Annotated in this window: 114 protein-coding genes and 2 tRNA genes (2 of these 116 only partly in view); 65 read left to right on the forward strand and 51 right to left on the reverse strand. The window is 63.3% G+C overall.

Annotated elements, in window-relative coordinates; all coding sequences use genetic code 11:
* The 6 genes in view from tssK to ACQR1W_RS17535 are tightly spaced (at most 43 nt apart) and all read left to right on the forward strand, a layout consistent with a single transcriptional unit that may run on beyond the window.
* A protein-coding gene (gene tssK, locus ACQR1W_RS17510) for a type VI secretion system baseplate subunit TssK (protein ID WP_434851959.1) crosses the window boundary here: on the forward strand, positions 1-1,112 show its 3' portion. The gene continues 226 nt to the left of window position 1, outside the view; the window shows 1,112 of its 1,338 coding nt (coding positions 227-1,338); its start codon lies off the left edge, out of view; it ends in the stop codon at positions 1,110-1,112.
* Entirely contained in the window at positions 1,109-2,641 is a 1,533-nt protein-coding gene (gene tssL, locus ACQR1W_RS17515; RefSeq protein WP_434851960.1) for a type VI secretion system protein TssL, long form, read from the forward strand. The genes tssK and tssL overlap by 4 nt, the downstream gene beginning before the upstream one ends.
* Before the next feature lie 43 nt (positions 2,642-2,684).
* The gene (tssM, locus tag ACQR1W_RS17520) at positions 2,685-6,230 is read left to right on the forward strand and encodes a type VI secretion system membrane subunit TssM (RefSeq protein WP_434851961.1); all 3,546 of its coding nucleotides are present in this window, start codon (positions 2,685-2,687) and stop codon (positions 6,228-6,230) included.
* Complete coding sequence (gene tagF / locus ACQR1W_RS17525) at positions 6,227-6,928, forward strand: type VI secretion system-associated protein TagF (RefSeq protein ID WP_434851962.1); 702 nt, start codon at positions 6,227-6,229, stop codon at positions 6,926-6,928. Before tssM ends, tagF begins: the two co-directional genes overlap by 4 nt.
* 6 nt (positions 6,929-6,934) lie before the next feature.
* Entirely contained in the window at positions 6,935-7,711 is a 777-nt protein-coding gene (locus ACQR1W_RS17530; RefSeq protein WP_434851963.1) for a PP2C family protein-serine/threonine phosphatase, read from the forward strand.
* Positions 7,708-9,534, forward strand: a complete 1,827-nt coding sequence (locus ACQR1W_RS17535) for a serine/threonine-protein kinase (protein WP_434851964.1) — start codon at positions 7,708-7,710, stop codon at positions 9,532-9,534. Before ACQR1W_RS17530 ends, ACQR1W_RS17535 begins: the two co-directional genes overlap by 4 nt.
* A 9-nt stretch (positions 9,535-9,543) precedes the next feature.
* Here the strand turns inward: ACQR1W_RS17535 and ACQR1W_RS17540 are convergent, their stop codons facing one another.
* Positions 9,544-10,575: a DUF4424 domain-containing protein gene (locus ACQR1W_RS17540; protein WP_434851965.1), complete on the reverse strand. Its 1,032-nt coding sequence runs from the start codon at positions 10,573-10,575 to the stop codon at positions 9,544-9,546.
* A 51-nt stretch (positions 10,576-10,626) separates the two neighbouring features.
* The gene (locus tag ACQR1W_RS17545) at positions 10,627-10,908 is read right to left on the reverse strand and encodes a hypothetical protein (protein WP_008968846.1); all 282 of its coding nucleotides are present in this window, start codon (positions 10,906-10,908) and stop codon (positions 10,627-10,629) included.
* Positions 10,909-11,065: 157 nt separating this feature from the next.
* Between ACQR1W_RS17545 and ACQR1W_RS17550 the strand changes: the two genes are divergently transcribed.
* The 3 genes from ACQR1W_RS17550 to ACQR1W_RS17560 all read left to right on the forward strand — a co-directional run bounded on the left by ACQR1W_RS17550 (position 11,066) and on the right by ACQR1W_RS17560 (position 15,388).
* Positions 11,066-12,787, forward strand: coding sequence for a hypothetical protein (locus ACQR1W_RS17550; RefSeq protein ID WP_434851966.1), 1,722 nt, complete (start codon positions 11,066-11,068; stop codon positions 12,785-12,787).
* Between the two features lie 135 nt (positions 12,788-12,922).
* Positions 12,923-14,719 carry a caspase family protein gene (locus ACQR1W_RS17555; protein ID WP_434851967.1) on the forward strand — a complete coding sequence of 599 codons (1,797 nt, stop codon included), beginning with the start codon at positions 12,923-12,925 and terminating at the stop codon, positions 14,717-14,719.
* A gap of 138 nt (positions 14,720-14,857) precedes the next feature.
* The gene (locus ACQR1W_RS17560) at positions 14,858-15,388 is read left to right on the forward strand and encodes a DUF4384 domain-containing protein (protein ID WP_434851968.1); all 531 of its coding nucleotides are present in this window, start codon (positions 14,858-14,860) and stop codon (positions 15,386-15,388) included.
* A 39-nt stretch (positions 15,389-15,427) separates the two neighbouring features.
* Here ACQR1W_RS17560 and ACQR1W_RS17565 read toward each other — a convergent pair whose 3' ends face one another.
* Together ACQR1W_RS17565 and ACQR1W_RS17570 are read right to left on the reverse strand one after the other, a co-directional pair.
* Entirely contained in the window at positions 15,428-16,405 is a 978-nt protein-coding gene (locus ACQR1W_RS17565) for a hypothetical protein (RefSeq protein ID WP_434851969.1), read from the reverse strand.
* An 84-nt stretch (positions 16,406-16,489) separates the two neighbouring features.
* Positions 16,490-18,367 carry a caspase family protein gene (locus ACQR1W_RS17570; RefSeq protein WP_434851970.1) on the reverse strand — a complete coding sequence of 626 codons (1,878 nt, stop codon included), beginning with the start codon at positions 18,365-18,367 and terminating at the stop codon, positions 16,490-16,492.
* Between the two features lie 377 nt (positions 18,368-18,744).
* On the opposite strand from ACQR1W_RS17570, the gene ACQR1W_RS17575 reads away from it, so the two are divergent.
* Entirely contained in the window at positions 18,745-19,062 is a 318-nt protein-coding gene (locus tag ACQR1W_RS17575) for a hypothetical protein (protein ID WP_434851971.1), read from the forward strand.
* Positions 19,063-19,479: 417 nt separating this feature from the next.
* Entirely contained in the window at positions 19,480-19,683 is a 204-nt protein-coding gene (locus tag ACQR1W_RS17580; RefSeq protein ID WP_434851972.1) for a hypothetical protein, read from the forward strand.
* 125 nt (positions 19,684-19,808) lie between these two features.
* Here the strand turns inward: ACQR1W_RS17580 and ACQR1W_RS17585 are convergent.
* Together ACQR1W_RS17585 and ACQR1W_RS17590 are read right to left on the reverse strand one after the other, a co-directional pair.
* Positions 19,809-19,885 (reverse strand) — tRNA-Arg (locus ACQR1W_RS17585).
* Positions 19,886-20,035: 150 nt separating this feature from the next.
* The gene (locus ACQR1W_RS17590) at positions 20,036-20,305 is read right to left on the reverse strand and encodes a hypothetical protein (protein WP_434851973.1); all 270 of its coding nucleotides are present in this window, start codon (positions 20,303-20,305) and stop codon (positions 20,036-20,038) included.
* A 208-nt stretch (positions 20,306-20,513) separates the two neighbouring features.
* Between ACQR1W_RS17590 and ACQR1W_RS17595 the strand changes: the two genes are divergently transcribed.
* Positions 20,514-20,957, forward strand: coding sequence for a hypothetical protein (locus tag ACQR1W_RS17595; protein ID WP_035984158.1), 444 nt, complete (start codon positions 20,514-20,516; stop codon positions 20,955-20,957).
* A gap of 20 nt (positions 20,958-20,977) precedes the next feature.
* Here ACQR1W_RS17595 and ACQR1W_RS17600 read toward each other — a convergent pair whose 3' ends face one another.
* The 3 genes from ACQR1W_RS17600 to ACQR1W_RS17610 form a co-directional block, all read right to left on the reverse strand.
* Positions 20,978-23,257, reverse strand: coding sequence for a cation:proton antiporter domain-containing protein (locus ACQR1W_RS17600; protein WP_434851974.1), 2,280 nt, complete (start codon positions 23,255-23,257; stop codon positions 20,978-20,980).
* A 238-nt stretch (positions 23,258-23,495) separates the two neighbouring features.
* Entirely contained in the window at positions 23,496-23,792 is a 297-nt protein-coding gene (locus ACQR1W_RS17605; protein WP_434851975.1) for a histone, read from the reverse strand.
* Positions 23,793-23,866: 74 nt separating this feature from the next.
* A complete protein-coding gene (locus ACQR1W_RS17610; RefSeq protein ID WP_434851976.1) occupies positions 23,867-25,309 on the reverse strand; it encodes a cryptochrome/photolyase family protein in 1,443 nt (480 codons plus the stop codon).
* 68 nt (positions 25,310-25,377) lie between these two features.
* Between ACQR1W_RS17610 and ACQR1W_RS17615 the strand changes: the two genes are divergently transcribed.
* A complete protein-coding gene (locus ACQR1W_RS17615; protein WP_434851977.1) occupies positions 25,378-27,144 on the forward strand; it encodes a methyl-accepting chemotaxis protein in 1,767 nt (588 codons plus the stop codon).
* A 17-nt stretch (positions 27,145-27,161) separates the two neighbouring features.
* Here the strand turns inward: ACQR1W_RS17615 and ACQR1W_RS17620 are convergent, their stop codons facing one another.
* Entirely contained in the window at positions 27,162-28,820 is a 1,659-nt protein-coding gene (locus ACQR1W_RS17620) for a hydantoinase B/oxoprolinase family protein (protein ID WP_434851978.1), read from the reverse strand.
* A 2-nt stretch (positions 28,821-28,822) separates the two neighbouring features.
* Positions 28,823-30,907, reverse strand: a complete 2,085-nt coding sequence (locus tag ACQR1W_RS17625) for a hydantoinase/oxoprolinase family protein (protein WP_434851979.1) — start codon at positions 30,905-30,907, stop codon at positions 28,823-28,825.
* 1,159 nt (positions 30,908-32,066) lie between these two features.
* Between ACQR1W_RS17625 and ACQR1W_RS17630 the strand changes: the two genes are divergently transcribed.
* Positions 32,067-33,128 carry a Cj0069 family protein gene (locus tag ACQR1W_RS17630; protein ID WP_434851980.1) on the forward strand — a complete coding sequence of 354 codons (1,062 nt, stop codon included), beginning with the start codon at positions 32,067-32,069 and terminating at the stop codon, positions 33,126-33,128.
* Between the two features lie 43 nt (positions 33,129-33,171).
* Here the strand turns inward: ACQR1W_RS17630 and ACQR1W_RS17635 are convergent, their stop codons facing one another.
* Positions 33,172-33,510, reverse strand: a complete 339-nt coding sequence (locus ACQR1W_RS17635) for a hypothetical protein (RefSeq protein WP_434851981.1) — start codon at positions 33,508-33,510, stop codon at positions 33,172-33,174.
* A gap of 322 nt (positions 33,511-33,832) precedes the next feature.
* Between ACQR1W_RS17635 and ACQR1W_RS17640 the strand changes: the two genes are divergently transcribed.
* A complete protein-coding gene (locus tag ACQR1W_RS17640; protein ID WP_434851982.1) occupies positions 33,833-34,543 on the forward strand; it encodes a Crp/Fnr family transcriptional regulator in 711 nt (236 codons plus the stop codon).
* Positions 34,544-35,131: 588 nt separating this feature from the next.
* On the opposite strand, the gene ACQR1W_RS17645 is transcribed toward ACQR1W_RS17640, so the two are convergent.
* From ACQR1W_RS17645 to ACQR1W_RS17655, 3 genes are all read right to left on the reverse strand, one after another.
* On the reverse strand, positions 35,132-35,932 hold the full coding sequence (locus ACQR1W_RS17645; RefSeq protein WP_434851983.1) for a DUF1269 domain-containing protein: 801 nt from the start codon (positions 35,930-35,932) through the stop codon (positions 35,132-35,134).
* Between the two features lie 67 nt (positions 35,933-35,999).
* Positions 36,000-36,602 (reverse strand): HdeD family acid-resistance protein, encoded by a 603-nt coding sequence (locus ACQR1W_RS17650; RefSeq protein ID WP_434851984.1) that lies wholly within the window; start codon positions 36,600-36,602, stop codon positions 36,000-36,002.
* A 308-nt stretch (positions 36,603-36,910) separates the two neighbouring features.
* A complete protein-coding gene (locus ACQR1W_RS17655) occupies positions 36,911-37,510 on the reverse strand; it encodes a CGNR zinc finger domain-containing protein (protein WP_434851985.1) in 600 nt (199 codons plus the stop codon).
* 86 nt (positions 37,511-37,596) lie between these two features.
* Between ACQR1W_RS17655 and ACQR1W_RS17660 the strand changes: the two genes are divergently transcribed.
* Positions 37,597-38,847: an MFS transporter gene (locus tag ACQR1W_RS17660; RefSeq protein ID WP_434851986.1), complete on the forward strand. Its 1,251-nt coding sequence runs from the start codon at positions 37,597-37,599 to the stop codon at positions 38,845-38,847.
* Here ACQR1W_RS17660 and ACQR1W_RS17665 read toward each other — a convergent pair.
* Entirely contained in the window at positions 38,840-39,424 is a 585-nt protein-coding gene (locus ACQR1W_RS17665; RefSeq protein WP_434851987.1) for a LysE family translocator, read from the reverse strand. The two genes, ACQR1W_RS17660 and ACQR1W_RS17665, sit on opposite strands and share 8 nt — an antisense overlap.
* Positions 39,425-39,656: 232 nt before the next feature.
* Between ACQR1W_RS17665 and ACQR1W_RS17670 the strand changes: the two genes are divergently transcribed.
* Entirely contained in the window at positions 39,657-39,995 is a 339-nt protein-coding gene (locus ACQR1W_RS17670) for a hypothetical protein (RefSeq protein ID WP_434851988.1), read from the forward strand.
* Between the two features lie 137 nt (positions 39,996-40,132).
* A complete protein-coding gene (locus ACQR1W_RS17675) occupies positions 40,133-40,534 on the forward strand; it encodes a DUF2177 family protein (protein ID WP_434851989.1) in 402 nt (133 codons plus the stop codon).
* 57 nt (positions 40,535-40,591) lie between these two features.
* Here the strand turns inward: ACQR1W_RS17675 and ACQR1W_RS17680 are convergent, their stop codons facing one another.
* Positions 40,592-41,251 carry a peroxiredoxin gene (locus ACQR1W_RS17680; protein WP_008974644.1) on the reverse strand — a complete coding sequence of 220 codons (660 nt, stop codon included), beginning with the start codon at positions 41,249-41,251 and terminating at the stop codon, positions 40,592-40,594.
* 375 nt (positions 41,252-41,626) lie between these two features.
* On the opposite strand from ACQR1W_RS17680, the gene ACQR1W_RS17685 reads away from it, so the two are divergent.
* Entirely contained in the window at positions 41,627-42,199 is a 573-nt protein-coding gene (locus ACQR1W_RS17685) for a hypothetical protein (protein ID WP_434851990.1), read from the forward strand.
* Positions 42,200-42,239: 40 nt separating this feature from the next.
* Here the strand turns inward: ACQR1W_RS17685 and ACQR1W_RS17690 are convergent, their stop codons facing one another.
* Positions 42,240-44,090 (reverse strand): alkaline phosphatase family protein, encoded by a 1,851-nt coding sequence (locus ACQR1W_RS17690; protein WP_434851991.1) that lies wholly within the window; start codon positions 44,088-44,090, stop codon positions 42,240-42,242.
* Positions 44,091-44,301: 211 nt separating this feature from the next.
* Here ACQR1W_RS17690 and ACQR1W_RS17695 point away from each other — a divergent pair, with 211 nt between their 5' ends.
* On the forward strand, positions 44,302-44,796 hold the full coding sequence (locus ACQR1W_RS17695) for a ferritin-like domain-containing protein (RefSeq protein ID WP_008974647.1): 495 nt from the start codon (positions 44,302-44,304) through the stop codon (positions 44,794-44,796).
* Between the two features lie 280 nt (positions 44,797-45,076).
* Here ACQR1W_RS17695 and ACQR1W_RS17700 read toward each other — a convergent pair whose 3' ends face one another.
* The 6 genes from ACQR1W_RS17700 to ACQR1W_RS17725 form a co-directional block, all read right to left on the reverse strand.
* Complete coding sequence (locus ACQR1W_RS17700) at positions 45,077-46,330, reverse strand: arsenic transporter (RefSeq protein ID WP_434851992.1); 1,254 nt, start codon at positions 46,328-46,330, stop codon at positions 45,077-45,079.
* A 29-nt stretch (positions 46,331-46,359) separates the two neighbouring features.
* Positions 46,360-47,646, reverse strand: coding sequence for an MFS transporter (locus ACQR1W_RS17705; RefSeq protein ID WP_434851993.1), 1,287 nt, complete (start codon positions 47,644-47,646; stop codon positions 46,360-46,362).
* Between the two features lie 49 nt (positions 47,647-47,695).
* Positions 47,696-48,352: a hypothetical protein gene (locus ACQR1W_RS17710; protein ID WP_434851994.1), complete on the reverse strand. Its 657-nt coding sequence runs from the start codon at positions 48,350-48,352 to the stop codon at positions 47,696-47,698.
* A 97-nt stretch (positions 48,353-48,449) separates the two neighbouring features.
* The gene (locus ACQR1W_RS17715; RefSeq protein WP_434851995.1) at positions 48,450-49,817 is read right to left on the reverse strand and encodes a sigma-54-dependent transcriptional regulator; all 1,368 of its coding nucleotides are present in this window, start codon (positions 49,815-49,817) and stop codon (positions 48,450-48,452) included.
* Positions 49,802-51,253, reverse strand: coding sequence for a sensor histidine kinase (locus ACQR1W_RS17720; RefSeq protein ID WP_434851996.1), 1,452 nt, complete (start codon positions 51,251-51,253; stop codon positions 49,802-49,804). The genes ACQR1W_RS17715 and ACQR1W_RS17720 overlap by 16 nt, the downstream gene beginning before the upstream one ends.
* Positions 51,254-51,338: 85 nt before the next feature.
* Positions 51,339-53,813 (reverse strand): PAS domain S-box protein, encoded by a 2,475-nt coding sequence (locus ACQR1W_RS17725; RefSeq protein WP_434851997.1) that lies wholly within the window; start codon positions 53,811-53,813, stop codon positions 51,339-51,341.
* Positions 53,814-54,056: 243 nt separating this feature from the next.
* On the opposite strand from ACQR1W_RS17725, the gene ACQR1W_RS17730 reads away from it, so the two are divergent.
* The 5 genes from ACQR1W_RS17730 to ACQR1W_RS17750 all read left to right on the forward strand — a co-directional run bounded on the left by ACQR1W_RS17730 (position 54,057) and on the right by ACQR1W_RS17750 (position 58,948).
* Positions 54,057-55,181 (forward strand): zinc-binding metallopeptidase family protein, encoded by a 1,125-nt coding sequence (locus ACQR1W_RS17730; protein WP_434851998.1) that lies wholly within the window; start codon positions 54,057-54,059, stop codon positions 55,179-55,181.
* A 64-nt stretch (positions 55,182-55,245) separates the two neighbouring features.
* Complete coding sequence (locus ACQR1W_RS17735; RefSeq protein WP_008972145.1) at positions 55,246-55,452, forward strand: hypothetical protein; 207 nt, start codon at positions 55,246-55,248, stop codon at positions 55,450-55,452.
* 146 nt (positions 55,453-55,598) lie between these two features.
* Positions 55,599-57,614: an acetyl-CoA carboxylase biotin carboxylase subunit gene (locus ACQR1W_RS17740; RefSeq protein ID WP_434851999.1), complete on the forward strand. Its 2,016-nt coding sequence runs from the start codon at positions 55,599-55,601 to the stop codon at positions 57,612-57,614.
* Positions 57,615-57,779: 165 nt separating this feature from the next.
* Entirely contained in the window at positions 57,780-58,646 is an 867-nt protein-coding gene (locus ACQR1W_RS17745) for an isocitrate lyase/PEP mutase family protein (RefSeq protein WP_434852000.1), read from the forward strand.
* Positions 58,643-58,948: an acylphosphatase gene (locus tag ACQR1W_RS17750; RefSeq protein ID WP_434852001.1), complete on the forward strand. Its 306-nt coding sequence runs from the start codon at positions 58,643-58,645 to the stop codon at positions 58,946-58,948. The genes ACQR1W_RS17745 and ACQR1W_RS17750 overlap by 4 nt, the downstream gene beginning before the upstream one ends.
* 6 nt (positions 58,949-58,954) lie before the next feature.
* On the opposite strand, the gene ACQR1W_RS17755 is transcribed toward ACQR1W_RS17750, so the two are convergent.
* Positions 58,955-59,767, reverse strand: a complete 813-nt coding sequence (locus ACQR1W_RS17755) for a class I SAM-dependent methyltransferase (protein ID WP_434852002.1) — start codon at positions 59,765-59,767, stop codon at positions 58,955-58,957.
* Positions 59,768-59,948: 181 nt separating this feature from the next.
* On the opposite strand from ACQR1W_RS17755, the gene ACQR1W_RS17760 reads away from it, so the two are divergent.
* The 3 genes from ACQR1W_RS17760 to ACQR1W_RS17770 are packed head-to-tail and all read left to right on the forward strand — an operon-like array spanning position 59,949 to position 62,627.
* Complete coding sequence (locus tag ACQR1W_RS17760) at positions 59,949-60,518, forward strand: GbsR/MarR family transcriptional regulator (protein ID WP_008972151.1); 570 nt, start codon at positions 59,949-59,951, stop codon at positions 60,516-60,518.
* A 16-nt stretch (positions 60,519-60,534) separates the two neighbouring features.
* The gene (locus ACQR1W_RS17765; protein WP_434852003.1) at positions 60,535-61,194 is read left to right on the forward strand and encodes a DUF4166 domain-containing protein; all 660 of its coding nucleotides are present in this window, start codon (positions 60,535-60,537) and stop codon (positions 61,192-61,194) included.
* A complete protein-coding gene (locus tag ACQR1W_RS17770; protein WP_434852004.1) occupies positions 61,191-62,627 on the forward strand; it encodes a TIGR01777 family oxidoreductase in 1,437 nt (478 codons plus the stop codon). The genes ACQR1W_RS17765 and ACQR1W_RS17770 overlap by 4 nt, the downstream gene beginning before the upstream one ends.
* 4 nt (positions 62,628-62,631) lie before the next feature.
* On the opposite strand, the gene ACQR1W_RS17775 is transcribed toward ACQR1W_RS17770, so the two are convergent.
* Both ACQR1W_RS17775 and lipB read right to left on the reverse strand, forming a co-directional pair.
* Entirely contained in the window at positions 62,632-63,723 is a 1,092-nt protein-coding gene (locus tag ACQR1W_RS17775) for an AraC family transcriptional regulator (RefSeq protein ID WP_434852005.1), read from the reverse strand.
* Positions 63,724-63,831: 108 nt separating this feature from the next.
* Entirely contained in the window at positions 63,832-64,554 is a 723-nt protein-coding gene (lipB, locus tag ACQR1W_RS17780) for a lipoyl(octanoyl) transferase LipB (protein WP_434852006.1), read from the reverse strand.
* 63 nt (positions 64,555-64,617) lie between these two features.
* On the opposite strand from lipB, the gene ACQR1W_RS17785 reads away from it, so the two are divergent.
* From ACQR1W_RS17785 to ACQR1W_RS17795, 3 genes are all read left to right on the forward strand, one after another.
* Complete coding sequence (locus ACQR1W_RS17785; protein WP_008972156.1) at positions 64,618-64,866, forward strand: FliM/FliN family flagellar motor switch protein; 249 nt, start codon at positions 64,618-64,620, stop codon at positions 64,864-64,866.
* Between the two features lie 135 nt (positions 64,867-65,001).
* Positions 65,002-65,086, forward strand: a tRNA-Leu gene (locus ACQR1W_RS17790).
* 138 nt (positions 65,087-65,224) lie between these two features.
* Positions 65,225-66,580 (forward strand): DUF6538 domain-containing protein, encoded by a 1,356-nt coding sequence (locus ACQR1W_RS17795; RefSeq protein WP_434852007.1) that lies wholly within the window; start codon positions 65,225-65,227, stop codon positions 66,578-66,580.
* Here the strand turns inward: ACQR1W_RS17795 and ACQR1W_RS17800 are convergent.
* The 9 genes from ACQR1W_RS17800 to ACQR1W_RS17840 all read right to left on the reverse strand — a co-directional run bounded on the left by ACQR1W_RS17800 (position 66,570) and on the right by ACQR1W_RS17840 (position 70,744).
* Positions 66,570-66,797 (reverse strand): hypothetical protein, encoded by a 228-nt coding sequence (locus ACQR1W_RS17800; RefSeq protein ID WP_434852008.1) that lies wholly within the window; start codon positions 66,795-66,797, stop codon positions 66,570-66,572. The genes ACQR1W_RS17795 and ACQR1W_RS17800 overlap by 11 nt on opposite strands.
* Positions 66,794-67,015, reverse strand: a complete 222-nt coding sequence (locus tag ACQR1W_RS17805; RefSeq protein WP_434852009.1) for a hypothetical protein — start codon at positions 67,013-67,015, stop codon at positions 66,794-66,796. The genes ACQR1W_RS17800 and ACQR1W_RS17805 overlap by 4 nt, the downstream gene beginning before the upstream one ends.
* The gene (locus ACQR1W_RS17810) at positions 67,012-67,305 is read right to left on the reverse strand and encodes a hypothetical protein (RefSeq protein ID WP_434852010.1); all 294 of its coding nucleotides are present in this window, start codon (positions 67,303-67,305) and stop codon (positions 67,012-67,014) included. The genes ACQR1W_RS17805 and ACQR1W_RS17810 overlap by 4 nt, the downstream gene beginning before the upstream one ends.
* Before the next feature lie 128 nt (positions 67,306-67,433).
* Entirely contained in the window at positions 67,434-67,640 is a 207-nt protein-coding gene (locus ACQR1W_RS17815) for a hypothetical protein (protein ID WP_315743172.1), read from the reverse strand.
* A complete protein-coding gene (locus ACQR1W_RS17820) occupies positions 67,627-68,031 on the reverse strand; it encodes a hypothetical protein (protein WP_434852011.1) in 405 nt (134 codons plus the stop codon). The genes ACQR1W_RS17815 and ACQR1W_RS17820 overlap by 14 nt, the downstream gene beginning before the upstream one ends.
* 82 nt (positions 68,032-68,113) lie before the next feature.
* Positions 68,114-69,385 (reverse strand): DNA polymerase III subunit beta, encoded by a 1,272-nt coding sequence (locus tag ACQR1W_RS17825; RefSeq protein WP_434852012.1) that lies wholly within the window; start codon positions 69,383-69,385, stop codon positions 68,114-68,116.
* Positions 69,285-69,542 carry a hypothetical protein gene (locus ACQR1W_RS17830; protein WP_434852013.1) on the reverse strand — a complete coding sequence of 86 codons (258 nt, stop codon included), beginning with the start codon at positions 69,540-69,542 and terminating at the stop codon, positions 69,285-69,287. The genes ACQR1W_RS17825 and ACQR1W_RS17830 overlap by 101 nt, the downstream gene beginning before the upstream one ends.
* The gene (locus ACQR1W_RS17835; RefSeq protein ID WP_434852014.1) at positions 69,542-69,916 is read right to left on the reverse strand and encodes a DUF7768 domain-containing protein; all 375 of its coding nucleotides are present in this window, start codon (positions 69,914-69,916) and stop codon (positions 69,542-69,544) included. The genes ACQR1W_RS17830 and ACQR1W_RS17835 overlap by 1 nt, the downstream gene beginning before the upstream one ends.
* A 117-nt stretch (positions 69,917-70,033) precedes the next feature.
* Positions 70,034-70,744, reverse strand: coding sequence for an XRE family transcriptional regulator (locus tag ACQR1W_RS17840; protein WP_434852015.1), 711 nt, complete (start codon positions 70,742-70,744; stop codon positions 70,034-70,036).
* Positions 70,745-70,986: 242 nt separating this feature from the next.
* Between ACQR1W_RS17840 and ACQR1W_RS17845 the strand changes: the two genes are divergently transcribed.
* From ACQR1W_RS17845 to ACQR1W_RS17890, 10 genes are all read left to right on the forward strand, one after another.
* The gene (locus tag ACQR1W_RS17845; protein ID WP_434852016.1) at positions 70,987-71,361 is read left to right on the forward strand and encodes a helix-turn-helix domain-containing protein; all 375 of its coding nucleotides are present in this window, start codon (positions 70,987-70,989) and stop codon (positions 71,359-71,361) included.
* Positions 71,362-71,373: 12 nt separating this feature from the next.
* A complete protein-coding gene (locus ACQR1W_RS17850) occupies positions 71,374-72,150 on the forward strand; it encodes an ATP-binding protein (RefSeq protein ID WP_434852017.1) in 777 nt (258 codons plus the stop codon).
* Between the two features lie 39 nt (positions 72,151-72,189).
* Positions 72,190-72,813: a DUF669 domain-containing protein gene (locus ACQR1W_RS17855; RefSeq protein ID WP_434852018.1), complete on the forward strand. Its 624-nt coding sequence runs from the start codon at positions 72,190-72,192 to the stop codon at positions 72,811-72,813.
* A gap of 116 nt (positions 72,814-72,929) precedes the next feature.
* Complete coding sequence (locus ACQR1W_RS17860) at positions 72,930-74,063, forward strand: hypothetical protein (protein ID WP_434852019.1); 1,134 nt, start codon at positions 72,930-72,932, stop codon at positions 74,061-74,063.
* On the forward strand, positions 73,975-74,310 hold the full coding sequence (locus ACQR1W_RS17865; protein ID WP_434852020.1) for a hypothetical protein: 336 nt from the start codon (positions 73,975-73,977) through the stop codon (positions 74,308-74,310). Before ACQR1W_RS17860 ends, ACQR1W_RS17865 begins: the two co-directional genes overlap by 89 nt.
* The gene (locus tag ACQR1W_RS17870) at positions 74,307-74,948 is read left to right on the forward strand and encodes an MT-A70 family methyltransferase (protein ID WP_434852021.1); all 642 of its coding nucleotides are present in this window, start codon (positions 74,307-74,309) and stop codon (positions 74,946-74,948) included. Before ACQR1W_RS17865 ends, ACQR1W_RS17870 begins: the two co-directional genes overlap by 4 nt.
* Positions 74,938-75,303, forward strand: a complete 366-nt coding sequence (locus ACQR1W_RS17875) for a hypothetical protein (protein WP_434852022.1) — start codon at positions 74,938-74,940, stop codon at positions 75,301-75,303. Before ACQR1W_RS17870 ends, ACQR1W_RS17875 begins: the two co-directional genes overlap by 11 nt.
* Entirely contained in the window at positions 75,303-77,291 is a 1,989-nt protein-coding gene (locus tag ACQR1W_RS17880) for a DEAD/DEAH box helicase family protein (RefSeq protein ID WP_434852023.1), read from the forward strand. Before ACQR1W_RS17875 ends, ACQR1W_RS17880 begins: the two co-directional genes overlap by 1 nt.
* A gap of 415 nt (positions 77,292-77,706) precedes the next feature.
* Complete coding sequence (locus ACQR1W_RS17885) at positions 77,707-77,910, forward strand: DUF6511 domain-containing protein (RefSeq protein ID WP_316228685.1); 204 nt, start codon at positions 77,707-77,709, stop codon at positions 77,908-77,910.
* Between the two features lie 11 nt (positions 77,911-77,921).
* Positions 77,922-80,426, forward strand: coding sequence for a bifunctional DNA primase/polymerase (locus ACQR1W_RS17890; protein ID WP_434852024.1), 2,505 nt, complete (start codon positions 77,922-77,924; stop codon positions 80,424-80,426).
* 56 nt (positions 80,427-80,482) lie between these two features.
* On the opposite strand, the gene ACQR1W_RS17895 is transcribed toward ACQR1W_RS17890, so the two are convergent.
* From ACQR1W_RS17895 to ACQR1W_RS17935, 9 genes are all read right to left on the reverse strand, one after another.
* Positions 80,483-80,866 carry a hypothetical protein gene (locus ACQR1W_RS17895; RefSeq protein ID WP_316228687.1) on the reverse strand — a complete coding sequence of 128 codons (384 nt, stop codon included), beginning with the start codon at positions 80,864-80,866 and terminating at the stop codon, positions 80,483-80,485.
* Between the two features lie 245 nt (positions 80,867-81,111).
* Entirely contained in the window at positions 81,112-81,543 is a 432-nt protein-coding gene (locus ACQR1W_RS17900) for a transglycosylase SLT domain-containing protein (protein ID WP_434852025.1), read from the reverse strand.
* 11 nt (positions 81,544-81,554) lie between these two features.
* The gene (locus ACQR1W_RS17905) at positions 81,555-81,899 is read right to left on the reverse strand and encodes an HNH endonuclease signature motif containing protein (RefSeq protein WP_316228689.1); all 345 of its coding nucleotides are present in this window, start codon (positions 81,897-81,899) and stop codon (positions 81,555-81,557) included.
* Between the two features lie 190 nt (positions 81,900-82,089).
* Positions 82,090-82,296 (reverse strand): hypothetical protein, encoded by a 207-nt coding sequence (locus ACQR1W_RS17910; protein ID WP_316228690.1) that lies wholly within the window; start codon positions 82,294-82,296, stop codon positions 82,090-82,092.
* A complete protein-coding gene (locus tag ACQR1W_RS17915) occupies positions 82,296-82,547 on the reverse strand; it encodes a hypothetical protein (protein WP_434852026.1) in 252 nt (83 codons plus the stop codon). The genes ACQR1W_RS17910 and ACQR1W_RS17915 overlap by 1 nt, the downstream gene beginning before the upstream one ends.
* The gene (locus ACQR1W_RS17920) at positions 82,534-82,680 is read right to left on the reverse strand and encodes a hypothetical protein (RefSeq protein ID WP_434852027.1); all 147 of its coding nucleotides are present in this window, start codon (positions 82,678-82,680) and stop codon (positions 82,534-82,536) included. The genes ACQR1W_RS17915 and ACQR1W_RS17920 overlap by 14 nt, the downstream gene beginning before the upstream one ends.
* A gap of 106 nt (positions 82,681-82,786) precedes the next feature.
* Positions 82,787-83,137, reverse strand: coding sequence for a hypothetical protein (locus ACQR1W_RS17925; protein WP_434852028.1), 351 nt, complete (start codon positions 83,135-83,137; stop codon positions 82,787-82,789).
* A gap of 29 nt (positions 83,138-83,166) precedes the next feature.
* Positions 83,167-83,430 carry a hypothetical protein gene (locus ACQR1W_RS17930; RefSeq protein WP_434852029.1) on the reverse strand — a complete coding sequence of 88 codons (264 nt, stop codon included), beginning with the start codon at positions 83,428-83,430 and terminating at the stop codon, positions 83,167-83,169.
* Between the two features lie 11 nt (positions 83,431-83,441).
* On the reverse strand, positions 83,442-83,822 hold the full coding sequence (locus ACQR1W_RS17935; protein ID WP_316228695.1) for a hypothetical protein: 381 nt from the start codon (positions 83,820-83,822) through the stop codon (positions 83,442-83,444).
* Between the two features lie 425 nt (positions 83,823-84,247).
* Between ACQR1W_RS17935 and ACQR1W_RS17940 the strand changes: the two genes are divergently transcribed.
* Positions 84,248-85,114, forward strand: a complete 867-nt coding sequence (locus ACQR1W_RS17940; RefSeq protein ID WP_434852030.1) for a hypothetical protein — start codon at positions 84,248-84,250, stop codon at positions 85,112-85,114.
* Between the two features lie 17 nt (positions 85,115-85,131).
* On the opposite strand, the gene ACQR1W_RS17945 is transcribed toward ACQR1W_RS17940, so the two are convergent.
* Positions 85,132-85,272: a hypothetical protein gene (locus tag ACQR1W_RS17945; RefSeq protein WP_434852031.1), complete on the reverse strand. Its 141-nt coding sequence runs from the start codon at positions 85,270-85,272 to the stop codon at positions 85,132-85,134.
* 264 nt (positions 85,273-85,536) lie between these two features.
* Between ACQR1W_RS17945 and ACQR1W_RS17950 the strand changes: the two genes are divergently transcribed.
* The 3 genes from ACQR1W_RS17950 (at position 85,537) to ACQR1W_RS17960 (ending at position 87,012) form a co-directional block, all read left to right on the forward strand.
* Positions 85,537-85,917, forward strand: coding sequence for a hypothetical protein (locus ACQR1W_RS17950; RefSeq protein ID WP_434852032.1), 381 nt, complete (start codon positions 85,537-85,539; stop codon positions 85,915-85,917).
* A complete protein-coding gene (locus ACQR1W_RS17955) occupies positions 85,914-86,564 on the forward strand; it encodes a hypothetical protein (RefSeq protein ID WP_434852033.1) in 651 nt (216 codons plus the stop codon). The genes ACQR1W_RS17950 and ACQR1W_RS17955 overlap by 4 nt, the downstream gene beginning before the upstream one ends.
* A gap of 172 nt (positions 86,565-86,736) precedes the next feature.
* A complete protein-coding gene (locus ACQR1W_RS17960; RefSeq protein ID WP_434852034.1) occupies positions 86,737-87,012 on the forward strand; it encodes a hypothetical protein in 276 nt (91 codons plus the stop codon).
* A gap of 1,471 nt (positions 87,013-88,483) precedes the next feature.
* Here ACQR1W_RS17960 and ACQR1W_RS17965 read toward each other — a convergent pair.
* Genes ACQR1W_RS17965 through ACQR1W_RS17985 form a run of 5 tightly spaced genes read right to left on the reverse strand, consistent with a single transcriptional unit; the run spans position 88,484 to position 90,633 of the window.
* Positions 88,484-88,750 carry a hypothetical protein gene (locus tag ACQR1W_RS17965; RefSeq protein WP_434852035.1) on the reverse strand — a complete coding sequence of 89 codons (267 nt, stop codon included), beginning with the start codon at positions 88,748-88,750 and terminating at the stop codon, positions 88,484-88,486.
* A 4-nt stretch (positions 88,751-88,754) separates the two neighbouring features.
* Entirely contained in the window at positions 88,755-89,075 is a 321-nt protein-coding gene (locus ACQR1W_RS17970; RefSeq protein ID WP_434852036.1) for a hypothetical protein, read from the reverse strand.
* A gap of 15 nt (positions 89,076-89,090) precedes the next feature.
* On the reverse strand, positions 89,091-89,651 hold the full coding sequence (locus ACQR1W_RS17975) for an antirestriction protein ArdA (protein WP_434852037.1): 561 nt from the start codon (positions 89,649-89,651) through the stop codon (positions 89,091-89,093).
* A 16-nt stretch (positions 89,652-89,667) separates the two neighbouring features.
* Positions 89,668-89,901 carry a hypothetical protein gene (locus ACQR1W_RS17980; protein WP_434852038.1) on the reverse strand — a complete coding sequence of 78 codons (234 nt, stop codon included), beginning with the start codon at positions 89,899-89,901 and terminating at the stop codon, positions 89,668-89,670.
* A 3-nt stretch (positions 89,902-89,904) separates the two neighbouring features.
* Entirely contained in the window at positions 89,905-90,633 is a 729-nt protein-coding gene (locus ACQR1W_RS17985) for a hypothetical protein (protein WP_434852039.1), read from the reverse strand.
* A 718-nt stretch (positions 90,634-91,351) separates the two neighbouring features.
* Here ACQR1W_RS17985 and ACQR1W_RS17990 point away from each other — a divergent pair.
* The 20 genes from ACQR1W_RS17990 to ACQR1W_RS18085 all read left to right on the forward strand — a co-directional run.
* Entirely contained in the window at positions 91,352-91,954 is a 603-nt protein-coding gene (locus ACQR1W_RS17990; protein WP_434852040.1) for a deoxynucleotide monophosphate kinase, read from the forward strand.
* A complete protein-coding gene (locus ACQR1W_RS17995; RefSeq protein WP_434852041.1) occupies positions 91,954-92,517 on the forward strand; it encodes a terminase small subunit in 564 nt (187 codons plus the stop codon). Before ACQR1W_RS17990 ends, ACQR1W_RS17995 begins: the two co-directional genes overlap by 1 nt.
* A gap of 173 nt (positions 92,518-92,690) precedes the next feature.
* On the forward strand, positions 92,691-94,640 hold the full coding sequence (locus ACQR1W_RS18000; RefSeq protein WP_434852042.1) for a phage terminase large subunit family protein: 1,950 nt from the start codon (positions 92,691-92,693) through the stop codon (positions 94,638-94,640).
* Between the two features lie 75 nt (positions 94,641-94,715).
* Entirely contained in the window at positions 94,716-94,922 is a 207-nt protein-coding gene (locus tag ACQR1W_RS18005) for a hypothetical protein (protein WP_315743116.1), read from the forward strand.
* Positions 94,919-96,529 (forward strand): phage portal protein, encoded by a 1,611-nt coding sequence (locus ACQR1W_RS18010; protein ID WP_434852043.1) that lies wholly within the window; start codon positions 94,919-94,921, stop codon positions 96,527-96,529. The genes ACQR1W_RS18005 and ACQR1W_RS18010 overlap by 4 nt, the downstream gene beginning before the upstream one ends.
* Entirely contained in the window at positions 96,526-97,851 is a 1,326-nt protein-coding gene (locus ACQR1W_RS18015; RefSeq protein ID WP_434852044.1) for a S49 family peptidase, read from the forward strand. The genes ACQR1W_RS18010 and ACQR1W_RS18015 overlap by 4 nt, the downstream gene beginning before the upstream one ends.
* A 12-nt stretch (positions 97,852-97,863) precedes the next feature.
* Entirely contained in the window at positions 97,864-98,226 is a 363-nt protein-coding gene (locus ACQR1W_RS18020) for a head decoration protein (RefSeq protein ID WP_316228711.1), read from the forward strand.
* A gap of 34 nt (positions 98,227-98,260) precedes the next feature.
* Complete coding sequence (locus tag ACQR1W_RS18025) at positions 98,261-99,319, forward strand: major capsid protein (protein ID WP_434852045.1); 1,059 nt, start codon at positions 98,261-98,263, stop codon at positions 99,317-99,319.
* On the forward strand, positions 99,319-99,765 hold the full coding sequence (locus ACQR1W_RS18030; RefSeq protein WP_434852046.1) for a hypothetical protein: 447 nt from the start codon (positions 99,319-99,321) through the stop codon (positions 99,763-99,765). Before ACQR1W_RS18025 ends, ACQR1W_RS18030 begins: the two co-directional genes overlap by 1 nt.
* Positions 99,765-100,133: a head-tail joining protein gene (locus ACQR1W_RS18035; RefSeq protein WP_316228714.1), complete on the forward strand. Its 369-nt coding sequence runs from the start codon at positions 99,765-99,767 to the stop codon at positions 100,131-100,133. Before ACQR1W_RS18030 ends, ACQR1W_RS18035 begins: the two co-directional genes overlap by 1 nt.
* 1 nt (position 100,134) lies before the next feature.
* On the forward strand, positions 100,135-100,665 hold the full coding sequence (locus tag ACQR1W_RS18040; protein WP_434852047.1) for a hypothetical protein: 531 nt from the start codon (positions 100,135-100,137) through the stop codon (positions 100,663-100,665).
* A 1-nt stretch (position 100,666) separates the two neighbouring features.
* Positions 100,667-101,455 (forward strand): hypothetical protein, encoded by a 789-nt coding sequence (locus ACQR1W_RS18045; protein ID WP_434852048.1) that lies wholly within the window; start codon positions 100,667-100,669, stop codon positions 101,453-101,455.
* Between the two features lie 54 nt (positions 101,456-101,509).
* The gene (locus tag ACQR1W_RS18050; RefSeq protein WP_407156310.1) at positions 101,510-101,926 is read left to right on the forward strand and encodes a GPW/gp25 family protein; all 417 of its coding nucleotides are present in this window, start codon (positions 101,510-101,512) and stop codon (positions 101,924-101,926) included.
* Positions 101,926-102,786 carry a baseplate J/gp47 family protein gene (locus ACQR1W_RS18055; RefSeq protein ID WP_434852049.1) on the forward strand — a complete coding sequence of 287 codons (861 nt, stop codon included), beginning with the start codon at positions 101,926-101,928 and terminating at the stop codon, positions 102,784-102,786. The genes ACQR1W_RS18050 and ACQR1W_RS18055 overlap by 1 nt, the downstream gene beginning before the upstream one ends.
* Entirely contained in the window at positions 102,786-103,634 is an 849-nt protein-coding gene (locus tag ACQR1W_RS18060; RefSeq protein WP_434852050.1) for a hypothetical protein, read from the forward strand. Before ACQR1W_RS18055 ends, ACQR1W_RS18060 begins: the two co-directional genes overlap by 1 nt.
* Complete coding sequence (locus ACQR1W_RS18065; protein WP_434852051.1) at positions 103,618-104,316, forward strand: hypothetical protein; 699 nt, start codon at positions 103,618-103,620, stop codon at positions 104,314-104,316. The genes ACQR1W_RS18060 and ACQR1W_RS18065 overlap by 17 nt, the downstream gene beginning before the upstream one ends.
* On the forward strand, positions 104,316-107,537 hold the full coding sequence (locus tag ACQR1W_RS18070) for a DUF4815 domain-containing protein (protein ID WP_434852052.1): 3,222 nt from the start codon (positions 104,316-104,318) through the stop codon (positions 107,535-107,537). The genes ACQR1W_RS18065 and ACQR1W_RS18070 overlap by 1 nt, the downstream gene beginning before the upstream one ends.
* Before the next feature lie 3 nt (positions 107,538-107,540).
* The gene (locus ACQR1W_RS18075; protein WP_434852053.1) at positions 107,541-108,593 is read left to right on the forward strand and encodes a hypothetical protein; all 1,053 of its coding nucleotides are present in this window, start codon (positions 107,541-107,543) and stop codon (positions 108,591-108,593) included.
* Between the two features lies 1 nt (position 108,594).
* On the forward strand, positions 108,595-109,209 hold the full coding sequence (locus tag ACQR1W_RS18080; RefSeq protein WP_434852054.1) for a hypothetical protein: 615 nt from the start codon (positions 108,595-108,597) through the stop codon (positions 109,207-109,209).
* 83 nt (positions 109,210-109,292) lie between these two features.
* Positions 109,293-109,975, forward strand: partial view of a phage tail sheath C-terminal domain-containing protein gene (locus ACQR1W_RS18085; RefSeq protein ID WP_434852055.1) — the 5' end (the start) only. Its footprint extends 730 nt past the window's final position; 683 of the gene's 1,413 nt are visible here — the first part of the coding sequence; its start codon is at positions 109,293-109,295; its stop codon lies beyond the right edge, outside the window.

The following is a 109,975-nucleotide window of genomic DNA, read 5'->3' on the forward strand; positions in this document are numbered from 1 at the left end:
ACATTCCTGCGGACAGCCCGATTCCGGAAGCGATCGAAGTGCCAGACTCGGCCGCGGGCCAGATCGTCTGGTTGATGATGCCGGTCGCGGCGCCGAACACCCGCGAAGTGGACGAAGACCGCACCGATAGCGCCAGTCGCTACATTCGGAAGTCGGAGACCTTCATCGATTCGACCTCGGCGCTTCGCATCGAGGAGGAGATCGACATCGCGTATCCGCGGTTGTCATTCGAACTGCGCAAGACGAGCAAGCCAGGATACATGGGCCTCGGCATCGCGCGCATCCTGGAGGTGCGCGACAAGAACATTCTGTTCGATGACAAGTTCGTGCCGCCGATGCTGGTCACCGCCGCACATCCGATCATCGATGGCTGGCTCAATCGCATCATCGGCTGGGTCGAGACCAAGCTTGACGAGCTAGCGCGCTATGCCGTCGATCCGTCGTCCGGCGGCGGGTTGCAGAGCGTCGACTATCTGGTGCTGCAAGTGCTGAACCGCACCATTCCCGTGCTGACTCACTTCCGGCGCTCGGGCAGCGTGCATCCCGAGCGGCTGTATGAGGAGTTGCTGAGATTTGCTGGTGAACTTGCGACATTCGCTACCGCGGAGCGGCGGGCCCGCAATTATCCCGCGTACGATCACGACGATCTCGAGAATGTCTTCACACCCCTGGTGAGCGACATCCAGGACTTCTTGAGTGCGCGGCTGGGAAGGCGGGCGATCCGCCTGGAGATCATCGAGCGCGCGCAGAACGCGTTCGTATCGCCAATCCGCGATCGGGCGCTGTTCCGAAACGCAACCCTGGTGTTGGAGGTTGCCGCTCGGCGGCCGCTTGTGGAGATTCAGAACGAATTCCCGCACCTCTTCAAGGTCGGGCCGAACACTAAGATGAACGAGATCGTGCACGCAAACCTGCCGGGTTTGACCTTGGTGCATTTGCCGACGCCGCCGCCGCACATCCGCGCCATCACCGATCACGTCTATTTCTACCTCGACCGAAAGTCGCCGCTGTGGCCCGAGTTCAGCACCGCGGCGTCGATCGGCATGCATTTCTCCGGCGACTGGCCGGAGCTTGAACTGTACCTTTGGGCTATCCTGGAAGACAGGCCATGAGCGACAGGGACAAGCCGGTCAATCCTTTCGGTCGGGGCGAACGGACGATCATCCGTCCCAACCCCGGCGGGAAGTTGCCGCCGGTGCCGACGTCCCAGCCTCCCGCGGGCGAGGGACCCGCAGCCCGTCCGGCCTATTCGCCATCACCCCTTTCTACTCCCGGCGCTTCTGCGCCTGCGCCGCCATCATCCTTTTCTCCGGTCCCACAAGGTTCGAGCTACGCCGCCGCACCAGTCAGTCATCCGACCGAGGAGTGGATCTCGACGTCAGCGCAATCCCAGGCGCCGCAACCGATGCTGCCGCCGGGACCGCCTTTGCGCGTCGACGACCTGGTGGCGCCAAACGCCAATCCCGTCATGCGTGCGGCAGGCCCATTGCTGCAGCTACTTGGTCGCTTGCGCGTCGCGCTCATGCGTGCGTCATTCGCGAGCCTGATGGAGCAGGTCGCCGACGCCATCAAATTCTTCGAGAAGGATATCCGTTCAGCGGGGATTTCCGAGCATCAGGCCAACACCGCGAAATACATTTTGTGCGCCACCGCCGACGATATCGTGCAACACATCCCGACCGAGGAGCGCCACGTCTGGACGCAATATTCGATGCTGAGTCGGTTCTTCGGGGAGCGGGTTGGTGGCGTCCGTTTCTTCGAGATCCTCGATCATTTGAAGACCGATCCGCTGGTCAACTATCCCGTGCTCGAACTTCAGCACGCCTGCCTTGCGCTCGGCTTTCAGGGCATTCACCGCACGTCAGCAGGCGGACTTGCAAATCTGCAAGTCATCCAGCGCAACCTTTATGAGACGCTGCGCCGGGTCCGGCCGAAGACGGTGTCCGACCTGTCGCCCAGCTGGCGCGGACAGGCGCTGGCAAGTCGCCGGCAGCGGATCCGTGTTCCGGTCTGGCTGGTGGCGGCCGTGCTGGCTGCGCTGCTGACCGGCTCTTACTTCATCCTGCGGGAGCTTCTCGCCGGCCGGGCGGAGAATGCTGCCGAGGTGGCGCTCGCGCTCCATCCGACCGATCCAATCGAGCTCAAGCGCCGGATTGTTGCACCCCCACCTCCGCCGCCACCGCCGCCGCCACCAGACCGCATCACCCAGCTGCAGCGCATCCGCAACGCGCTTGCGAAGGAGAACACCGCCTGTGCCATGACGGCGGACCAGACCGCGAGCTTCATTGTGATCAGGGTATGTGACCTCGCCTTGTTCGCGTCGGGCCAGGCCACGATCCTCGATGGCTTCAAGCCGGTCGCACTTCGCGTCGCGGCAACCCTCGACAAGGAGCCGGGCCGCATCCGGGTTGTCGGACATACCGACAGCTCGCCGATCCGCACTGTGCGCTTTCCTTCGAACTTCGAATTGTCGGTGGAGCGCGCCAAGGCCGTTGCCGCGGCTCTGAAGCCGGGCCTGACCGATGGCTCGCGCATCGATGTCGAGGGCAAGGGCGCCGATGCGCCAATCGCCAGCAATACGACCACCGAAGGACGCGCCAAGAACCGGCGCGTCGAGATATTCATCGAACGCAGCGAATAGGCAGATATCGCCAGCTCACGCAGTTTGCGACAGGTACGGTTAGATGCTCGCCAAGGACATTCTCCGGGTCATTCTGTACGGAGTTGGGCTCAGCTCGCTCGGGGCGGTGATCTATTTCGCCGGACCCTTCATCGCGTTTGGCGATTGGCGGCCGCTGGAAAACCATATCGTCCGCCAGATCGCTATCCTGCTGCTGACCGCGGCCGTGGCTGGCATCGTCAGCCTCAATCTGTTCAAGCGGCGGAAGAATGCCAAGGAGATTGCCGACGGAATCAGCGGAGCAGATGAGCCCGTCAGCGACGAACCGGTGCTCAAGGAGCGTATGAAGGATGCGCTCGCGACGCTGAAGACCGCGAGCGGCAACAAGTCAGGCTATCTCTACGATCTGCCCTGGTATGTCATCATCGGTCCACCCGGCGCCGGCAAGACCACGGCGCTGGTCAATTCCGGGCTCAAATTTCCGCTGGCGCGCGGGGCGACGCCGGCGGCCATCGCGGGGGTCGGTGGCACCCGCTATTGCGACTGGTGGTTTACCGAGGAAGCGGTGCTGATCGATACCGCCGGCCGCTACACCACCCAGGATTCGAACAGCAAGGCTGACAAGGACAGCTGGCTGGCGTTCCTGGACATCCTGAAGAAGAGCCGATCCCGCCAGCCGATCAACGGCGTCCTCGTTGCCATCAGCATCGAGGACATCCTGACCTTGCCGAAGCAGGAGCTCGCACTTCATGCAGACGCCATCAGGATGCGCTTGCTCGAGCTCCATCAGAGGCTCAAGGTCAGCTTTCCGGTCTATGCGCTGTTTACCAAGGCGGATCTCGTTGCGGGCTTCACCGAATATTTCGCTTATCTCGGCGAGGCCGGCCGCCGTCAGGTTTGGGGCGCCACGTTCCAGACCGCCGACAAGACCAAGAATCTGGTGGGGCAGATCCCGGTCGAATTCGACCGTCTGCTGGAACGCCTGAGCGAGGAGACGCTCGACCGTCTGCAGGACGAGCCGACGCCGCAGCATCGCGTGCAGCTGTTCGGCTTCCCGGCGCAGATGGCGCGGCTCAAGCCCCAGATCCACGATTTCCTCAACCAGATCTTCGAGCCGACGCGCTATCACGTGAATGCAAATCTGCGCGGGTTCTACTTCACCTCAGGGACCCAGCAGGGCACGCCGATCGACCAGTTGATCGGGTCATTGGCGCGTACGTTCGGCGCGGAAGAGGTCGGTTCTGGATCCTATTCGGGGACGGGCAAGAGCTACTTCCTCGCCGATCTGATTTCCAAGGTCATCATCGGCGAGGCCGACTGGGTCTCGACCGACCGGGCCGCGGTGCGCCGCGCGCTGATCCTGAAGACCGCAGCGCTGTCCTTGATCTGCCTGGTTTCGGTCGGGCTGATCGCAGCCTGGCTGACGAGCTACAAGCGCAACTCCGATCTGATTGAGCAGAGCCTGCAGGTGGACAGCGAATATGCGGCCGCTGGCGCGCCCCTCATCAAGCAGACACTGATCGCAGATCACGATCTCGACAAGGTGCTGCCGCTGCTCTACCGGCTGCGCAATGCTCCGGCGGGCTACGGATCGCGCGAGGAGCCGGTCGCACTGTCGTCGCGCTACGGCCTCAGTCAGCACGCGCGGCTGCTGTCTCCCGCGAAAACGGCCTATCATACGGCGCTCGAGCGCATGTTCCGGCCCCGTCTGCTGTATCGCCTGGAGGAGCAGCTCAATGCGCGCATCAACGAGCCTGCCTTCGTCTACGAGGCGCTGAAGGTCTACTTGATGCTGGGCGGCCTGCAGCCGCCGGATCGCGAGCTGATCCGTTCCTGGATGCAACGCGACTGGGCGGACAACCTCTATCCCGGCGCGACCAACGCGGAAGGGCGGCGTCTGCTCGACGAGAATCTCGTGGCGATGTTCGACCTCGAGACCGAGCAGCCGCCATTGGTCGAACTCGACGGCCGCCTGATCAAGCAGGCGCAGAATTCACTGGCGCGCCTGAGCGTGTCGCAGCGTGCCTACGAGTTCCTGAAATCGGAGGCGCGTGCATCGACCGCTGGCGACTGGATTGCCAGCCGTCGTGGCGGTCCCGACATGGCCGTCGTGTTCGAAACCACGACGGGCCAGCCGCTGGACGCCTTGCGGGTGCCGGAGTTCTTTACGTATAACGGCTTCCATCAGAAGTTCATCGCGCGGCTTCCCGGATTGTCGGAACGCATGAAGCGGGAGCGATGGGTCTTGGGTGATGCCGGTCAGCAGTCCGTCATCGACCAGCAGTACGACAATCTGTCGGGTGATCTGCTCAACATCTATTCCAACGATTTCGTGACGACCTGGCGAACGGCGCTCGGCTCGCTCAAGTTGAAGAAGCTGCTCGCCGACAAGCCGAAATACGAGGTGTTGAGGGCGCTTTCGGCGCCGACCTCGCCATTGCGGCAAATTCTGGAATCGGTGCGCGACGAGACGATGCTGACCAAGGAGCGGCCGAAGCCCGCGAACGCCGCGGCGCCCTCGGCGCCTGCCGCAGGGCCGGCGCCGGCCCTGTTCAGCAATGCCCAGGATGGACCGCCGGGAGCCACGATCGAGGCACAGTTCAAGCCCTACCATGCGGTGCTCGAGGGCGAGAGCACTCACCGGCCGGTCGACTCGACGATCGCCAACCTGAACGACATTGCGCAGAACCTGACGCTGATGATCGAGAATCCGCAGCTGACTGCGCAGGCCACCGCCGCGCTGCAGACTGAGGTCGCAGCGCTCCGCAACAATGCCTCGCGCATGCCGCCGCCATTTTCCGACATGTTGCGCGCCGCGGCAGCGGAGTTCGAGGGCAGCATCGCGGCATCGACCGCCGGACAGATCCTGCAGACCTTGCGCGATCAGGTCACGCCGGTCTGCCAGCAGACGGTGACCAACCGCTATCCATTCGTCCGCAGCAGCAACCAGGAGGTCCCGCTGGCGGACTTCGCCAAATTGTTCAGTCCGAATGGCGTCATGGACAAGTTCTTCGCCCAGTATCTTGCGCCTTACGCCGATACATCGCGGTCGGACTGGGTCTGGCGAAAGGAGAGCCCGGTCGGCCGCTCGTTCTCGCCGGATACGCTCAAACAATTCCAGAATGCGGCCTATATCCGCGACGCTTTTTTCCAGACGGGCGGCGGTGTGCCGGCAGTATCATTCGCGATCCGGCCACCTGGGGCAGCCGGCCCAGGCGTGACCGTCAAGACCGAGATCGGCGGCACCACGATTACGAGCCCAACCACGCCGGGGCCGACCGCTCCGTCTCTGTTCGGAGGTCCGCAACCAGCGCCACCGCAACCGCCACAGAGCAACACGCCGACCACCGTGCTATGGCCGGGCCCGTCGCCGCGGACCGCGATTTCAGTCAGCAATGACACCGGCCCGCCGTCAGTGCTTGAGCGCATCGGTCCGTGGTCGTTGTTCCGGATGCTGGAGGCGGGCTCGCTGGTGGCGAAGGCGGAAAGCGCCAGCGCGACGTTCATTGTTGCCGGGCGCGAGCTCAACTATCAGATTTCGACCGGATCGTTGCGCAATCCCCTGAACCTGTCAGTACTGCGCGAGTTTCGTTGCCCGACCGGAATATGACCATGCGTTGCGGCTTGTTCGGCAAGATCGGCGCCAAGCGCGATTTCATCGCGATCGCGACGCCGCGCAGCTTCCTGGAAGCCTGGGAGCCGTGGGTGCAGGCGTCGCTGTCGGCAAGCCGCCACCAGCTTGGATCAGCTTGGCAGCAGGCGTTCCTGACCGCGCCGGTGTGGCGGTTTTGGCTCGGCGCCGCGATCTGCGGCACCACGGTGGCGGGTGCAATCATGCCGTCGCTTGACGGGGTGGGGCGGTACTATCCATTGACGCTGCACGCGATGGCGAGCGATGACGCCTCGCTATTGCCGCCAACCGTCGATCCCCAGGACGAATGGTTCGGGCAAGCTGAGACGTTCCTGCTCGCGACGCTGGATCGCACCGCAACTTTCGAGCAGATCTCCGCGGCGCTGGATCGCCTCGCGGTGCCGCGACTGCAGGCGACCATAACTGACGGCTCGCCCCTCAAATCGCTTGGTCCCGCGGCAATGGGAATGGCGTCGGCAGTTGACGCATTCGCCGGGTCGTTCTCCGCGCTCTGCGGGGCCAACCCACAGATCTACGCCGCGGCCAGCTTCTGGTGGACCGCGGGAGGCGAGGGCTTTCCGCCCATGACGCTGTGTTGCCGCGGCTTGCCGGATCCATATCACTATTCGACACTGCTGACCGGTGATCTCGACCGCGCGGTGTCCGGAACAGGATGATGCGCGATGGTACACGTCCCATCCTTGTTCGATGTCGGCAGCGTGACCCATGCCGGACGGGTGCGGCCACGGAACGAGGATTCATGTCTGGTACGGACCGACGTCGGTCTGTGGGCGGTCGCTGACGGAATGGGCGGTCATGAGGCCGGCGATCTCGCCAGTCGCATCGTGGTGCAGTCGCTCGATGCGATCGGATTGCCAGGGTCGGCCGCGGACCTTCTGGCCGAATGCGAGCAGCGGCTGTTCAGCGCGAACCGGCAAATCTTGGCGCTCAGTCACGAACGGCAGGGAGCCATCATCGGTACCACAGCGGCGGTGCTGCTGGTACGCGACGGCTACTATGCGTGTGTATGGGCGGGCGACAGCCGGGTCTACCTGATCAACCGCGGCAGCATCAGCCAGGTGTCGCACGATCACAGTGAACTGGAAGAATTGATCGCCGGCGGTGCGCTCTCGCGCGACGACGTGAAGGATTGGCCGAGCAATGCGATTACCCGAGCCGTCGGGGTTGTCGATGATCCGGAGTTTGAGGTGGTGACAGGCCCGGCCGAGCCGGAGGATGTCTTTGTGGTCTGCAGCGATGGGCTGACCAAGCACTTGCAGGACGACGAGATCCTGCAGCACGTGACCACGCGGCGCGCCCAAGTGGCCTGTGATGACATGCTCGCTCTGGCTCTTGATCGCGGCGGGCTCGACAATGTGACCATCGTCGTCGTACGGCTGTTGACGCCGCGATCCTCCGAGCCGACGAGATCGCCGCTCGATCGGGAACCGCAATCATGACGCCGAATGATCCGTTCCCATCGTCCTACCGCGGGGTGCCGCCCGGCACCCGGCTCAACGGCATCTACGAGATCGAAGCCATGATTGGCGCAGGCGGCATGGGTGAGGTCTACAAGTGCCGCGAGATTCAAACCGGATCGCCGGTTGCGGTGAAAATGCTGCTGCCGGACATGGTCGACAACGAGGCGGCGCTGGCGCTGTTCCGTCGGGAGGCAGGGGCGCTCCACAACCTTCCGCATGACGCGATCGTTCGCTACTTTCTGTTCACCGTCGAGCCGGTGCTGCAGCGGCCGTACCTCGCGATGGAGTTCGTGAATGGCCGGTCGCTCTCGAACATGCTCGACGACGGGCCATTGACGTTCGAGGCGCTGATCAGGCTGATGCAGCGCGTCGCATCAGGGCTGAATGCGGCGCATGAGTACGGCATCATCCATCGCGACGTTTCCCCGGACAACATCATCGTGCCGCTCGACGATGTCAGGCGGGCCAAGATCATTGACTTCGGCATCGCCCGATCGACCCAGATGGGTGACAAGACCATCATCGGTTCTGGCTTCGCCGGCAAGGACAACTACGCATCGCCGGAACAAGTGGGCTTGTACGGCAATGATGTGACCGCGAAATCCGACGTCTACAGCCTGGGTCTCGTGCTGTTCCACGCGTTGACCGGACAGAAGCTCGACATGGGCGGCAGCCAGTTTCAATTGGTGGAAAAGCGCAGGCGTGTCCCCGATCTCGGTGCAGTCGACATGCGCATCCGGCCCTTGCTGGAGCAGATGCTGCAGCCCGATCCGGCCTTGCGTCCGACCATGGCAGAGGTTGCGAACTGGATGCCGGCCGGTGCGGCTCAGACACCCGCCACGCCGATGTACAGCTTCGATCCGCGGCAGCCGAAACCTGCGGTGCCGCCGCGGCAGGACAGGGTGACGTCGACCGCGGAGAGCCGGCGCGGCCTTTGGCTCGGTGTGGGCCTGGCGGCGGTGCTGCTCCTGCTCGGCGGCACAGGCTACGCCTACTACAAACTCATCTGGTCGGCGCCCGCTGTGGCAGTTTTGCCGCCACCTCCGAAACTCGCGGGAACACCAACACCGCAGAAGAGGGAGCCGGTTGGACCACAGCCTGGAAGCATTGGACCGCAGCCCGGAACGCAAGAGCAGGCAAAGCTGCCCGAGCAACCGGCGGTGACGCCGTCCCCGGCGCTCGATGCGCCAGGGAGAGCCGAGCGCATCCGCAAATATGTGGCTCAATATTCGGGGGGCGACTGCTTCTTTGTCCTGCCGGTCGCTGTGAGCCAGAACGCAGCAGTCATCGAGGGCTTCGGCGCCTCGACCGCTCCGTTCGATACATTCGACAAGGCGTTCCGGCGGGAGCAGGGCTTCGAGGCTTCGGTCGGCGTCAGGCAAGTGACCCAGGCGCAGTGCCCGGCCATCAAATTCCTGAGCCAGGTCGGGAGCGATCAGGCGCGAGCGCCGCGCATCAACCTGTCAGCAACGGAGCTGAAATCCGGCGATACGCTCAGTGGCACCATCGAGAACTTTGCCAACCGTGTGGTCGAACTGCTCATGGTGTCGGATCGTGGCGAAGTCCAGAGCCTGTCCTACCTTCTGAAGCCGGGCATCGACTCGCTTTCGTTTACGCTGCCAGCCGCGCGCGCGACCGGTCCGCAATTGCTGTTGGTCGTGGCGACCCCGCAGGTCCTGGACTCGTTGCGCCAGCCGCGACCGACGGCTGCCGATACGTTTTTTCTGCAGGCGTTGAGCGAGGCTCAGCGCAACAAGATGACCATCATCGCAGCCGCCCGCTACGTGCTGCTCACGAACTGATGGGCCTGCTCAAAACGTACCGATCACCAGAATCTTCAGGTCCGCATCCGGCTTGAAATCGCTCGCGATATATTCAAGCGTGTTTCCTGTCGAGGATGATGCCTTGAGCCGCCCCGGACAGAAGCTCACCAAGCGGTCGCTGCCGCCAGGGTCAATCGTCAGTTTGAACGAGCGGATCGGCCCGGCCCAATTCGCGCCGGTCTTGAGCACATATGATATGCGCCGTTCCTGCAGCTTTGCGGTGTTGGCCTGGCCGCTGCCCGCTCGTTTGTCGAGCTCGGCGAGGAAGGCATCCTGGATGCAGTACTCCTTTCGGTAACGCGCGACTTCCTGAGCAAGCGCGCTACTACGGCGCAAGCTGGGGCGCAGGATGGTATCGGGGCTGGAGCCGACGCTCGGCCGATACTGGTGTTCGACGATGACAGAACGTGCGGGGGGAAATACCTGCTGGCGCAGGGCCGAGGTCCTGGTGACCCAGCCTGGCGCATATTGCTGGCGACCATTGTCGCTCATACCGGCAGGCATCAGTAGCCCGTCGTCCACGAGCCGGGTTCGCGTCGCCCCGGGGAGATCGGCCACCCGGATCTCGCGGTTGCCGATCGGCAGCAGCGGCAGCTTGAGCTCACGGAGCAGGGCGCTGACATCCTTGTCACCGATCATGGCCCGCTGATCGATGGTCAGCGGCGCCGGACTGCCGTCGACTTTGGTCTCGAAGTCGACGAAGTTGACCGGATCGTTTGACGGCAGCGCTATGTTCTCAGCCTCGGACAGGTCGATGTCGGGCAGCGGAAAGGCAACGGTGAGTGTAACGGGCTTGGGCGTGAGGTTGGCGAATTGGTAGCGAACGCTGATCCTGTCGAGCGCGACATGAAGGTCCTCGCTCTCCATGGCCACGTCATTGGTGCGAACGAACTGCAGCCCGCCGATCGACAATTCGGCCGCGGAATCGTTGGCCCGCGCCGGCCAGTTGACCACAACCAGGAGCGCGACCATCAAGGCCCCCGCCCGAAACGATGACGGGATGGACTGTTCCTTCCCCATGCTTGTCTCCTTACGGCATCGCGATAGACACCGGTTGTATTGGGGGATGGCTCAGTCGATGGCCTGGTAAAGATCGCCCCACTCGGCCTTCCAAACCCCGTCTGGATCGCACACCACGATCGCGAGCTTTAAGTCGTTGGCCAGCCGGATTGCGCCGCGAAAAGCGTCCTGAGCGGGCAATTGGGCGCTGACCTGGTCAGTGGTCAATCGTCCCCCGCTCGCGGCGGCCGGCAGCACGACCGACCCGGAGGCGCCGTCACTGTCCCGCTTCAGGATCAGGGTGATCGCGTCGGGCTGGACTTCATTGACCTGTTCAAATCTGTTCCTGGCCATGATTTTGCACCGCAAGCTGAGAGGTTCGGACCATCACCGTCCAGTGATAGAATTGAACGGGATTGAGATTGCTCGCCACTAATTGACGCGCCGCATGCGCGGCATCTCGGATTAGTCGATCCGAGGCGGCAGTCGGTTCGGGGTACTCGAGGCGGATATGCTTCGTCGAATGACCTGGATTTGGGTAGTGATCCTCGGCGCGGGCGCTTTCGCCACCAGCGTGCAGGCCGACGACACGGTCGTGCGGAGCTTTGGCGGCGGGTCGGCTGCTTCCATGGTCGGCATCATCCCGGCCGGCGAGGACGTGGAACTCGCTGGCCCGCAGGCGCTCACCGCGGACGGGCAAGGCAACCTGTTCGTGCTCGATCAGGTCAACGGCCGTATTCTCCAGTTCGATCCCAAACAGCCGAGTGCCGACCCCGACGTCCTCAAGATGCCCAAGGACGTCCAACCCACCGACCTCGTCGTCCAAGGCGACGACATCATGGTTTGGGACGGCGGCGTGCGGACCCTCAAGGCGGCGCCGGGGCAGTCCACACGCGGGCTCGGCGGCGACGAGATCCAGCTCGAGGAGGTATCGAGCCGCGGCACGGACGATCAGGTCGCCGTTTCAGCTTTCGCGCAGATGGGATCGCAACCGCCCGGCAGCGCGACCGACCTGCTTGATCAGAACACCCGGGCGGCGATCATCAAGAGGACGCGGCAGCCGGACCGTCAATATGTTGCTTCGCGAAGCAAGGGGTCGGTGATCGCCGACGTCATCCCAGACAAGGGTGATGCCAGCGTACGGATCGAGATCCAAACCATGGTCAGCAACGAGATCATTGGCCAGCTCGCGCTGCACGTGCGCCACCAGCTGGGGACGGTGGAGTTTCTCGAGATTGACAACAGCGACCGCTTCTACGTGTTGGCCGAGGAGATTCCGTCATCGGGCAAGAATGCCTCCACCTTCGTCGCACGCTATGCCGCGAACGGGCGCCTGGAGGGGATCTACGAGCTGCCTCTGGAGAACACTCCGCTGACCAGACGGTTCGTGACGGTTTCCGGCGATGGCGACGTCTATTTCCTGCGGACAAAGCCTGATGGCATCGAGGTGGTTGGCGTCGGCTTCCGGCCTCTGGACAACGTTGCGGTGATCGACGTACGGCCCCAGCGAACAGCAACTGCCCCGGTGGCGCAGCCTGACCTCAAGTTCAACGCGACAGTGGCCGTGCGCCCGTCCAATCGCCAGCAGACGATCGAGACCGCGTTTGCATTCGAGGGTATTCAGTGGAAGCTGACGCAGGCGAACTACGGCAGCGATCCGGACAGCCAATGCACCGGATTCAACCGTGTTCGCCGGCCGTGGTACCTGCAGGGCAAGGTGAACCAGGAAGTCCGCGGCGTCCCCTATTGCTGGGGCTGCCACGGTTCGCTCGCGAACTTCCGACAACGGATCGAGAGCGGTACCCTGGCCGGCAACGTCTGCACCCGCAATGCTCCGCGGCCGGATGTGGCGGGCGTCGATTGTTCGGCCTTCGTCAGCGCCGCGTGGGGGGTGTCGGTCCACTACACGACCGCAGCCATCCCCGCCATCGCAACACCCGTGTCAAATCCCTGGGACCTGAAGCCTGGCGATGCGCTGAACAAGCCGGGCTCGCATGTGATGTTGTTCCTGCGGTTCACGCCTGACCGCAAAGCGGAGGTGATGGAATCCTCGACCGGTGGCTGCAACGGCCGCGTCTGCCGGAACGTCTATCCGTTGGCGAGCCTGCTGGCGCGCGGTTACGTTCCAGTCCGCTTCCGCGCCCTTGCGGACGATCAGACCACGATTGCGGCGAGCGCCTATGAAGAGACCAAGCCGCCGGCCGGTCGCAAAACGGCAAGCAAGAGGCACTGAACCCCTTGCGTCATTGGCGCTACAGAATGGGTAGGAAATGCCGCTCCCAGCCTGGCTTCGGACGTTTTGGTGGCGAGCTTTGGGATGTGCTTATCGGCGCCGTCTGGGACGGACCATAAGAGGTCGAGGTGGATCATGATGCCGATGCCCAGGGGACTTGATGGCTGGATTGCGCGGCTCTACGCCACCATTGGACTCGTCGGGTTGGTTTGTCTAGCAATGCCGCAAGCGTACGCGGCAGGAGACCTGTCGATCAGCAACCCGGACGGCGGGGACGTGCGCGCCCTTGTGATCGGCATCGACGACTATCAGCACGTGCGCAAACTGAAGGGGGCAGTCGCCGACGCTACCGATATCGTGACCAGCTTGAGGTCGATGGGGGTCGGCGATGTCGTCGCATTGACCAACGCCCAAGCCGATCGGGCAAGTGTCCTGCGCGAGATCGGCGCGCTCGTGGAGCGGACAAAGAACAACGACCTCATCTTTCTGTCGATCGCCGGTCATGGCACCCAGGAGCCGGAACGCATCAAGGGTTCGGAGCCGGATGGGATGGAAAACGTATTCCTGCTACCGGGTTTCGAAACGACGGCAGCCGGGTCGATCGAGCGTATCCTGGGCAGCGAGTTCAACCATTTCATCCGGCAGTTCGAGCTGCGCGGGGCAAAGGTGATCTTCGTGGCTGACACCTGCCACGGCGGAGGAATGGTCCGCGATATCGATCCGCGTGCCGCGCAAATGAGCTTCCGACAGGTTCCGCGCTACACGCTGCTGGTCGATGAACTGAAGCCGGTCACAGACAGCAACGATCCGAAGTCCGAGCTCGATTTCGACCACACGGCGTTTCTGGCCGCGGTCGACCGCCACACCAAGGCACCGGAAGTGTCGATCCCCGGCGTCAATGGGCTCCGGGGAGCTCTCAGTTATGCAGTCGCGCGCGCGCTGGAAGGCAGCGCGGATGTCAATCACGATGGGAAGGTGACGCTCAAGGAGCTCTTCAGCAATGTTCGGCAGGTGGTCTATCAGCTCTCTGACCAGCGCCAGAACATCGTGACAATATCGTCACCGGCCCAGACTCCGGAAACCGACATCGCCTTCGAACTGACGCGCGGTGTCGTGCTGATCCAAGGGCCAACCGCGAGAACAGCCTCGGCTCAGCCCGGCGCGGCAGCGCCCGGTGAGGGACCGCTGTCTGCCTCGCCGGCCGTCACAGCCAAGGCAGCTCCCGTTCCAGCCCTTGCCACCGCACCCAATGCAGTTCCGACAAACGCGGCCCCGAGCGGCGCCGCGACGGCGCCCCTCCGCCCCGCGGCGCCGATCCGATTGGCAGCGCTCGATGGCAAGACGAACTATTTTGCGAGCGTGACGCCAAAGGATGTCACCGTGCAGGCGGTCCAACCGACGGACAATCCTGACCTGATCTGGGACCCGGTGTCCCACGACGTGATCGCATGGGGTGATGTGGTTGCCTATGGGGTCGATGTTGCCAATTTGCCGACGGTGGTTGATCGAACCGCGGCCATTCGTGAACTCAAGCGCATGGCGACTCGGTCTCCGCAGGTGATGCGTATCTCGCCGGACGATCGACAACAGCGAGCTGGCCAGATCGTCGAGGTTGACCTGTCCGATGTGGCATCAAGGGCAGTGCTGCTGTTCAATGTGTCCGGCGACGGCACCGTGCAGGTGCTGTATCCCGTGGGTTCTGATGCGGCGCTGGCCCGATCGGCAAGCTTGCGGTTGCCGCTCAGGGTAGGCCAGCCGTTCGGCGCGGAACAGATCGTTGCAGTGACCTCGCAGCAGCGCATGGTTGATCTCGAGACCGTCCTGATGCAGCTCAATCGGCGCCGTGCATCGGGGCAGGTCATCAAGAGCCTTGAACGCTATTTGCCCGCTGACGCGCGGATCGCCTCGATCGGCTTTTTCAGCGCTCCCTGAGCTGTCGGGGAGGGAGCGATGCCGCGATCGAAGCAGATCCGTCAAGCGCGATCATGGCTCAGCGTTCTGCTGCTGATGGTTGCAAGCGTAGGGAGCGCGTCTGCGGCACCGCTGTCTTTGAGATCGCCCCATCTCAGCATGGCGAACACCCCATGGTTATTGCCCGTACAGGCGCAGCGTGGACAGGCCAATACGGCAAGCGTGTCTCTCGAAATAAGACCGAGTCAGACCGTCAACGTCGGCAGCAAGGTGTCGTTCGGCGTGAACGCCAGAAAGCCGGGATATCTCCTTCTGGTCGATGTCGATGCGGAAGGGCGGATGTCCCAGATCTTTCCCACTCCCGAGCTGCTGGCGCAGTCGGACGGACGCGACATCAATCTCGTCAAGCCCGGCGTCGAATTCGTGGTCCCGACTCCGGCGGCGCAGCAGCGCGGGTTTGAGTATGTCGTCTCACCTCCAGGAGGGACCGCTGTGATCGTCGCGATCCTGAGCGAGCGTCGTGTGCAACTGCTCGATCTGCCGGACCTGCCCCGTAAGCTGCAAGGCCAGGCCGAGGCCTTGAGCTATCTATCGGCCTGGACCCGCGAGCTGCGCGTGCCGGACGGCGACAGCGGAAAGCTGGTCTCGAACGTCTGGTCGTTCGACATCAAGTCTTATTCCATCAGATGAGCGGGCCGCGTGAGGCCAAGACCGTCACGGCACCGGCTCCTATAATTTGCTCAGCCGGTTGAAGAAGCCGCCCCGGGCGATCATGTAATGAATGTCCTTGGGAAACGGAAAAGCGTCGCGAACGTTCGAGATTGCGTGCTGGAGGAATTCCCCGTGCTGCGGCGCTGGCTTGTCGTGCAGCCGGGGTTGGTCTGCGACCTGCGGAATCATGAAGCGGTCGACGAAGGCCGGGTCCAGATCGTTGACCCTGACCATCTGGCCAAACGCCGGAAACGAGTCGTAATGGCCGAGGCTGACGTTGAGGTTCTTGAGGGCGGGGCGCTGCGGCTGAGCTCGATTGCCATCGCTTGTCGCCAGACCGCGTCCGACCAGGGCCAGCTTCACGGATTGCGGGAGGGTTGATGGACCATACACGATCTCGAGGGCGCAGTCGTTCTGTCCCGACAACCACTGGTACCAGAACGTCGCATCGTCCGGCTGCGCCTTGGCGCCGTAAAGGCAGTCAAATCCCCAACAGGCCTTCAGATGCGACTGATACTTTCCGAGGCTCCCGACGAGATTGCGCATGGCGTTGCCGCCGCCGGAATGACACGCAATGATGAGCCTGCCGATCTTGAGCTGAGGAATGGACGCGGAGGAAGCACCCAGGAAGCTGGCAAGAGCCCCGAGGATCTCATCGAGGTAGCGTTCGCCCCATTTCGGGGTTGCCAGATCCTTCACGCTGTAGTTTCCGGCGAAGCCGTCGTCGGTGGCATATTCGTAGCCCAGGAAGGGCGCGATGAGCACCACGTCCTTGCCGCAGTCCTTGACTTGCTCGCGCAGTCGCGCAGGGTCATTGTGAAACAGGAATTCGTGGTCTTTGACGTAGAACCCGTGCAGCCAGATCACGACATCAAGCTTGGTGGTGGCGGTTACGTGTTTCGGCGGAAGATACACCGCCGTTGGCATCATGCCGGGCGCCTGCCGCTTCGTGAAAAGCGTTGTTCCCGGAAAGGCGTTGATGTCCTTCTGCTCCAACTCACACGCCGCCACGCAGGTCGCTCCGCTTCGGCCAATGTCTTACGCAAAGACGGGCTAGCTGATACGCGGTGCCCGGTCCCGCTAGTTGCAGACTTGCACGTTGCCGGTATTGCCGCCGGGGCCGCCGCCACCGCGATACTCGAGGTGACAGCCGCGTGCGACCGGACGGCACAGATAGGCATCACAATAGATCTGGCCGCTGCCCCCGCCGCCTCCCTGCGACCTGGAAGTAACCTTGCGCCGAGGAACGTCCGCAGTCTCATCTGGGCGGATCGAACGCTCCGAGCGCGCCGGATGGTCGTCCGTATTGCGCCTCGCAACCGGCTTCTTCCCGCGGCGCTTCTCACATTCGTTGTCGTCGTTGAGGAACGAGCCCTCGGCACAGGTGATCCTGCTGCACTTGTCGCCGTCAGGCCGGTAGCCATGCTCACAGATCAGCGGGCAGACTCGCGATGGTCTGAGTTTGATTGCGTCAAGCGCGTCGAGGCTTGCAAGCTTGACGTCCAGTTTAGTTCCCGCATGCCGGTTGAAGAGGGTCATCGAGCGCTGCGAGGCCGCATTCCATTCACCGTCAATGGCACCGGTGAAACAGCCGACGCGGCTCAATTCGCTCTGGAGTGACTTGGCGAGATCGGCCTTCGAGATATCAGTCTTTGCGATATCGGTCTGGCTCGGTTCCGCGCCCAGCGTGGCGAGCTTCGGACCCTTGTCATCCTGGACCGGAGCGACAGCTCCAGCATTATTCGGGACGGTACTCTCAACACTTGCCTTGTTGCCGGAAAGCGCAGCGACGATTGCGGTTTCGGATGCAACCCGCTTACGTTCGGCTTCCGCGGCCTGTTCCTGCGCGGCTTGCTTTGCCTTCTCGGCGGCAATACGGGCCTCTTCCGCGGCCTTCAGCTCCGCGGCCGCCTTTTCCCGGTCGGCACGCTGGGCGTCCTGGGACATGAGCCGGGCTTGCTGCTCTTCGGCCTGCCGCGCCTTCTCCGTTGCTGCAACACGTGCGTCCTCCGCCTCAAGCTGGCTAAGCTGTAGTTTGGCGAGATTCGCGTAGTATCCGTCCGGATGCTGGGTCAGGAACGCGTTCAAAGCGGCCTTGTTGTGCAGTTGCAAGGCCAGCTCGTAGTCACGACGGATCTCCGACTGCGGGTTGGCCGCTTGCGTCGGCTCCTCTGCCTTGGGAGCAGGGACCAGCGCAACATCCTCGCCTCCCAGCGAGCCGTACACGTAGGGCTCCTGCCGATTTCCGGTGGCTTGCAAGACGTCGTCGCGGACGAAGCCGAAAGCCCTGCGCAAATCGAGGCCTGGCTTTGCGATATATTTTACGAGCGCCGCCGCATACGGACTATTCATATTGTTGCCGTCGAGCGCCGTTAATCCGGCCTTCGCCGCAAACGCGATCAGCGTGTTGGAGACGGTGGGTTCGACCCTGGCCAGCCCGCGGCTGATCGACCTCGAGGCAACCGTGCGTTTCATCGTGTCGGCAAACGGATTGTTGCGGCACGCGTCGACGATCACCACCCGAAGCTGCCGGGCAGGCTCGATTGCCAGCAGGACACGATCGAGCGAGAACGCCTCGTCATAGATATCGGTGTCCCGTTCGAGTCGCGCGTCTGTCGGGATCAGATAGTTCGTCCCGTCGATCTCGATCCCGTGACCTGCATAATAGACCAGCGCAATATCGGCGTCGCGCGCCTGATCGGCGAAATCTCTCAGCGTCCGCCGCATGTCACTGGCCGCGAGGTTGAGCTTCAAGTCAACCGCATCAAATCCTGCGCCCTTTAGGGTCGCGGCGATGGCTCCGGCGTCGTTGGCCGGGTTTGGAAGCAATGGAGCGTTTTGATAGCTGGAATTGCCAACGACCAAGGCCACGCGTTTTGTCGCCCAAGCCGGGTGACACGCCAGGAACAGCGACGCAGCAAGAAGCAGATAAACTCGAAGGTGCCTGTGCAATCTCATGGCGAAACATCCAGCAGCTGCCCGAAAAGTGTAGCGTCGCGAAGATGGCCGCGTCGAAAATGCCCGCTGACTCCATTCGTACGCTACGGGCGCTCAGCTATTTTCGTACAGTAACAATTTCGAGCCTGATCCATTCTTCATGTTGTCTCTTGGCGAATGGAAGGCGTTCAATCCCGCATCGAACATTTTGGTTGGTCGATTGCCCCGAACGAGGAGCATCGTTCCGGTCATCGGTGGATTTAGCTCAAGGCTTTGATCTCGCTGCGAATTTGGTGCCAGCCGCCCTGCGGCAGAATGATGCGCAGGCCCGCTCGAATGAAGCTCCAGAGAACGGCATGTGAGGGCGGCAGCAAGCGCCAAATCAGGAGGCGAGTGCGATGATCGGACGCAGCCAAAAGGGATGGATCGAGGTTCCCTATGCTGGTGATCGGAGGGAGCCGCTCCCTCATGATTTGGAAACGCGAGCTGCGTCTATCTGGTCAATGCCATTCAAAGCCTGGCTGCAGGTGGGAGCTCATATCTCAATAGCGATCCCGAGCCGGCCAGCTTCGTCCAACGGTACGCCAATGATTTTCGCCAATGGACGCGCTTGGGCTCATGAACTTCGCCATCTCATGAGCCTTGATCACGTAGAGATCGGCTGTGCGGACGAGAGACAGGCAGCGCTGCGCAGCAATCTCATGACGAAGGATTGAGCGTGGGAAGCAACCTGGCGGATCAGCAAATCGACAAGGCAAAAGGCTCAAAGCTGGTTCGGCGATTTGGCGGCTGTCTTCTCGATTTCGTAGGTAGTCCGGTTGCCGCTCGATTGCGGCCATTTCGATTTGCGCCGAGATGGATATCTCCCGCCATTTAGCCTGTCACGCGGGGTGTACCAAGGCCGCAAGGCTTTCATGATCCTGTGAAGGTGAAAGAGTTGCGCGAAGGATATAGGGGGCTTCGGCTATCGCTAAGGCTCTTACGACTGGCCGCACCTTCGTCTACCGTGTTCTTGCAGGCTGACGCGGCGCCGCTCGAATGCCGCATGCACGCGGCTAGTCAGACTGGGTCGACCCCCTCTCGGTCTTTCACTTAGTTAATTGCAGTGCCTCGGCTACGGGAGGCATCAAATCATGATGCTTGGTGCAAAGGAAATGCTGGCGAAGGCCGAACAATGCGAGGATGCGGCCGACAGGGTCGATCCGATTTGTGCGCGGTTCTACCGTAACGCTGCGCAGCAATGGCGCGACATGGCCGCGCAATTGGAACTGCTGGAACGTGAGCAGGTATACCGGATCATTCGCGTCAGCCTGAGCAGCGGGGGGGGGACGAAATGAGAATTTACCTATCTACAGCATTCACACCAATCCGATTGGGCCCTGAAAGCGCGCTGCTGCGCACGCTCGTCGCGGTGTCCGGCGCAAAAACGGCAGGTGTTGGAGTGCCCAGTTTCGTACCGAAGTGGCGCGCTCGGAGAGATTCGAACTCCCGACCCTCGGAATCGAAATCCGATGCTCTATCCAGCTGAGCTACGAGCGCGTTGCGGTGTCGGCCGCGGTCGCCGTGGTCACCAAACCCCGACGATCGGCCTCCCGATACCAGACTTGGTGGAAGAGGGCCAGCGTCTGCTGGCCCTTGTGGGGCTGCTATTGAGCGGATGCCGGAGACCGGGCAGTCATGGCGGCGGGATTAAAAGCAGGGATGGCGGCGACCGTCCTGGCCGATATAGGCCGCGGAACTCTGGTAGCAGCGGTTGGTCGAGGGGCCGTCATAGTAGGCGAAGCTCTCCGGCGCCGGCCCGGGCCCGTAATTGTGCAGATAGCTGATCGGGTAGGGCAGACCGAGATAGCTCTGATAGCCGTAATGATGGCGGTGGTGGCTGCGCGCTTCCGACAGCGTGGGGACAAGGCTTGCCGCTGACACAATCATGGCGGCGGCGAACAACTTCGACATGCTCATCTCGTTTCTCCGGAAACAACGCTAAGGCCTATTGTCTGAGCGATAATCTAGCGCGAACGAGCCGAAAAAGCTGCGGAAAAACGGATCGAGATTGCCAAAATTTTGGCCTTTTCCGGATGCTTAACGGATTCATAACACAGTCCGGCAAAAGTCCTGCGAGGCAGGCGGGCGGTGAACGCCCATTGAGATCGTTCCGGGGGCCCATTCTTTGAAGCGCCGTCTTTCGCTTTTGTGGTTGCTGCCGCTCCTCGCCGCCAGCCCGGCGCGCGCGGACCTGCACATCACGCGCGACCACGGCGGCTACATCGAGGAATACAAGGCCAAGTACCAGCACATCCGCGATACCCACCAGCGCGTCATCATCGACGGCATCTGCAATTCGGCCTGCACCCTGGTGTTCGGCATCGTGCCGATGAACAAGATCTGCGTCACCCCGCGCGCAAGCCTCGGTTTCCACCAAGCCTATTACGACAAGGCCTTCACCTTCGGCATCAAGGTCACCAGTCTCGAGGGGACGTCCGAGCTGATGTCGTATTACCCCGATACGGTGAAGGACTGGATTCGCCGCAACGGCGGGCTCACCACCGAGATGAAGAAGATCAAGAACGGGGTCGAGCTCTGGAAGATCGTCGATCCCTGTCCGGACTGGTAGTCTCCGCAGCAAGGCTGTCCTCATGCCGTGCTGCGCCGCGCAGTCTGATCGGCATCGGCCGAGACCAGCAGCACCGGCGCCTCTGAGCGCGCAAGCACGGTGGACACGATCGCGCCGAAATCGAGCACCTCGCCCTGCAGCCGGTCGGCGCCCAGTATAACCAGGTCTGCTTTGACAGCCGCCGCTTCCTCCAGGATCGCTATGTCGGGGTTGACCTTGCCACGGGCGGCCGTTGTCACGCCCAGCCGATAGCGGTCCGCAGCCTCCGTTGCGTCAGCGAGGACCTGCTTGGCTCGATCCTGCTCGCCGTCGGCGCCCGCGCGATTCGCGCCTTCGCCGCCCGTTGTCGAAATATACAGGAGATGCAGCCGCGCGCCGCTCGCACGCGCGACCGCAATAGCGACTTCGGCGCCACGGCGCGAGACGCCCCGGCCGGAGACCGGCACCAGGATCCGACCGTTGGGCGGCGGAGGCGCGCTGCTCGGCCCCTTCGCGACCACGAGCGCCAACGGGCCCTCGAAGCCGGCGGCAAGCTCCCGGACCGTCGCGCTGAGGTCCCCCTCCGACGTGATCGCGTGGTCGACGCCGATCAGCATCAGGTCGAATCCCTTGCGCGCCTCATCCTCAACGGCTTCGCGCCAGGTCGTTTCACGGGCGCGCGTCGTCACGTCGACCTCGCCCTGCGTGCCGCTCTCGCTCGCGACCTGCTTGGCCGCATTCCTGACGGCGGCTTCCGAACTCGACGGCGTATCGGGGGATGCGGCAGCGTCGGGCGCGTGGTCGTCGACCTGGAGCAGGGTGATCGGCCGCGCGCCAGGGCCAGCCAGGAGACCCGCAATATGCGCCGCCAGGCGCGCACTCGCACCATTGTCAACGGCCAGCAACAGCCGTTCGATGTTGCTGACGAAGCTCTTGTCCTCGAACTCCTCGCGCTCCAACCGCTCCTTCTCGTCTTGCCGTGGCGGCAGGCGGGCCAGCGCGGTGCGCAACATCGGCGGCATGGCAAGCGTCGTCAGGATCGCCATGATCACGATCATGGAAAACAAGTTCTGGCTCAGAACGCCGATCGACAGCCCGATCGAGGCGATGATCACCTCGGTCGAGCCGCGTGCATTCATGCCGCTGGCCAAGGCGAGCGACTCCTTGTGATTGAGCCCGCCGACGGCGCCGCCGGCCAGTGCGCCGGCGAACTTGCCGAAGCTTGCGACGACGATCAGCCCGGCCGTGAACAGCAGCAATTCGGGTGTGCGCAATTGCGTCAGATCGGTGTCGAGACCGGCCAAGCCAAAAAACACCGGTGTGAACAGGCTCGTGATCAGGCCGCGCAGCCGTTCATCGATCTGTCGCGTCAGGATCGGGGACTCGCCGACCAGCACGCCGGCGACGAAGGCGCCGAGCACCGTGTGCACGCCGATTAGATGCGTCGTGAGCGCCATCGCGCTCATCACGAGCAGGATCACGGTGACCACCGCTGACGAACTCACCAGATGATCGTTGGCGAGCCGGATCAGGAGGACCACCAGTCGCCGTCCCACCGTGAAGCTCAGGGCCAGGAACAGCAGCGTGCCCAGCACGGCCTGACCGACCGAGGCCAGGTCCAGCGTGCCATGCGCAGCCACGCTGAAGATCATGGCGATGATGATCCAGCCGATGGTGTCGTCGATGATCGCGGAGGCCACGATGATCTGGCCGACGTTGCGGCGCATGAAGTTCATCTCGCGGACGACCACCGCGACGATCTTGACCGAGGAGATCGAAAGCGCCGTGCCGAGGAACAGGGAAGCCACGAGCCGCGCTTCCGGCTGGGGCAGCAGGCTTGCCGGCATCACCTCGCCGAGCAGAAAGCCGCAGGCGAACGGAACGGCAATGCCGAACAGGGAGATGGTCACCGCGGGCCGGCCGACCTTGCGCACCAGCTTGAGGTCGATCTCCATGCCCGTGAGCAGCAGCAGGAGGAGAATGCCGAACTGGGCGATGCCCTCGATCATCGCCTTCTGCGTCGGCGTGGGCGGGAAGATCGCGGCCTGCGCGGAAGGCCAGATCCAGCCGAACAGCGAGGGACCCAGCAAAAGACCGGCGAGCAGTTCGCCGATCACCGAGGGCTGGCCGATGCGCTGCATCACTTCGCCGAGCCCGCGGCCGACCCCGATCAGCAGCGCGACCTGGACGAGCAGCAGGAATTCCGAGCCACGGCCTTCGGCGCCGGCGGCCGCAGCATGCGCCATCGGTGCCATCAGGTCGGGGGCGATCAGAACGACGGCGATCCCACCCCAGACGATAGGTCGGAGCCTGCGCCCCATCGCATCCTCCGCGTTCACAGCCCCAGGCAGGGGGGGCAGCGAGCTAAGCATGGGCGCACAGAGAAGTTCCAGCTCGCGGCCGACAGTCGGCGCGAGCTGGACGGTGTTGGTCGAAATCTGGCGGTCGTGCCGCTTAGAACGAAACAATCCAGCACCAGACAGTCCCTCATCGGGCACTGGATTGGTTCGCGACAGCCGATCTTGAAGCGGGTAATCCGCTCTCGAATCGGTCTCGACCTCAGCGTTTGGCCTTCTTGGCCTTCTTCTTCGTGGTCTTCTTGGCCGTCTTGGCGGAGCTCTTTGCGCTCTTCTTGGCGGCTTTCTTCACCGTCTTCTTGGCCGACTTCTTGGTCGCGACCTTCTTGGCCTTGGCAGCGCGCTTCGGTGCGGCCTGCTTCGGAGTGGCTGGTTTTGCAGCCTTCTTCTTGGGCGCGGGTTTGACCTTGGCGACCACGGTCGTCACTGCTTCCTTGGCGGTGTCGGCCACAGTGCTGATGGCGTTGGTCGCTTGTTCGATGAGAGGCGTGTCGTCCATATCGGTCCCCCGATGTGTTGAAACGCAACAACGATAGCTGGATTCCTGAAGCTGTCAAAGCGTAGCGCAACTAATCAGCTCCTGCGAAGCGTTGCGTGGGCCGCGAGCGCGCGTTCGCGCGCCCGCTTATGGTCGACGATCGGGGCCGGAAAGGTCCGGCCGAGAGCGATGCCGGCGCTGGCAAGCTCGAGCGGGGCGGCACCCCAAGGCTGGTGGATAAGTGGCGCCGGCAGCTTCGCCAGCTCGGGCACCCACCGCCGGACGTAGCTGCCGCCGGGATCGAATTTCTCGCCTTGCAGCACGGGATTGAAGACGCGGAAGTAGGGCGCGGCATCTGCGCCGCAGCCTGCAACCCACTGCCAGCCCGCCGGATTATTGGCGGGATCCGCGTCGACCAGCGTGTCCCAGAACCATTGTTCGCCGGCCCGCCAATCGATCAGCAGGTGCTTGACCAGGAACGACGCGACCACCATGCGCACGCGGTTATGCATGGTTCCGCTGTGCCAGAGCTGGCGCATCCCGGCATCCACGATCGGGTAGCCGGTCTCGCCGCGCTGCCAGGCCGCAAGCGCCGGGGCGTCGCCGCGCCAGGGGAAGTCGTCGAAGGACGCCTGCAGGTTGCAGGTCGCAAGATCGGGGCGGTCGTATAGCAATTGCCGGCTGAACTCGCGCCAGCCAAGTTCGCTGAGGAATTTGTCGATGCCCACTGCATGTGCCGGATGCTCGCTCGCGGCAAAGCGGGCGGCGTGCCAGACCTGCCGCGGACTGATCTCGCCGAAACGCAGATGGGGGGCGAGATGCGAGGTCGCATCGAGGTCGGGGCGGTCGCGATCGGCGGCATAGGTTTTGGCGGTCTGCCCGAGGAACGTGGCGAGCCGCTGCTGCGCGGCCGCCTCGCCGGGCTGCCATCTCGCGCGCAAACCACCGGCCCAGTCCGGCCTGGTCGGCTCGAGTTGCAGATCCTCGACCGCAAGGCTCGCAACGCCTGCAACCGGCGGCAACGATCGTGGCGCCGGCAGCGAGGCTGGTGGATCGCCCATCGCGAGCACGCGCTTCCAGAACGGCGTGAACACCCGAGGGCCGCGGCCATCCTTGGCCCGCAGCGTGGCGGGATCGACCAGAAGATCGTCGGGAAAGCTCCGGCTCTCGATTCCCAGCGCAGCCAGCGCCTCTTCGACCTCGGCCGCGACCGTGCGTTGCGGCGCCTGGGCCACATCGTTCCAGAACACGGCTGCCGCGTTGGTCTCGGACGCGAGCGCACGCAGCACGTCTGCAGGCGCGCCACGGCGCAGCACAAGCTCGCCGCCGACGGCGCGGAGGCTTGCCTGCAACGACCGCAGCGACTGCGCCAGCCACCAGCGCGACGCGCCGCCCAGCGGCCGCACGTTCGGACTTCTGTCGTCGAGCACAAAGACGCAGACCACCGGCGCGCCGGCGCTTGCGGCTGCATGCACGGCAGGGTGGTCCGAGAGGCGCAGGCTCTCGCGGAACCATGCGATAACGGGTCGCACGGGCATATGCTTTGGTGCCTCTCTACCGCCGATTGCGCGGACTCTCGTAATTTTCTGTGCCGGAATTAACGGGCATGGAAACCAAATACGGGCAGTATGAGACCCGGTTGCAGTCCCAAAAAAGGTCGAAGCAGTTGTCCCTCAAGTTCAAGCTGGGCACGAAGGCGCTTGTCGGCGCCGCCCTCGTCATCGCGCTCAACACCGCGCTCGTCATCGGCGCGGCGTACTGGTCGCTGACCTCGGATTTCACCGAGCGCGCCAAGAAGGACATCGAGGGCAACCTGCGCACGCTGGCGCTGACCTTCGCCGAGTCCTTCAAGGACGCCAAGGTCAGCTTGCAGAACGGCGCGGTGGTCCGCATCGAGATTCCGGCGTTCCCCGAATTGAAGGATCACGCCATCGTCGACCGCGCGGTCTCCTATGTCGGCGGCAACGCGACCTTGTTCATCTACGACGATGCGAGCGGGCAGTTCGTGCGCCGCTCGACCAATGTGAAAAAGGAGAACGGCGAGCGCGCGGTCGGTACCCAGCTGGCGGCTGACCATCCGGGGCAGGCGAGCCTGCGGCGCGGTGAAGCCTATAAGGGCCCCGCGACGCTGTTCGGCAAGTCGTTCATGACCGCCTATTTCCCGCTGGTGAATCCGACCGGGAAGGTGATCGGCATCCTCTATGTCGGCGTGCCCATGGCCGAGCTCGACGCCATGCTGGCGCAGGCGATGCAGACCATGGTGATCGCGGCTGCCATTGCGGCGCTGCTCGTGCTTGGGCTGACGGTGCTGGTCGTGCGCCGCGTCACCAAGCCGCTTGCCTCGGTCACCGCCGCGCTCACCGGCATTGCCGAAGGCCGCAACGACATCGCCATCGACTGCGACGATCGCGGCGACGAGATCGGCGAGATCGCACGGACCTTGGAGGTCTTCCGCAGCGCATCGAGCGAGCGCCAGCGGCTGCGGGAAGAACAGGCGGCTGCGGCAGCCGCTGCGGCCCAGCACCGCCGGGCCGAGCTGACGCGCTTCGTGGATGGGTTCCAGGCCAGTGTCGGCGGCATCATCGAGCACGTCATGAGCGCATCCGGCGAGTTCGAGCAGGTGGCGCGGAGCCTGACCCAGACGGCCAAGACCACCGCCGAACTGTCCGGCAAATCCGCCGGTGCCTCGGAGTCGGCCTCCGAGCATGTCCGCACCGCTGCGACAGCATCGGAAGAGCTGTCGGGTGCGATCGGCGAGATCACCCGGCGCGTGACCGAGTCGACCGCCATCGCGACCGAGGCGGTCAAGCAGGCGTCCGCCACCGACCAGCGCATCAAGGAACTGTCGGATGCCGCCAGCCGGATCGGCGACGTGGTCAAGCTGATCACGACCATCGCCGAGCAGACCAATTTGCTCGCGCTCAATGCGACCATCGAGGCGGCGCGGGCGGGCGATGCCGGCCGCGGCTTTGCCGTGGTGGCGCAGGAGGTGAAGACTCTGGCCGGCCAGACGGCGAAGGCGACCGAGGAGATTTCCAGCCAGATCGCCAATATGCAGCAGGTGACGCAGGAATCGGTCGAGGCGATCAAGGCGATCGCCCGGACCATCGAGCGGATCAGCGAGATCGCCGCCTCGATCTCGTCCGCGGTCGAGCAGCAGCGCGCCGCGACCGAGAACATCACCCAGAGCGTCCGCTTCGCCGCCAGCGGCACGGCGGAGGTCGTCAGCAACATCCGCAGCGCCGCGCGCGGGGCGGATGAGACCGGCGAAAGCTCCAGCCGCATGTTCGCGTCCGCCCAGGCGCTGTCGGGCGAGAGCCTGCGGCTGAAGGAAGAAGTCCAGAACTTCCTGAACGGCATGCGCGCGGCGTAAGGCCGGCGCAGCCTCGCTCACCGCACGGACCCGTAGACTTCAGCGGCCTGCCCGGCCGAGACGAGCCCGCTCTCGACGTCCTCGCGCACGCGCTCCGGCGCGCGCGCCCGGGGATCGCCGATCCCGGCGCCGCCAGGCGTCATCACCACCAGCCGGTCATCGGGCGGAATGGTCTGAAAGCCCTTGCCGCGCAGCTTCTGGCCGGATGCGAGACCGACATAGCCCGCTTGACCATCACGTCCGCCGTCGCGGCCACGGGGCGGATGGTCGATGCGATCGAAGGCGGCCAGGATCTCGAACGGCGCGTCGACGCCGCTGCCGACCTCGATGATCTGGCCGAGCCCGCCGCGGGTGCGGCCGGCGCCGCCGGAATCCGGCCGCAGCTCCTTGCGCCAGAAGATCAGCGGCGTCTGCGTTTCCGCGATCTCGACCGGGGTGCCGCGCACGCCGCTCGGGTAGGCCGTCGCCGACAGCCCATCCTTGGCGAAGCGGGCGCCGGTACCGCCATTCGACGTCACCGCCATCGAGAACCCGTAATTGCCGCCGGCGCCGGAACGGGTCTGGCCGCGCACATTGAGATTCCACAGGCACGAGGTGCCTTCGGCAGGCACCCGCTCGGGGATGATCTGGCGCAGGCAGCCAAACACGACGTCGGGCAGCATCTGGCCGATCACGTGGCGCGAGGCCACCGGCGCCGGCTTGGGCGCGTTGAGGATCGCGCCGGAAGGAGCGGAGACCGTGAGCGGCGCCAACGAGCCGGCATTGTTCGGGATCTGCGACGCGACCACGCAGCCCAGCCCAAACACGGTGTAGGCGGTGGTGTAGGAGAGCGGCACGTTGATGCCGAACTTCGAGGCCTTCGAGGTACCATCGAAATCGACGTGGATGCCGTCCTCCGAGATGGTCAGCGCCGCCGCCAGCGTGACCGGCGAGTCGTAGCCGTCGACGATCATCTCGTTGCGCCAGGTGCCCTTGGGCAGCCTGGCGATCTCGGCCAGCACCGCCTCGCGCGAGCGGTCGCAGATGTAGTCCCCGAGCTGATCGAGCGTCTCGATGCCGAACTCGTCCATCATCTCGACCAGGCGCTGGCAGCCGACATCGTTGCAGCCGGCCAGCGAATAGGTGTCGCCTTCGGTGTCGATCGGTAGCCGTGTATTGGCACGAATCATCGCCATCAGCGTCTCATTGACGATGCCCTGGTCGATCAGCTTCAGCATGGGGATGTAGAGGCCTTCCATGAAGACGTCGGTGCCGTCGGGCCCGAAGCCGATGCCGCCGATATCCATCAGATGGCTGGTGCAGGAGAACAGCGCGACGACCTTGCCTTCCTTGAAGCAGGGCGTGGTGACGACGAAATCGTTGAGATGGCCGGTGCCCATCCAGGGGTCGTTGGTGATGTAGGCATCGCCCGGCTTCATGCTGTGAAGCGGGAAATGCGCGATGAAGTGCTTCACCGACTCCGCCATCGAGTTGACGTGGCCCGGCGTGCCGGTGACGGCCTGTGCCAGCATGCGCCCCTTGAGGTCGAACACGCCGGCGGAGAGGTCGCCGCATTCGCGCACGATCGGGCTGAAGGCGGTGCGCAAGAGCACCTGCGCCTGCTCCTCGACCACCGCGATCAGCCGGTGCCACATGATCTGCAGGTCGATCAGGCTCGCGCCGCTTGCTTGGCTCATGATCACGCCGCCTTCCGTTCCATGACGATGCTGCCGGCACCGTCGATATAGGCATCGAAACTGTTGGAGATGAATGTCGAGGTCTCGTCCTCCGCGATCACGGCGGGGCCCGAAATGGTCGCGCCCGGCGCCATGTCCCCGCGGCGGAAGAGGGGGATGTCGACCACCTTGCCGGCGCGACCGTCGAAGAATTGCCGGCTGCCCGCGGCCTTGGCCGCCGGTTTGCGCCCGACCTCCGCGATGATGGCTGGCTGGCGCGCGTCCGTCGTCGCCAGCACCGACCAGCTGAGCACCTCGATCGCGGCGCCCGGGATCGCCCGCTCGAACAGCGCCGCGTAGTCGGTCTCGAACGATTGCCTGATCGCAGGGAGGTCGGCTGCTGTCAGCGGCCGGTTCGGCAGCTCGACCGTAATCTCATGACCCTGGCCGACATAGCGCATGAAGGCGGCGCGGCGCTCGCGCACCGGTGCGCCGGCCGCGCCTGATGCGACCAGCGCGCGCGCCTCGCTCGCCATCTCGGCCAGCAGACCGGAGACGAGCGCCGCATCGAAATCATCGAGCCTGACGTGCCGGCTGCGCACCAGCTCGTAGGCGATGGGCGCGGCAAGAAAGCCGACCGCCGAGCCCACGCCGGCATGCGAGGGTACGATGACCTTGCTGACGCCGATCTTCTCGGCCACGCGGGCCGCATGCAGGGGCGCCGCGCCGCCGAACGCGATCAGCGTGTGCTGGCCGACGACAGCGCCGCGCTCGACCGCATGCACGCGGGCGGCACTGGCCATGTTCTCGCACACGACCTCATGCACGGCATAGGCCGCGGTTTCGGCCGACAGCCCCAGCGGCTCGCCGATGTCGCGGAGCAGGGCCTGTTTCGACAGATCAGGCGCGAGCCTGATGGTGCCGCCGGCGAAAGCGTCGGGGTCGATCATGCCGAGCGCAACGTCTGCATCGGTGACGGCTGGGCGCTCGCCGCCACGACCATAACAGGCCGGACCCGGCTCAGAGGACGCGCTCTCGGGGCCGACTGTGACGCGCTTCAGCGCGTCGATCCGCGCGATCGAACCGCCGCCGGCGCCGATCTCGACCATCTCGATCACGGGGATGCGCACGGGAAGGCCGGAGCCTTTGAGGAAACGCGCGGCGCGGTCGACCTCGAACACGCGCGAGGTCTCCGGCTCGTAGTTCTCGATCAGGCAGATCTTGGCGGTGGTACCGCCCATGTCGAAGGAGAGCACCTTGCGCTCGCCGATGCGGGCCGCGATCTGGCTGGCGAAGATCGCGCCGCCGGCCGGGCCGGACTCGACCAGCCGCACCGGAAAGCGCCGCGCGGTTGCGATCGAGGTGACGCCGCCGCCCGAGGTGACGAGGTAGATTGCGCCGCGGAACTGCTCGATCCTGAGCGCTTCTTCCATCCGCGCGAGATAGCTGTCCATCAGCGGCTGCACATAGGCGTTGGCGACCGCCGTCGAGGTGCGTTCATATTCCCGGATTTCGGGACAGACCTCGGAGGACAGCGTCACCGAGATGCCCGGCATCTCCTCCTGCAGGATGCGCGCTGCCCGCTGCTCATGCGCGGGATTGGCATAGGCATGCAGGAATGCGAAGGCGACGCTTTCGACCTTCTGCTCACGCAAGTGAGGCGCCAGCGCGCGGACCGCGGCCTCCTCGAGCGGCAGCCTGACCGCGCCATGCGCATCGATGCGCTCCGGCACGGTGAAGCGAAGCTGTCGCGGCACTAGCGGCTTGGGCTTGTCGATCGAAAGATCATATTGGTCGTAGCGGCTCTCGGTTCCGATATCCAGAACATCGCGAAAGCCTTGCGTCGCGATCAGCGCGGTCCTGGCGCCGCGGCGCTCGATGATGGCATTGGTCGCCAGCGTGGTGCCGTGGATGAAGACGTCGATGTCGGAGATATGGGCGTGCGCATCGGCGAGGATCAGCCGCGTGCCGTCCAGGACCGCCTGCTCGGGACGCGTCGGCGTGGTCAGCACCTTCCGTGTCCTGCGCTCTTCGCCCACGTCCAACACGATGTCGGTGAACGTGCCTCCGATATCGACGGCAAGCCGCACCTCGGCCTTTCCTCGCATTCCAATGTCTCCACACAGATCCGCAATCGAGGCACAAGTTTGAGCAAGTTCCGTGCCTCCGCGCCAGCCGCGCATTCGGCCACGCTCCATGAGCCAGCAGCGTAGCTTGCATCTGCGGTCGCCATGCCGGCATGATGCAACCGGATTGCGCGGGCCAGCGGCTGACGAAATACGCGGCTTTGACGTCCACGGTGTCATTCCGGGACGCGCCGACCGGCGCGGGCCCGGAATCCACAACCACGATCGGGAGTATGGATTCCGGGCTCGTGCTCCGCACGCCCCGGAATGACGGCAGCAGATACATCTTCGCTGTCATCGCCCGGCTTGACCGCGCGATGCAGTATCCCAGAGGCGCACGCGCATGAGCCGAGAGGCCGCAGCGCACTGGATTGCTCGCGTTCGCGGGCGATGACGGCAGAGAGTGCAGCACCACGCGCGCCTCACAGGGCATGTATCAATATCCTCGCGGCGCGAATGCGCCCGAGTTGTTCAAAGCTGAGACCCTCATCGAACGAGAGGGCGCAGGGAATGCCGGGTGAAGGCCTCACCCATGGCCCGCCTGCGAAAGAAATGCAGGCGGCAGGTACCACAGGTGCAGCCGGATCAACCCGGCATTCCCTGCGCGATGGTCTTAACGGCTGCTTCGCGTTCTCCCCGGTGCGCCGGGCTTGTTGGCCACCGTTGCCTGCGCGACGTGTGAGCGTCGTCGCAAGCGTAATCCTAGCGTCGGAGGATCAGGACCGCGCGACTTGACCGTGCATACCAATGTTGTTCGTCCGCGCGAATCTCACGCGACAACACCGACATGCCCACCGCATCCCACCTCGACGTTCGTGACGACGCGTACGCCCCTCCGCATGAGGCAGGATGCGGCGGAGTATACATGATTTCTGAAAAATCGAAATGGAAAATTTGCAGCGGAAGCTGGGCGGGGTGACCGGCCTGAAATGACGAGCGAAATGAGCTTTTCGGCGCGACCATGGAGGCTCGGGAGCGATGTCAGGTGCATCGAGACGGCTTCCGGTCACGCCAAGCAATTGCCGCCTTGAAACGCATGTGCGACATAGCATAAACTTCCTGCCACGGGGATCAGGCAGACTCCCCGTCAGACGTCTTCGTCCAAGCTCTGCGCAACACGCCCTTGTCGTGGAGCTTGCGCATGGACACCGAACGTCATCCTCCTTTTCGTCACTCCGTAGCTATCCTCTCACGCGGCGATGCATCCGCACGGCGGGACGCGACCGCGCAAAACAGCCGCTTCGTCCGCGTCTTCGAAGCCCTTGCCGCAGCCGGAATCGAGGCGCAGCCAGCGATCTACGATGAAGCCTTCGCGGATGCGGTCCGCGACCAATTGCTCGGGGTCGAGGGCGTGTTGGTCTGGGTCGATCCGATCCATCAGGGCAAGACGCGGGCGGCGCTCGACCCGCTGCTACGTGAGGTCGCCGCGCGCGGGCCGTGGGTGAGCGCACATCCCGACATCATTTTGAAAATGGGCGTCAAGGAGGTGCTCTACCGAACCCGCCATCTGGGCTGGGGCTGCGATACGCACCGCTACGACAGTGCCGCGGCGTTCCGTGCTGAATTTCCGCGCCGCCTCCGCGCGGACGGTCCACGTGTTCTCAAGCAGAACCGCGGCAATGGCGGGCAGGGCGTCTGGAAAGTAGAGACCGTGCCAGAAGCGAGCACGATGGTCCGGGTTCTGCACGCGCAGCGTGGCAGCACGTTCGAGGATATGCCGCTCGAAGCTTTCATCGACCGCTGCGAGCGCTACTTCGGATGGGGCGGCTGCATCATCGACCAGGCCTTTCAGCCGCGCCTGCCGGAGGGGATGATCCGCTGCTATATGAGCGGATCCAAGGTCGCCGGCTTCGGACACCAGCTGATCAAGGCCTTGGTCCCGCCGCCGCCGGAAGGTCCGGACTCTCCCGAGGCGCAACCCGGTCCTCGCATCATGCACGGACCTGACGCGTCGTCCTTCCAGGCGTTGCGGCGGCGGATGGAGGACGAGTGGACGCCGCAGATGATGGCGACGCTGGAGATCGAGGAGGCGTCCATGCCGGTGATCTGGGACGCGGATTTTCTGTACGGCCCGCGCGACGCCATCGGCGCCGACACCTACGTGCTCTGCGAAATCAACGCGAGCTCATGTTTTGCGATCCCCGACCAAGCGCCTGCGGCGATTGCGCGCGCAGTCGTTGGGCGTCTGCGCCCGCGGTCTTGACGGAGAATAAGGGATCCGTTCGCAACGCAATACAGCGCAGCCTTCAGATCGGGCTCGAATTGATCCTCTCGCGCATGCGGCGGCAGAACTGCTCCATCAACTCGTGCGTTGTTGCAAAAGTTGCCAGCAGCCTATCCGCGTGGACCCGTTCGTTCGTGCCGTCCGCGAAGGTGTCGCGCAATCTCCGCAGATGGTGCACGCGGTCGCGGCTCCTTGCGGTCCGGTCTTCGGCGAACTGCAAGTGCTCCAGATCGCGGCCCAGCCTGTCCTCTTCGGCGATCATCAGCTTGATGATCACTGCCCTGTTGTGATCGGAGACATCTTCATTCGTCAGCAGTCTGAAATAGTGATCGATGTTGGCGTGGGCGACGTAACCGTCCATGACGACAAGCTCTACCATTGACCGGCATAGGCTAGACGAGGACGACCGGCTTCTCCATGGCCGCGACGCAGCGAAATTTGATCGCGATCAAATCCGACGTCAGTTCGGCGATTAAGTTCGAGGACAACGCGATCTCGCGCGCGGCGGCAAGATTGGCATCCCAGCCTGGAGGCAGCTTGCGTCGGCGGCGCGGGCCAAGAGCTAACCTATCGACGTGAGTAGCGGTTATGGGATTGTGGTCCGCCTATCGAGATCTCGCGCAGGGCAGCGAACCTCATTTTCGCTCCACCGCAAGTCACGTCGCGCTCGGCGAGCGCCCGACATGAAGCACCCCGCAGGACCGGCAATACTCGCGATTGACCCCTGGGCGCCCGGCAGTCCCAGCGGTCGGCATCAACTGCTCGGCGAAACCGAGCGCGCCCAGCTCGCAAAAATCGCGACGGTCGTCCGCTTCGAAAAAGGGCACAAGATTTACGAAGCCGGAGAGCCGGCGGACGCAGCATTCAATATCGTCAGCGGAGTGGTTGCCGCTTACTGGTCGCAGGGTGGCCCAGAGCACATCATTTCGTTCCTCCATCCGGGGGATCTCTTCGGACTCTCGGAGGAAGGGCGATATGCCAATACGACGACGCGGGCTGCGACGGCGGTGACGGCGTATAGGATGCCATTGCGGGCGATAACCCGGCTCCTCGAACGACATCCCGATCTCGACGTGAGCCTCATCATCAAGCTCTGCGAAGAACTCCGCGAAGCGCAACGCCATGCGGCTCTTCTCGCTCAAAAAAGGGCGTCGACGAGGCTTGCCATCTTCTTGAGCCTGCAAGAACACATTCAAGCAAGCGACGGGCAGCCGGCCGAGATATCTCTTCCGATGGATCGCGCCAGTATCGCGGCCTACCTCGGTCTGACCGCCGCTGCACTCAGTCGCGCATTTCGAACGCTGACCTCCAAGAGGATTATCTCCTCCCGAGATCTTCATCACGTGACGATTCTCGATCGGGATGCGTTTGTAAAGCTGGTTGAGCAGATTTGAGAAGGACGATCTCCTGACCGGTCGCGGCCTACATGGGGCGGGGCTGGGGGCTGCCTCATCTGAGCCAAGTGGAGAAAATCTCCACTTGCCGGTGTGGCGTCTGACGCAAGACATCGCACAATGAAGCGTGATCCCGCTTGCGCGTCACCCCATCGCCCATATGCGGGCCCAGTCGCCATCCTGGCCCGATCGCCGCGAGTTCCGCTCCGACGCAGTGCGTAGGGCCAGTTCCTCCTCCAAAAGGCGGTTGTATATGTACTTACGCTCGAGCTCTGTCAGACGGGTCTCAAGCAGCCGCTGGTACCGTTGGATGCTGTTGCGGCGGGCAGTCACAAACGCGATTTCTGCGTCCAACACCTTTGCCTCCCTCTATATTCGCTGCTTCTGCTCCCGCCCTGTGCCAATATGCTAGTAGATCAATCCGCAATGCATGCTTGATGTGCGTCAAGCGGCTCCGGCCGAATCTTGCCCGTTCTTGACCGTGATCAATTTTCAGGGGCATCGTCAGCGGTTGGATTGGCCAAATGCGACGGCGCCCGGCATTGCGCCAGGCGCCGCGGTGCTGCTTGAGACGGAGAGGGGCGGTCGTTACGCAGCAAGCGCCTCCTTGGTCAGTGACCAGGCCTGGTTCAGTTTCTTCGAGCGCATCTCGAAGTCCGCCTTCACTTCGGTCATGCGCTTGTCGATACGGCGCTTTGCGCGATCGCTCGCCTGCTTGGTCTGGTCCTTCAGGGACTGCAGCCTGGCGTCTGTTTCGGCCTTCGTCTGATCGAGCCTCTTCTTTGCCTGATCGTGTAAGGTCTGGACCTGCAACTTGACCTGCTGAATGTCCTTCTGGATCGCCGCGCGAGTCTCGGCATCAGCATGTTTCAGTTCCTCTTGCAGCGCCTTCAGGTCAGCCTCGAAGGCGGCGGATTCGCGCACCAGCTGATCTTCCACGACCTCCGAGCGCAAGCGCCGGAACACCGTCGCGCCGAGTTGGTGCAGCCTGGTATCGACAGGTGTCGTCCAGTTCTCCTGGATTTCCGCCAGCACGGCTGACTTGCCGGGAGACAGGGCGGTCGAAACCTCATCAAGGAATTGCGCGCCGATTCCGCTGGCATCGAGATCGAAGATCAGCCCGCCGAGGCCGCCGAGTGACGCGCCGACCGCCACTCCGGCCGGTCCACCCAGAAGCCCGATCAGGCTGCCCGTCAGCAGGCCGACGGCCGTGCCGACCGGGCCCTCGTCGGCGGCCTGCTTGACCGCAATCTTCCCTGTCTTGTCCTTGACGACCACGGCCGACGCATAGAGCGTGATGTCGCCGTCCTTGTGAAGATTTCGCACGGCGGTCAGGCCTTCGAAGGCCGATGACTCGGTTTCGAAAACGGCAACCAGCATCTTGTCCATTGTCAGTTCTCCTGTCGTTGGATTTTGAAAGGATTGCGTCGATCGAGCAGCATCTCGACCGGCCTGTTCAACGCGAACCGTTATCGATGGCGTTGACGAGCTTGCGGCCTGCGATCGCGACCATCGTAATCGCCAGGCCCGACGTGATGAGGTTGACGCCGACGATGAGGCCGAGCGCCCACGCCGCCGAGCCGGGCCAGCCGCTGATGATGAGGGCGGCAAGAACCAAGTCGGCAAGGCCGCTCATCACCATCCATCCCCAGGAGCCGGGGAACGCATCGCGGTAGCTGATCGCGGCCGCGATCTGAAATACGCCTTCGGCGATGAAGAAGGCGATCAGCACCAGCGTCAGGGTGACTGCACCTGCCACCGGATGCCAGAGCAGCAGCACGCCGCAGAACAGCGAGAGCGCTGCCGTCAACAGCGACCACAGGAATGCCGGCACGGTCAGCGCGAAGAACATCGTGACCAGCCCGGTAACACCGCTGAGCAGGAAGACCCAGCCCACATAGATGTCCACGGCGAGCGTCGAGACAGCCGGCCATATGATCGCGATGATGCCCAGCACGATCATGATCACGCCCTGGGCAACAAACAGGGCCCAATGGGTACGCATCGCGTGATGGATTGTCCGTTCGGTGTCGCTCAGCGTCGGGTTCGAGAAACTCATTGAACCTCCTCCATTTGATCGCAGATGCCATCGGGGCCGGCGGACCAAATTGGAGCGGACCTCATGACGTCTGGCTATGAGGGCAATTCCGTACTACGGCGATGATCATGGTCATGGCCGAGGAGGCCGCCCTTGATTTGGGTCAAAGGGGTTCCGGTTCCCGTTCAAGCTCACGTGACGATCAAGCTCGCGGCCAAGATTCTGATCAATTGATGTCGCGGGCGCGGCAGTAGCGGGCAGGTGATGCGAGCGGCCCTTCGATCTTCAGCCCCGATCTGCACGGATGAGTGAATTCGGTTGCAGCCTCGTCATGAGGAGCTCGCCTGCCGCTGGCGTTCGCGATAGGCGCGCGTCTTCATGCGATTGCCGCACAGGTCGGACATGCACCAGCGGCGCGTCGCGGGCTTCGAGCGGTCGTAGAACACGCGCAGGCATTCGTCCGAGGCGCAGGTCTTCAGCCGGTCGAGCGCGCCGCTGATGTCGCCTTCATGCAGCTCGATCGCGAGGGCGGACAGGCCGCCCAGCGCATCCTTGCGCGTGCCCGTCAACACCGTGCCGTGCCCCGCGCGCAGCTCGACGCGCAACGGAAACGCTGCGAGTGCGGTTGTCAGCGCCTGGAGGACGGGCCTGTTGCTGCGCCGTTCCGCTGGGTCGCATTGCAGATAGTTCCGTAACGCCCGGCGCAATTGCAGCGCCTCCTGGAATAGGGGTGCCGTGACGTTGGCGTGAGGCGGCGCCAATGCGCGCTCCGCCATCCAACCGGCGAGGTCGTTCGGACTCGCCAGTTCGTCGCCTTGCGCATGCTGCACACCGAAGCGGGTGAAATGGCGCAGGTCGAGCGAATTGGCGAAGTCGTAAAGGTTCGCCAGCTCGTCCGGAACCTTGAACTTGCGTGATTGCCTGGACATCGACACCAGTAAATCAGTTTTGGCGGTTGACGGCAAGCGAAACGAGCATAGTATCTTTACTGGTGTTGACAGCGAGAGAGGTTCCCATGCAGACCCAAACCATGCTGCACCCCCGCATCTTCTACGGCTGGTTCGTCGTCGCCGCGGCGTTTGCCGTGACCTTTGTCGGCTTCGGCTGCGCGTATACGTTCAGCGCTTTCCTGGAGCCGCTGCAGCGCGAGTTCGGCGCCTCGCGCGGCTCCACCTCGCTGGTGTTCTCGCTTGCAGGTTTTCTCTATTTCGCGCTTGGCGTGGTCAGCGGTCCGTTGGCGGACCGCTTCGGCTCGCGGCCGCTCGCGGTGGCCGGCATGCTGCTGACCGCGGTCGGGCTTGCTGCTGCCAGCCGTGCGCAAAGCCTGGTCCAGGTCGATCTGGCCTATGGGCTCGGCGTCGGTTTCGGTGTCGGTGCGGCCTATGTGCCTGCGATCGGCGCCGTGCAGCGCTGGTTCGTCCGCCAGCGCGGCTTCGCCTCGGGTCTCGCGGTGGCCGGGATTGGCCTCGGCAACTTGGTCATGCCATTATTGGCGTCGTGGCTGATCGCCGCCTTCGGCTGGCGCAGTGCCTATGTCGTGCTCGCGGCGATCGCGCTGACGCTCGGCGGTGGACTTGCGCTGCTGATCGAGAATGATCCGCGCGATCGAGGTCTCGCGCCTGATGGCGACGCGCCTACCGATGGGGGCGGGCCGCGCAACAGCGGCGGCGTGGCCGTGGGCGATGCGATCCGGTCGAGACCGTTCATCGGGCTCTACCTCTCATGCCTGATCTGCTCGTTCGGCGTCTTCGTTCCCTTCGTGCATCTGGTGCCCTACGCCAGGGACCACGGCGTTGCGGCCGGAACGGCGGTGCTGCTGCTCGGGCTGATCGGCGTCGGCAGCACGGCAGGGCGGTTCTTTCTGGGCGGATTGGCGGACCGGCTGGGCCGCGAGCGCGCCTTGCTCATGGTGCTGATCGGAATGGCCCTGGCGACGCTGATCTGGGTGGTCTCCACCACGGCATGGTCGCTTGCCGTCTTCGCCTTCATCTATGGCGTGTTCTATGGCGGTTGGGTGGCCGTGCTGCCGTCGGTCGTGATGGACGCTTTCGGCGGCCGCAATGTCAGCGGCATCATCGGCGTGCTCTACACCAGCGTCGCCTTCGGCACGTTGATCGGGCCGACGGCGACGGGCTTTGCCTATGACGCGAGCCACAGCTACACGTTCGCCATCCTGATGAGTGCTTTGGCCAATGTGGTGGCGGCGGCGATCGTCGCTGCCGTCAAGACGTCCATGCGTCACTCGTCGCAGGGCGGCGTCAGCTGATTGCGAGCGCCGGAAGCCAGATCAGGCTCGCGACTCCCACCAGCGCGATGGCGCCGCCGCGCGTGACGAACTCAGGGCGGCCCAGCCGACGAACGCCGTGTCCGAGCGTTGCGCCGAGCACGAGCCAGGCGGCGCCGGCGGTGACGATCTGAAGCGCCAGCATCACGAGCCAAGGTGCCAAATCGATGAACGCAACCTGCACCGGCAGAAGTAAGAAGGCGAAAATGATCGCTTTCGGGTTCAACAGGGTGGTGAGCAGGACATGTCGGAACGTGACCGCAACGCCTTGGCGCAGCTCGTCGGAGCGGCTGCGCCAGAGCGCGCAGGCCAGGCCGAGGATGTAGATCGTGAGGCCAGCGCGCAGGACTATTCCGACGAGGGGAATGTCGGTCATGATCGGGTTGAGAACCACGCGCAGCAGCAAGATCGCTGAGAGATAGCCGCAGAGTTCGGCAGCCAACAGATGCAGCGAGCGGGAGACGCCGACGCCTGCTCCCGACGTGGCTAGCAGGGTGTTGGTCGGTCCCGGCACGGCGAGCAGCGAATAGGAGGCGATGAGGAAAGTCAGGAAGGCCATTGGCAACCTAACCAAGCTTCGCGGCACAGAGACTTGATCTTGATCATGTCTCACGGGCCTTCAGGCCTCGAATGGGCGCCCGTGTGGAACGGGAACACGCAGCCATGCCACGGGAAGGATTCCGCCCAGGCCGCGCCGAAGGCCTTTTCGCGCTCCGCTTGCGGCGCTATTCTATTTCCCCCTGTCAGGCGCCATCGCTGGTATTGCCGACTTTATTGCGGGGAGCAGCGCCATGCACCGATATGTCGCCCAGGCCAACATCGACCATTATCTGAGCCTGCTGCACGGCGGTGACCTCACCGCTGACAATCGAAACACCATCACGCAGCTGCTGCTGGGCGAAGAGGACAAGCTCAGCCGCGATCTGGAGCATCTCGAATTTGCCGAGAGCCGAGCTGCGGAGAGCCGTGATCGTGTGAACCGCCTGAGGAAGCTGCGGGACGCCTTTGAGGAGGGCTCGCCCGATCGCGCGCAGGCGGACAGGGTGCTGGCGAATGTCGAGGCCATCTCCACCTTGATGGAGCAGTTCTGTCATCACCTGCGGCAGAAGGTCAGTTCGCGCGGGCTCTGAGGGCACGCAGGGTCCATTGCGACGGGCCACCAGGTCGGCCTGAAGCCTTCCTCGAGGGTGAAACTTTCCGGTGGCGATGCGTAGCTGGTTGCAAGGTCCGCAATCGGTGCGGCCGTGACACGTCGCAGGAGCCTTGTTTGAGCCGATACGCCGTCCTCTATGTCTCGACGCTCGCTGTGCTGCTCGGGCTCGATCTGCCGTTCCTCGGGCTGGTCGCCAAGGGCTTCTTCCAGGCGCAGGTCGGTGACATGCTGGGCGAGATCAGGCTGGCGCCTGCCATTCTGTTCTATGCGCTCTATGTCACGGGCGTCGTGATCTTCGTCAGCGGGCAGGGCGATGCGAGCTGGCGATCAACCTTGCTGTATGGCGGGCTGTTCGGGCTGTTCTGTTACGCCACCTTCGAGCTGACCTCGCTCGCGATGCTCAGGCATTGGACCTGGCCGGTGGTGCTGGTCGACATGACCTGGGGTGTGTCGCTGACCGCGGTCGCGGCGACCGCGGGGCTGCTGATCGCGGATTGGGCGACGCCGCGGGGATAGTTCGAAGTCATTCCGGGCGCGCGAAGGGCGAGCCCGGAATCTCTCGACCTCCAGCAATTATTTCGGCTGCGGCACGATCCGCAGATAGGGCTTCGGCGCCTTCCACCCCTGGGGATAGATCGTCTTGGCCTCGTCGTCCGACACCGAGCCGGCGATGATCACGTCCTCGCCCTGCTTCCAGTCGGAGGGGGTGGCGACGCGGTGCTTGGCGGTGAGCTGCAGCGAGTCGATGACGCGGAGAATTTCCTGGAAGTTGCGGCCGGTGGTCATCGGGTAGACCAGGATCAGCTTGATCTTCTTGTCCGGGCCGATGATGAAGACGTTGCGGACGGTCTGGTTGTCAGCCGCCGTGCGCTTGGCCGGATCGCCCGACACCGCCGCCGGCAGCATGTTGTAGAGCTTGGAGACGTTGTAATCGGTGTCGCCGATCATCGGATAATTCGGCGCGGCACCCTGGGTTTCGCGGATGTCCTCCGACCATCTCTTATGGTTGTCGACGGGGTCGACCGAGAGGCCGATCAGCTTGACGTTGCGCTTGTCGAATTCCGGCTTCAGCCGGGCCAGCGCGCCGAGCTCGGTGGTGCAGACCGGGGTGAAGTCCTTCGGGTGCGAGAACAGAAGCGCCCAGCTGTCGCCGATCCAGTCATGGAACTTGATCTTGCCTTCGGTGGTTTCGGCCTCGAAGTCCGGGGCCACGGCGCCAATTTGCAGAGCCATTGGATAACCTCACGTCATTGCAGGTTGGAATGAAGAATTCGGGATAAATTCTTCCAAACACTATAGGAAAAAGTCCGCAGCAAAGGAACTGTTGCACCGAAAAGAGAAGGTCATTCTCCCGTGATCCCAAAAGCACAACAACTTCTTTTGAGTTCGGTGGCTGCGACGAAACGCCCGTAGGACTACCGGTTGCCCCGATTTCGCCACATCTGGGGACGACCACGCCGGCCCCGCGGTCGTCCCGCGAACCATGACCGCGGTCACTGCGACATATCGGCAACCAGTAGAGATACCCACCGCGCAGTTTCGAACCGTTAACGACTCGTTCAGATGAAGACCGACATGGTGGGTCAAACCAGCAACTGAGAAGCGAACATGTCTGCCTCTGCAATGAAGGTCGTCGGGAGTGCCGACGCCCTTGAGCCCTCCTGTTGTCAAAGCGCGGCCTCGGCGCTCGAGATCGTGCGCGATGGCGTCATCACCGGGGAAGGCCCGACCACCAGCGGCCGGGTGCATTTCTCCCGCGTGCTCGATGCCGATGACGCGGCTTGGTGCGCACGCATCCTGACCTCAGCCGCCGTCGACGAGCAGCCGGTGAGCCGGGCCGAGGCCGAGGTGCTGTTTGCGATCAACGAGGCCGCGACCGAGCGCAAGGACGACGGCCGGTTCGAGGATCTCCTGGCCAAGGCGATCGCCCATCACGCCGCCTCCGCATCCGGCCTGCCGGTGCCGCCGCGCCATGTGGCGCTGTCCGCGGAGACCAGCATCGAGAGCTGGGCGCCGGCCAATGCGCGTGGCGTGAGGACCGATGTCCTGGAGTGGGTGGCGCGCCAGATGCGCGGCAACCGCCCCGACAACAAGGCGCTGATGGCGATGGTGGCGACCTTTGTTGGCGTCACCGTGCTGCCGCTCGCCAAGCTGCCGTCGATGATCGACATCGGGATGTGAGCACATCCCGATATCTGAGTTTGCCTTGAGAGCGGCGGGGTTATTTCCCCGCCGTTTTCTGTTTGGCGCTCTCGGCGTCGAGGCCGACGGTGCGGCCGGGGAAGCCGGCGACATCGAAATAGCGCTGCTGGCCCACCCGCTGCAGCTTCAGCACGGTGCGCAGGCCGCCCTCGGCCCGGTCCGAGCGGATGGTGTCCGAGACCGCTTTCGGCATCTCACCGTTCGGCATCGCTTCCGTCATCACCCGTCCCAGCAGCTTGCCGTTCGGCTTCGCCTTCAGATCCATCAGCTTGGCGGCGGTGGCGCCGACATCAGCGTTGCTGACGGGCAGCGGGTCTGCGAAGGCCGCCTTGAAGTCCGGTCCGATCGCGGCCATGAAGTTCATGGTGTCGCCGCGGCCGAACGAGCCGTGCATGCCCTGGCCCTGGCGCAGCACGGTGTCGGCGACCTCGACCGAGCAGTTGGTCGGCTCGTTGCAGCCCTCCACATAGGAGCGGAAGTTGACGACGATCGCCGGCGTCGGGGTCACCGCCTTGCCCTTCAGGTTGATCTGCGACAGCGGCAGGGTGCCCGGGATCTCGCCGAGCGAGTCGTCGACGAACAGGCCGGAGACATAGTCCTGGGCCAGCAGGGCCTTGACCACGCGGCCCGCGAGCTTCTTGTCCTTGGTCGGCAGGTAGACCAGGTCGGAGCCGCCATTGCTGGCGACCACCAGCTCCGGCTTTTCCGGATCCTTGCCGAGCACGCCGTTGCCGGCCTTCGGATGGGCGCCTTCCTTCACGGCCGCGTTCTTGTCGTTGGGGTCGAACAGCGGCAGGTCGAGCGCCTTGGCCAGGTCGAGGGCCAAAAAGCCCATCGGCAGGAAGTCCTTCGGCGTGTCGTCATAGGACAGCTTGGCCGCGGGGCTGGTCTTGCTTTCCTTGGAGATGGTCGAGAAGCCGTGGTCGGCCGACACGATGATGTTGGTCGAGGCGGCAAGGCCGAGATCGTCGAGCGCCTTGCGCAGCTGGGCCAGGTTGTCATCGGCATTCTTGATGCTGGCCATCGTGGTCGGGCCGTTGATGCCGGGGGTGACCTTGTTCAGGCTGTCGCCCTGATTGTGCTGGCTGCCGTCCGGGTCGCGCGACCAGAACACCAGCACGAACGGCTTGTTGCGGGCCTTGAACATCGGCAGCACCACCTTGGTGGCGACGTCGGCGAAATAGGCCTGCTGGGCGGTGTTGGCCGTGGTCGTGCCGGGGGTCTTGGCGTCGCCGGTCTTGCCATTGTCGCCGCGCGACGGGGCTGAGAGCGGCAGGCTGGCCTTGTTCAGCGCGTCTTTCACCTCGTCCGAAAGGGACACAGCGGTTTTGCTGCCGGTGGCATCGTCGACCACGATCGAATGCACAGCCCCCTTGCAGGCGCAGTCGGTGTGGTCGAACAGATAGGTCGGGCCGACCTTGCCGATGGCGGCGGTGGAATAGCCGGCCTTGCGGGCAAGCTTCAGCAGCGTCTGCTCGTCGAGATAGTCGTCCTGGAAGTGCTCGTCGACGTCGCCCAGCACGGCATCGTTTTCGAGGAAGGGGGTGACGGTGTCGCCGGCCGGCTTGGAGACGTAGCCGGTCCAGATGGTGTTGGAGAACGTGCCGGTGTCGCCAAGATAATGGCCGGTCGCCATCGCCGAGCTGTTGGCCATGGTGAAGGTCGGGAACATCGAATGCGGGTTCTTGAAGTTGACGCCCTTGTCGCGGACCGCGGCCATGGTCGGCGCGGTCTCCGGCGTCACCTTCAGCGCGCGCAGGCCGTCGGGAATGAACAGGATCAGGTTATGCGGGGTGGCATTCTCCGCGGACGCCGCGCCGGCCGACAGCAGGGTCAGTCCGGCGCATAGCAGCACGAGCGAGCGGCGCATCAAAAACTCCTCAAAGACGAAAACGGAATCGCGACCTTCGGCCGCACAGGAGGGGTTTAGTTTTGCTGCATGACAGAATTGTTTCAAGGCGTCCGGTACGCCCTGAGAGAGGTTCAAAGCGGCTGGTGGATTTTGCAGCTCGGCAGCGGCTCGGACCAGGAACCAGGATTTGAATTCGCGGTTGTCGGCTCACAACAACAAGGAGCACGCCATGGCTGCTGATAAAGACCTGAACGAACTCTTCCTCGATACCCTCAAAGACATTTATTACGCTGAGAAGCAGATTTTGAAGACGCTGCCGAAGATGGCCAAGGCGGCCCAGTCGGAGAAGCTGCAGCAGGCCTTCCAGAAGCACCACGACGAGACCGAAGGCCAGATCGAGCGCCTGGAGCAGATCTTCGAGCTGCTCGGCAAGCCGGCCCGCGGCAAGAAGTGCGACGCGATCGAGGGCATCATCGACGAGGGCAAGGAGATCATGGACGAGTACAAGGGCACCAGCGCGCTGGACGCCGGCCTGCTCGCCGCGGCCCAGGCCGTCGAGCACTACGAGATCTCCCGCTACGGCACCTTGAAATCCTGGGCGACCAAGATGGATCTGAAGCAGGCGATCAAGCTGCTCGACCAGACCCTGGCCGAGGAGAAGAAAACCGACGAGCTGCTGACCAAGGTCGCCGAGAGCGAGGTCAACTACGAAGCGGCGGCTTAGCTGGGATTGTGTTGCTCAGGCAGTTTGAGCTTTTGCCAACACTTCTGGGTCCCGGCTCTGCGGTGCGTCACTTCGTGGCGCACCGCGTCCGGGACAAGAGACGGGGCACTTCAGTTCTTCTGCTCCACACCTTTGCTGCGCGGCTGCGTTGACTGGTGACAGGGCGAGGCCTCGGCCGCACCCTTTCCGTCGCGCAGTGCTCGTGTCCCGGACGCGGTGCAGCACGCAGTGCTGCTCCGCTGAGCTGGGACCCAGTCGGATCGCTCGATATGCGTCGGCCTCACCACATCGCCGCCGCCAGTGCTGCCAACAGTGCTGGCGGCGTTGCTATGAGCCCGATTTTGAGGAACTGCCAGGCGCTGACCTCGATCTTCTCGCGCCGTAGCGCGGTCAGCCACAGGATGGTGGCGAGCGATCCCGTCACGGAAATATTGGGACCGAGATCGACACCGATCAGGATGCTACTGATCACCTGGCGCGGCAGGTGATCGCTCGCCGCCACCGATCCCGCAACGAGGCCGACCGGCAGGTTATTGGCGATATTGGTGGCAATGGCGGTGACGAGACCGGCCGCCCAGGCGGTGCCGGCCGGCGACTGCGCGACGCCCTGATGCAGCCAGTCGCTGAGCTGCCCGATCGCGCCGATCCGGCCGAGCGACTCGACCATCACGAACAGGCCGGCGACCAGCGGCAGCACGCCCCAGGACACGCCCTTGACGATCGGCCAGGGCGATTGCCGGCTGATCAGCAGGATGGCTGTGGCGGTGACCGCGCCACAGATGAAGGTCGGCAATCCCAGCTGGACATTGAGCGCCGATGCCGTCAGCAGCACGGCTGCGATGGCGAGAATGCCGAGCGCGGCGAGCCGGCCCTCGCGGCTGAGATGAGGCTTCTCGACGTCAGCCCTGATCGTCTCCTCGTTCAGCGCGCGCCGCTGCGTCAACCGCAGGGCCGCATAGGTCAGCACGATGGCGGCGATCGAGGGCAGGGTGAACTGGCGCAGCCAGTCCAGAAGATGCGGCATGCGCGTGCCGAACACGACCAGATTGGCGGGGTTGGAGATCGGCAGCACGAAGCTCGCGGCATTGGCGATGAAGGCGCAGACAAAGAGATAGGGCAAAGGCGAGGCGCCGGCGGCACGGGTGGCGGCATAGACCGCCGGCGTCAGCACGATCGCGGTGGCGTCGTTGGAGAGCAGCACGGTGACCAGCGTGCCGACCGCATAGACCAGCAGGAACAGCCGCTGCGGCGAGCCGCGCGCGTGGTCGACGGCGTAGGCCGCGAGATAGTCGAACAGACCCTCGCGACGGGCCAGCTCGGCGATCAGCATCATGCCGATCAGGAACAGGTAGACGTCGACGCCCTTGCGGATGCCGGCCAGCGCATCGTTGGGCGGCAGCAGGCCGAGCGCCACCAGCGCGATCGCGCCGGCTGCGGCCCAGATCGCCTCCGGCCAGCGGAAGGGTCGGATGATCACGCCGGTGGTCGCGGGGATGATGATGCTCCAGGCGAGCAGGGTCTCGTGGGAGGGCATTGGTCAGTGCAAGGTTTCGACAGGAAGGGTCATTCGGCAGCGATAGCGGAAGGCGAGGGCGATGTCTGCCGGTTTCGGTCCGCAGCGGCGACGGTATCCCGCGTCTCCGGAAGCCACAGCCAGCAGACCACCAATCCGACCGCCGCGATCGCGCCAAGCGCGAGGAAAGCCGCGCTGTAGCCGGCCTGCACGACGACCAGACCGGCTAGCGCGGTCGACAGCGCCGCACCGATGCTCTGCGCCGTGATGACCGCGCCCTGCGCCACATTGAAGCGGCCAGTGTTGCGCATCAGGTCGGCGACGATCACCGGCATGATCGCGCCGAAGATGCCAGCCCCGACGCCGTCGAGCAGCTGCACGCCAACCAGCCAGGCCTTGTTGTCGGACAGCGTGTAGAGCACGGCGCGCAGCGGCAGGATCGCGAGTGCGGCGAGGAAGAAGCGCTTATGGCCCCAGCGGTCGGCCTTGCGGCCGACCAGCATCGCCATCGGCACCATCACCACCTGTGCGGCTGCGATGCAGGCCGACATCAGGCTGGTACCGAGATTCTTGTCCTGCAGCGCGAGCTTCTGGCCGACCAGCGGCAGCATCGCCGCGTTGGCAAGATGGAATAGGGCGACGCAGATCGCGAAGATCAGCAGCGGGCGGCAGGTGAGAAGGACGCCGAGCCCTGAAGGCTGCTTTCCGGCCTGATCATCGGCGCCCTGCTGTCGTGCCTGCAGCCCGCGGGCCAGATCGTGATCGATTGCGCGTTCCGGGATCAGGAGCACGCTGGCGAGGCTGCCTGCGGCCATGACAGCCATCAGATAGAACACGGCCGAAGGTCCGAGCGCATAGGCGGCGGCGCCGGCGATGAGCGCCGCCACCGCATTGCCGGCGTGATTGAAGCTTTCATTGCGGCCGATCCGCGCGGTGAAGGCGCGGTGACCGACCACGCCGAGCGAGACCGCGGCGATCGCCGGCGGGAAGATCACGCCGGCCGCATGCGCGATGCTCTGTGACATCGTCACCGGCCAGAACCCCGACATCACCGGCAGCAGCAGCGAGGCCACGGTGACGATAACAGCAGCGGCGGCCATCACCAGCCGCTTGGCCCTGGTCGCGTCGACCAAAGCGCCGGCTGGCGTCTGGGCGAGAATGCCGGCAATCGTTGCCACCGACATCACCACACCGATCGAGGCCTCGTCCCATTTCTGCTCAGTGAGCAGATAGATCGCGAGATAGGGGCCGAGGCCGTCGCGCACGTCGGCGAGGAAGAAGTTGGCCGCATCGAGCGCATGGCCGGCGCGCGTCTTCGCGTTGGCGTCCTGCGACATGGCTGGTCTCGGTCGCTTGGTGCTAGTGTTCGGCTCTCCGCACGCCGCGTCAGGCATGCGCGTCGTGCTCGTGGTCGTGCTTTGGGTCGTGCTTGGGCTTGCCAGGGCCGCCAGGCTTGTGGTTCGGGCCATGCCTGTCCGGTTTGCCGTGCTTCAGCGGCTTGAGCGCGTCCGGCGCTTTGCCGACCTCCTTGGCATGGATGACCCGACCGAAACGGGTCTCGATGCCGTCGCCGCGCACCGCAAGCCGGGCGCTTGGCGCAAGCAGGTCGGCGACCTCTTCGGCTTCCTTGGGACCGATCCGCACCACCGTGCCGTCGGTCAGCAGCGCGCCGCGCAGCTCGCCCTTCGGACCGAACAGGGACAGCCGCACCGTCCCCTGGGCTTCCATCTTCACATGCGCATGGTGCGGATGCTCGCGCTCATGATCCGGCCCCTGGTCGACGACGCGCCGGCCGTCCTTCGCAGTGACTGCCACCGCGGCGAGCAGATCGGCGCCGCGCGGCTTCACGCCATGGACATGCACACGGTCGCCGGCCCGGACGTGCCGTGTCAGCTCGTCCTCCATATGCGGGGGTGTGTGAACGAGGATGGCACCGTTTGCGCCGGTCATGACGAAGCCGTCGACCTCGCCATGAGGATTGAGGACGAAGTGTTCCACGGTGCCGCTCACTTCGGGCAGGCTGCCGGGGTCAATCCAATGCATGCTGTTCTCCTGGGGGCGTTGACCCACGTATCTTCGCAACCGCCGTGCCAGGCGGACGCGCGTGGAAATTCAGAGGGTTGCAGGCGGGTGGGGCGGCCTAATCGTCGCCTTTCGCGACGGCGGCCGTCGGATTTCCGGACGCCTCGCCGTCGAGGCCATAGCGCTGCATCTTGGCGTAGAGCAACTGCCGGTTGATGTTGAGGCGACGCGCCGCTTCGGTGCGGTTGCCGGCGCAAGCCTCGAGCGCGCGGCGGATCATGCGTGCTTCGAGCTGCGCCACGGCCGTCGGCAGGTCGCTCGATGCAACAGCTTCGTCATCATTCACACTGAGCGTCGCACCACCGAGGTCAAGATCTTCGGCGGCAATCACGGGGCTGCGCGTCAGCACGCAGGCGCGCTCGATCACGTTCCTGAGTTCGCGCACATTGCCGGGCCAGGAATACTGGCGGAGCTTCTCGATGGCGGAGCTCGCAAGCCGCGGCGGCGAACGCCCGGCTGTCGCCAGCGACAGGAAATGGTCCGCCAGCGGGACGATGTCGTCGGTTCGATCACGCAGCGGCGGCAGCTCGATCGGCACCACATTCAGCCGGTAATAGAGGTCCTCGCGGAAATCGCCGGATGCAACGAGCTTGGCGAGGTCACGGTGCGTCGCTGCGACGACGCGCGCGCCGACCCGCACCGGTTTGCCGCCGACCGGCGTGATCACGCGCTCCTGCAGCGCACGCAGGATCTTGGCTTGCATCGCCAGCGGCATGTCGCCGATCTCGTCGAGAAACAACGTGCCATCGCCGGCGTCACGAAATGCGCCGGCGCGATCGGCGGCGGCCCCGGTGAAGGAGCCTTTCACATGACCGAACAGCTCGCTCTCGAGCAGCTCCTGCGGGATCGCCGCGCAGTTCACCGCGACGAAAGCAGCGTGGCTGCGGCGGCTGTGGACGTGCAACGCGCGCGCGACCAGCTCCTTGCCGGTGCCGGTTTCGCCGCGGATCAGCACGGTGGCGTCTGCATCCGCGGCGAGCCCGATCTGCTTCTGGACGCGCCGCATCGCTTCGCTCGATCCGATCAGGCCTTCGGCTGTGATCGTGGTCTGGACAGAGGCGGGCGAAGCGCGCGGCGGCAGGTTCTCGAGCAGGGACCTCAACGCCTCACGCCCGATCGGCTTGACCAGATGGTCGAAGGCGCCGAGCCGCATCGCCTCGATGGTGTTGTCCGGACTTGCATAGGCGGTCAACACGATCACCGGCGGCGCATCCTCGCGCGCGCGGATCCGCCTCAGCACCTCGATGCCGTCCATGCCCCCGGGCATGCGCAGGTCGAGCAGCACCGCATCGGTATCCTGCGAGACCGCGGCCAGCGCCTCGCGGCCTGACGCAGCAGTGCGAACCAGATGGCCGAGATCGGCCAGGGTTTCCGCGAGGCCCTCGCGCAAGGCCGCATCATCATCGACGATCAGGACGGTTGCCATGGCAGATCGATCTCAAAACGGGTGCCTGTTGGGGTCTCGGTGAGCTGCGCCTCGCCGCGATGGGCGCGCGCAATCTCGCGCACGATCGCTAGACCAAGGCCGGTGCCTTCCGCGCGGGTGGACACGAAGGGCTCGAACAGCCGGTCCCTGATCTCAGTGCTGATGCCTGCGCCGGTATCGGTCACCCGAAGCAGCAGCCGGTCGTCGCGCCGCGCCGCTTCGACGACGACCTCACCGCCTGAAGGCGTATTCTGAATCGCGTTCAGGATGAGGTTGTCGAGTGCGCGCTGCACCTGGCCCGGATCGAACTGCACGGACCGGTCAGCGGGCTGGTCGGTCTCCGCGCGCAGGGCAAGGCCCTTCCGATCGGCAAGCTCGCGATGGATTTCGACCGTCGCCTGCAGGAAGGGTGAGAGATTGACCGGCCGCAGTTTTGGCGCCCCCGTGTGGGTCATTTCGAGCAGGTCGCGCAGCAGCGCATCCAGCCGTGCGACCTGCTGCAAGATCGCCTCGAGTGCGGAGGTCGTTCGCACCTCGTCGCGCGCGGCGAGGGCGTTCTCCGCCTTCAACCGCATCGCCGCGATCGGATTACGGATCTCATGCGCCAGATTGGCCGATAATCGTCCGACCGCGGCAAGCCGTTCGGCCGCCGCAGTGCGCCGGCGCTCCAATGCGAGCCGGCCGCCGGCGTCGTTGACGGCATCGACCAGCCGGTCGAGCTCGCGCTCGCCGGTATGTGGCAGGCGCGGTAGATCGGCCGGATCGTGCGGCTTGCCGAGCGTGACTTCCAGCAGCGCGATGCGGCGCGACCAGGCGTACAAGACCCAGGCCAGCCACAGCGCCGAGCCGAAGATGGTGAGCGCGAGCACCGTCAGGCCGGCCAGCAAATGATGATAGGCCGGCCCTTCCGCTGTGATCGCGCGCGTCATGGTCCAGGCGGTCGCGTGCGGCAGCAGACCTTGCACAGGACAGGCGTGGACGATCAGGGTCTGCGAGCGGCCGGGCTGGCGGATCACTGCAGGACGGCCGCTCTTCACGGCCTCCGAATTGACCTGCCTGATCGTGTTCAGTTCAGCGACAGGAAGATCGGTCTTTGGACCGGTGCCTTCATAGGTCGGAAAAGCATAAGCGAGCGAGCCGGCATCAGCCTGCCAGATGCCGCCTTCGACGCCGGGCTCATTGGCGAGTGCGGTCTGGACCACGGTGACCAGCTGTTGTTTCAGCGCGTCGTCGACCTGCGCGCCGCTCCGGCCGGCAATGAAGGCCTGATAGCTGTCGGCGATGTCACGGCAGCCGCGCAGCACGAGATCCTCCGCACGCGCGACGCGGGCATTGGATGATTGCTGGTAGGACTCGATCAGAAGGTAAGCGGTCGCAGCGCCGGAGATTGCCAGCATGATCCAGAGGGCTGACAGCCGGGAGCGAAGGGAGCGCATCGGACTTTCGCGCTTGAAAGAGATATCGCAAAGCAACGTCAGCGCGCATGTTTGGTTCCAGCTCGGGAACGGCGGCTTGCGCCACTCAGCGCGAGGATGCCTTCTCGGCCATCGCCTTGCGTAAGATGCGCGACAGCGATTCCACCGAATACGGCTTCTTGATCAGCTCGAAGCCGCGATGGGCGTTCTCCGCGAGCACATGGCTGTAGCCCGAGGTGAGAACGACGGGCAGGCCGGGATAGCGCTCGCGGATGATGCCCGCGAGCTCGACCCCGTTCATTCCGGGCATGATCACATCGGAGAAGACGAGATCGACCGCGAACTCGTCCTGCGCCAGGATCGCGAGCGCGTCATTGGCATTGGCGACGCGCCGGACCACATAGCCGAGATCTTCCAGGAGCTCGGTGGAGAAGCGGCCGACCTCGTCATTGTCCTCGACCACGAGCACGCGATAGCCGCGGCCGATGGTGGCCGGTTCGTTGCGGATCGCGTTCCCCTCGGCGTCGGTCTGCGGCGCTGCTGCCTGCGGGAGATAGATGGTGAAGGTCGCGCCCTGGCCAGGCCGGCTTGCCACCGCAATGTCGCCTTCGGACTGCTTGGCGAAGCCGAAGGCCTGGCTGAGGCCGAGGCCGGTGCCTTTGCCGACCTCCTTGGTCGTGAAGAACGGCTCGAAGATCGCGGTGAGGTGCTCCGGCGCGATGCCGGAGCCGGTGTCCGTCACCGAGATCGCGATGAAGGCGCCTGGCCGCGGCGGCTGGCCGCGTTGGGCAGGAATCAGGTCGGCGCGTCGCACAGCGATCTGGAGCTGGCCTTCTCCCTCCATCGCGTCGCGCGCGTTGACGGCGAGATTGATCAGCGCGGTCTGGAATTGCGCGACGTCGGCGAGCGTGAACAGATGGCGGTCGGGCACCGCGACGTCGATCAGAATGCGGCTTCCGACCAGTGGGCGGATCAGTCCTGCCACGTTCTCCACCTGCTCGCCGACATTGAACACCTGCGGGGTCAGCGGCTGGCGCCGGGCAAAGGCCAAAAGCTGCGCCGTCAGCTTGGAGGCGCGTTCGACCGTTTCGGCGATCGCATCGACATAGCGGCGGCGCCGCTCTTCGGGCAGATCACGCCGCCGCAGGAAGTCGGTGGCCGAGCGGATGATCGTGAGCAGATTGTTGAAGTCGTGCGCGACCCCGCCGGTGAGCTGCCCGACAGCCTCCATCTTCTGCGACTGCCGGAGCAATTCCTCGCCCTGGATGCGCTCGGTGATGTCGACGGCCTCGGCGACCGCCCCGGTGATCGCGTCATGCTGGTCGAACAGCGGACGCATCGAGAATTCGAAATGGCGCTCGCCACTCGGCAATTGCAGACGCATCTCGCTGCGGACCGTCTCGCCTGTGAGCACCGCGGTAAACGCCTTGCGCACGATGTCGGGCACGCCGTTGGTGGTGATGAACCACGGCGCGTCCCAGAACGGCTGGCCGATCACGTTGCCGGCGTCCGCGCCCATGCCGGCCAACGCGGTCTTGTTGATGTGCAGAACATTGCCGGCGACGTCGAGAATGGCCTGATACTGGTTGCTGGTCTCGAAGATGGCGCGCATCCGCGCCTCGTTGGCTTCGAGCTGCGCGGTGCGCTCCCTGATGCGCTGTTCCAGAGTCTCGTTGATGCGCCGCAGCTCGATCTCGGCCTGCTTGGCCGTGGTGATGTCATGGGCAACGCCGATGAAGCCGACATGCTTGCCCGTCGGGTCCCAGCGCGGCTGCGATTCCGAGCGCAGCCAGCGCCATTCGCCGTCGGCGCGGCGATAGCGCGCCTCCAGCACGAATGGCTTCAGCGAGGATTCGCCCGCGATCTGTTCAGTCAAAATGCGGGGCAGGTCGTCGGGATGCAGCACCTTGCGCCAGTCGAACACCAGCGCGCCCTCGTAAGGCTGGCCGAGGAAGTCGACATAGGCCTGGTTGACGAACGAGCGGGTGCGATCGAGCTTGGTCACCCAGATCGGCACCGGCGCGGAATCGGCGATCAGCCTGAAGCGGTGCTCGCTCTCGCGCAGCTTGGCCTGGGCCAGCATCTGGTCGGTGATGTCGATATGCGCGCCGACCAGGCGCAGCGCGCGGCCGCTCCGGTCGCGTTCGATCTCTGCGATCACGCGGATCCACCTGACCTCGCCGTCATTGGGGCGGATGATGCGGTATTCGGCGGTGTAGTCTTCAGCGGTCCCCTTCACCGCATTGATGAACTGCTGTTCCGCCTGTGCGCGGTCCTCGGGATGAAGCCGCTTGACCCAGTCCTCATGGGTTTCGTTGGCCGCCTCCGGCGGCAGGCCGTGAATGATCAGATATTCGGGCGAGCGGCGATTGCGGAAGCCGTCGCGCAGGTCGACTTCGAGCCCGCCAACCCGGCCGATGCGCTGGATGCGCGCAAGCTCCGCCTCGCGCGCCTGCAAAGCATGGTAGGCTTCGTCGCGGTCGCGGGCGAGCTCTTCGAGGTGCTGGCGGAGTTCGGCCGTGGCAGCGCCACCGGGATCGTGATCGTGCAGGACGTCATGAGGAGCGTCCGGGCGGGTCATTGGCACCTGCGTTATCGGTCTTGGAGCCAGCAATCACTTTGAGCAATGGACCGGCGGTGAAGCGGGAGCGTGGCAACATTGGGATGGAGGAAGGTCAATCGATCTGCGGATGAAGACGAGCCGGCCGACGTCGGCGCGTGATGAGAACGTGGGGCTGCAGAAAAAGTTCCGGCCGGCCCGGGAACGACTGATAGGGTTGGGCGTCGTCAGGCCCTGAACAACGCAACGCGCCAGGAGCTCTCCGTGAAGCTGTTCGTTTGCCAGGCCTGTCAGAACATCCTCTATTTCGAAAATCGCGTCTGCCAGCGTTGCGGCCATCAACTTGCGTTCATGCCGGAGCGGCAGATCCTGTCGGCGATCGAGCCGGCGGCCAACGGCTTTCGGACCTTGGCTGACAACACGGACGGCCGCTTCTTCTGCGCCAATGCCGCGCATGATGTCTGCAACTGGCTGCTCGAACCGGGCGAGAGCGCGGGCTTTTGTCGCGCCTGTCGTCACAATGGCACCATTCCGAATCTCTCGGACCCCGCTCAGCTCGCAGGTTGGCGGGAGCTGGAGGTGGCCAAGCACCGGTTGTTCTATTCGCTGATCCGTTGGCAGCTGCCGGTGAAGACGCGGATCGAAGACCCGCAGCATGGCCTGATCTTCAACTTCCTGGCCGACGGTCCTGACAGCCATCAGCGGGTCCTGACCGGCCACGACAACGGACTCATCACCATCGCGCTCGCGGAGGCCAATGATATCGAGCGCGAGCGGCGCAGGCTCGAAATGGGCGAGCCCTATCGCACCTTGCTCGGTCATTTCCGCCACGAGGTTGGCCATTATTTCTGGGACGTGCTGGTGCGCGATGCCGGCAAGCTCGAGGCGTGCCGTGCCGTGTTCGGCGACGACAGTCAGGATTACGGCGCGGCGCTCCAGCGCCATTATGACCAGGGCCCGCCCGCCGATTGGCAGCAGAATTTCGTCTCGGCCTACGCGGCCACGCATCCCTGGGAGGATTTCGCCGAGACCTGGGCGCATTACCTGCACATCGTCGACACGCTCGAAATGGCCTCCGAATTCGGCATGGAGGTCAACCCGCCGGCCGACCAGACCGGAGGACTGACCGCGCGCGTCACCTTTGATCCCTATGTGACCAAGGACTTCCAGGCCATCGTCACGGCGTGGCTGCCGTTCACCTTCGCGATCAACAGCGTCGCGCGCGCCATGGGCGTGCGCGATCTCTATCCGTTCATCCTGACCCCGCCGGTGATCGGCAAGCTCGGCTTCATCCACGGCCTGGTGCAGGAGGGGGCGAAGGGAAGGGCCGAGGGGAAGTTTGGGGATAAGCCCAAAGCGGAGACGAGGGCAGAGCTCAAGGCCGGGTGATCCCGTCTTGACTCCTTAGAACATAAAGTGAACAAAGGCGCGCGAGCCGAAATGAGAATTGGCCATGTCGCCTGATCCGAAACCAGCGCCCGAGGATGACGAACTGGAAGCTGCCGTCGACCAGGCCATTGCGGCCTGCGGCGGTGACCAGCGCGCGACCATTCGCGCGCTGATCGTTGCGAACGATTATCTGGAGACCGAGGTCGGCGAGCTGATGAAGGCGGTCTCGCGTGCGTATGCCAGAGGGCGCTTCCACAGCTATTCCGGCTGACCCCAGCGGGTCGGCTTTGCCGCAGTGCCGCCCGCCATGCGGAGCGGGTTGCTTACGGCCGATTTTGCTATAGACGAACCCATAAAGCCCGCGGTCCACGCCTTCGCCGCGGGAGGGGAGCCCGCCCAAAGGTATCAAGCAAGAACATGTTCAAGACCATTCTGATCGCCAATCGCGGCGAGATCGCTTGCCGGGTCATCAAGACCGCCCGTCGCATGGGAATCAGGACCGTCGCGGTCTATTCGGAAGCCGATCGCGATGCGCTGCATGTCGAGATGGCCGATGACGCCGTACTGATCGGACCGCCGCAAGCGGCCGAGAGCTATCTTCTGATCGATCGCATCGTCGAGGCCTGTCGCAAGACCGGCGCCGAAGCGGTGCATCCGGGCTACGGTTTTCTCTCTGAGCGCGAGGCCTTTCCGCGCGCGCTTGCCGAGGCCGGCATCGTCTTCATCGGGCCCAATCCAGGCGCGATTGCCGCGATGGGTGACAAGATCGAATCCAAGAAGGCCGCTGCCAAGGCCAAGGTCTCGACCGTGCCGGGCTTTCTCGGGGTGATCGAGGACGAGCGGCATGCGGTGCGGATCGCCGACGACATCGGCTATCCCGTGATGATCAAGGCGTCCGCCGGCGGCGGCGGCAAGGGCATGCGCATCGCGCACTCCACGTCCGAGGTTGCGGAAGGCTTCACCCTGGCCAAGGCTGAAGCCAAATCATCGTTCGGCGACGACCGCGTCTTCATCGAAAAATTCATCGTCGATCCCCGTCATATCGAGATCCAGGTGCTCGGCGACAAGCATGGCAACGTGATCTATCTCGGCGAGCGCGAATGCTCGATCCAGCGCCGCAACCAGAAGGTCATCGAGGAGGCGCCGTCGCCGCTGCTCGACGAGGAGACGCGGCGCAAGATGGGCGAGCAGGCGGTCGCGCTCGCCAAGGCCGTGAACTACGACTCCGCAGGCACGGTCGAGTTCGTTGCCGGGCAAGATAAGAGCTTCTACTTCCTGGAGATGAACACCCGCCTGCAGGTCGAGCATCCGGTCACCGAGCTCGTCACCGGCGTCGATCTCGTCGAACAGATGATCCGCGTCGCCGCCGGCGAGAAGCTGGCGCTGTCGCAGAAGGACGTCAGCCTCACCGGCTGGGCGGTGGAATCGCGCGTCTATGCCGAGGACCCTTTCCGCAACTTCCTGCCCTCGATCGGGCGGCTGGTGAAGTATCGTCCGCCGGCGGAGAGCAAAGCCGACGGCATCACGGTGCGCAACGACACCGGCGTGCAGGAGGGCGGCGAGATCTCGATCTACTACGATCCGATGATCGCCAAGCTGATCACGCATGCGCCGTCGCGCGCGGCGGCGATCGAGGCGCAATCGACCGCGCTCGATGCGTTCTATGTCGATGGCATCAGGCATAACATCCCGTTCCTGTCGGCGCTGATGAACCATCCGCGCTGGCGCGAGGGCCGGCTGTCGACCGGCTTCATTGCCGAGGAATTCCCGAAGGGCTTTGCCGCGCATGCGCCGGCGGGGGAGATCGCACGGCGGCTGGCCGCAGTCGGCGCCGCGATCGATCACGTGCTCGGCGAGCGCAAGCGGCAGATTTCGCAGCAGATGATCGGCCGCCCGGTGAAGCGTCAGGGACGCCGCGCGGTCTGGCTCGACCGTGACGAGATCCTGCTCGACATCATCAGGGAGGACGGCAGCATTGCCGTGCGCTTCATCGGAGCCGACGGTCATGCAGGACCTGCGCATCATCTGGTCTCGAGCTGGAAGCCCGGTGATCCCGTCTGGGAAGGCACGATCGACGGTGCCGCGATCGCGGTGCAGACCCGCCCGCTTCCGAATGGCGTGCGGCTCGCCCACCAGGGCGTCGAGGCGGCAGTCTATGTCTACACCGAGGCCGAGGCGGCTTCGGCGCGCCTGATGCCGGTCGTCACGGCCGGCGACAGCGGCAAGACGGTGCTGTGCCCGATGCCGGGGCTGGTGGTCTCGATTGCGGTCACCGAGGGCCAGGAGGTCAAGGCCGGCGAGACGCTTGCTGTGATCGAAGCGATGAAGATGCAGAACGTGCTGCGCGCCGAACGCGACGGCACGGTGAAGAAGATCCACGCTTCCCCTGGCGCGACGCTCGCGGTCGATGCGCTGATCCTGGAGTTTGCTTAGTGCTATCCGCGAGGTCGTGCGGGTGGTCAGGCAGGCTTTGCGTTCTTTGACTCCGTCATTCCGGGGCGATGCGAGGCATCGAACTCAGGTGCGCAATTGCGCACCTGAGAATCTCGAGATTCCGGTCCGGTCCTTCGGACCGTCCCGGACTGACAGGAGAGGATGATGATTTTCCATGCACGCCGCGAACAGCTGCGTTCGATCCTGACGGGTGATCGCTGTATCCGTCCGGGCTCGGTCTACGACGCGATCTCGATCCGCATCGCCGAAGACCTCGGCTTCGAGCTCGGCATGTTCGGCGGCTCGGTGGCTTCGCTCGCCGTGCTCGGCGATCCCGATATCGCGCTGATCACGCTGACTGAGCTCGCTGAGCAGATGCGGCGGATGTCGCGCGCAGCGTCCTTAGCCGTGCTGGTCGATGCCGATCACGGCTACGGCAACGCGCTCAATGTCCGCCGCACCGTGCAGGAGCTGGAGGCGGCGGGCGCCGCAGGGCTGACCATCGAAGACACGCTGCTGCCACAGGCCTTTGGCGAGGCAAAGACGCAGCTGATCTCGCTCGACGAGGGCATCGGCAAGATGAAGGCGGCGCTCGACGGCCGCGGTGATCCGTCGCTGGTGATCCTCGGGCGCACTGGGGCCGCGTCGATCACCTCGCTCGATGATGCGATCGCGCGGGCGCGCGCCTATCAGGCCTGCGGAGTGGACGGGCTGTTCTTCACCGGTATCACCGCGCGCGCCGAGCTCGATGCGATCTCCGAGGCGACGGCGCTGCCGATCGTGCTCGGCGGCGCGCCGGCGGAGATGTCGGATCCGGACTATTTAGCCTCGCGCCGCGTGCGGATTGCGCTGCAGGGCCATGCGCCGATCGCGGCCGCGACGCAAGCCGTCTACGACACGCTCAAAGCGCTGCGCGAAGGCACTTCACCGAAACAGCTGAAGGGGCTAGCCTCGGCGGAGCTGACCGCGCGCGTGACCCGCGAGGCTGATGTGAAGGCGCGCGGTCGCGCGGTTCTCGGACTGAAGCAATGACGACGGACGACACCATTGTGCATGTCATGGTTCGTGGCCGGGTGCAGGGCGTCGGTTACCGCGCCTGGGTCGAGGACCAGGCGACGCTAAACGGCCTCGAGGGCTGGGTGCGCAACCGCCAGGACGGCAGCGTCGAGGCGGTGTTCGCCGGCCCCGCCGCCGACGTCGCCGAAGTGATCGAATTGTGCCGCAAGGGACCGCCGGCCTCCCGCGTGGATTCCGTCAGCAACATGCCCGCCCATGCCGACCAGCTCAAGCTGCGCCGCGCAGGCGAGGAGTTCTCGGTGCTGCCGACGGTTTGAGAGCCTTCAACCCGCTGCCGAAATCACCAACGCCTGAATCCGGCCCTCGATCGGGCCGTTGCCGAAACGTGACCTGAGCGCTTCTGCAGCCGCATGCGTTGCAGCCTCCAGGCCGGGCGCTCCGCGGGCTTCGATTTCGCCGCGCATCGGCGTGCCCTGGCACAAGGCGATCGCCACATCCTCGGCTGAGTTTGCCCGGCTTCGATGCGCCACTGTCTCGATGGCAATATCGGTGAAGCCCGCCTTGCTCAGGTCGGAACGGATCTGTGCGGCGTCATGATAGCCGTGCGGCGTGCGCTTCAGGAATTCCGGCGGATTGGCAGGAAACACCCGCCGCATGGCCTGACAGACCGTGTCGGTGAATTCATTCTCCTCGATGCAGTCCCAGACGTTGAAGACAAAGTGGCCACTTGGGCGCAGCATGCGTCGCGCTTCGCTGTAGCCCTCGACCCGGTCCGGGAAGAACATCGCGCCGAACTGACAGACGACGACGTCGAAGCTTGCATCAGGGAAGGGCAGCGCAAGCGCGTCCGCCTGCTGCCAAGCAATCCCGCGCCGTTCGCCGAGGCGCGTCTTCGCCTGCGCAAGCATGGGCTCGTTCAGGTCGGTCACGGTGAGCCGGGTGGCCTCAGGCATCCCGGCTGCGAGCGCGGCGGTGACCGCCCCGGTGCCCGCGGCCGTCTCCAGCACATCATGCGGTGCAAGCTCCTTGACCCGCTCCGCAAGATCCTGCGCGTAGGGCGCGAAGATCATCGGCACGAGCAGCCGATCGTAGAGCTGCGGAATCGCTCCCGTAAACGCCTTGTCGGACTGCGTCATCATTTCGCTCCTTTGGCGGGCCCGGCGCTCGGCACGGCAAAGTGCCGCAACCTGAGCCGGCGATCGACGATGCACATTGGTCAATGCAGCTTGCGGCAGGTTCATTGTCGCGGAACGGGACGGGCTCCGGTTGAGGCTCCGGCCCCTTGACATCCGTCCGGTTCAGTCAGATATTTCTGTTATGACAGAAATAACCGGTAAAAAGAAACTCCCCCCGGCGATCGAGCGTTTCATCCTCAATTGGGGCGACATGGGCGATCAGTGGGGCGTCAACCGCTCCGTGAGCCAGATCCACGGCCTGCTTTATCTTGCCGAACAGCCGATGACGGCGGAGGACATCGCCGACACGCTCGGCATGGCGCGTTCCAATGTCTCCAATTCGCTGAAGGAGCTGCTCGCCTGGAATCTGATCCGTCGCGTGCCGATCCTCGGCGACCGCCGCGATCATTTCGAGGCCGAGACCGACATCTGGGAGGTGGCGCAGCGGATCGCCGCCGGCCGCAAGGAGCGGGAGATCGATCCGGCGATCGCGGCGCTGCGCGCCAGCGTCGCCGAGGCGACCGACGATCCGACCACCAGCCCGGTTGCCGCGAAGCGGCTGAAGGACATGCTGGCGTTCACTGAGCTGGTCGACCGGTGGTTCACCCAGATGCTCAAAGTGCCGCGGCCGCGCCTGGTGGCGCTGATCAAGCTCGGCGAGAAGATCGCAAATCTGCTGCCGTCCGGAAAGTCCAGGTCAGGCAGCGCGTAGGTGAGTGGAGGGTGTCATGGCGTCGGCGCGATCTCACAGGCTTTCAACACCCTCCAATGCCAGGCTCCGTGATGATCACCGCTTCCGTGCATTGTTGTCGGCGGAAGATTGGGGCCGTTTGCCGGTGTCGATCTGGCGGCGCTTCTCCACGCGGCTCGCCGACGGCGCCACCGTGATCTATGTCGGCGAGATCGAGCATGCGCAGCTCAGCCGCGCCGGCTGGTGGTTTGCGCAGGCGGCGCGGCTGATCGGCGGGCCGCTGCCGACCTCGGCCGACACCGGCGTGCCGATGATCGTCGCGGTGACCGAAGATGCCGCCAGCGACGGCCAGATCTGGACCCGCATCTGCGGCCGGATCCACGGCTTTCCGCAGGTGATCCATTCGGCCAAGCGCTTTGCCGGGCCGACGGGACTGGAGGAATATCTCGGCTGGGGTCTCAGTATGAGTCTGCGGGTCTGCGTCGCCGATGGTGCGCTCGAATTTCACAGCACCGGCTACGCGATCGCATTTGCCGGTCTGCGCTGCCCGCTGCCGTCCTGGCTCACGCCCGGCGATGTCGTCGTTACGCATTCCGATCTTGGCGAGGGCGCGTTCCGCTTCACGCTCGAGATCACGCATCCGCGCTTTGGCCGCATCATCAGCCAATCCGCCGTGTTTCGGGAGGCCTCCTCATGACGCCGCTGTTGTGGACGCTCATTGCCATCCAGGTCGTCATGGGCGTGTTCGATACCTTCTACCATCACGAGTTCACCGAGCGCCTCGCCTGGCGGCCGTCGCAACAGACCGAGCTGAGGCTGCACGGCGGACGCAATCTGCTTTATGCGGCGCTCTTTCTCGGATTGGGCTGGTTTGAGCTCCACGGCCTCTGGGCCTGGCTCGTCATCGCGGTGCTGCTGGCGGAGATCGCGATCACGCTGACGGATTTCGTCGAAGAGGATCTGACCCGCAAGCTGCCGGCAAGCGAGCGCATCAATCATACGCTGCTGGCGATCAACTACGGCGCCATCCTTGCGTGGCTGGTGCCGGTCCTGGTCGGTTGGGCGATGCAGCCGACCGCAGTCGTGGCCGCGTATGCAGGCCTGCTGAGCTGGATCGCCGCGGCGGCCTGCATCGGCGCCGGCCTGTGCGGTCTCCGGGATTTTGCCGCCGCAAGGCGCCTTGCGCGCCTGGCAACGCCGCCTGCGGGTGAACTGGTCGCGGTGCTGCCGCCGGCGCAGACGGTACTGGTCACCGGCGCGACCGGCTTCATCGGCGGCCGCCTCGTCGCAAGCCTCACCGAAGCCGGTCATCACGTCATTGCGCTGGTGCGCAACCGGGCCAAGGCAGCATCGCTGCCGCTGCCGATCACGCTGATCACCAGTCTCGATCAGCTTCCGTCCGACACACGGACCGATGCGGTGGTCAATCTCGCGGGCGAACCGATCGGCGATCAAGCATGGACCGAGGCCAAGCGGCAGACGATCCTGCAGTCACGCCTCTCCGTGACATCAGATGTCGTGCGCCTGATCGGTCGTTTCGATCGCAAGCCCATGGTGCTGGTCAATGGCTCGGCGGTCGGCTGGTACGGCCTGTGGCAGGATCAGCCGCTGACCGAGTCCGCCAAATCGCACGCCTGCTTCAGCCATGATCTGTGCGAAGCGTGGGAGCGGGCGGCGAAAGCTGCCGAGGCCCACGGCGTGCGGGTGGTCGCCTTGCGGATCGGCCTGGTGGTGGCGCGAGACGGCGGGGTCCTGTCGCGGCTGTTGACGCCGTTCGAATTCGGGCTCGGCGGCCCGCTCGGCTCCGGCCTGCAATGGATGTCATGGATCGAGCGCGACGACCTGGTCCGGTTGATCGCCCATGTGATCGCCAAGAAGGACCTGTCGGGCCCGATCAACGCCACCGCGCCGCTGCCGGTGCGCAATCTCACCTTCACCGCGGAGCTGGCGCGGCGGCTGCGGCGGCCGGCGCTGCTCCGCGTTCCCGCAGGATTGTTGCGCAGGATCGGTGGCGATTTCGCGAATGAGCTGCTGCTCGGCGGCCAGCGCGTGCTGCCGAACAAGGCGCTCAGCAACGGATTCGTGTTCCGCTATCAGAGCCTGCGCAGCGCGCTGGAGGCAATCCTGTGACGCTTCAGCGCGCGGCTCTGGCCACGGTCACCGACGGCAGCTCGCCATAGGTCTCGCGATAATAGCGGGCGAAGTGTCCGGGATTGGCGAAGTTGCAGGCGGCCGCGGCCGACGCCACGGTGGCTGTGGGATCGCCGGAGAGCAGCATGTCGCGGGCGCGACGCAGGCGCACCGATTTGGTGAAGGCGATCGGTGAATAGCCGCGCACGCGTTCGAACGCCCGGAACAACGAGCGCGCGCTGACGCCGGCCTCGGCGACAAGGCGCTCGATGGTGATGGCCTCGCGCCAATTCGCCTCGATGAACTCCTCCAGCCGCCTGACCAGGCCGAAGTCGGGGAGGGGGCCGGGCGCGGCAATCTGGTCCCTCAGCTTGTGGCGGCTCGTGGAGAGGAAGGCGATCTGCACGGCGTCTTCCAGCTCGCGATAGACCGCGGACGTGAATCCGGATGGAGCCTCGTTAAGCTGGCGCGCCAGGAACTCGAGCAGACGAAACAGGCTGCGCGCCTGCGGATCGTCGGCGGAAATCGCGCTGTCGAACTGGTAGTTGGCTTTCGGCTTGACATCAACGAGCGCGGCCAGGCGCCGCAGCAGCGCGTCCTGTTTGATGCGCAAGGTAAGCCGCTCATGGCCGCCCTGACAAACCATCTGCCAGGACACTCCGGCCGAGGTGACCGCGAATTGCCGCTCGTTGATGTCGGTGACCTGGCGACCGATGCAGGCGAGCCCGCGTCCTTTGAGCGCGATCTGCAAGCGAACGAAATCGGCGGCGAAGGCGTCGGCGACGAGATCGCAGCTTGTGGCTCCGAAGCCGAGCGCAATGGTTTCGAGCTCGACAGCATTGAGCCGGGCGTGAAGGCCGCCGGTGTTGCGTATATCGACGCGATCGGCACCCAAGAGGTGAGTCCCAAGCTGCCGCAGCTCCTCTGGATCGGACGTCCGGATCAGGGGGAAGTGATGCAGTGGATCAGGACGGGCTTCGCTCATCTCGATGCAGCTTCGCTCATCGTCACGCGCATGACTTTGCGAGGAACCTGCAACGTCGGTTTGCGCAAGAGCCGACGGCACATCGATTCCGCTTCCTCGCCTGCTGCTCATGCTACATGACGAGGGGATCGCGTCAATTCTGCCGGCCTCGGATCGCGCTCATGTGCACGTCGTTCCGGCGTCCAGCATGCGCGACGATCGGCCTCGCGCACATGGGGATCAGACCGCTTCCGGCAGTCTGGCCGTCGTCGCGCCGAAGATGTCCTGAAATGCCTGCCGAAGCGCGATATCGACGTCGGTCATTCCGACGGGAAGGCCGAGATCGACGAGGCTGGTGACGCCATAACGCGGATCCACCACGCCGCATGGCACGATGGCGGCGAAATGCGACAGGTCCGGCTCGACATTGATGGCGATGCCGTGAAAGGACACCCAGCGCTTCAATCGCACGCCGATGGCGGCGATCTTGTCCTCGTAACCAGAGCCCTTGTCCGGACGCTTCACCCAGACGCCGACGCGGTCCTCGCGCCGCTCGCCGCGGACGTTGAAGGCCGCCAGGGTGCGGATGATCAGCTCCTCCAGCGTCGCCACATAGGCCCGGACATCAGGCCGTCGCCGCTTCAGATCCAGCATCACATAGGCCACGCGCTGGCCGGGACCGTGATAGGTCACTTGCCCGCCGCGGCCGGTCTGAATCAACGGGAAGCGGGGATCGAGCAGGTCTTCAGCTCTTCCCGAGGTGCCGGAGGTGTACAGCGGCGGGTGCTCGAGCAGCCAGACCATCTCCGGGGCCTCATGGGCCGCGATCGCGGCGGCACGGGCCTCCATGAACGCGGTGGCCTCGGCATAATCCACCGGCGAATCCGAGATACGCCATTCCACCTCGCTGCCGGAGGGGGCGGCAAAGCTGGTCAGATCGAGGTTTTCGCGGCTGTTAACCATTGGCTAACCACAACATGATGATGTCGGCGCAGGCAATTTAGTCGTGACTTCGGTGGTCTTGCAGTGTCAACCCTCGATAAAGTGACCGTCGACCTCATGGTCGTCCTCGGGACCTCCTCCATGCCCATCCATCAGGTCTTGCGCCTGTCGCGCGGCGCCATCATCGAACTTGATGCCACCGAGGCCGACGAGGTCAAGGTGCTGGCCAATAATTTGCCGATCGCCAGCGGCGTGGTTCTGGTCGACCGCAACCGGATCGCGGTCGAGGTCAAGCAGATGTTGCCGAAATCACCCGGCGGCGGCGCCCGATAGGCGAGGAAAACGTCCACAAACCTTCACTTTGAGGGTATGGCAGGCCTTGTGGCCCATGCACCGATTTGTTACATCGGCGCCACTGATCTGGACCGGCCTGAGCCGGTTCCCGAGGCCGGTTCCGGCCTTCCCTTCGCGCTCGTGGCGGAATTGGTAGACGCGCTGCCTTGAGGTGGCAGTGGGTAACACCGTGGGGGTTCGAGTCCCTCCGAGCGCACCAAGGAACTGACCCCTCTCAATCACTAACTTATTGAAAACGCCGCAAGATTTTTGCGGCGATTTTGGCGCTATTGCTGTTTCGTCGAATCTTGAGATACAAAGTGGGATCATTTTGGGATACACGATAGGAACGCGCACCTTGGTAAGGCCGGAAGATCGCGACCGATTCCTGATCACGCGGGGCGGCATCTATTACTATTTTCGGCGAGTGCCGAAGTCGGTCGCCCATCTCGACGAGCGTGCGCCGTTCGCCCGGCAGAGCCTCAAGACGGACGACATCGCCAAGGCCCGGCCGCAACGAGACATCCTCGAAGCTGCCGACAATACCTTGTGGGCGTCGATGCTCACGGAGGGTGGAAAGACCGAAGCGGCCTTGGCCGCTCACAAGGTCGCCCGAGCCCGAGCGGAGGCGCTTGGGTTCACCTACCGCCCGAACAGCGAGATCGCCCAGATGCCCATAGAGGACATTGTCAGGCGCTTCGCGGCGATCAACGATCTCCGCACGCCGGTTGCGGCCGAGACGGCCGTCCTGGGCGGCGTGGAGCGGCCGAAGGTCAAGGTGAGCGAAGCCTTCAAGGTCTACTGTGAAGAGATCACGGCCGCCGAGATCGCCGGCAAAAGCGAAGAACAGAAGAAGGCGTGGAAGAAGGTCAAGCAGTATGCCGTCGATGCCTTCATCAAGGTGATCGGCGAAGACCTGCCAATCGAGGCCATCACCCGCGATCACGCGAAGAAGTTCCATCAACATTGGGCCAAGCAGATCGCGCCGACCGATGGCAAGGACAAGAAGTCGGCCTCGCTAGGGAAGCGTCGCATGGGCGACATGAGCGTCCTGTTCAAGCGATACTTCGCGCACCTCGGCGACGATGAGCGCGACAACCCGTTCGAGGGGCTGACCTTCAATCAGAAGTTCAAGAAGCGGCGCCTGCCGTTCCCGATTGAGTGGGTGCGCGACACGATCCTGAAGCCCGGCGCGCTGGCGGGTATGAACGACGAAGCTCGGCATATGGTGCTGATCGCCATCGAGACCGGCGCCCGGCCCATCGAGCTTCGCTACCTCAATGAGGACAGGATCAAGCTGCACGACAAGGTGCCGCACATTCTGGTCGAGCCGTCGTTCGATCCAGACGAGCCGCATGAAGTGAAGACGGTGTCGTCGGTCCGGCGCATCCCGCTCGTCGGCGTCGCACTCGAAGCCATGAAGCTGCACCCGAAGGGATTCCCGCGCTACCGCGACACGGGCAACACGCTATCGCAGACCGTGAACAAGTACCTGCGCGAGAACAAGCTTCAGCCGACTGGCAAGGAAACGCTCTATTCGTTCCGGCACACCTTCGAGGACCGCATGAAGGAGGCTCGGATCGACGACGAGCTTCGGAAGATTCTGATGGGGCACTCCATCGACCGCGAGATGTACGGGTCCGGCGGATCGCTGAAGCTCTATCATGAAGAGATGCTGAAGATCGTCTTCCCGTTCGACAAGTCTATCGTCTGACGCGGCGCAGAGCGCGAGCCATCGTGCTCTCGCTCGCCTTCTTCGCCTCGATCTCGCTTTCAAGCCGCTCATAGAGCGGCAGATAAACCTCGCCGCCTTGTGGCGCGCGCTGCATGGCGATAGCAAGCCGGTCGAGGCAGCGTTCGAGAAGTTCGACGGTGATCTCCGCATCGGCAGAAATCTTGCCGATCGCCCTGTTATCGTTGGCGTGTCTCACCGCTTGATCCTGTTCATCATGTCGGTGTCACGAATCCGGTATTGGTCGAGCGCCATTTCGCGCATCGCGTCGCAGAGATCGGCGTTGCCGCCGAACGCCTTGGCGCGCTCGATCATCCCGACGACGTGGACGCCGCGCTCGATCTCGACGGCCCGGTGCATCCCGCATTCCAGCGTGTCGCGGATGCGGCGCACGCGCTCGGCTCTGGTCTCGCTCATTGCCGCCGCCCCGTTGGCTTGCCGATGCTGTTGTCGGCGCCCTGAGCGATCAAGCTCAAGTCGCCGCAATCGCAATGCGGGCAGTGAAGGATATCAGCGAACAGCCCAGGCGAGCGATACTTAGTAGCCTCTGCCGATCCGAACTTGGCGCCGCAGTCGTCGCATTCCAAATCCGCTCCCGGCTGAGTCGCGGTCGCATAGAAGCGCAGAGCCTCCGCGCAAAGATCGCTGTCCGTCCTCCCCAGCGTCGTCTCGTCCCCATTGCTCAACACCTCGGCAAGCGCGTGCATATGAAAGTGATCCGTCAACGAATTTCTCCCAGCAATGTTCTATGTACGTTCTCCTACCGATTATCCGAATAAGGAGTCAAGTCCTACTTCGGATAACCGGAATACACCAATCGCGTGTGCGCCTCGCGCTAGGCAACGTCCAAGACCGGAATGGTGACGGTGCGGCGAACAGCCCGCAGGCCCGCGATGACGGCATCGATGCGCATGCTGATCTCGAAGGCCCGGAAGCCGGCCTCGATCAGCGCGCTTGCGACGGAATCGACATCGGGCTCTGCGCGATGCGCGAAGGCGGCGTCGATCATCTTCGTGGTGGTATCGTCTCTAGTGTGCGACATCGATCGGCATGTCCTGCAAGAGTGCATGTTGGTCGGGGTGGATGGTGAGGCGTTCTTTCCTCTTCCCCTTGAACCGCACCGGCTTGACGGCGGTAGGATCGCGGAGGAAGGGGAAGCGTTCGTGGATGCCGGTGACGATCTCGACCAGGGCGAGGACGGTCTGCGGCATCGAGAGGCCGAGCTTGTCGGCGACGTGCTGAAGCTCCGCGCGGACTTCGTCGGGCAAGGTCTTCGCGCGGGGCACCGCAACGAAGTCCCAGCCGAGCCATCCGAGCACCGCTTCGAGGCTTTCGAGACCCGGCTTGTTCTTGCGGCGCCATGCCTTGATCGAAGCGCGGCGGACGCCAGAACCTTCCTCGGTCTCGTCATAGGTGACGCGGAGACGTGCCATCTCCGCGAACACCAACTTGACATGCGGACCGACGCGGTCCGGCATTGTGACCGTGCGCCGGTTAGCCCGCTCGCGCCGGTGGCTAGTCATGCGTCGGCCCTGCCGCCATCTCGGTCGAGATGTTCATCATGCCGATGACGCCGATCATCGACGGCTCGTCTTCAGCCTGAAATAGAACGCGGCGGTTCTGGTGATCCGGGTGCATTTGAATCGTGCTCGCCTTGAATGAGCCGAGCATCGTCTTCATGAACTGACCGTTGAGGCCGAACGCCGCGATCTCTCCGTTGATGTCGGCCTCGACCACGTCAACACCGCCGCCGGTCTGACTGCCGACCGCGACGACGAAGCCTTCGTCTGACCCGGCGCACTGCAACCGATAGCCCTGATCCTTGAGCGCGAACGGTTCGAGCAGCGCGACGGCGCTGGCGCACGCCTCGCGTTCGAGCTTGATGCGCGTATCGCAAGGGTTTGAGACCAGCGGCGTATAGTTTGGATAGGTGCCGAGCAGCAACGAAGAGCAGAAGCGAGTCGTCGGCGTCGATACGAAGATCGAATGTTCGTTGACGACGATCTGCACCTCCTCGGCCGAGCGGAAGAGCCGCAGGATTTGCGACACGGTCTCGGCGCTCAAGATGACGCCAGGGCGACCGCTGCCGTCCTGCGGCATGTCCTCGGCGCCCTCGGGCAGGGGCACCGACGACATGATCAAGATCATCCCCGTGGTGCCAACCGCCGCGAGGCGCCCGTTCGCGACGTGGAAGAACACGCCCTGCATTGCCGAGTTGGGGACCGTCGAAAGCTCCTGGGCGGTGTGGCTGAAGAGCTTGACCAGATCGGCGCCGTCGAGCGTGAACGTCGCGCCGTCCTCCTTGTACTGCCGCGCAGGCCAATCCTCGGCGGCGAGGGTGGGGAAGCTCGTGCGAGACCGGCCGGCCTTGACGATCATCTCGAACTTGGCTTCGTCGAAGTCGATGGTGACATCGGCGCCCTTGGGAAGACGATCAACGACTTGCTTCAGCTTCGCAGCATCGACGGTGGTCGAGCCCTTCCGGCTCAATTCGCATTCGCCCGACGCTTCGACCTGCATCTGAAAGTCGGTCGTGGCGACGTGCAGCATGCCGTCTTCGGCAATGATGCGCGCGTTGTTCGCGATAATGGCCGGTGAGTTCTTCGGTGCGCTCGAAACGCCGCGCGTCACGATCTCTGCGAGCTTGTCGCGATTGATCTTCAGCTTCACAGTTAGTCTCCCCTGATTAGACGTAGAAGTGACGGCGCTCGCCGATGTGCGCGATGCACTCTTCGAGCGACGGAAATTTCGGGTTGATGAAGAGGTTGAGGCGGTGGGCCGCGTCATCGTGGAGACCGGCGCGAATAAGCGCATCGATCTCGTCAGCTACTTCCAAGTTGTCGAGCGTGGCGAGGTGCCGACGCGCGACCATCGGGTCGCCTTCTGCGAGCGCGGCATCGGCACTCTGAAGTGCGGCCAGGTCCTCCGTGCTGATGTCGGACATCACTGGCCCGCGCGCGCTTCGATAGCGGAAACCACGAAGACCGGGAGGTGATCGGTCGGATACGGGAGCCGCACTTTCCCATCGAGCGCGCGGACCCTGAAGGGGCGCATCTCGTCGAGGCAACTTTCCAATGCGGCAAGCATCCCCTTCGACCAACCACGGTCGGCATAGAAGACCGAATAGTCGGCAGCCTTGCGCCAAGCGAGACCGAGCGCGATGCCAAGCTCACGCTCTGCCGGATCGTTGTCGTTCAAGACTTGAGTGAGGAGGAGGTGAGATGCCTGGGCGCTCTCATTGCGGAGCGCGCAGTCTTTCAGGCAGCGACGTGCGTAGGCGACGTTCGCGTTGACCTCGCCCGCATAGGGCGATTCCAAGATGACGAGTTTGATTGACATGGTCCGTTGCCCCTCCCGTGAGGCTGCAACGGACCATAGATATTTATATCCGTTCTGTCAACGGACATGGAGGATATAACGGATGATGCAGGAAGGTTACAGTTCGCAACATCCGACAATCCGATGGAGCGATTTTACCTGAGAGCGAGGAAGATCAACGATCGCAGCGTCGCTAAGCATGCGGACGCTGATCTTATCGAGCGAGACCGTGACAACTTCTCGAATTGCTACACGATCGTCGGTCTGACGAATAATCGCGAAGCCACCGTGAGCGACTGGCTTGTTTGGATTGACGATGACTACTTCACCAACTCGGAACCTGGGAGCCATAGTGTCGTCTGGAACCGTGACGGAGTACATCTCCGCGTCGTTGATTGGCACGGTCCAATTCATTCGACGTGAATCATTGAGCGCAAAGAAGCCGTCTGGATCGGTTAGGCCGATCTGGTATAGGGGTATTGACTTGGTGGCCGGATCGTCCGCGTGAGTCTCTGAAGAGGCGCCATTTCTTCTAGGATTTGGCTGGTCTCCGACCAAATACGCGTAGTCGCAATCCAAGATTGGGGCGAGCTTCATAAGCCCCTCTTTAGTTGGATTGAGCGACTTACCTGAGAGCAGGTCGTTCACATACGAGAGCCCGAGCCCAGCTCGGCGCGAGAGTTCGTTTCGAGAAGCTTTGAGAAACAGAACTCGCTCTTCGACTCGCTCCTTGATCGTTTCCAACTTCGGATGAACTCGGTGCTTCCGCTCTGGTGGTGCGGTCACCTTCGCCATTTCTTTAGCCCCCCGAACAATACTCAACACCATTATCTCTATCCGTTTTCTAGCTGACGAACGCAAATCTTCCAAACATTTCAAAGAGTAGCGTTACCCCGGATCAACACGCGAAACGAACGCAAAACTGATAGCCCTGTCTTTTATCCGTTTCATCCGTTGACAGTAAGAACGCCGTCCGTTAGATAAAGTTCAACCACTTAAGCGAAAAGTTGTCAGTGATTCGGCTTAAAGCCGCAAACCTGACGGATGTCAAGCGGCGACGACGGATAAAAATGACCGAACTCTCGAAGGAAGAACTTGTGGGCAAAGTCGCGTCGCTCACAGCAACCATCGAAGGGATGCGTCGGTCGATGCTCCTCGCGGCCTCTCTTCCTGCGAAATGGAGGCTTACTCCGATGGAGCGCGACCTGTTCCTCGCGCTCATCTCGAACGACACGGTCACGAAGCCGATGGCGATGGTGATCCTGTACGGAGCCGATCAGGAAGGACGCCCGACCCATTCCGTCGATGTCTTCATCTCGCGCATCCGTCGCAAGACCGAAAACCATTCCGTCACCATCGAGACGATCAACCGCACCGGCTACCGGCTCGTGGACCGCCTCGTATGGGCGAAGACCTTGAAGCTCGACATTTCCGTCGCGCACTAACCGGGGAGCCAAATGGCAATCTCACTCAAGAGCCTGAAGAAGAAGACCGCTGCCGAGTTGCAGCCGATCTTCACGATCTATGGTGTGCCGAAGGTCGGCAAGTCGTCCCTGGCTGCGGAGTTTCCGCGTCCGATCTTCATTCAGACGGCGGAAGGCGAGAGCGTCCCGGCCGGTATTGAAGCGGACACCCTCGAAGTTCGCAACTACGGCGATCTCTGCGAGGCGATCGGCGCGCTCGTGAACGAAGAGCACCAGTTCGGCACGGCCATCTTCGACTCAACGACTGGCCTGGAAAACATCATCCGCGCCGAAGCCTGCGCGCGCAACGGCTGGAAGAGCATCGAGGACCCCGGCTACGGCAAGGGCTACAAGATCGCCGCTCAAATCTTCCTCGAATACATCGACGGCATCATGACCCTGCGTCGCGAGCGTCAGATGGCAATCGTGCAACTCGGTCACTGCGACATCTCGCGTTTCGACTCGCCCTCGACTGACCCGTATTCGCGTTATCGCATCAATCTGCACAAGGATGCGGCCGACATCATCGAAGCGAACAGCGACGTGATCGCGTTCATCAACTTCAAGGCATCGATCAAGAAGGTCGATGCGGGCTTCAACAAGGAACTGCGTCACGCCGAAGGCGGCGGCACGCGCTGGATGTTCCTCGAAGAGCGCCCGAGCCATATCGCCGGCAATCGCTTCGGCATGCCGCCCGAACTTCAGTTCAAGAAGGGCGAGGGATACAAGGCGCTCGCCAAGTATCTGCCCCCTGTGCCTGAAGCGGCCTAACCATTCCCACCAACGCCATAGCATCCAAGGGAGCACCAAATGGCAGACTTCGGCGTAAACCTCAACGGCATCAATGCGGCGACAAGCAATCAGAGCGGCGGAGGCGGCGTTATCCCGCGTGGACGGTACGGCTTCCAGATCACGGAAGGCGAGATCAAGCAGAACTTCAAGAAGAACGGCGACAACTACAGCTTCAAGGCTGAAGTGACGGACGAAGGTCCGTTCAACAAGGCGATCGTCTACGGCACCATCGTCCTGTCGAACCCGAGCGCGTGGGCGCAGAACAACGGTCACGAGCAGTTGCAGGCCCTGGGTCTCGCGATGGGCATGGGGCCGGGCGAGTTCACCAACACCGACATGGCGCTCTATCAGCCGTTCATGGCCGACGTGGACATCGAGACCTACAAGAAGGACGGTCAGGAAAAGGAGCGCAACGTCTTCGCGCGCTTCATCCATGAGGGCAACGCCAACACCGAACCGCCGTCCGAGAAGGAGCCGGCGACGCAGCCCGCGAACGACAACCAGCGTGCGCAAACCAACGCGGCGAACAACAATCAACCGCAGAACAATGCCTCGACCGCTCGCCAGACGCAGAACGGCGGCTCGGCCTCATCGGGAGCCTCGGGCGGCGGTCGCTCGATGCCCTGGAAGCGCAGCGGCTAAACATCCGACGCGCCTGATCTAAAGCCGGGGCTTCGGCCCCGGCTTCATTCTCCTCCCCTCCGAAATTTCAAACCTACCAAACGCGCCCTTCGGCGCGAACGATGAAGGCTTGCCTGATGGCCGAGTTTCCTACCCCAAACGCCACGACCGAAGCGATCTATGCGGCCTATGCGAAGGCGCGCGGTCAGGCTTGGGACGCCATGGGCATCTCGATCTCGGTGCTCGGCGAAGAGTGTGAGCGGGCGCTTTGGTACGCCTTCCGCTGGGCTGCGAAGCCAGAAGTCATCACCGGCCTGAAGGCGATCACCTTCGAGACCGGCGAGATCGAAGAGACCCGTCTGCTCAACGCGCTGCGCATGATCGGCTGCGAGGTGGACGAAGTCGATCATCGCGGCAAGCAGTACCGGGCCTCGGCGATCTCCGGTCATGTTCGCGGCAAGATGGACGGCAAGGTGCTCGGTCTCCCCGAGGCTCCGAAGACGTGGCACGTCGTCGAATGCAAATCGATGGGCGACAAGTATTTCAAGGAGGTCGTCCGGCTGAAGTCGGTGCGCGAGGGCTACTACGCGCATTGGGTGCAGTTGAACATTTACTGCCATCTCTTCGGCTTCGAGCGCGGCCTTTACCTCTGCCGGAACAAGAACACCGGCGAGGTCTACAGCGAGCGCATCCACACGGACCACGTCGAGGCAATCCGCCTTCTTCAGCGCGCCGAGCGCATCATCAAGTACGCGAGCCCGCCGCCGAAGTTGCACGAAAACCCCAACTCCAAGATGGCGTTCAAGTGCAAGACGATGTGCAGCAAAAAGGCGATCTGCCACGACGGCGAGTTCGCGCGCATTTCATGCCGCACTTGCTTGCACGTCACCCCCGAGATGTTCGGCGACGCGGCGTGGTCGTGCGCGCGCTGGGGCAAGCCGCTCACGCTAGATGAACAGAAGGCCGGATGCCCGGCGCATCTCTTCATTCCGGCGCTTGTGCCCGGCGAGATTATCGACTCCTCCGAAGAGGAAGAGTGGGTGCTTTACACACTACGCGACGGCCGCGAGTGGCGCGACGGCGCAAAGCCCGAAACCGTGCCGCGTTACTTCCACCATCCCGAAAGTGGCTGCGTCTTCATCGTGCCGCCCGGTGAGCCCGATCCACGCGATCAGGGCGGTGATGGCGCGCTCTGCGAAGAAATCAGCGCCGAACAGTTCGAAGAACTCTCCAACTATTACGCAGACGCAAAAGAGGAACAAGATGTCTGACTTTCCGAACAAGGCTCGCTTCGTCGATACCACGCGCGAGCAGTGCCAGTTCTTCTTGCCCGGCGAGTCCGGCATGCACGGCTTTGTCTGCGGCGACGCGACCAGGGAAGCCTCTGCGTTCTGCGAGTGCCACCATCGCGTCGTCTTTCAGCCGCAGCGGGTGAAGGTTCGGTCGGTGCAGGACCGTAACGTGCGCTACTCCGACCTCGACGAAGTCGAGCCCGACCTGACGGAGTTGGTGCTGTGAGGTTTCCGCTCATTTACGCCGATCCGGCGTGGACCTTCGAGACGTGGTCGGAAGAGGGCAAGCAGCACTCGCCCGAGCAGCACTATGACTGCATGACGCTGGCCGGCATCCAGGCGTTGCCGGTCAACGAAATCGCGGCAGAAGACTCGGCGTGCGGCATGTGGGTCGTTGATCCACTGCTCGACAAGGGCATCGAGACGCTGAAGCGGTGGGGCTTCGACTACTGCACGATCCTCTTCTACTACGTGAAGCTTGGCCGTGCGCTGAAGCCACACGTCGGCATGGGCTATTGGACGCGAGCCAACCCGGAGATTTGCATCTTCGGGACGCGCGGCCGTCCTAAGCGCAAGGGTAAGGATGTCCAGCGCCTGATCCTCGAATTGGGTCACGAAGAACGGACGCTGCTCGAACCTCGCGGCCAGCACTCGGCGAAGCCCCTCGAAGCCTACAGCCGCATCGAACGGTTGGTCGATGGCCCGTACCTCGAAATGTTCGCGCGCTATGCGCAACCCGGCTGGCACCATTGGGGCAATGAAGTCGGCAAGACCGGCGGCATCCCGAACCTGTTCCATCTGCCCGGCCATCCGGCGCGGGCAGCAAACGACAACACCTTCTTCGGGGGCATCAATGTCGCATAACGATCCGATCATCGTTCTCCGCAACCACGTCATCGCCACGGACGGGCAGATAGCGTCGCCCGGCGCGAAGGCCGTCGAAATCGAGCGCGCCCTTGAGCGCGAGGGCTACACGGTTGTCGCGACTGCGGCCGTGGGCGTGCTCGCTGCGATCGTATCGCAGGGGTGCGTATCCGACTGGCAGTTGCAGAGCATCCTGTGCCGCCTCGGGCTCGCTAAGATCGTGCCATTCGACCCCGAGAAGCACGATGCGGGCGGCGCCGAAATCGATCCTGGCGCGGACTTTCTCGAATACTCCGACGCAATGAAGCACGTCCTGCGTCTGGCGAGGCCGCATCTGCGCGGAGCGTTGAACTAATGCCCGTCAACCTTCGCGAATATCAGCGCAAGGCTTGCGACGCGCCCTATGAGTATTGGGCCGAAAAGCCGAAGGGCAATCCGCTGATCGTGCTTCCGACCGGCGGCGGCAAGTCAATGGTGCTCGGCACCATCTGCGAGGAGTTCATCAGCTTCGAGCCGACGACGCGCATCATCATGGCGACGCACGTCAAGGAGCTGGTCGCGCAGAACTTCGCCGAACTGCTCGGTATCTGGCCGTTCGCACCGGCCGGTATCTATTCGGCATCGCTCAAGCGCAAGGAGCTTCATCACCAGATCACGTTCGGAAGCATCCAATCGATGTTCCGTGTGGCTGAGAGGTTCGGCCGCATCGACGTGCTCATGATCGACGAAGCGCATCTGGTGCCGCCGGATGAGGCCGCGATGTATGGCAAGTTCATAAAGGCGCTGCGCGCCGTCAACCCGGACATGCTGATCCTCGGGCTGACCGCCACGCCGTACCGCCTCAACTCGGGCATGCTGACCGAGGGTGATGACGCGCTCTTCGACGACATCATCTATGAAATCACGATCAAGGAACTTATTGACCTGGGCTATCTCTGCCCGCTGGTCTCAAAGGCGACGCAGACCGTGTTCGATCTGAAGGGCGTGGGGCGGTCCGGTGGCGACTATAAGCCGGGTCAATTGCAGGCGGCAGTCGATAAGCATCCAATCACGGAGGCGGCGGTCAAGGAGGTCATCGCATTCGCGACGAACAATGAGAAGCCGCGCCGGTCGTGGCTCTTCTTCTGCTCGGGCGTCGATCACGCGATGCATGTCCGTGATGAAGTGCGCCGGCACGGCTATTCGTGCGAAGCGATCCATGGCGAGACCGATCCCGGTGATCGCGACCGTTGGATCGAAGAGTTCAAGGCTGGCAAGATCACGGCGCTCACCAATGCGAACGTGCTCACGACGGGCTTCAACGCGCCGCGCATTGATCTGCTCGCCATGCTACGGCCGACCGAGTCCACGGCGCTCTATGTGCAGATGGTCGGCCGTGGCACGCGATGCATGGGCAAGGACATCCACGAGTCCATCCGCAACGGCAAGTCCGACTGCCTGGTTCTCGACTTCGCCGGCAACGTCCGAAAGCATGGCCCGGTCGATCAGGTCAAGGTGCGAAAGCCGGGCAAGGGCGGCGGTGAAGCGCCGGTCAAGGAATGCCCCGAGTGCCATTCGCTGATCTTCGCGGGTCTCCGCGAGTGTCCCGACTGCGGCCATATCTTCGAGCGCGATGTCGAGAAGAACATCAAGCAGACTGCAGATGCGGTACCGATCCTCTCAACGTCGAAACCGAATTGGGTGAAAGTCAACCGCCGCACTTTCTATCGGCACGATAAGCCCGGCGGCACTCCGAGCGTGCGCGTCGAGTATATGTGCGGCTTCACCGTCCACAAGGAGTGGATTTGCCCCGAGCATAATGGCTATGCGCGCGTCCGCTTCGAGAAGTGGTGGAAGGAGCATGGCGGCGGCGATGATGCGCCGTTCTCGATCAACGAAACGCTTGCGGCTGCCCGCAGAAAGGTTCTGCGGGAGACGGCCGAGATCATGATCCGGGCCAACGGCCGGCACTATGAGGTCATCGGCCGCAAGCTCGCCGATGCAGGCCAAGTCTTGTCGCAGGACAACGCGGCGACGTTCGTCTCGGTGCAGCCATTTCGCGACGAGATCGTTGCCCGCAACTACGAACTCAACGGGAAGCCGGAAGAGGCGGCCAAGATACGCGCTCAGGCAGCGGCGAAGCCCTGGGCGAATCCTATGCCGGCAGCAAACAGCAACGTGCGGCCGACGATGCCGGGCGTGTCGCGTCCATCCGTGGCGAGGGCATCGGCGATGCCAGGAGTCGCAAAGCCGGTGGCGCAGATGCGCAAGATGGCGCCTTGGGAGGAGAAGGCCGATGACGACGTTTTCGAGGGTACGTGGGGCCGTCGCGCCGCTGACTTTGATGACGACATTCCATTCTAAATTGGGAGGGGGAACACGAGCAAACCGAACGCCGCGCGCAATCTGCGCCGCAATGAAATCTATCAGGCGCTTGCCGAATACTGCGATGGGCAGGGCTACTCCTATGAGCCCGAGCACCGCAGCAAACATGCCTACATTGTCGTGAACATCGGGGCAGGGGAGCCCGTGCGGATGTCCTTCTCGGTCAGCGCAAGCGACCACCGAGCCGCGAAGAACGCCCTCACGGTGCTGAAGCGCCTCATTCGGGAACGTCAGGCGAGCAATGACAACATCAAGGTTTGATCCCGAGCCCGTGTGCTGCGGCGTGTGCAAGCGGCTGGCGCACGGGATCGGCTACGCGCCGAAGCAGGGCAAGCCTGTCCTTTGGCTCTGCACCGACACCGACTGCATCTCTTTGGGGGAGACTGTTTTCAAGATGGCACCGAAGACGCTCAGCGCGCACGAGCTGTTTGCGCTCAACGAAGCCGGCGACGTTGCCGGCGCTTACCTCGAAAGCATTGGCAAGTTCGATCTCACCACGTTGAGCGAAGGCGAGTGGGCCGAGTTCTTGAAGACCATCCTCAACAGCTACGGCGAGAAGATGCGCGCTCGGCTGCTCAACCACGTCGCCCCGTTCTGAAGGCTCTCGCTATGACTGACTCTCCGTTCGCCCAGGTCGGCCCGACGCTGTACGGAAACGGCTATTCGCCGATACCGATCATGCCGAACAACAAGGTGCCCGGCCTGATGGTCGGAGACGAATGGCGTATGTTCAAAGGCTGGAATGAGTTCTGCCTTGAGCGGCCGTCGCAGTTCCAGATCAACCAATGGACGAAGTGGCCGGACGCCGGTGTCGGCGTGGCCTGCGGCCGGGGCCTGATCTGCATCGACATCGATCAGGAAGAGATCATCGAGCCGTTGATGGCGATCCTGCCGGTGTCTTACGTGCAGAAGAAGGGCCGCAAGGGCATCTCGCTTTTCTACCAGGGCAATACCGAGGTCATCCGCTCGAAGAACTACCGGACGCCGGATCGTGTGGGCCTTGTCGATCTGCTCGCAGAAGGCAAGCAGACCGTCTTGCCGCCCTCGATCCACCCCGACACCGGGGAACCGTATTTCTGGTGGACCGACGAAACGTTGCTCGATGTCGGTGTGGCTGCGTTGTCCGTCCTACCGGACAACATCGCCGAGCAGATCGGCGAGGTGCTGCGTGCGTTCGGCTATGATCCAGATGGCGACCGCCCGGTGGTCGATCCGTCCGTATCCGATCACCACGACACGTCGAGCAGCCACACCTCGAACTTCTTCCGCAAGCTCAACGAAGACGCGCTTTCCCGTATCGAGGCGTGGGCGCCGAAGCTCAACCTGCCGAAGGGCCGCTTCCTGGGCCGGGTCTATCGCGCCGTGGCGCCATGGCGCCCCTCGGGCTCGGGCCGCCCCATGAGCCGCCGTAGCGCGAACCTGTCGATCTCGCCGGGCGGTATCGAGGACTTCGGCACCGGCGATCGGTTCACGGCCCTCAACGTCGTGATGAAGACGTTGCAGATCCCCGACTCCGAGTTGGACGCGGCCGTGCAGTGGCTCGGCGGCTGCCTGGGCTACGACTTCTCGCCGAACATTACCCTGACGATGGGGCCGAAGACGCTGGCAATGATCGCCGAGCGGGAGCGCCGCAAGCAGGGGGAGGCCCCGCTGCGCACGGCTATCGAGGAGGCATTGACGCCACCGCCGCAGCACGAATGGCGCCCGACGCCGGCCCCGGCTGTCGCCGCGAAGCCCGCCGGTGGTGATCTCTCGGCCTACCTCTCCCCGCAGCCCGGCGCGCCCGCCACGGCCGCTGCGGAGCCCGCTGGTGAGCTTGTGGACGAAGAGCTTGGCGAAGCACCGGCGAGCGGCGCACCGCCCTCCATGGCCGAGCTGGAAGCCCTCTGCCGTGGCATCCCCGGTCTTGTCGGCGAGCTTGTCGAGTGGATGGCGGGCTCATCCTCGAGTCCATCGCGCCCGTGTGCGATCGGGCCTGCCCTGACCTGGGTCGGCACCATCGCGGGCCGGCATCACGCCGGTCCGACTGATCTCCGCACGAACCTCTATGTCGTCGCCCTAGCGCCTCCCGGCTATGGCAAGGACCACGCGCGCAAGGCACTGCAACGGCTCGCGTTCAAGGCCGGCATGCATCGGCTCCTCGGACCCGAGAACTTCCTGTCGGACTCGGCCCTGCGCAAAACTATCGAGCAGACCCCGGTCATGCTCTCGCTCATGGATGAGTTCGGCGGCTTCATCGGCAAGATCATGGACAGGCGCGCCGGCAGTCATCAGTCGAACATGCGCCACATGATCCTTCAGTTGTTCACGACCTCCAACGGCACCTACAGCGGTGCGGCTGCCGCCTCGGAGACGGCGGCGCCGATCCATCAGCCGTGCTTCTCGATCTATGGCACCAGCACGGCGCATGACTTCTGGCCGGCGATGTCCGGCCGTGGCGTTGGCGACGGCTTCCTGCCGCGCTGGCTGGTGCTCCCGATCTCCGGTAAGCCGTTGCTCGACCAGCGTGTGACGCAGCCCTATGAGCCGCCGGACCGCATCGTCGAGGCATGCCGTGCGGTCTTCAGGCTCTCGCGCCGGGGTGGAAACCTGCCCGACATGGCTTCGCAGCCGGTGCTTGATCCGGTGATCGCGGAGTGGGGCGGTGACGGCCTGGAAGCCGCGAAGTGGTATCGCGAGCATTTCACCCAATGCGCCGAAGAAGCGAGCGAGGACTCCAAGGTTCTGTGGACCCGCTCCATCGAGATCATGCTGCGCGTCGCCCACATCGTTGCGATCGGCATCAACCCGGAACGTCCGATGCTAACGGACGAACTGGTCGATTGGGCCGGGCGGCTGACGGAACTCTCGACCAAGTCCTGCATCTCGGAGATGAAGGACCGGCTGGCCTCGACGGATAAGCAGGCGGAATATCTGTTCGTGCGGCGGTTGATCAAGGAGGCAGGTGCTAACGGGATCACGACTGTCTCGCTGAAGCAACAGATCAACGGGCTGTTCGATAACGCGCGGTACGAGGCGATCATCAAGCAGCTTCAGGACGCGAGTCAGGTGTACGGACGGATGGGAACTGGGCCGCGCGGCGGTCGCCCAGCATTCCGCTACTACGCCGCATAGAAGAAAGCCCGGCGTGAGCCGGGCTTATTTTCAATTGCAGAACGAACCCTCGGCTTCTAGTCGTCCACCATATGCGAAACTAATTGCTGCATCTTGATGCTGCTTGGCAGTTGGCCGGGCTCGAAGATGCCATCCTCATCCACGTCCGCAGCGTCGAGATAAATATGCGGAACTGGATTGACGTGACCCGAACCGAGCGAGGCCGCTAGTGCTGGCGAAGAGATCACCGGCGACCTATAGGTGAGCGCGGAGGCTCCTAACAACATCAAGCAGGCCAAGGCAGAAGTCCGCCCCATCCGCCGGACCTCCTTCCAGCCTTGATATCGAGCGTAATGCCGTAACGCCTCAATGCAAATCTGGCTGTCGGATGGCCCCAATAACGTCTCTTCGGAACTACTAAGCGCAATGGCCAGGGCCAGTGCGTCCCCCTTGTTGATCACTTTAGGTAGTCTCCTTAAGCCGACATTGGATCGGCTATACCCCTCGGTGGGTGATGCCTTCACCGAGACTTCGGTCTTATCCGAATACCTTTTATGTAGTTCGGTCCGTCGAGTTCCGTCAATCGGAAACGGACAGAATTGATCGGCAGGGTTATGAAACAGTGTTGACGCAACTCTGGTACGTCGTCGTGCAGTGAGCGGCGGACGCTTGTAGGCTGTAGCCGCCCGTCTTTGTCTCTCCGGCGTCATTCGGAATGGTGAAGCGGATTGGCCGCACGGAGAACCCGGCGGCCGTAAGCCGTGCAGATCGGCCGACCGGACACGCCCCGTTGATAGAGACTGATCCCGGAGCATCCGGTGCCGCCGCGACGAATGGCAATGCTCAAATAGAGCATGCCGGCGCGCAGTCCGGTGGCGCAATCGAACAGGTTCCCCGTCACGCCGACGCTGCGCGCGGTCTCTGGCTTGACCTGCATGATGCCGCGCTCGCCGTGGCTGCCGCGAAGGTGGCAGTTGTAGTTGCTCTCGACGCGGATCACGCCATGGGCAAGGTTGCGCGGGATACCTTGCGCGTCCGCGGCGGCATTGATCATGGAGTCGAGGCCGGAATCGGCGAACGCCGGCAAAGCGGTGGCGATCACGCTCGCGGCAGCGAGCGCGCTAGTAAGGCGCTTCATGTGTCAGTCTCCTAAGCCGCTATCTCTTCGCACTCGAAGCGGCGGGCTTCGTCGCGGCGACGCTGGTTTTCTTTGTGCGTCACCATTTCCAAGTGATCCGCGTTCACGCATTTGCGTGAGCGGCAGCGATGGTCGAGTTGCTTGCGCGGAGGGATCGGCCCGTGTTCGAGCACCCACATTACGATGTGGACGGCCATAGTGCCTCCGTCCAAACACATGCGGGCATAGTCTTTCCCTCGGCCCTTGCTTCCAGACGTTGGTCCTGTCCAGATGTAGCAGGGCGTATCGAGCGGCCCCTCGACGATCTCGACGCGAGCCATGATCTTGGCTCGAATGCGTTCGCGGCGCGGGATCATTTGGATAGCCCCAAATGCCGCTCGATGCGCTCAATGCGCTCGATCAAGTTCTCGGCCGCTTGCTCGCGTTCGTGATCCTCGACGTGATGAGTCCAGCCGCAGCCGCACTCTTGGACGCCTTTGATCACCTCACGGAGATTAGGGGCATCCATTCCCGACCAGCATTTCGGGCAGTAACGCCAAGCGCCCATCAGTGCCGCGCCTGCCGCTGCTTGAACATCTGAATGTGATACGCGCGATTGCCGGGCGTATCTTCGGTGACATAGTTGACGCGGGACAGCGCGTTGCGAAGCAGGCCGTCTTCCGTCCATGTGTGACGTAGTTCGGTGAACGGGTGGCCGTTGGCAGCCACCCGAGGGACGATCTTCACCTCGACGTTGGTGAGGACGCGCGCCATTAGGCAGCTTCCTGTTCGGTGGTAACGCCGAGCGCGGCGAGCTTTTCCCCGACGACGGCGATTGCCTGCTCGATGACCAGCTTCATGTCGGGCAGCATGCGCTCGACCAGATCGGGGCGCAGGTCTTGGCTGCTCTGCATCGCCGTCTTGATCGTGATCCTCGCTTCGGAGCTGAGACGGATAAGCAGACCGATCAAATAGTCACGCTCCTTGATCAGTTCGGCGACGGCGCTGAAGTCAGTCAGTTTCATTGCTCTCGTTCCCCAGGTTGTCGAGACCATAGATTTTGCGGAAGGCTTCGCGGCTGATGTCGTTCGCATCAACCTCGACGATGCTCGGCGGCATGACGCGGTCAGGGTCGCGCTCAAGCGCGATCCCGCTCATGTCGATCTGTCCGCCACACATGAAGACGTGGCCGTAGTCGTGTTTGCGAAACTCGGCGGCGATCTCATCGAACCGGCCTGCGAGACGCGCAGCTTGACCAGCATCCTCATGCTGCGTCTTGGAGTTCGGCGAGCACGTCGTCGATGATCTCAATGACAGCCTCGCGGCTGCCGTGATCATGCAGGACTTCGCGGGCGTCGAGCAGCGCCCGCAAGTACAGGGCAGCTTCGGACGCGCGCACGGATGCAACAGCCATGCTGTCGCTCGCATTGCGCTCGGCGGTCTCGACCAGTGCGTGGAGATCGCGGTCATCGTTGAAGTGCATCCAGCCGGCGATGAGGCTGACCAGCGAGAGGCCGCCGAGGACGATGGCGAAGAGCGGGATGTCGCGGATGGTCGCGTCGATCGCGAAGGCGATGCCGGCACCGCCCACGGTGCAGAGGTAGAACTTGTTCATGGTGCGTGATGCTTTCGGTGGTGCGGTGATCAGGCGGTGGGGGTGAAGATGCGCTCGGCGGGGAGCCGCCTGCCGATGGCCTTGGCGCCCTCGGTGGTGACGCGGAAGACGCGCATCGAGCCGAAGTCGGCGGCCGGATCGCGGACCGCCCAACCCTTGCCAGCGAGGCGGCTGGCGACTTGGATGTCCGCGCCATCGACGCGGACGGCGAGGAAGTTGCGGCGGACGCTGTTGCCGTTCTGCATCCCGAGCGCGCGGCGGGTGAGCATCTTTTCGTTGTGCGTGGGCAGCATCGATCCCTCCGTCAGCCGAACAAGGCGTTCTGGTCGGCGTGGACCGCCGGGGCTTTGATGCGGGTCGGGCGCTTCGGCTCGGGCTTGGGAAGCTCGACCGCAATGAGCGCGTCGCGGTGGCGCAGGACGTGAGCCGTCATGCCGCTGGCGTTTTTACGGCGGTCCTCGGTCTTGACCAGGGTGCCGGACTTCACGAGCTCCGAGCAGCGCGGCCGGATCGCCAGAACGCTTTCCTTCAGGTGGTCGGCGATCTGGTCGGCGGTCAGGCGGTAGCCCTTCGCCATCAGGTTCTCGATCGCCGAGCGTAGCATCGAGGCGCGCGTCACGATCTGCTTGGCGGCGTCCGCCGATGCGCCCCCGCTCTTCGATCCCGGTTCAATTGGATAGCCCATAGGCAAAGTTCTCCCGTTCGCGCTGACGCGCGTTTCCAGACCAGCGATGTTTCGGTGGTGTCCCTACCTAGCCGCCGACTCGCGGCTCACGGGTAGACTTATATCCGTTTCATCCGTTTTGGCAAGAGTTCGTTGAGGGATATCGACGCGGAGGCAGCGGACAAGCCTGCGGTCGCGACGGGCAATTGTTGGAAGTCGAGTAAATCGCAAATTGTAGGAATAGGTTTCCGGGAAAACCCCCCGAGGTTTTCAACGAAACTTCGATCTAGCAGGCTAGTGTTTTCGGGGTTTTCGGGGTTTTGGGTTTATCATGTAAGAATCTACTATTTTTATGATTTATATATCCGTTGATATCGCTAGAAGGGGAGCCTATTAGAGAGGAAACCCGAAACCCCGGAAACCTCTCTGCGACGGATGGTCAACGGATGAAATTCAAGGAAGAGATGGCGGGGTGGGTGGCTCGTGTGGGCGAGATCACCATCCCGTTCGAGGGGATGCCGTTAAGCGCCTTCGGCGCAGCTCTGCGGTGCTCGCCTGATCGGGTGGTGCGCGCAGCCCGGTATCTTCACCGGCGGAAGGCGGTGAGCGTCAGAGAGCAGGCGGGGCATATCCGCATCTTCCCGGTGGTCATGAGGAATCGCCGGGGTCGGCCGACGAAGATCGCGGTGCTCCCCCGGATCGACCCCAGGCTTGCCGCGCTGCTCACGGAGGCGCACCCGACGTTCCTGACGCTGAAGCTGTTGCGCCGGGAGATGCCGGCGGGAGACTGGCGCACCCAGCCCGAGCGCCGAGTAGAGATCGCCGACGCCATGGCGGTCGAGTCCGAGCGCATCGTGACGCTCTGCCGGCGCTTCCTGGCAACTCACGAGGGGACGGCCTTCCCGTGGGTCCGTGACGCGCTATGGCTCGACCAAGGGGACATCATGCCCCTGGCCGCCGAACGGCAGCCGGTGCTCGCCCTAGACGGCCCTGAGACCCTTCCAGCGCCGATCCAATCTAACCAGGCCAAACGCCTGTCGCGGAACATGAGCGAGATTGACCGCGTGCTGACCTATGTCGCCCAGGCGGGGCGGGAGGGCATCACGGTCTCGGCGATCGGCTACAACTTCGGCGGCACCGTGAAGAGGGCGAAGCTCGACGACATCGTGGCGACCCTCGAAAGCGTCGGCAAGGTCATCGCCGTCGAATGCCGGACGGCGTCCCGTGGCCGCGTCGGAACCCGGCTGTTCGACCCGCAGTACGGAGAGCCGACCGTCCTGACAAACGGCCGGCTTGTGATCCCGATCGTGTGACAGTTGGACTGGTCTGGTTAGTCTGGGGAAGGCTCGTCGCCTTGCCATCTCCAGTCTACGCGGACGACGACCTTGTCTTCCTCTTGAGCGCCGAAATACGCCTTGAACTTGTCGCCTTTAACTTCCTTCGCCTCCACCTTGTCGTCATCGTCAACCATGGGCAGTTGGCTCCTCACTACGCTCTCTGCTGTTTGAGCGTCTTTGGAGACAACGGTAATTGGGGGCAACCAGTCCCCGCTCTTTAGCGTCACCTTAACTACAAACGAAGGCATGCATTCCTCATATGTGCGTCTGTTGGCGGGACTTTAAAAAACGGCCCCTGGTTTTCTAACCGTCGCTACTTATCGCGACGATGCAGAATAGGCAACGAAGGTTGCCGGATCGGTCTCTTTGATTTCGATGATCTGCGCGAGCATTCGCGCATGGAAACCCGCATCGTCAACACCATCCCCGAATGGCGCTATCAGGCCGAGGTCATCGCACGTCTTCACAAGATGGAAGACGCCGGCCTGCCCTTCACATGCGCCGGTGATATGAACCGCGCCAAGCGTAACCGCCGCGCGCAGATGGAGGCCAAGGTCACAGGGTTGACCGCCGGTGAGCCCGACGTTCGCGTCTACATCTCCGGTGGCGTCCTGCTTAGCTTCGAGCTGAAGACGCCGAAGGGTGGTCGCTCGAAGGACCAGAAGGGGCGCCACGCCAAGCTTCAGGCGCTCGGCTTCGAGGTCATCACGGTCAAGGCGAGGACGCCGGAAGAGATGGCCGACCTCATCGAGATCGACGTTCGGAGGCGGTTGCCATGATCCAGTTCCAAATCCATCTCTCGGGGTACGAACTCCATCAGCTCGACCAGCTTCGCAAATCGACCGTCAACACGGTCACCGCAAAGGCGTTGACATTCACAGCCAAGGACGCCCAGGCGGCATTGAAGGCCGAGGTCCCGGCCCAATTCGTCCTGCGCCGCCAGTGGATTTTGCAGGGCATCCGCATCCGGCCTGCCAACGGCAACCGGCTCATGTCCGTGGTCGGTTCGATCGACAAGTACATGGAGCGCCATGTCATGGGCGCCGGCAAAGAGAAGCACCCCGACAATGCGCTCTCGATCCGCTCTCGGCGAGACCCATCGACCGGACGACTCGCCACCGGCGGCATCCTGATCAAGCCATACGGCTCGATCGGGAGCGCAAAGATTCATACGGTGGTCCGCCGCCAGTTGAAGCGCGTGGACGGCCAAAAGCGGAAGACGTTTCAGGTCAAGGGCAAGGATGGAAAGGTCTTCATCGTCCGGCGCACCTCGAAGAAGCGGACGCCATTGCAAACGCTCGCGGTGCTTCAGAACCAAGCGACGATCAATGAGCATTGGGACTTCCGTGGCACTGTGGCCGGTGTCGTCTCGGCCCGCTTCGAGCATCACTTCTTCGGCGCGCTCGATCGCGCTGTGAAGCGGTAGGACCAATGGGCGATTCGACTCCACCCCCTTCTTCGAGGAAGGCTCATGAGCGAAATGACTCCCACCCCCCTCCCATCGCGTAGGCGTTGCGGGGTGGTCCTGATAGCAGCGGCGACGCTCGCCGCATCCATCCGCCCAGCGGTGGCGAGGCAGTGCCAGGGCATACACGACGATGAGCAGCTACGTGCCACCGACATCTTTGCAGAAAACGCAAACAACCACCCCGACGACGATATTGTCGCCCCTGCGCCCGAACGCAGGCATGCTATGGATCAGCGCGCCGCATTTCACCGCTGGGGCGGACGTGGACGGTGGCATCGTGAAGGGAGCCATCGCTCCGATCATTCGCTACATGCACGGCTGGCCTATCGAGCGCGTGCGCTCCTATTGTCGCAGCAAACGTTGGGAGCTATGGGAGTGTGGTGTGGACCTCGCGGTCCCCCACTGAATTGCGCGCGGGGAAAAAATTTTTTTCGCGAGTGGTTTTTCCTGAGAGATTTTTCGTCCCGATCCCATTCTCGGCAACCTACCTCCGAAGGTCGTGCCGGATAATTTTATTAGTACCGATCCGGTGTAGAATAATTTTTCGGCGGTCAAAATCGGGGTCAGGTTTATGTAGTTCGCGCGCGCCCCGCCAAGCGCCAGCGCGCGCACGCCATGCGGTCCCGCGACCATGCCCGCTACCTCGCATGGTCGAAATGGAAGGCCCCTATACGGGCTTCTAATTGGCGCCTTGCCCCTATGGTCTCCGCGCGCGCGGCGCCGCAATCCGCCCCGCTCCAAGGCGCGAACTAATAGGATCATGCGACAACTTGTCACGCGCTTGTGAACGCGCGCGCGTCCCCGAGCGCGCCAAAAGCGGCGCGGCGGACCGTGCGACGCGCGGATATGGCCGCGCCTCATGAGGTGATTCCCTTCGTAGCCTCGCCTAGTCGCTGGAAAATGCGTCTCCCTGGTTTGCTAAAAATCGCCGCGCATGGCGTGGCGCATAGTGAAATGGCCGCGTCTCGATTGCGCGGCCGTTCTCCTATGTGTCGTTAACTCAATCCTAGATCCTGCAAGCGGCGGACAAGGGGAGACCGCGCCGCATTTGGATATAGAATGGCGCGGACTCGTTCGGACGGCGGACTAGCAGCGCCTCATATCCCGCGCGGCCGCTATCCGTGCGGGACAACAGCACGGCAGGCTTTCCCCAAACGCAAAACGTCCGCCCGATATCATCGGACGGAGCGGCATAGGCGGGGCTTGCAAGCGCAACCATGGCCGCGCAAACGAGATGCTTCATTGCGGCGTTCATTTGCGCAAATTCCTAGTGAACAAGTCGGACACTTGCCGCGCGGTATCGGCATCAATCGCGATGGTGTGTCGCCTGCCGTCTTCGTCATAGCCGTGAATGCCGATGCCGTTTACGTCATCGTAAGACGTGAAACATTCGGCTAGCCTCAAATCTTTCCGCTGGCCTCGCTTGCGGAGTGACCACTTGATTAGGTGAACAACCTGCATTGCTGACTCTCTCGACTAGGCCGCACCGCGTGGCCTTCCCAACGCCTTAAGGCGGGTAAGCTTGCGCTACCCGCCGTAAAGCCGATTGAGGATCGTGCTAGCCGTGTTTGCGTCGGCTTGCGGCAAACCTTCGGACTTCGCTAGGCGAGTACCAAACGATCATGCCGAACGTACCGCGCCACGCGTGACCGGCTGACACCGCGTCGTCTTCGGCTTGCCGGAGTGCCGCGCTCGTTTGATTGTCAGCCGATAGTAGCCGCAAGCCTTCCGGCTCATTGGCTAGGGCAGTCGCCAAATCCGAGCGCCGAACGTTGCCGTAGCCGTTCGCAATGGCCCAATCGCAGAACGCCTTAGATGCTGCATCCCATTTCGTGCGCGCGCGCTCGCAAACCTTGCGGTGTGACAGTCCCATGGTTTCAGCCTTTCACGCCATGCGCGTAGACGATCGTTAGGTTTCTGCCGTGTCTGTCTCGAATGCAGACATGGGCGCTGTCACCTTTGAACCACCATGTACCACCCGCACGATCGAACGCCTTTCGCCAGCGAAACGGCAGAGCAGCGCGGACCGCGTCGTTATCGGGACGGTAGGGGACGCCAGCGTCATAGAAGCCGACCAAACCGGCTTCCTTGGCGGGGACGGTGCAGCCCTTGAAACCTGCACCATTGATCCGGAATGCAACCATGGCGTCACCGATAGAAGCGAGCGGCAGGATGCAAGGCGCGGATTTTCGCCTTTGCGGAGTCGCGGTCCGATGCACGCATAAAGCCGCTTGCATTTTCGTCCCGGCAACCCTCCTCAATAAGCGTAACGGACCACCAAAACAGCGGTTGTCCGTGTCCCCAATAAGCCCCGCCACTGTCATAGCCGCCGCTGTCAAGGCGGATACGCTGCAAGGTGAAACGGGAGTCCTTGTCTGTGATTACCAAGCCACTCAAATGATCCGAGCTACGGCCGCAGGGTGCACCGTAAGTGGTGCCAACGCGCGGAGTCGGGTTGGGCGTCGTCATGGTCCGCGCTCCTAATTAGTGGTTCCAGAAAATGTAAAGGTCCCCGCCATCGTGGCGGTAAGCGCTGAAGTCGCCGCACAGTTCAAAGTCGCGCGCGATGCTGTCCCAATCGATATGATTTTGCAGCCACTCCGGAATCGCCTTCATGTCGTGCGTTTCTTCCGTGAACTGCTCTGCGAAGTCGCGCCACGTATCGTATTTGCCCCGGTAGCGGTCCGATACGAAGTCGTCCGCGTCGTCTGCTGCCGCGTCGCTCATTGCCTCGCGCAACACGGCAAACGGAATGCCGTGCTCTTCAGCAACTTGGTTGATGTTGAAAGCCTCAACAATCGAGGCGAGTCCCGCGTATTCGTCTAGCTTGCCGAAACCCTCATGATCATGAATGGCCCATTCCTCCGCGCTCGGAACGGACTCGCCAGTTTCGGGATGCGTCACCATAACGTTAGGGAAGGGGGACGCGCGCAACATGGCGTTAATCGCATCCTGCATTTCGTTGATATCGTCCGACGCATCAACCCAAACGCCATGCAAACGGCCGTTGTTATAGGAGGCGAGGCAAGCGGCATAGAATCGCATTGGTGGAGTCCTTAGTTCAAGAAATCGGGCGGGATTGATCGGGAGACACTTCGCAAGAGACGACGCGGAACACCGCAATTCTCTTGCCGTGTAGTTCGGCAATCTTTGCGCGTGTCAGCTTGCAGGCGAGGCGCGCGCGGTCCGTTGCGCGCTCGCATGCTTTTTCCGCGTCCGCTGCAAACAGCGAAATGTGAAAGTCTGTGCCAGTGGAAAGACGGCGGACCGTGACGTTAAAGCGCGTGCTAGGCATGGCTTAGGCGTCCCATGCCGCATGCGAACCGAACGCGTGCACAATGTCCGCGCGCTCTTGCCGGGCCTGCCCGATGCTTTCGAGCAAATCAGCAACCGCGCCGCGCAACGCCTTGCAGGTAGCCGGACCGAACGAACGCATACGGGGCTTTAGTTCGGCGATCAAAGCGAGGCATTGCTTACGCTCGCCGCTGATTTGGTCCGCCAATTCATCGAACCGATTCCGCGCGCTAGTGACGCGCTGATACTCGCGCTCCGTCTCCGCGTAGCGGTCCGCCAATTGGTCCGCCCAAAGCGCGGCCGTGATTTCGTCGTCTGTAGTCTCAAACGACACAATGGCCGGACCATCGTTGTACGGGTCCGCGATGCCAGCAACTAGCAGCGCGTGCCCGTTGCGTGAGGGCATGCGAAACACGACGCCGCGCGCCTTTTCGCCCATGCCTTCGTCATCAAGAAACCATCCCGTGTGGCGGACGGAGCGCGGGGCGATCTTGTCGGCCGTGCCAACGAAGCGGAGACCATAATCGGCCGGCTCCTCAATCCAACGGCAGATATCGGCGCCTACCTTGAAAGGCGCGCCAATGGTCGCGGGGCCAATGAATGAGGTATAGCCAACGCAAGAGGTGTTGCCGGTTTCGAGCGCATAGCGCGCGCGGCCGATAGCGAGTCCCGGCTTGATGCCGTTGCGTCGCTGCCTTCGGTATTCGTTCAAGAGCTTGCCGGTTACGGCCATTTGCCTTGCTCCGTCCGTTGGGGCGGGACCGTCCCGCCGCTTGTCCGTCATTGGCCACACAATGCGACGGACGGTCAAGCGGTACCAACGGACAAAACGGACAGGCGGGGGGCTGCAGTCAGTCGAAAGGCCGTTTTTGCGTATAAGAAGAGCGCACTGCGAGGAAAGCGCAGGATAATCAACAGGTTAGGACCGAAAGCGCCTGGTCAAAACGGAGCGCGACGAAAGGCGCTCAAAGCGCGAAAGCGCGTAAGCGCAAAGCTCCTAAGTCATTGAATATATTGAGAAAGGCGTGGGTGAGGCGACGCGATTGGGCGCAGTCATGTTGCACTGCGCGCGTAATAAAATTGCGGCCGAAACGGGACAAACAATAGCGAAGCGACCGATTTATGCTAATGAACTACGTTTAAGAGGAATTTTGTTCTGTTTTGCGGCGTCTATTGGTAATTGGGTCCTTCCAGGCGCCCCGGCGGAGCGGGTGACGCGCGACCTCGGCTCCTTTCTAGATTTGCGTTTTTAAACGGCACTTGTTGTTCCAAAACGTGCCGATCGGGAAAAGCTCGTTCCCAGGTTGCCGCAGCGCGCTTTTTGCGAATTTCAGCTCGGATAATTGGCAATTGTGGTTGATCCGTCCGGCGGATGGCCAACGGATACCAAAACAACCTCGAAAGAAAGTATCCGGTGCGGGACCGTATGTTCCCAACGGGAGCATTCATCCATGATTATCATCGGCATCAAGGGGCTCATCGGGGCCGGAAAGAGCACGGTTGCCCGGTATCTGATCGATCACCATGGCTTCGTGCGCGGCCGGGTCGCTGGCGCCCTCAAGGAGATGCTGCGCGCCTATCTGAGCTATCGTGGCTGTCCTGAAGACCTCATCGAGCGCATGGTCGAAGGGGACCTGAAGGAGGTTCCGACGCACTGGATCGGCGGAAAGTCGCCACGGTACGCCATGGAGGGACTCGGCGGGCACTACGGCCGGGACTACATGGGCGAAGACTTTTGGATCGACACCGAGTCCGACAAGCTTTCGCGCGAGAATCCGACCCGCGTCGTCGTTGAGGACGTTCGGCACGCCAATGAAGGCGTCTGGATCGCGTCCACCGGCGGCGTGGTCGTCGAGATCGTTCGGCCCGGTCTCGTTCCGAAGGATCATCGCACCGAGCGCGCCCAGGCCGAGGTGAAGGCAGACCGCCATATCCTCAACTTCGATGGCGATGTGGCCTCGACACACCGGCAGATCGACATCGTCGTGCGCGATCTCGTGTCGAGGAACGCGAGCATTGGCCTGCCTCCGATGCAGACGCAGCCGGTGCGCTAGTGGGGCGCATCGTCAACCGCCAAGAGCTTTCGGACATTCTCGGCTACTCGCTTCCGACGATCTCATCGTGGACGGAGGAGGGGATGCCGGTGAGGTCGCAGGGCAGCCGTGGTCGGCAGTTCGAGTATGACACCGCTGACGTGGTGAAGTGGCTGCTTGCGCGCGCGCGCGGCGAGGCCAAGGCGAAGACGGCGGCCACGCTGAATGATGGCGGCGACGACATCACGATCGACAAAGCACGCCTCCGCAATGAGATCGCGAAGGCGAAGCTATCGGAACTCGAACTCGCGACGAAGATGGACCTTGTCCGTCCGATCGACATGGTCCTCAAGGTGCTGAGCAATGAGATCGCTAACGCGCGCGCTCGCCTGCTCGGCATCCCATCCAAGATTCGGCCTGCGATTCAACTCGAAGTCGGCACGCCCGAAGGCACAAAGACTCTCGTGAACGAAGTCGAGCGCCTGATCCTCGAAGCCCTCAACGAAATCAAGTCGCAATCGGATGAGCCGGAAGAACCGCATGCGGAGCCGGTCGAGCAAAGTGAAGAAGACGATGTCGAGTGATGCAACGCCGTTCCGGCCGTCATGGATGAAGTGGCCTCCGAATAGCTGCGAAGTGTGCACCGGATGGGACAAACAAGACGATTGGGTAGGCGTGTGCACTCGCGCCGAGTCGATCCATTGGGGCGAGCGCACCGATGCTCGCCAGCGGTGCTTCGAATACAAGCGCAAGCCTGATGCCTGATGCAATCGCAGTCGTCGATGAGTTCGCGACCGATCCTGAGTATGAAGCTCGCCTTCGTGCCCAGGTTCGCGAGATCATTGCGCAGAGCTTCAGTCCGCCGCCAAAGCTAACCGTCTCCCAATGGGCGGACGGATACCGTATGCTTTCGCCGGAAGCGTCCAGCGAGCCCGGCAAGTGGTCTACCGCGCGCGTTGAGCCGTCGCGCGGCATCATGGATGCGTTCGCCGATCCCGAGATTGAGATCGTGACCTGCATGGTCGCCGCGCAGACGGTAAAGACCGAAGTCATCAACAACGTCGCCGGCTACCACGTCCACCTCGATCCGTGCCCGATGCTCATCCTGCAACCGACGTTGCAGATGGCCGAGGCATACTCCAAGGATCGTCTCGCGCCGATGATCCGCGACACGCCTGCGCTCGCGGCAAAGCTCGGAAACCACGCGCGCGACTCCGAAGACACGATCCTTCACAAGAAGTATGCCGGCGGCCACATCACGATGGCCGGCGCGAACTCGCCTGCATCGCTCGCTTCGCGCCCGATCCGCATCCTGCTCTGCGACGAAGTCGATCGCTATGAGGCGAGCGCCGGCAAGGAGGGCGACCCGGTCTCGCTCGCCATCGAGCGCACCACGACGTTCTGGAATCGCAAGATCGCCCTGGTCTCGACGCCAACGATCAAGGGAGCGTCGCGCATCGAGTCCTCTTATGAGGAGAGCGACCAGCGCCGCTTCTTCGTGCCGTGCCCGAAGTGCAATCATTGGCAGCATCTTCGTTGGTCGCAGGTCCGGTGGCCGGAAGGCAACCCGATGGAGGCGCGCTATCATTGCGAGTACAACGACGAAGACACCGGAGAACTTTGCGACTACGGGTGGAGCGAGGCCGAGCGGCTGAAGGCCATTGCCAAGGGCGTATGGATCGCAACGCGCCCCGAAGTGAAGGGGCATGCGGGCTTCCATCTAAACCGCATCGCCTCACCGTGGCGTGCCCTCGGCGAGATGGCGCGAGACTTCGTGCTGGTCAAGAAACATCCCGAGCGACTGAAAACCTGGGTCAACACGCGTCTCGCTGAGACGTGGGAAGAGCGCGGCGAGCGCGCAGACGCGGGATCGCTCTATGAACGCCGCGAGGAGTACGATGCGAGCGTGATCCTCCCGAGCGGGGTCGGCGCCATCACGGCGTCGGTCGATATTCAGGATGATCGCGCTGAAATCGAGTGGTGCGGTTGGGGGCAGGACGACGAGTCGTGGTCGCTCGACTACAAGGTTCACTATGGCGCACCCAACTCGCCGGGCTTTTGGGAGGTGATCGATCACGCGCTATTGCGCACGTTCAAGCATCCGGCTGGCGTCGAGATGCGCGTCGAGTCCGCGTGCATCGACTCCGGCGGTCACTTCACGCAACAGGTCTATGACTACGTCAGGCCGCGCATTGCGCGCAAGATTTACGCCATCAAGGGCATGGGCGGCCCCGGAAAGCCGATCTGGCCGGCGAAGGGCACCGTCAACAAGGCGAAGAACGTGACCGTGTTCGTTCTTGGCGTCGATCAGGCCAAGGACATGCACTACAAGCGGCTCGAACTGAAGGAGCCCGGCCCAGGCTACTGCCATTTCCCGCTCGCGGAGCACTATGACAAGCGGTACTTCGACGGTCTGACCGCAGAAAAGGCAATCATGAAGACAGACAAGAGGGGGTTCACGGTCAAGGAGTGGCACAAGGTCCATTCGCGGAACGAACCTCTCGATCTGCGCGTCTACAACATTGCTGCCCGGCTCGCGCTCGGCATCAACATGGAGCGACGCTTGGCGGTTTTGCGTGCTGCGGCGGCGCAATCGCTCAACGCCGCACCACGGCCTGCGGCACCCGCACGCCAAGAGCCCGCGCCACAACCCCCGGCCGCTACTGGCGGTCGGCGGCGCTTGCGCAGTCGCGGCGTTGAAAGATAGGAGCGGGGTAGGAGTCGCATTAAGGGCGACCGGAACGCTCTCTTTGCTGGATACCATATCCCGTAGCTTCGGGGCATGGCAAAGACCGTCGAAGAGCAGCTTGAGAGCACCATCAACTCGATCACGCAGGTCGAGCAGAATGGTCAGCGTTACACGATCAAGGATCGTGAGCTTTGGCGCGGCGATCTGCGCCAACTAGACCAGCGCGCCCAGCGCCTTGAGAAGGCTGCCGCTCGGCAGAAGCGCGGTGGCATTCGCACGCAGCGGGTGGTGCCGCTGTGAAGCCGATTGCCCCGACACTCATGGATCGCTTTTTGGCGAGCGTTGCGCCAACCTACGCGCAGCGCCGCTTCCATGCGCGGCTATCCTTCAACTACATGGGGCAGTATGCGGGCGCCAAGTCGAACCGCGCCGCGCTGAAGTCATGGCGGCCTTATGCGGGCTCGGCCGACGCGGACACGCTCGGCGACCTGATGGTGCTTCGCAGCCGGTCGCGTGACCTTGTCCGCAACAATCCCATCGCTGCCGGTGCGCGGCAGACCTCGCAGATCAACGTCGTCGGCACCGGCCTGCGGCTCCGCGCCAAACTGAATGCCAAGCTTCTCGGGATGGCCGAGAAGGCTGCAGAAGAGTGGGAGCGCAAGGCCGAAACGCTGTTCGATCTTTGGGCATCGTCAAAGGCATGCGATGTCACGATGCGGCAGAACTTCTATGAGCTTCAGAGCCTGGTCTTCAACACCAAGTTTGAGTCGGGCGATGCGTTCATTCTGCGACGCACGTCCAAGCTACGGCATGCCGTTGCGCCACTCGCACTGAATATTATCGAGGCCGATCGCGTAGCTACTCCGCCACAGTTGGCCGGCGACTTCATGATCCGCGACGGCGTCAGGATCGATGAGGATGGCGCACCGATCAGCTACATCGTTCTGAATGAGCATCCGGGCAACTGGATTCTGAATACGTTTCCGATCTTCGAGGAAATTCCGGCGTATGGCGCTAAGTCGGGCGAGCAGATGGTCTTGCACGTCTTCGATCGGATGCGCCCCGAGCAGAACCGTGGCATCCCGGCTCTTGCCCCGGTGATTGAAATTCTGAAGCAACTCGACCGCTACAGCGAGGCCGAGTTGATGAAGGCCGTCGTGTCGTCGTTCTTCACGGTCTTCCTGAAGACAGAGACCGGCGAGGACGGATTTGCTTCGGCGTTGCCCGGCCATTACGGCTTTGGCCCGAACGAAGTTGCGATGGGACCTGGGACCATTGTTGACATCGGGACCAACGAAGAGATTCAGACGGCGCAGCCCGCCAACACGTCCAACTTCGATCCGTTCTTTCAATCGGTCGTGCGTCAGATCGGCGTCGCGCTCTCGATACCGTTTGAACTGCTCATGATGCACTTCACGGCGAGCTACAGCGCGTCGCGTGCGGCCCTGGAAATCGCGGCGCAGTTCTTCCGCGACCGCCGCATCTGGCTTGTCCGGAACTTCTGCGCGCCGGTCTATGAGTGGTTCATGGTCGATGCGATCAACGCTGGCCTAATCTCCGCTCCTGGCTTCTTCAGCGACCCGGTGCGCCGTGCTGCATGGCTCGGAGCGCAGTGGATCGGCCCGTCGCGCATCATCCTCGACCCGCTCAAGGAGTGGAAGGCCGAGAGTGAAGCAGTGAACCTCGGCGCTCGCACCATCGAAGAAGTGATCATCGAGCGCAGCGGCGGTGACTTCGAGCAGATCACCGCGCAGCGCGTCCGTGAGCACGCCGCTCGTGCCGCCGGGAAGCTCGAACCTGAAATCCTCGCGCCGGCCGGGATGGGCTCTCAGGTCAAGGAAGACGTGTCGCCCCAACCCGCAGACCCGGCGGGCACTCCCGCCAAGAAGCCCGAGAAGAAGCAATGACCGTCAACGTTCGCAACCCGCTGATTTTCGACGCCGCGCTCACTGCCGATTGGGCGATGGACGAGAGCGCGCTGCGTCAGGTCATGGAGATCGCCGCACGCGAGGATCGCATCGATCCGCAGATGCTCGAAGCATACCGGGCGCAGGAATTGGCTCGCGCCGAGAAGGCCACCTATCGCGACGGCGTGGCGGTCATCGACGTCGCCGGTCCGCTGTTCAAGCGCGCGAACCTCATGACCACGTTCTGCGGCGCGACCGCATACGAGACCATTCGTCGCGATCTTCAGACCGCGATGGACAACTCGTCGGTCCGCGCGATCCTGCTCAACATCCACTCTCCCGGCGGCGAGGCCGCTGGCGTTGCGGAGCTTGCCAGCGCGATCAGGGACGTGCGCGGTCGGAAGCCCATCGTCTCGTATGCGGGCGATCAGGCGGCCTCCGCTGCCTTCTGGATCGGCACCGCAGCCGACGAGTTCATCATCGGCCCGACCGCCGCTCTTGGTTCGATGGGTGTCGTCGCCGGCTATCGCGACACGTCCGCTCAAGACAAGGCGCGCGGCATCAAGACCATCGAGTTCGTGTCGTCTCAATCTCCCTACAAGCGTGTCGATCTCAACACGAAGGAAGGCCGCGACCGCATCCAAGCGCGCGTTGATGCGATGGCCGCTGTGTTCGTCGAGACCGTGGCCGGCTTTCGCGGTGTGAGTGTCGCGCATGCGCTCGAACGCTTCGGCCAAGGCGATGTGCTGATCGGTCAGGCGGCCGTCGAGGCTGGAATGGCCGATGGCATCGCAACGTTCGAACAGGTTCTCGCGAGCTTGGCTCGCGGTGATAGCCCGAAGGCGACCTTCGGAATCAACCCGGCCGCTGAAGGCCAAAATGGAGCTACTGCAATGACTGACGAAGAGAAGGCGGCCTTCGAGGCGAAGATTCGCGCCGAGATGCAGGCCGAGTTCGACGCCAAGGCGAAGGCTGACGCCGAAGCCAAGGCGAAGGCCGAAGCGGAAGCCGCCGCAGCCGTCGCCACCGACCCGGTTGCTGTCGAGCGCAAGCGTGTCTCCGACATCATGGGCCTCACTCTGCCGGGCTACGAGTCGCATGCGCAGAAGGCTATCGAAACGGGCTCCTCGGCCCATGAGTTCTCGGCGATGATCATTGCCGCAGAAAAGGCCAAGCGCACCGAGCGCGCGCAGGACGTGGCGGCTGACACCGACGTTAACGCGAAGGTCAAGCCAACCACCGGCAGCGCGGACCAGCCCAAGGGCGATGAGGCCGCCGCAAACGCAATTCTCGGGGCCATGAGCCTCGTGTCTGGCAAGTAAGGAGAGGCCGAAGTGGCGAAGTTTGTCGAGGAAGGGTCTTTCCTTCCGAACGTTTGGGCGCTCGGTCATACGCGCGCCCGCAAAGTGACGATCAAGGCGGGTGCTGGCGTTCTGGCCGAGGCGACCGTGCTGGGTCAGGTCACGGCGGACGCGAAGTATCTGAAGTCGGTCAAGGCCGCTTCGGATGGCTCTGAAGTGCCGGATGCGATCCTCGCCGAGCCGGTCGATGCGACCGCCGCCGACGTGGAAGCCGTCGCCTACATCGCCGGTGAGTTCGATCAGGACAAGCTGATCCTCGGAGCCGGTCACACCCTCGGATCGATCGATGCGGTGTTCCGCCTGAAGTCGATCTGGCTCGTGAAGCCGATGGGCTAACCGAGAAACCACGAAAGCAACGGGAAGCCCTACTATGGACCTCTATTCCACCACGGCCCTCAACCGCGTTGTCGAGGAACTGCCACTCAACCCGGCGTTCTTCCTCAACACGTTCTTCACCGCCGTCGAGACCTCCGACACCGAAGACGTGAAGTTCGACACCGTCAAGGGTCGTCGTCTGATCGCTCCGCTCGTCTCGCCCATCGTGCAGGGCAAGGTCATCCGCGAGATGGGCTTCAAGACTTCGTCCCTCGCGCCGGCCTACATCAAGGACAAGCGCGTCTTCGACCCGAACAAGCAGTTTAAGCGTCGTGCGGGCGAGAAGATCGGCGGCTCCATGACTCCGGAACAGCGCCTCGCGGCGGCTGTCGGCTTCGCCCTGTCCGAGCAATTGGATATGTGGATTCGTCGCCTCGAAGTCATGTCGGCGGAGGTGCTGCGCACCGGCAAGCTGATCCTGGAAGGCGACGAGTTCCCACGTCAGGAGGTTGATTTCGGCCGCGACCCCGGCCTGCAAATCGTTCTGACCGGCAGCGACAAGTGGTCGGATGCGAGCGTGAACCCGCTCAACGACATCGAAGAGTGGGGTCAGGCGATCTTCGACACCTCGACGCTGGTAGCGCGTGACGTGATCATGGCGAGCGACGTGTGGAAGGTGGTCCGCCAGAAGATGTCGGGCACGCTCACCGATCCGGTCGCCATCAACATGCGCCTTCAGATCGACATGACCAAGGACACCCTCGACTCGGCTCGCGCTGCGCTCGGCCCGATGCTGTTCACCCCCGGTATCCGGCTGGTCGGCGTCTTCGGCGACTATCGTCTGTGGGTGCATTCCGACAAGTATGTCGATCCGCTCACGAACGAAGTGAAGGAGGTTCTGCCTGCCGGTGAAGTCGTGATGGCTTCGCACGACATTCAGGGCGTGCGTCACTTCGGCGCCATCCGCGACCTGAAGGCCGGGATTCAGCCCCGCTCCTTCTTCGTGAAGTCGTGGGAGGAGGAGGACCCGAGCGTTCGGTACATCCTGGGTCAGTCCGCGCCGTTGATCGTGCCGTATCACGTCAACGGCTCGCTCGGAGCCAAGGTGCTGTAATGCCCATCTATCGGGGCCTCGTCACGATCAAGCGTCTCGGCCGGTATCATCCGCCCGGTACGCTGTTCGACCTGACCGAAGCCGAAGCGAAGGACATTGGTCCCACTCGCGTCGTCCTAGTCAAGGAACAGGTCGCGGCCGTGGCGAACGTCGCCCTCGATAGCGCCAGCATGCCCGCTGGTCTTGAGCCCGCCGGTGGCAGCACCGGCGACGCGCCGTCCGCTGTTGTAGCCCCTCCCGCCTCACAACAGACGGACGGCGCGAGCACTCGCATCGCCGAGATCGCTTCCGCTATCGACCTGCTCGACGAAAAGAAGGACTTCTGGAAGTCCGGCGCTCGCATGGGCAAGCCGAAGCTGAAGCCGCTGCTCGATGTCGTCGGACTTGATGGTGTCACCGACGCCGAGATCGACGCTGCGATGGCCCTGCGTGAATCGGGTGTGTGATGCCCGTCGAGAGCGACGACGACTTGCTGATCTTCCTCAACCCCGACGAGTTCGGGGTTGAGGCCGTTTATGTGTCCCGCGACGCGACCGTTGAGCCGAAGCCGATCCCCGGCCATTTCGACGATGAGGGGAGTAACTGGAATCCGAGCCGGTGGAACGGCACGGAGTATCAGATGCAGATGGGCGCGAGCATCACGTCGTCCGGTCCCACCTTCCTCTGCCGCACGTCCGATCTGCTGAAGGGCGGGCGCAAGGGAGAGAAGCTGACCATCAAGGATCGCTCGGGCGCCGAACAGGAATACCGGATCGAAGACAAACGGCCTGACGGCACCGGCTTGTCGCTTCTGTTGCTCATGGCGAACGACTGATATGGCGCACCCCCGCAAACTGATCCGCGCCGCGTTTGCTGACCACCTGAAGACACCGCTCGATGGCGGCGGCTATCGCACGCGCGCGGAGAGCCGAGTCTACAAGAGCCGCTTGGCTCCGGTGAGCGAGGAGGAGCTGAAGGAGGAAGGCCCGGCGATCCTTGTTTACGCGCGCATGGAGAAGACGGACAAGGAAAAGGACTACGGCATCGAAGGCGATGCGACCTTCGTCGAGCGCGAATTGACCCTTGTCACCGAGGCCATGCTGCTCGCCGGTGACGAAGTGGACGATGCTCTCGACGACATCGCCGAGGAGATGGAGGCAGCGATCTCGGACTTCATGATCCCAGGTTTCGAGTCCGCCGTCACCCATTTGCGCGAGTCCGACATCGACGTGATCACCGAACAAATGAAGCGGCCTGTCGGCGCGATCGGACTTGTTTGGACGATCAAGTACCGGACGGATTGGCGCCCGCGCGCGACCGCGAACGACCTAGACGCCGACATGCAGGCATTCCTAGACGGAAAGTGACATGGTCAAGTTCCTCCGTGATCCCGCATACACCGGCGGCGTCGCTGACCCCGAGGCGTCGGATATCGACCGGCGCGCGCAGGACGTTGTCAAGTTCGGCCGCGTCAAGGAGGTCGATTACAAGCGCAGCCCGCCGGCCTACCGCGTCGAGCTTGGCGATCCAAACGACGAAGACAACTATATCCTGACCGATTGGCTGCCGGCGACCGGCGGACGCGCCAAAGGCGACCGCGAGACGCACTATCTCGAAGTTGGCGAGAAGGTCGCGCTGCTCGCAGAGGGAGGCGAGCTTTCGACCGCATACGTTATGCCGGCCGGTCAGTATACCGAGCAGGACGACGAGAAGGAGACCACGGACAAGGCCGGCGTCTGGCGCAAGATTTTCTCGAAGCCGAAAAGCAATAACGGTCAGGGCGGCCAAGGTGGCGACCAGGGCGGCCAGGATGGGCAGAGCGGAGACCAAGAAGAAATCCTGGGCGAGATCAGTTATGACCGCAACACCGGCGATTGGCTGATCAAGGGCATCGACAATAAGGGCTCGATCACGATCGAAGGCTCGGGCTGCTCGGTTGTCATGAAGGACGGTACGATCACGCTGAAGGCAAAGAACGTCGTCGTCGAGGCGAGCGAGAAGTTTGAGTCGAAGACGAAGCAATCGCTGCACACCGCCGACGCGTTCAAGACCATCGGCAGCACGTACCTCGGACTCGAGGATGCCGGCGACACGCCGCAGGACAAGGTCGAGACCGATGCTGGTCCCGCGAAGAAGACCTTCGCGAAGGTAGGCTAAGAGGCGATTGGAACAGGCTGTAAGGCGTCGAGGCGTCGCGGCACGGTGCGCTTTATGGCGACCATTGATCTCACCACTGGCAAGAAGCTGGAAGGCATCGACGATGTCTGGCAGTCGATCGCGACCATTCTCGGGACGACTCTCGCGTCGCTCGTGATGGCGCGCGACTTCGGCTCGAAGATGCCGCGCCTAGTTGACCGTGCCGTGTCTCAGGTGACGGTCATCGAGTTCTATGCGGCCGTGCCAGACGCAATCAATCGCCTCAACCCCGAAACGCTGATGGCTGAAGAGCCGCGTTTCCGCATCATTCAAATGACCCTCGCGGACATGACCGATGAGGGCCATGTGACGTTCGACATCGACGGCATCTACTACCCGCGCGGCCATCTCGGCGATTACTCCGAGGCGCGTGACGCTCAAGGTCGCGTCGTGGTGTCGAACAACATCATTGTCGGGAGCTATGTGCAGTAATGGATGCTCCGCTCCCGAATATCCCGTTGCCGGTCATTGAGCGGGAGCCCGCGTTCGAGACCCTGTTCAACGATCGTCTCACGCAACTACGCGGCCTGCTCACGGACGCGGGGTTTGATTGGGACACCTACATGCTGCGGTCGGACCCCCTGAATCGCTTCTGCCGTCATGCGGCCTATGGCGATCTGCTCATGGTCTTCGCGATGAACGACACGTTCCGCGCGACGCTGACGGACTTCGCCCAAGGCTCCGACCTGATCGCCTTGGCATCGGATTGGAACCTGACGCAGGCCGATGGCGAGTCCATCGACGATCTTCGTCGCCGGCTGCGCGAGATGAAGAAGGGGCAGGGCGGCTTTACCGACAACTGGTATAAGCGGTGGGCGTTCGCTGCCGCTCCGCTGCTCGTGGATGACGTTGGCGTCGAGGGCGATGCCAAGGGCGGGGTGCTCGTCTCGATCCTCTCCAAGGAAAACGGGGGCGTTGCCAGCGACGATTTGCTCGCGACCGTGGATGCGGCATTGAACATGCCCGGCATCCGGGGCGACAACGATCACATCACGGTCGTTCGCGCGGTGATCCGCACGGTCAACGTCCAAGCCGACGTTTGGCTGCTCCCGGAAGCCACAAAAGACACCACGATCGCTGCGGCCGAAGCCGCGCTGCGTGCCAACTTCGCGACCGAGCGGCGCCTGGGCTGGGACCTCGCATCTGACTTCGTGTCCGCCTCGCTGCGCACGACCGGCGTCAAGCGCGTCGCGTTGATCACGCCCGAGCCGAACAGCGTGGTGGTGACGGCCGCCAATGAAGCCGTCGCGCTCGGAACTGTCGATCTGCGTTATCAGGGCCGGGCATACTGATGACCGACCTTGTCGATCTCGCGCCCCGCAACTCGACGCCGCTCGATCTGGCCGCAATTCGGACGGCGGACTCGCGCGAGCGTCACAAGGGGCTGGTGCAAGAGATAGCGGATATCCGCTACCGCGACGTGATCCCCGACGACGTGCTGCCGTGGCTTCTGCGCCATTGGGGGCTCGAAGACGCGGCTGCGTTCATGGACGATCACCAGCGCCTCTACAAGGAGGGGAAGCACTGGCAGACCGTCCGTGGCCGTCTGGAAGCCTTCCAGATCGTTTTCGACTGGCTTGCCCTCAATGGCGAGCATGAGCGCGGGACGGGCGGAGACGTGCGCTGGGGCCTCTTCCAGATCGGTTTGGATGGCAGGCCCGAGATGGGCAAGCTAATCGACCTGATCGGCCTCGCGAACCTCTCCAAGGGCGCGGCAAGCGTCTTGGGGCGCATCTATGGCGGCTATGACATCCGGCCGATGCGGCTCGACATGATGCGCCTCGACGGCGCCATGCTCGACGATTGGTCGGGCGTCTATCTCGACGGCATCGCGCCGAAGCTCTCGTTTGGCAGTCGGCTGGGCGAGGAGATCGACTTCGAGGCGCATGTGTCCGGCGGCAGCGACGGCCTCATCTCGGGCACTGCGCGCTTCGAGGAAGGCTTCGTGCTCGATCGCTCGCTGCTCGACGGCGAAGTGCTCGAACCGTCCGTCGTCGCGATCCAGGCGTCTTTGTCCGGCGAAAACATCGATATCGGCAAGGACGTGATGATGCCGTGGCCGAACGGCCGCTGGCCGGCAACCCCCTGGTCACAAGAACCATTCATCATTTACGGAGGCCCTGATGGCACTTCTGGTTAATAGCGGTCGCGCCGGTTTGGCCGCCGCGTTGAAAGCTCGTCCGATGTTCTTCGCCTGGGGGCGGGGCGCGTCGTGGTGGGGGCAGACGGAGGTGAAGAACAGGACATTCGCCGGTGCGCCGGAAAAGTTCACGCTCGACCACGCTCCCGTCGCTTCGCTCACCTTGAACAGCCCGGATAGCGCGCAAACCTACCAGACGCCGGCCGACTACCTGTTCGATCCGAACAGTGGCGTCGTGACGCGCGTCAACGGCGGCGCCATCCCGCCAGGTGCTACGGTCCAGGCGCAGGCCGTCTACGGCACGACGCCGCTCGGCGCGAGCGATGCGGCGTTGGTGGATGAGGTCGGGCGGCGCATTGCGTCATCGGTCGAATTTGTCGTGCCCGATCCGAACGGCAACCTCTACACGCCCGGCGGCGAGCGGTGGTCCGTCTCGCCGGTGGCGACCCGCTACCTCTATGTCGCGACGCAGTTCGACTTCCTCGAAGCCTCGACCGAGACGATCCGCGAGGTCGGCATCTTCGTCGATAGCGTGCGTGCCGAGGGAGTGCCTGAAGGGCAACTGTACTTGACTCCCGATCAAGTCGCGGACCCCGGATACTTGCTTCTGCTCGATCGCTTCGCCGGCAAGGTTCGCTCCCCAAGCGAGCGGCTTGGCTTCTCTTACGTCTTGGTGATTTAATGGCAGACGCTCGCGACCAACTTCCGGCCTATATCAACACCTTCGATGCGACGAAGGGCTATCAGCGTCTTGCGGCTCACTATGACCGCTTCCTGACCAGCAACGAAATCAATGTCATTCAGGACATTGACGGAAACCGCGTCAAGGGGATCGCCGACGTTTGGTGGAAGGACGGTGCGCTCGTTGGCGGTGGCGCCATCGTGCTCGGACCGATCACCAACGGGACGGTGGAGGCCCGCTTGGCCGCAGCGAAGGTCTACATTCGCGGCGCGGTGCATGATATTGAAGCTCGCAACCTCACTATTTCGGCCGTTGGTACCGTCGTCATTGGCATCCGGCTCCGCACCTTCACGGTGACGTATGAGCAGGACCCGACCCTGAAGGGCATGGCTCCCGGTACGCGTGCCCAGGGCGAGCCGGGCGCCTCGGCGCTCGCCATGCTCGGCCGCTGGGGCTATGAGGGCGATGGCGAGGAGGGCGACTTCTTCCCGATCTACACGATCAAGGATGGCACCGTAGACACGCCAACCGAGCCCGGCATGGATGACGCATGGGCCAACCTGCTCGCGCGCTATGACCGCGAGGCCCACGGTGGCTACGTCGTGGAAGGCTTTGACGTGAAGGCTCTCGGCCTCGACGAGTCCGGCAAGCAGGTCTTCACGATCTCGGAAGGCACGATCAACGTCTACGGATACAAGCGCACCCGTCCTGCCTCGGCTCGCCTGCGTGTGGACGAAGAACCCGAGATCATGGCGATCGACGATGAGCCGCACGCCGTCAATTCGGGAACGCAGACCATCAAAGTTCGCTTCGCCCCGATCTCGGCCGTGACGGAAGTCACGATCATCGCCGAGAAGACCGTCACGCTGACCCACGGTACCTTCACCGGCGCTTCCGATGCGCTGCCCGATCCGACCGTGCTCTCGATCCGCGAGGTCAAGCAGGGCGGGACCGTGTACGCCCCGACTGCGGATTACAAGCTGACCGGCGCGTCCGTTGACTGGTCGCCGAGCGGCGCCGAGATGGCGCCGGGCTCGACCTATCAGGTCACGTATCGGTACCTGACAAATGCAGTTCCGACCAACATCACGCGCGACTCGTTCGACATCACCGGCGCAGCGGACGATACGACGGCCTTCATCAAGTATGACACGAAGCTGCCGCGCTATGACGCAATCGTCGTCGATCAGACCGGCTCCATCTCTTACCTGAAGGGCATCAGCTCGCTGTACGCTCCGCAGCCCGCAACGGTTGCGCCTACGCTGCACAAGCTTGCGGATGTCTACAATAATTGGGGCATAGCTCCGACCGTCAAGCAGGTCGCGACCGTCCGTATGCCGTTCGCGGACCTGCGCAGCCTCGAAACCATGGTCAGCGATCTCTACGCGCTGGTGGCCGAGGAGCGGCTTCAGCGCGATGTGGACCGCAAGGAAGTCTCCTCGAAGCGCGGCGTGTTCGTCGATCCGCTGCTCGACGACGACATGCGCGACCAGGGGCTTCCGCAGACCGGCGCGATCTTCGGCGGCCTGCTTTGGCTTCCTATCATCCCGACGATCTCGATCCTGCCGATCACTGGAACATCGCTGTCCTACGCGCCCGAGAACGTTTTCGAGCAGCGCCAGATCACCGGCGAGTCGAAGATCAACCCGTATGCGTCTTTCAGCCCGCCGCCGACCGATGTCACGCTCGACCCGTCCGTCGATCTCTGGACCGACACGAAGGACGTGTGGACCTCGATCAACACCTCGCGCATCGCGTGGCAGAAGACCAACTTCGAAGCCGGCCCGCTGATCGGGACGAACGTCTCCGTGACCGACCGCGTCGTGAGCAGCGCCACGACCACGGAGGAGACCATCCGGCAGCGTTCGGTCGGCTTCACGATCCATAAGTGGGGCTACAACGAAGTGCTCAAGCGGGTCACGTTTGACGACATCGACGTGACACCGGCGGGTGAGGTCCGCGCTGACGGCAACGGCACGCTCGTTTCGTCGTTCCAGATTCCCGCTGGCGTCCCGGTCGGTGTGAAGCACGTCGCCTTCGAAGGTGTCGGCGGCTCGAAGGCCGATGCGCTCTACACCGCATACGGCTGGCTGACCACGATCAACAACGAGCGGACCATCGTCACGACCTACTGGTATAGCGCCGATCCTTTGGCGCAGACCTTCCGTTTGCCGGAGCCGCGTCAGGGTCTCGGTGTCGATCTGAAGTTCACGAAGATCGGCGACCGCAACAAGCCGGTGCGTGTGCAGATTCGCGAGGTGGAGTTGGGAATCCCGACCGAGCGCGTTGTGGCTGAGTCGATCATCGACATGCATAACGTGACGGCCATCGATCCGCTCTCGACTGCGCCACGCCTCGAACGGGATTGGACCATGGCGGACTTCGACAGGCCGGTGACGCTACGCGAGGATCGCAGCTACGCCATCACGCTTCTGACCGATGACCCGACCCACGCGGTCGCCATCGCTGATCTCGGCGGCTTTGACCAGATCAACGGTTGGGTCACGAGCAATGCGTTCCCACTCGGCACCTTCCTTGACGGCTCCGACTCGCGCACTTGGCTGCCGAAGCCGGGGCGTTCGCTGGGCTTCCGGCTTCGCTGCGCAAAGTTTGCGCCGGTCACGAGCACCATCGAGATCGGCACCCTCGACGTGACCAACTGCTCGGACCTGATGCCGTTGATCGCGGCCGAGCGTCCTGAGGGCACGGCAATCGAAGTTGAGTTTGAGGCACCGAACGGAACCAAGTATGTCACAGCCCCGGCAGTGAACGTGCAGCTTCCGGCCGCGATCGCCGGCACGCTGAAGGTTCGCCTTCGGTTGATCGGTTCTGCCAACCTGTCGCCGCTCATGCTGCCCTACGTGCAAGTCGTGGCGGGCTCGATCCAGGCGAATGGCGACTACATCACGCGGGCCTTTGAGGCGGGGACTGACTCGAAGATTCGCCTGATCCTCGACGTGTATCTGCCATCAACCTCGACGTTCTCTGCGGCGATCCAGACCGGCGTGAATGCTGGCCTGCCGGTGTGGTCGGCCGCCAACGCGCTCACGCTCGAAAAGGCCACTCCGTTGGGGGACGGCTGGGAAGAGCGGCAGTACATGCTCGACCACGTCAACACCGACATCTCGCGGGCATACGTGAAGATCGGTGGCGGTCCCGCCGCGCGGTCGAACGCTCGCAATATCCGCGCCGTCGCGGTCAAGTCCACCACGGGGGCTTAATAGATGCCGAACGATCAGACGCAGCGGGGATACCCGCTGCCGCATCCCGACAACGTCGCCCGTGAAGACGCGCAGCGCATCCGTAACGCCATTTCGCAGATCAGTGACGACATTGCAGAGATTGCTGATCGCAACGTCATCGCGACGGAGGATACGCCGGGCAGCGTGCGATTGGCGACCGATGCCGAGCGCATTGCGGGCACCGCCGAAGATCGCGTGCTCACGGTCAAGCGCACCAAGGACATGATCACGGCGCTTCTTAGCACCGTCGAGACCGCCCTGAATGCCGCCATGAATGCGCTACAACAGACCACGACGGATCAGTTGAGCCAGAACGAGTCCGACGTCAATAAGGCCATCGCCGATCTCAATTCCTCTGTCGCGACGCAGCTTGGCAACTTCACCAACACGCTTGCCGGAAAGTTCGACAAGGCGGGGGGTGCGCTTAGTGGCTCGGTAGCGATCGACATGCCAGTGGGTCAAATTGCATCGATCAGCGGGGAGATCGGCGGAAAGTTGCGTTGGATGCTGGCGTTGGGCGCTGGTGGTGCCGAAAGCGGAAACAACGCCGGCTCAAACCTGCAACTGAACCGCCACAACGACGCGGGTGCTTTTCTTGGCACGGCCATCGGTATCAACCGGGCTACCGGAGATATCACGCTCGGCGGAGCGATTGGCTCGACGTATAACATCTCTGGCAATGACCTCCGTGCCACTCGCAACGACGGACAGGGCTACGTGTTCTTCGGGACCGGGCAGACCTATATCGGCTTCAATGGCTCAAACTTCGTCGCAACCAATTGGCTGATATCGCCGAACGGACAGCGCTATTCTGCGCTCAATGAGATCAACAACTTCGTAGCGCAAGCGCGGTTTGTCTACGTCGGTGACATTCAGGTGGATAGGCAGGGCGAGGTTGAATCGGGAGGCGCATGCGTTACTGGTATCAACTACGGCCCGAGCAATTGGTCGGAAGGCAATACGGTCTGGTACCGTTTGCGCGCACTTCAGTACTACATTCCCAACGTGGGTTGGGTCGGATTTGGATGGAGCTGATATGAACATCTTTGATCATGGGACCTGGTCGCGTTATCAGCCGAACGAGGTTCCAGCGGGCTTCCCGCCCGTTCTTTTTTCTGGAGCGATCTTTCTCCGCTCTGGCGCCAGTGGCGCTGATTGGTACGACTACCAGCGTGCGGGCAATTTTGATGCGGCGAGCATCAAGGCCACATGCCGCGCGTTAGGTGACCGCTGGATTGTGAGCGTGGCAACTGTTGAGCAATCGCGGCTTTTGCCGGACGGTTGTCGGGTTATCGAGCTGTTTGACGCGATTGACTTCACGGACCCGAACGCGCCGGACCCTCAAACGTTGTTCGGGGACAAGGTCTATGACCCGGCAGCAAACGTGCTCGCGGACGCGCCGACCCCTCCGGTCGTGGTGCCCGAAACGGCCAGCAAGCTGGGCCTGAAGCGCGCCCTGGACGAGTTGGGGAGGTGGGCGCAGGCGAAAGCCCTGATTGCCTCCAATGCGAACACGCAAGAGGAGTGGGATTTGGCGAACGAGATCAACCGCACAGATCCCATTGTGCTGGGTATGATCAACGCCTTGCAGCTTCAGCCTACGGATGTTGACGCCATTCTCATCCGCGCGCGAGAGCTGACCAAGGCTTAGGGATACCGAAACCGTCCCGACAACCGAGGTGACGCCTCCTACGGTGCTCTCAATCCCATCGCTTTGAGGATTGAGAACACACAATGTCCCTTACCGACTTTCTGCACGGCGTCGAGACTGTCGTCGTAGACTCCGGCCCTCGGCCGATCCAGACCGTCCGTTCGTCCGTGATCGGATTGATCGGCACTGCTCCGAAAGCGAACGATGTCGCTTTCCCCTTCAACACGCCCGTTCTCGTGAACCGTCGTCAGGCTGCTGCCGCGATCGGCGCGGATGGAACTCTGCCGCAAGCCATTGACGCGATCTATGACCAGGGCGGCGCCCTCATCGTCGTCGTCCGTGTCGAGACGGCTGCGGAGGAGAACGTCCAACTTTCCAAGATCATCGGTGGCATCGACCCGGTCACCGGCGCCTTCAGCGGCATTCACGCTTTCCGCGCGGCCGAGGCCGAGTGCGGCGTTTCGCCCATGATCCTGATCGCGCCGGGCTTCACGCACCAGCGGCCGATCGGCGTGAGCGGCCACACCGTCACCAACGCAGGCACCAGCGACTACACCGAGGCGACGATCACGTTCGCCGGTGGTGGCGCCGGCGCGGTCTTGCCGCAGGCGAAGGTGCTCATCGTCAATGGCAAGGTCACCGGCCTTGAGTTCTCCTCGCTCGGCTACGGCATGACCGCAGCGGTCACCGCGACGATCGACGGCGATGGCGAGGGCGCGGCCGTGACGATCCAGACCGGGGCGTCCGCGAATCCGGTGGTCAATGA

Source organism: Bradyrhizobium sp. HKCCYLS1011 (assembly GCF_051167795.1).
Taxonomy (GTDB): domain Bacteria; phylum Pseudomonadota; class Alphaproteobacteria; order Rhizobiales; family Xanthobacteraceae; genus Bradyrhizobium.

Excerpts from the sequence above, each read along its gene's own strand:
- ACQR1W_RS17600 (WP_434851974.1), bottom strand. The coding sequence starts at position 23,257 with ATGGGGCGCAGGCTCCGACCTATCGTCTGGGGTGGGATCGCCGTCGTT.
- ACQR1W_RS17695 (WP_008974647.1), top strand. The coding sequence starts at position 44,302 with ATGGCTGCTGATAAAGACCTGAACGAACTCTTCCTCGATACCCTCAAA.
- ACQR1W_RS17990 (WP_434852040.1), top strand. The coding sequence starts at position 91,352 with ATGATTATCATCGGCATCAAGGGGCTCATCGGGGCCGGAAAGAGCACG.
- ACQR1W_RS17940 (WP_434852030.1), top strand. The coding sequence starts at position 84,248 with ATGAAATTCAAGGAAGAGATGGCGGGGTGGGTGGCTCGTGTGGGCGAG.
- ACQR1W_RS17745 (WP_434852000.1), top strand. The coding sequence starts at position 57,780 with ATGATTTTCCATGCACGCCGCGAACAGCTGCGTTCGATCCTGACGGGT.
- ACQR1W_RS17905 (WP_316228689.1), bottom strand. The coding sequence starts at position 81,899 with ATGATCCCGCGCCGCGAACGCATTCGAGCCAAGATCATGGCTCGCGTC.
- ACQR1W_RS17575 (WP_434851971.1), top strand. The coding sequence starts at position 18,745 with ATGATCGGACGCAGCCAAAAGGGATGGATCGAGGTTCCCTATGCTGGT.
- ACQR1W_RS17580 (WP_434851972.1), top strand. The coding sequence starts at position 19,480 with ATGATGCTTGGTGCAAAGGAAATGCTGGCGAAGGCCGAACAATGCGAG.
- ACQR1W_RS18070 (WP_434852052.1), top strand. The coding sequence starts at position 104,316 with ATGGCAGACGCTCGCGACCAACTTCCGGCCTATATCAACACCTTCGAT.
- ACQR1W_RS17805 (WP_434852009.1), bottom strand. The coding sequence starts at position 67,015 with ATGAGCGAGACCAGAGCCGAGCGCGTGCGCCGCATCCGCGACACGCTG.
- ACQR1W_RS17890 (WP_434852024.1), top strand. The coding sequence starts at position 77,922 with ATGACTGACTCTCCGTTCGCCCAGGTCGGCCCGACGCTGTACGGAAAC.
- ACQR1W_RS17640 (WP_434851982.1), top strand. The coding sequence starts at position 33,833 with ATGAAGCACCCCGCAGGACCGGCAATACTCGCGATTGACCCCTGGGCG.
- ACQR1W_RS17550 (WP_434851966.1), top strand. The coding sequence starts at position 11,066 with ATGCTTCGTCGAATGACCTGGATTTGGGTAGTGATCCTCGGCGCGGGC.
- ACQR1W_RS18005 (WP_315743116.1), top strand. The coding sequence starts at position 94,716 with ATGGCAAAGACCGTCGAAGAGCAGCTTGAGAGCACCATCAACTCGATC.
- ACQR1W_RS17725 (WP_434851997.1), bottom strand. The coding sequence starts at position 53,813 with ATGACCCGCCCGGACGCTCCTCATGACGTCCTGCACGATCACGATCCC.
- ACQR1W_RS18060 (WP_434852050.1), top strand. The coding sequence starts at position 102,786 with ATGACCGACCTTGTCGATCTCGCGCCCCGCAACTCGACGCCGCTCGAT.
- ACQR1W_RS18000 (WP_434852042.1), top strand. The coding sequence starts at position 92,691 with ATGCCTGATGCAATCGCAGTCGTCGATGAGTTCGCGACCGATCCTGAG.
- ACQR1W_RS17710 (WP_434851994.1), bottom strand. The coding sequence starts at position 48,352 with ATGCATTGGATTGACCCCGGCAGCCTGCCCGAAGTGAGCGGCACCGTG.
- ACQR1W_RS17665 (WP_434851987.1), bottom strand. The coding sequence starts at position 39,424 with ATGGCCTTCCTGACTTTCCTCATCGCCTCCTATTCGCTGCTCGCCGTG.
- ACQR1W_RS17685 (WP_434851990.1), top strand. The coding sequence starts at position 41,627 with ATGTCTGCCTCTGCAATGAAGGTCGTCGGGAGTGCCGACGCCCTTGAG.
- ACQR1W_RS17680 (WP_008974644.1), bottom strand. The coding sequence starts at position 41,251 with ATGGCTCTGCAAATTGGCGCCGTGGCCCCGGACTTCGAGGCCGAAACC.
- ACQR1W_RS17660 (WP_434851986.1), top strand. The coding sequence starts at position 37,597 with ATGCAGACCCAAACCATGCTGCACCCCCGCATCTTCTACGGCTGGTTC.
- ACQR1W_RS17715 (WP_434851995.1), bottom strand. The coding sequence starts at position 49,817 with ATGGCAACCGTCCTGATCGTCGATGATGATGCGGCCTTGCGCGAGGGC.
- ACQR1W_RS18065 (WP_434852051.1), top strand. The coding sequence starts at position 103,618 with ATGGCACTTCTGGTTAATAGCGGTCGCGCCGGTTTGGCCGCCGCGTTG.
- ACQR1W_RS17840 (WP_434852015.1), bottom strand. The coding sequence starts at position 70,744 with ATGGTGTTGAGTATTGTTCGGGGGGCTAAAGAAATGGCGAAGGTGACC.
- ACQR1W_RS17775 (WP_434852005.1), bottom strand. The coding sequence starts at position 63,723 with ATGAGCAGCAGGCGAGGAAGCGGAATCGATGTGCCGTCGGCTCTTGCG.
- ACQR1W_RS17830 (WP_434852013.1), bottom strand. The coding sequence starts at position 69,542 with ATGTCCGACATCAGCACGGAGGACCTGGCCGCACTTCAGAGTGCCGAT.
- tssL (WP_434851960.1), top strand. The coding sequence starts at position 1,109 with ATGAGCGACAGGGACAAGCCGGTCAATCCTTTCGGTCGGGGCGAACGG.
- ACQR1W_RS17845 (WP_434852016.1), top strand. The coding sequence starts at position 70,987 with ATGACCGAACTCTCGAAGGAAGAACTTGTGGGCAAAGTCGCGTCGCTC.
- ACQR1W_RS17555 (WP_434851967.1), top strand. The coding sequence starts at position 12,923 with ATGATGCCGATGCCCAGGGGACTTGATGGCTGGATTGCGCGGCTCTAC.
- ACQR1W_RS17820 (WP_434852011.1), bottom strand. The coding sequence starts at position 68,031 with ATGGCACGTCTCCGCGTCACCTATGACGAGACCGAGGAAGGTTCTGGC.
- ACQR1W_RS17885 (WP_316228685.1), top strand. The coding sequence starts at position 77,707 with ATGGCACCGAAGACGCTCAGCGCGCACGAGCTGTTTGCGCTCAACGAA.
- ACQR1W_RS17910 (WP_316228690.1), bottom strand. The coding sequence starts at position 82,296 with ATGGCGCGCGTCCTCACCAACGTCGAGGTGAAGATCGTCCCTCGGGTG.
- ACQR1W_RS17935 (WP_316228695.1), bottom strand. The coding sequence starts at position 83,822 with ATGGGCTATCCAATTGAACCGGGATCGAAGAGCGGGGGCGCATCGGCG.
- tagF (WP_434851962.1), top strand. The coding sequence starts at position 6,227 with ATGACCATGCGTTGCGGCTTGTTCGGCAAGATCGGCGCCAAGCGCGAT.
- ACQR1W_RS17650 (WP_434851984.1), bottom strand. The coding sequence starts at position 36,602 with ATGAGTTTCTCGAACCCGACGCTGAGCGACACCGAACGGACAATCCAT.
- ACQR1W_RS17855 (WP_434852018.1), top strand. The coding sequence starts at position 72,190 with ATGGCAGACTTCGGCGTAAACCTCAACGGCATCAATGCGGCGACAAGC.
- ACQR1W_RS17760 (WP_008972151.1), top strand. The coding sequence starts at position 59,949 with ATGACAGAAATAACCGGTAAAAAGAAACTCCCCCCGGCGATCGAGCGT.
- ACQR1W_RS17630 (WP_434851980.1), top strand. The coding sequence starts at position 32,067 with ATGGACACCGAACGTCATCCTCCTTTTCGTCACTCCGTAGCTATCCTC.
- ACQR1W_RS17810 (WP_434852010.1), bottom strand. The coding sequence starts at position 67,305 with ATGCACGCGCTTGCCGAGGTGTTGAGCAATGGGGACGAGACGACGCTG.
- ACQR1W_RS17705 (WP_434851993.1), bottom strand. The coding sequence starts at position 47,646 with ATGTCGCAGGACGCCAACGCGAAGACGCGCGCCGGCCATGCGCTCGAT.
- ACQR1W_RS18045 (WP_434852048.1), top strand. The coding sequence starts at position 100,667 with ATGGTCAAGTTCCTCCGTGATCCCGCATACACCGGCGGCGTCGCTGAC.
- ACQR1W_RS17865 (WP_434852020.1), top strand. The coding sequence starts at position 73,975 with ATGGCGCGCTCTGCGAAGAAATCAGCGCCGAACAGTTCGAAGAACTCT.
- lipB (WP_434852006.1), bottom strand. The coding sequence starts at position 64,554 with ATGGTTAACAGCCGCGAAAACCTCGATCTGACCAGCTTTGCCGCCCCC.
- ACQR1W_RS18030 (WP_434852046.1), top strand. The coding sequence starts at position 99,319 with ATGCCCATCTATCGGGGCCTCGTCACGATCAAGCGTCTCGGCCGGTAT.
- ACQR1W_RS17620 (WP_434851978.1), bottom strand. The coding sequence starts at position 28,820 with ATGAGCCAAGCAAGCGGCGCGAGCCTGATCGACCTGCAGATCATGTGG.
- ACQR1W_RS17755 (WP_434852002.1), bottom strand. The coding sequence starts at position 59,767 with ATGACGCAGTCCGACAAGGCGTTTACGGGAGCGATTCCGCAGCTCTAC.
- ACQR1W_RS17645 (WP_434851983.1), bottom strand. The coding sequence starts at position 35,932 with ATGGACAAGATGCTGGTTGCCGTTTTCGAAACCGAGTCATCGGCCTTC.
- ACQR1W_RS17535 (WP_434851964.1), top strand. The coding sequence starts at position 7,708 with ATGACGCCGAATGATCCGTTCCCATCGTCCTACCGCGGGGTGCCGCCC.
- ACQR1W_RS18055 (WP_434852049.1), top strand. The coding sequence starts at position 101,926 with ATGGATGCTCCGCTCCCGAATATCCCGTTGCCGGTCATTGAGCGGGAG.
- ACQR1W_RS18040 (WP_434852047.1), top strand. The coding sequence starts at position 100,135 with ATGGCGCACCCCCGCAAACTGATCCGCGCCGCGTTTGCTGACCACCTG.
- ACQR1W_RS17965 (WP_434852035.1), bottom strand. The coding sequence starts at position 88,750 with ATGGTTGCATTCCGGATCAATGGTGCAGGTTTCAAGGGCTGCACCGTC.
- ACQR1W_RS17875 (WP_434852022.1), top strand. The coding sequence starts at position 74,938 with ATGTCGCATAACGATCCGATCATCGTTCTCCGCAACCACGTCATCGCC.
- ACQR1W_RS17670 (WP_434851988.1), top strand. The coding sequence starts at position 39,657 with ATGCACCGATATGTCGCCCAGGCCAACATCGACCATTATCTGAGCCTG.
- ACQR1W_RS17930 (WP_434852029.1), bottom strand. The coding sequence starts at position 83,430 with ATGCTGCCCACGCACAACGAAAAGATGCTCACCCGCCGCGCGCTCGGG.
- ACQR1W_RS17750 (WP_434852001.1), top strand. The coding sequence starts at position 58,643 with ATGACGACGGACGACACCATTGTGCATGTCATGGTTCGTGGCCGGGTG.
- ACQR1W_RS17740 (WP_434851999.1), top strand. The coding sequence starts at position 55,599 with ATGTTCAAGACCATTCTGATCGCCAATCGCGGCGAGATCGCTTGCCGG.
- ACQR1W_RS17625 (WP_434851979.1), bottom strand. The coding sequence starts at position 30,907 with ATGCGAGGAAAGGCCGAGGTGCGGCTTGCCGTCGATATCGGAGGCACG.
- ACQR1W_RS17570 (WP_434851970.1), bottom strand. The coding sequence starts at position 18,367 with ATGAGATTGCACAGGCACCTTCGAGTTTATCTGCTTCTTGCTGCGTCG.
- ACQR1W_RS17540 (WP_434851965.1), bottom strand. The coding sequence starts at position 10,575 with ATGGGGAAGGAACAGTCCATCCCGTCATCGTTTCGGGCGGGGGCCTTG.
- ACQR1W_RS17945 (WP_434852031.1), bottom strand. The coding sequence starts at position 85,272 with ATGGTTGACGATGACGACAAGGTGGAGGCGAAGGAAGTTAAAGGCGAC.
- ACQR1W_RS17950 (WP_434852032.1), top strand. The coding sequence starts at position 85,537 with ATGGAAACCCGCATCGTCAACACCATCCCCGAATGGCGCTATCAGGCC.
- ACQR1W_RS17825 (WP_434852012.1), bottom strand. The coding sequence starts at position 69,385 with ATGACGCGGCCCACCGCCTCAACCTCTTCATCAACCCGAAATTTCCGT.
- ACQR1W_RS17955 (WP_434852033.1), top strand. The coding sequence starts at position 85,914 with ATGATCCAGTTCCAAATCCATCTCTCGGGGTACGAACTCCATCAGCTC.
- ACQR1W_RS17615 (WP_434851977.1), top strand. The coding sequence starts at position 25,378 with ATGGAAACCAAATACGGGCAGTATGAGACCCGGTTGCAGTCCCAAAAA.
- ACQR1W_RS17850 (WP_434852017.1), top strand. The coding sequence starts at position 71,374 with ATGGCAATCTCACTCAAGAGCCTGAAGAAGAAGACCGCTGCCGAGTTG.
- ACQR1W_RS18075 (WP_434852053.1), top strand. The coding sequence starts at position 107,541 with ATGCCGAACGATCAGACGCAGCGGGGATACCCGCTGCCGCATCCCGAC.
- ACQR1W_RS17915 (WP_434852026.1), bottom strand. The coding sequence starts at position 82,547 with ATGAAACTGACTGACTTCAGCGCCGTCGCCGAACTGATCAAGGAGCGT.
- ACQR1W_RS17900 (WP_434852025.1), bottom strand. The coding sequence starts at position 81,543 with ATGAAGCGCCTTACTAGCGCGCTCGCTGCCGCGAGCGTGATCGCCACC.
- ACQR1W_RS17545 (WP_008968846.1), bottom strand. The coding sequence starts at position 10,908 with ATGGCCAGGAACAGATTTGAACAGGTCAATGAAGTCCAGCCCGACGCG.
- ACQR1W_RS18025 (WP_434852045.1), top strand. The coding sequence starts at position 98,261 with ATGGACCTCTATTCCACCACGGCCCTCAACCGCGTTGTCGAGGAACTG.
- ACQR1W_RS17655 (WP_434851985.1), bottom strand. The coding sequence starts at position 37,510 with ATGTCCAGGCAATCACGCAAGTTCAAGGTTCCGGACGAGCTGGCGAAC.
- ACQR1W_RS17560 (WP_434851968.1), top strand. The coding sequence starts at position 14,858 with ATGGCGAACACCCCATGGTTATTGCCCGTACAGGCGCAGCGTGGACAG.
- ACQR1W_RS17975 (WP_434852037.1), bottom strand. The coding sequence starts at position 89,651 with ATGCGATTCTATGCCGCTTGCCTCGCCTCCTATAACAACGGCCGTTTG.
- ACQR1W_RS17765 (WP_434852003.1), top strand. The coding sequence starts at position 60,535 with ATGGCGTCGGCGCGATCTCACAGGCTTTCAACACCCTCCAATGCCAGG.
- ACQR1W_RS17610 (WP_434851976.1), bottom strand. The coding sequence starts at position 25,309 with ATGCCCGTGCGACCCGTTATCGCATGGTTCCGCGAGAGCCTGCGCCTC.
- ACQR1W_RS18080 (WP_434852054.1), top strand. The coding sequence starts at position 108,595 with ATGAACATCTTTGATCATGGGACCTGGTCGCGTTATCAGCCGAACGAG.
- ACQR1W_RS17925 (WP_434852028.1), bottom strand. The coding sequence starts at position 83,137 with ATGAACAAGTTCTACCTCTGCACCGTGGGCGGTGCCGGCATCGCCTTC.
- ACQR1W_RS17920 (WP_434852027.1), bottom strand. The coding sequence starts at position 82,680 with ATGAGCGGGATCGCGCTTGAGCGCGACCCTGACCGCGTCATGCCGCCG.
- ACQR1W_RS17700 (WP_434851992.1), bottom strand. The coding sequence starts at position 46,330 with ATGCCCTCCCACGAGACCCTGCTCGCCTGGAGCATCATCATCCCCGCG.
- ACQR1W_RS17690 (WP_434851991.1), bottom strand. The coding sequence starts at position 44,090 with ATGCGCCGCTCGCTCGTGCTGCTATGCGCCGGACTGACCCTGCTGTCG.
- ACQR1W_RS17860 (WP_434852019.1), top strand. The coding sequence starts at position 72,930 with ATGGCCGAGTTTCCTACCCCAAACGCCACGACCGAAGCGATCTATGCG.
- ACQR1W_RS17605 (WP_434851975.1), bottom strand. The coding sequence starts at position 23,792 with ATGGACGACACGCCTCTCATCGAACAAGCGACCAACGCCATCAGCACT.
- ACQR1W_RS17530 (WP_434851963.1), top strand. The coding sequence starts at position 6,935 with ATGGTACACGTCCCATCCTTGTTCGATGTCGGCAGCGTGACCCATGCC.
- ACQR1W_RS17735 (WP_008972145.1), top strand. The coding sequence starts at position 55,246 with ATGTCGCCTGATCCGAAACCAGCGCCCGAGGATGACGAACTGGAAGCT.
- ACQR1W_RS17970 (WP_434852036.1), bottom strand. The coding sequence starts at position 89,075 with ATGACGACGCCCAACCCGACTCCGCGCGTTGGCACCACTTACGGTGCA.
- ACQR1W_RS17960 (WP_434852034.1), top strand. The coding sequence starts at position 86,737 with ATGAGCAGCTACGTGCCACCGACATCTTTGCAGAAAACGCAAACAACC.
- ACQR1W_RS17770 (WP_434852004.1), top strand. The coding sequence starts at position 61,191 with ATGACGCCGCTGTTGTGGACGCTCATTGCCATCCAGGTCGTCATGGGC.
- ACQR1W_RS18035 (WP_316228714.1), top strand. The coding sequence starts at position 99,765 with ATGCCCGTCGAGAGCGACGACGACTTGCTGATCTTCCTCAACCCCGAC.
- ACQR1W_RS18015 (WP_434852044.1), top strand. The coding sequence starts at position 96,526 with ATGACCGTCAACGTTCGCAACCCGCTGATTTTCGACGCCGCGCTCACT.
- ACQR1W_RS18050 (WP_407156310.1), top strand. The coding sequence starts at position 101,510 with ATGGCGACCATTGATCTCACCACTGGCAAGAAGCTGGAAGGCATCGAC.
- ACQR1W_RS17635 (WP_434851981.1), bottom strand. The coding sequence starts at position 33,510 with ATGGACGGTTACGTCGCCCACGCCAACATCGATCACTATTTCAGACTG.
- ACQR1W_RS17815 (WP_315743172.1), bottom strand. The coding sequence starts at position 67,640 with ATGTCGCACACTAGAGACGATACCACCACGAAGATGATCGACGCCGCC.
- ACQR1W_RS17880 (WP_434852023.1), top strand. The coding sequence starts at position 75,303 with ATGCCCGTCAACCTTCGCGAATATCAGCGCAAGGCTTGCGACGCGCCC.
- tssM (WP_434851961.1), top strand. The coding sequence starts at position 2,685 with ATGCTCGCCAAGGACATTCTCCGGGTCATTCTGTACGGAGTTGGGCTC.
- ACQR1W_RS17590 (WP_434851973.1), bottom strand. The coding sequence starts at position 20,305 with ATGAGCATGTCGAAGTTGTTCGCCGCCGCCATGATTGTGTCAGCGGCA.
- ACQR1W_RS17980 (WP_434852038.1), bottom strand. The coding sequence starts at position 89,901 with ATGCCTAGCACGCGCTTTAACGTCACGGTCCGCCGTCTTTCCACTGGC.
- ACQR1W_RS17720 (WP_434851996.1), bottom strand. The coding sequence starts at position 51,253 with ATGCGCTCCCTTCGCTCCCGGCTGTCAGCCCTCTGGATCATGCTGGCA.
- ACQR1W_RS17985 (WP_434852039.1), bottom strand. The coding sequence starts at position 90,633 with ATGGCCGTAACCGGCAAGCTCTTGAACGAATACCGAAGGCAGCGACGC.